General features: G+C 61.6%; 110 protein-coding genes and 1 tRNA gene (2 of these 111 running past the window's edge). 31 read left to right on the forward strand and 80 right to left on the reverse strand.

Features of this window, described 5'->3' with window-relative positions; genetic code table 11:
- Positions 1-141: the 3' portion of a CbbQ/NirQ/NorQ/GpvN family protein gene (locus ACHHRT_RS01065; protein WP_395496810.1), read on the forward strand. The gene continues 672 nt to the left of window position 1, outside the view; the window shows 141 of its 813 coding nt (coding positions 673-813); the start codon falls outside the window, past its left edge; it ends in the stop codon at positions 139-141.
- Positions 142-2,499 (forward strand): nitric oxide reductase activation protein NorD, encoded by a 2,358-nt coding sequence (locus ACHHRT_RS01070; RefSeq protein ID WP_395496811.1) that lies wholly within the window; start codon positions 142-144, stop codon positions 2,497-2,499.
- Here the strand turns inward: ACHHRT_RS01070 and ACHHRT_RS01075 are convergent.
- The 6 genes from ACHHRT_RS01075 to ACHHRT_RS01100 all read right to left on the reverse strand — a co-directional run bounded on the left by ACHHRT_RS01075 (position 2,496) and on the right by ACHHRT_RS01100 (position 10,026).
- Positions 2,496-3,476 carry an alpha-L-glutamate ligase-like protein gene (locus ACHHRT_RS01075; protein WP_395496812.1) on the reverse strand — a complete coding sequence of 327 codons (981 nt, stop codon included), beginning with the start codon at positions 3,474-3,476 and terminating at the stop codon, positions 2,496-2,498. The two genes, ACHHRT_RS01070 and ACHHRT_RS01075, sit on opposite strands and share 4 nt — an antisense overlap.
- Complete coding sequence (locus ACHHRT_RS01080; RefSeq protein WP_395496813.1) at positions 3,473-4,996, reverse strand: inactive transglutaminase family protein; 1,524 nt, start codon at positions 4,994-4,996, stop codon at positions 3,473-3,475. Before ACHHRT_RS01080 ends, ACHHRT_RS01075 begins: the two co-directional genes overlap by 4 nt.
- Entirely contained in the window at positions 4,993-5,802 is an 810-nt protein-coding gene (locus tag ACHHRT_RS01085) for an ATP-dependent zinc protease family protein (RefSeq protein ID WP_395496814.1), read from the reverse strand. Before ACHHRT_RS01085 ends, ACHHRT_RS01080 begins: the two co-directional genes overlap by 4 nt.
- Positions 5,803-5,886: 84 nt before the next feature.
- The gene (gene hemB, locus ACHHRT_RS01090) at positions 5,887-6,855 is read right to left on the reverse strand and encodes a porphobilinogen synthase (protein WP_395496815.1); all 969 of its coding nucleotides are present in this window, start codon (positions 6,853-6,855) and stop codon (positions 5,887-5,889) included.
- An 11-nt stretch (positions 6,856-6,866) separates the two neighbouring features.
- Positions 6,867-8,642, reverse strand: coding sequence for an AAA family ATPase (locus ACHHRT_RS01095; protein ID WP_395496816.1), 1,776 nt, complete (start codon positions 8,640-8,642; stop codon positions 6,867-6,869).
- The gene (locus tag ACHHRT_RS01100) at positions 8,635-10,026 is read right to left on the reverse strand and encodes a sigma-54-dependent transcriptional regulator (RefSeq protein ID WP_395496817.1); all 1,392 of its coding nucleotides are present in this window, start codon (positions 10,024-10,026) and stop codon (positions 8,635-8,637) included. The genes ACHHRT_RS01095 and ACHHRT_RS01100 overlap by 8 nt, the downstream gene beginning before the upstream one ends.
- Positions 10,027-10,193: 167 nt before the next feature.
- Here ACHHRT_RS01100 and ACHHRT_RS01105 point away from each other — a divergent pair, with 167 nt between their 5' ends.
- The gene (locus ACHHRT_RS01105) at positions 10,194-10,676 is read left to right on the forward strand and encodes a DUF2058 domain-containing protein (RefSeq protein WP_395496818.1); all 483 of its coding nucleotides are present in this window, start codon (positions 10,194-10,196) and stop codon (positions 10,674-10,676) included.
- Between the two features lie 108 nt (positions 10,677-10,784).
- Here ACHHRT_RS01105 and ACHHRT_RS01110 read toward each other — a convergent pair whose 3' ends face one another.
- From ACHHRT_RS01110 to ACHHRT_RS01245, 28 genes are all read right to left on the reverse strand, one after another.
- Positions 10,785-11,846: a hypothetical protein gene (locus tag ACHHRT_RS01110; protein ID WP_395496819.1), complete on the reverse strand. Its 1,062-nt coding sequence runs from the start codon at positions 11,844-11,846 to the stop codon at positions 10,785-10,787.
- A complete protein-coding gene (locus ACHHRT_RS01115; protein WP_395496821.1) occupies positions 11,846-13,855 on the reverse strand; it encodes an ATP-binding protein in 2,010 nt (669 codons plus the stop codon). The genes ACHHRT_RS01110 and ACHHRT_RS01115 overlap by 1 nt, the downstream gene beginning before the upstream one ends.
- Positions 13,856-13,868: 13 nt before the next feature.
- Entirely contained in the window at positions 13,869-15,581 is a 1,713-nt protein-coding gene (locus ACHHRT_RS01120; protein ID WP_395496823.1) for a hypothetical protein, read from the reverse strand.
- Between the two features lie 76 nt (positions 15,582-15,657).
- Positions 15,658-19,860 (reverse strand): hypothetical protein, encoded by a 4,203-nt coding sequence (locus tag ACHHRT_RS01125; protein ID WP_395496825.1) that lies wholly within the window; start codon positions 19,858-19,860, stop codon positions 15,658-15,660.
- A 7-nt stretch (positions 19,861-19,867) separates the two neighbouring features.
- Entirely contained in the window at positions 19,868-21,817 is a 1,950-nt protein-coding gene (locus ACHHRT_RS01130) for a hypothetical protein (protein WP_395496827.1), read from the reverse strand.
- A gap of 55 nt (positions 21,818-21,872) precedes the next feature.
- On the reverse strand, positions 21,873-22,742 hold the full coding sequence (locus tag ACHHRT_RS01135; RefSeq protein ID WP_395496829.1) for a hypothetical protein: 870 nt from the start codon (positions 22,740-22,742) through the stop codon (positions 21,873-21,875).
- Positions 22,743-22,756: 14 nt separating this feature from the next.
- Entirely contained in the window at positions 22,757-23,026 is a 270-nt protein-coding gene (locus ACHHRT_RS01140) for a hypothetical protein (protein ID WP_395496831.1), read from the reverse strand.
- Positions 23,027-23,031: 5 nt separating this feature from the next.
- A complete protein-coding gene (locus ACHHRT_RS01145; protein WP_395496833.1) occupies positions 23,032-23,373 on the reverse strand; it encodes a hypothetical protein in 342 nt (113 codons plus the stop codon).
- Positions 23,370-25,901, reverse strand: coding sequence for a phage tail protein (locus ACHHRT_RS01150; protein ID WP_395496835.1), 2,532 nt, complete (start codon positions 25,899-25,901; stop codon positions 23,370-23,372). The genes ACHHRT_RS01145 and ACHHRT_RS01150 overlap by 4 nt, the downstream gene beginning before the upstream one ends.
- Positions 25,901-28,159, reverse strand: a complete 2,259-nt coding sequence (locus tag ACHHRT_RS01155) for a putative baseplate assembly protein (protein ID WP_395496837.1) — start codon at positions 28,157-28,159, stop codon at positions 25,901-25,903. The genes ACHHRT_RS01150 and ACHHRT_RS01155 overlap by 1 nt, the downstream gene beginning before the upstream one ends.
- Before the next feature lie 4 nt (positions 28,160-28,163).
- A complete protein-coding gene (locus tag ACHHRT_RS01160; protein WP_395496839.1) occupies positions 28,164-28,559 on the reverse strand; it encodes a GPW/gp25 family protein in 396 nt (131 codons plus the stop codon).
- A 23-nt stretch (positions 28,560-28,582) separates the two neighbouring features.
- The gene (locus ACHHRT_RS01165; protein ID WP_395496841.1) at positions 28,583-30,733 is read right to left on the reverse strand and encodes a hypothetical protein; all 2,151 of its coding nucleotides are present in this window, start codon (positions 30,731-30,733) and stop codon (positions 28,583-28,585) included.
- Between the two features lie 29 nt (positions 30,734-30,762).
- Positions 30,763-31,461, reverse strand: a complete 699-nt coding sequence (locus tag ACHHRT_RS01170; RefSeq protein WP_395496843.1) for a phage baseplate assembly protein V — start codon at positions 31,459-31,461, stop codon at positions 30,763-30,765.
- Positions 31,458-32,540: a phage late control D family protein gene (locus ACHHRT_RS01175; RefSeq protein ID WP_395496844.1), complete on the reverse strand. Its 1,083-nt coding sequence runs from the start codon at positions 32,538-32,540 to the stop codon at positions 31,458-31,460. Before ACHHRT_RS01175 ends, ACHHRT_RS01170 begins: the two co-directional genes overlap by 4 nt.
- Positions 32,541-32,574: 34 nt before the next feature.
- Complete coding sequence (locus ACHHRT_RS01180) at positions 32,575-32,745, reverse strand: hypothetical protein (RefSeq protein WP_395496846.1); 171 nt, start codon at positions 32,743-32,745, stop codon at positions 32,575-32,577.
- A complete protein-coding gene (locus ACHHRT_RS01185) occupies positions 32,745-33,686 on the reverse strand; it encodes a CIS tube protein (protein WP_395496848.1) in 942 nt (313 codons plus the stop codon). The genes ACHHRT_RS01180 and ACHHRT_RS01185 overlap by 1 nt, the downstream gene beginning before the upstream one ends.
- Before the next feature lie 9 nt (positions 33,687-33,695).
- Complete coding sequence (locus tag ACHHRT_RS01190; RefSeq protein ID WP_395496850.1) at positions 33,696-34,193, reverse strand: phage tail protein; 498 nt, start codon at positions 34,191-34,193, stop codon at positions 33,696-33,698.
- A complete protein-coding gene (locus tag ACHHRT_RS01195; RefSeq protein ID WP_395496852.1) occupies positions 34,190-35,794 on the reverse strand; it encodes a phage tail sheath protein in 1,605 nt (534 codons plus the stop codon). The genes ACHHRT_RS01190 and ACHHRT_RS01195 overlap by 4 nt, the downstream gene beginning before the upstream one ends.
- A 15-nt stretch (positions 35,795-35,809) precedes the next feature.
- The gene (locus ACHHRT_RS01200; protein WP_395496854.1) at positions 35,810-36,271 is read right to left on the reverse strand and encodes a phage tail protein; all 462 of its coding nucleotides are present in this window, start codon (positions 36,269-36,271) and stop codon (positions 35,810-35,812) included.
- A 19-nt stretch (positions 36,272-36,290) separates the two neighbouring features.
- Positions 36,291-37,982 carry a phage tail sheath family protein gene (locus ACHHRT_RS01205; RefSeq protein WP_395496856.1) on the reverse strand — a complete coding sequence of 564 codons (1,692 nt, stop codon included), beginning with the start codon at positions 37,980-37,982 and terminating at the stop codon, positions 36,291-36,293.
- Positions 37,983-38,003: 21 nt separating this feature from the next.
- The gene (locus tag ACHHRT_RS01210; protein WP_395496858.1) at positions 38,004-38,774 is read right to left on the reverse strand and encodes a hypothetical protein; all 771 of its coding nucleotides are present in this window, start codon (positions 38,772-38,774) and stop codon (positions 38,004-38,006) included.
- Positions 38,767-39,378 carry a Pvc16 family protein gene (locus ACHHRT_RS01215; protein WP_395496859.1) on the reverse strand — a complete coding sequence of 204 codons (612 nt, stop codon included), beginning with the start codon at positions 39,376-39,378 and terminating at the stop codon, positions 38,767-38,769. Before ACHHRT_RS01215 ends, ACHHRT_RS01210 begins: the two co-directional genes overlap by 8 nt.
- 270 nt (positions 39,379-39,648) lie before the next feature.
- Positions 39,649-41,874, reverse strand: a complete 2,226-nt coding sequence (locus ACHHRT_RS01220; protein ID WP_395496861.1) for a sensor histidine kinase — start codon at positions 41,872-41,874, stop codon at positions 39,649-39,651.
- Positions 41,875-41,906: 32 nt separating this feature from the next.
- Complete coding sequence (locus tag ACHHRT_RS01225; protein WP_395496863.1) at positions 41,907-42,482, reverse strand: DUF4390 domain-containing protein; 576 nt, start codon at positions 42,480-42,482, stop codon at positions 41,907-41,909.
- Positions 42,482-44,089 (reverse strand): GTPase HflX, encoded by a 1,608-nt coding sequence (hflX, locus tag ACHHRT_RS01230; protein WP_395496865.1) that lies wholly within the window; start codon positions 44,087-44,089, stop codon positions 42,482-42,484. The genes ACHHRT_RS01225 and hflX overlap by 1 nt, the downstream gene beginning before the upstream one ends.
- A 281-nt stretch (positions 44,090-44,370) precedes the next feature.
- Positions 44,371-45,615: a cytochrome-c peroxidase gene (locus tag ACHHRT_RS01235; RefSeq protein ID WP_395496867.1), complete on the reverse strand. Its 1,245-nt coding sequence runs from the start codon at positions 45,613-45,615 to the stop codon at positions 44,371-44,373.
- 266 nt (positions 45,616-45,881) lie between these two features.
- Entirely contained in the window at positions 45,882-46,505 is a 624-nt protein-coding gene (locus ACHHRT_RS01240) for a DUF2589 domain-containing protein (protein WP_395496869.1), read from the reverse strand.
- 56 nt (positions 46,506-46,561) lie between these two features.
- Positions 46,562-47,206, reverse strand: coding sequence for a DUF2589 domain-containing protein (locus tag ACHHRT_RS01245; RefSeq protein WP_395496871.1), 645 nt, complete (start codon positions 47,204-47,206; stop codon positions 46,562-46,564).
- A gap of 353 nt (positions 47,207-47,559) precedes the next feature.
- Between ACHHRT_RS01245 and ACHHRT_RS01250 the strand changes: the two genes are divergently transcribed.
- Positions 47,560-48,546: a hypothetical protein gene (locus tag ACHHRT_RS01250; protein WP_395496873.1), complete on the forward strand. Its 987-nt coding sequence runs from the start codon at positions 47,560-47,562 to the stop codon at positions 48,544-48,546.
- A 14-nt stretch (positions 48,547-48,560) separates the two neighbouring features.
- On the opposite strand, the gene selB is transcribed toward ACHHRT_RS01250, so the two are convergent.
- The 4 genes from selB to ACHHRT_RS01270 are packed head-to-tail and all read right to left on the reverse strand — an operon-like array spanning position 48,561 to position 52,665.
- A complete protein-coding gene (gene selB, locus ACHHRT_RS01255) occupies positions 48,561-50,480 on the reverse strand; it encodes a selenocysteine-specific translation elongation factor (RefSeq protein ID WP_395496874.1) in 1,920 nt (639 codons plus the stop codon).
- An 18-nt stretch (positions 50,481-50,498) separates the two neighbouring features.
- Complete coding sequence (locus ACHHRT_RS01260) at positions 50,499-51,140, reverse strand: MBL fold metallo-hydrolase (RefSeq protein ID WP_395496876.1); 642 nt, start codon at positions 51,138-51,140, stop codon at positions 50,499-50,501.
- A 24-nt stretch (positions 51,141-51,164) separates the two neighbouring features.
- On the reverse strand, positions 51,165-52,121 hold the full coding sequence (locus ACHHRT_RS01265) for a P-loop NTPase (protein ID WP_395496878.1): 957 nt from the start codon (positions 52,119-52,121) through the stop codon (positions 51,165-51,167).
- A 13-nt stretch (positions 52,122-52,134) separates the two neighbouring features.
- A complete protein-coding gene (locus ACHHRT_RS01270; RefSeq protein ID WP_395496879.1) occupies positions 52,135-52,665 on the reverse strand; it encodes a DUF3334 family protein in 531 nt (176 codons plus the stop codon).
- A 417-nt stretch (positions 52,666-53,082) separates the two neighbouring features.
- Between ACHHRT_RS01270 and ACHHRT_RS01275 the strand changes: the two genes are divergently transcribed.
- From ACHHRT_RS01275 to ACHHRT_RS01285, 3 genes are read left to right on the forward strand one after another with little or no spacing between them, the layout of a single operon-like run.
- Positions 53,083-55,344: a vitamin B12-dependent ribonucleotide reductase gene (locus tag ACHHRT_RS01275; RefSeq protein ID WP_395496880.1), complete on the forward strand. Its 2,262-nt coding sequence runs from the start codon at positions 53,083-53,085 to the stop codon at positions 55,342-55,344.
- A gap of 25 nt (positions 55,345-55,369) precedes the next feature.
- A complete protein-coding gene (locus tag ACHHRT_RS01280; protein ID WP_395496882.1) occupies positions 55,370-55,915 on the forward strand; it encodes a hypothetical protein in 546 nt (181 codons plus the stop codon).
- On the forward strand, positions 55,912-57,057 hold the full coding sequence (locus ACHHRT_RS01285; RefSeq protein WP_395496883.1) for a THUMP domain-containing class I SAM-dependent RNA methyltransferase: 1,146 nt from the start codon (positions 55,912-55,914) through the stop codon (positions 57,055-57,057). Before ACHHRT_RS01280 ends, ACHHRT_RS01285 begins: the two co-directional genes overlap by 4 nt.
- 186 nt (positions 57,058-57,243) lie before the next feature.
- Here ACHHRT_RS01285 and ACHHRT_RS01290 read toward each other — a convergent pair whose 3' ends face one another.
- The 8 genes from ACHHRT_RS01290 to ACHHRT_RS01325 all read right to left on the reverse strand — a co-directional run bounded on the left by ACHHRT_RS01290 (position 57,244) and on the right by ACHHRT_RS01325 (position 65,726).
- Positions 57,244-58,674 (reverse strand): HDOD domain-containing protein, encoded by a 1,431-nt coding sequence (locus tag ACHHRT_RS01290; protein WP_395496885.1) that lies wholly within the window; start codon positions 58,672-58,674, stop codon positions 57,244-57,246.
- 420 nt (positions 58,675-59,094) lie between these two features.
- Positions 59,095-60,783 (reverse strand): hypothetical protein, encoded by a 1,689-nt coding sequence (locus ACHHRT_RS01295; RefSeq protein ID WP_395496887.1) that lies wholly within the window; start codon positions 60,781-60,783, stop codon positions 59,095-59,097.
- A 306-nt stretch (positions 60,784-61,089) separates the two neighbouring features.
- Positions 61,090-61,497, reverse strand: a complete 408-nt coding sequence (locus ACHHRT_RS01300; RefSeq protein ID WP_395496889.1) for a hypothetical protein — start codon at positions 61,495-61,497, stop codon at positions 61,090-61,092.
- 18 nt (positions 61,498-61,515) lie between these two features.
- Entirely contained in the window at positions 61,516-63,615 is a 2,100-nt protein-coding gene (locus tag ACHHRT_RS01305; RefSeq protein ID WP_395496891.1) for an HD domain-containing phosphohydrolase, read from the reverse strand.
- 9 nt (positions 63,616-63,624) lie between these two features.
- The gene (locus tag ACHHRT_RS01310; RefSeq protein ID WP_395496893.1) at positions 63,625-64,203 is read right to left on the reverse strand and encodes a type II secretion system protein GspG; all 579 of its coding nucleotides are present in this window, start codon (positions 64,201-64,203) and stop codon (positions 63,625-63,627) included.
- Between the two features lie 314 nt (positions 64,204-64,517).
- Positions 64,518-64,604, reverse strand: a tRNA-Leu gene (locus ACHHRT_RS01315).
- Between the two features lie 75 nt (positions 64,605-64,679).
- Positions 64,680-65,303: an AmmeMemoRadiSam system protein A gene (amrA, locus tag ACHHRT_RS01320; protein ID WP_395496895.1), complete on the reverse strand. Its 624-nt coding sequence runs from the start codon at positions 65,301-65,303 to the stop codon at positions 64,680-64,682.
- An 84-nt stretch (positions 65,304-65,387) separates the two neighbouring features.
- A complete protein-coding gene (locus ACHHRT_RS01325) occupies positions 65,388-65,726 on the reverse strand; it encodes an IscA/HesB family protein (protein ID WP_395496897.1) in 339 nt (112 codons plus the stop codon).
- Between the two features lie 211 nt (positions 65,727-65,937).
- On the opposite strand from ACHHRT_RS01325, the gene ACHHRT_RS01330 reads away from it, so the two are divergent.
- A complete protein-coding gene (locus tag ACHHRT_RS01330; RefSeq protein WP_395496899.1) occupies positions 65,938-67,032 on the forward strand; it encodes a 6-phosphofructokinase in 1,095 nt (364 codons plus the stop codon).
- Positions 67,033-67,059: 27 nt separating this feature from the next.
- Here the strand turns inward: ACHHRT_RS01330 and ACHHRT_RS01335 are convergent, their stop codons facing one another.
- The 3 genes from ACHHRT_RS01335 to ACHHRT_RS01345 are packed head-to-tail and all read right to left on the reverse strand — an operon-like array spanning position 67,060 to position 70,974.
- Complete coding sequence (locus ACHHRT_RS01335) at positions 67,060-67,350, reverse strand: HNH endonuclease (RefSeq protein WP_395496901.1); 291 nt, start codon at positions 67,348-67,350, stop codon at positions 67,060-67,062.
- Entirely contained in the window at positions 67,340-68,668 is a 1,329-nt protein-coding gene (locus ACHHRT_RS01340; RefSeq protein ID WP_395496903.1) for a bifunctional folylpolyglutamate synthase/dihydrofolate synthase, read from the reverse strand. The genes ACHHRT_RS01335 and ACHHRT_RS01340 overlap by 11 nt, the downstream gene beginning before the upstream one ends.
- Positions 68,665-70,974 (reverse strand): ATP-dependent helicase, encoded by a 2,310-nt coding sequence (locus ACHHRT_RS01345; protein WP_395496905.1) that lies wholly within the window; start codon positions 70,972-70,974, stop codon positions 68,665-68,667. Before ACHHRT_RS01345 ends, ACHHRT_RS01340 begins: the two co-directional genes overlap by 4 nt.
- 94 nt (positions 70,975-71,068) lie before the next feature.
- On the opposite strand from ACHHRT_RS01345, the gene ACHHRT_RS01350 reads away from it, so the two are divergent.
- Positions 71,069-71,467: a pancreas/duodenum homeobox protein 1 gene (locus tag ACHHRT_RS01350; RefSeq protein WP_395496907.1), complete on the forward strand. Its 399-nt coding sequence runs from the start codon at positions 71,069-71,071 to the stop codon at positions 71,465-71,467.
- On the opposite strand, the gene ACHHRT_RS01355 is transcribed toward ACHHRT_RS01350, so the two are convergent.
- The 29 genes from ACHHRT_RS01355 to ACHHRT_RS01495 form a co-directional block, all read right to left on the reverse strand.
- Positions 71,447-72,235 (reverse strand): histidinol-phosphatase HisJ family protein, encoded by a 789-nt coding sequence (locus tag ACHHRT_RS01355; RefSeq protein ID WP_395496909.1) that lies wholly within the window; start codon positions 72,233-72,235, stop codon positions 71,447-71,449. The genes ACHHRT_RS01350 and ACHHRT_RS01355 overlap by 21 nt on opposite strands.
- Positions 72,236-72,249: 14 nt before the next feature.
- Entirely contained in the window at positions 72,250-72,501 is a 252-nt protein-coding gene (locus ACHHRT_RS01360; RefSeq protein WP_395496911.1) for a hypothetical protein, read from the reverse strand.
- Positions 72,502-72,551: 50 nt separating this feature from the next.
- Positions 72,552-74,861 carry an FtsK/SpoIIIE family DNA translocase gene (locus ACHHRT_RS01365; RefSeq protein ID WP_395496913.1) on the reverse strand — a complete coding sequence of 770 codons (2,310 nt, stop codon included), beginning with the start codon at positions 74,859-74,861 and terminating at the stop codon, positions 72,552-72,554.
- Entirely contained in the window at positions 74,852-75,256 is a 405-nt protein-coding gene (gene nusB, locus ACHHRT_RS01370) for a transcription antitermination factor NusB (RefSeq protein ID WP_395496915.1), read from the reverse strand. The genes ACHHRT_RS01365 and nusB overlap by 10 nt, the downstream gene beginning before the upstream one ends.
- 6 nt (positions 75,257-75,262) lie before the next feature.
- Positions 75,263-75,730, reverse strand: coding sequence for a 6,7-dimethyl-8-ribityllumazine synthase (ribH, locus tag ACHHRT_RS01375; RefSeq protein WP_395496917.1), 468 nt, complete (start codon positions 75,728-75,730; stop codon positions 75,263-75,265).
- Between the two features lie 15 nt (positions 75,731-75,745).
- Positions 75,746-76,987: a bifunctional 3,4-dihydroxy-2-butanone-4-phosphate synthase/GTP cyclohydrolase II gene (locus ACHHRT_RS01380; protein ID WP_395496919.1), complete on the reverse strand. Its 1,242-nt coding sequence runs from the start codon at positions 76,985-76,987 to the stop codon at positions 75,746-75,748.
- 74 nt (positions 76,988-77,061) lie between these two features.
- Positions 77,062-77,730 carry a riboflavin synthase gene (locus ACHHRT_RS01385; protein WP_395496921.1) on the reverse strand — a complete coding sequence of 223 codons (669 nt, stop codon included), beginning with the start codon at positions 77,728-77,730 and terminating at the stop codon, positions 77,062-77,064.
- A gap of 42 nt (positions 77,731-77,772) precedes the next feature.
- Entirely contained in the window at positions 77,773-78,867 is a 1,095-nt protein-coding gene (gene ribD, locus ACHHRT_RS01390; protein WP_395496923.1) for a bifunctional diaminohydroxyphosphoribosylaminopyrimidine deaminase/5-amino-6-(5-phosphoribosylamino)uracil reductase RibD, read from the reverse strand.
- 24 nt (positions 78,868-78,891) lie between these two features.
- Complete coding sequence (gene nrdR / locus ACHHRT_RS01395) at positions 78,892-79,356, reverse strand: transcriptional regulator NrdR (RefSeq protein WP_395496925.1); 465 nt, start codon at positions 79,354-79,356, stop codon at positions 78,892-78,894.
- A 7-nt stretch (positions 79,357-79,363) separates the two neighbouring features.
- Complete coding sequence (locus ACHHRT_RS01400; RefSeq protein ID WP_395497031.1) at positions 79,364-79,831, reverse strand: deoxycytidylate deaminase; 468 nt, start codon at positions 79,829-79,831, stop codon at positions 79,364-79,366.
- A gap of 6 nt (positions 79,832-79,837) precedes the next feature.
- Positions 79,838-81,115, reverse strand: coding sequence for a serine hydroxymethyltransferase (locus tag ACHHRT_RS01405; protein WP_395496927.1), 1,278 nt, complete (start codon positions 81,113-81,115; stop codon positions 79,838-79,840).
- A gap of 28 nt (positions 81,116-81,143) precedes the next feature.
- Positions 81,144-81,569, reverse strand: a complete 426-nt coding sequence (gene rpiB / locus ACHHRT_RS01410) for a ribose 5-phosphate isomerase B (protein ID WP_395496929.1) — start codon at positions 81,567-81,569, stop codon at positions 81,144-81,146.
- 2 nt (positions 81,570-81,571) lie between these two features.
- A complete protein-coding gene (fabF, locus tag ACHHRT_RS01415; RefSeq protein WP_395496931.1) occupies positions 81,572-82,813 on the reverse strand; it encodes a beta-ketoacyl-ACP synthase II in 1,242 nt (413 codons plus the stop codon).
- A 70-nt stretch (positions 82,814-82,883) separates the two neighbouring features.
- Complete coding sequence (gene acpP / locus ACHHRT_RS01420) at positions 82,884-83,117, reverse strand: acyl carrier protein (RefSeq protein WP_395496933.1); 234 nt, start codon at positions 83,115-83,117, stop codon at positions 82,884-82,886.
- A gap of 104 nt (positions 83,118-83,221) precedes the next feature.
- Positions 83,222-83,968 (reverse strand): 3-oxoacyl-[acyl-carrier-protein] reductase, encoded by a 747-nt coding sequence (gene fabG, locus ACHHRT_RS01425; RefSeq protein WP_395496935.1) that lies wholly within the window; start codon positions 83,966-83,968, stop codon positions 83,222-83,224.
- Complete coding sequence (locus tag ACHHRT_RS01430; protein WP_395496937.1) at positions 83,965-85,182, reverse strand: FAD-binding protein; 1,218 nt, start codon at positions 85,180-85,182, stop codon at positions 83,965-83,967. Before ACHHRT_RS01430 ends, fabG begins: the two co-directional genes overlap by 4 nt.
- A 22-nt stretch (positions 85,183-85,204) precedes the next feature.
- Positions 85,205-85,984 carry an electron transfer flavoprotein subunit beta/FixA family protein gene (locus ACHHRT_RS01435; protein ID WP_395496939.1) on the reverse strand — a complete coding sequence of 260 codons (780 nt, stop codon included), beginning with the start codon at positions 85,982-85,984 and terminating at the stop codon, positions 85,205-85,207.
- Positions 85,981-87,135: an acyl-CoA dehydrogenase family protein gene (locus ACHHRT_RS01440; RefSeq protein WP_395496941.1), complete on the reverse strand. Its 1,155-nt coding sequence runs from the start codon at positions 87,133-87,135 to the stop codon at positions 85,981-85,983. The genes ACHHRT_RS01435 and ACHHRT_RS01440 overlap by 4 nt, the downstream gene beginning before the upstream one ends.
- 28 nt (positions 87,136-87,163) lie before the next feature.
- Entirely contained in the window at positions 87,164-88,141 is a 978-nt protein-coding gene (locus tag ACHHRT_RS01445; RefSeq protein WP_395496943.1) for a beta-ketoacyl-ACP synthase III, read from the reverse strand.
- Positions 88,138-89,208: a phosphate acyltransferase PlsX gene (plsX, locus tag ACHHRT_RS01450; protein ID WP_395496945.1), complete on the reverse strand. Its 1,071-nt coding sequence runs from the start codon at positions 89,206-89,208 to the stop codon at positions 88,138-88,140. The genes ACHHRT_RS01445 and plsX overlap by 4 nt, the downstream gene beginning before the upstream one ends.
- An 11-nt stretch (positions 89,209-89,219) precedes the next feature.
- Entirely contained in the window at positions 89,220-89,402 is a 183-nt protein-coding gene (rpmF, locus tag ACHHRT_RS01455) for a 50S ribosomal protein L32 (protein WP_395496947.1), read from the reverse strand.
- 87 nt (positions 89,403-89,489) lie between these two features.
- On the reverse strand, positions 89,490-90,014 hold the full coding sequence (locus tag ACHHRT_RS01460) for a YceD family protein (RefSeq protein ID WP_395496949.1): 525 nt from the start codon (positions 90,012-90,014) through the stop codon (positions 89,490-89,492).
- 67 nt (positions 90,015-90,081) lie between these two features.
- Positions 90,082-90,654: a hypothetical protein gene (locus ACHHRT_RS01465; protein WP_395496951.1), complete on the reverse strand. Its 573-nt coding sequence runs from the start codon at positions 90,652-90,654 to the stop codon at positions 90,082-90,084.
- The gene (locus tag ACHHRT_RS01470; protein ID WP_395496953.1) at positions 90,642-91,127 is read right to left on the reverse strand and encodes a cyclic nucleotide-binding domain-containing protein; all 486 of its coding nucleotides are present in this window, start codon (positions 91,125-91,127) and stop codon (positions 90,642-90,644) included. Before ACHHRT_RS01470 ends, ACHHRT_RS01465 begins: the two co-directional genes overlap by 13 nt.
- On the reverse strand, positions 91,127-91,819 hold the full coding sequence (locus ACHHRT_RS01475; protein WP_395496955.1) for an MlaC/ttg2D family ABC transporter substrate-binding protein: 693 nt from the start codon (positions 91,817-91,819) through the stop codon (positions 91,127-91,129). Before ACHHRT_RS01475 ends, ACHHRT_RS01470 begins: the two co-directional genes overlap by 1 nt.
- A gap of 9 nt (positions 91,820-91,828) precedes the next feature.
- Entirely contained in the window at positions 91,829-92,659 is an 831-nt protein-coding gene (locus ACHHRT_RS01480) for an MlaA family lipoprotein (RefSeq protein ID WP_395496957.1), read from the reverse strand.
- A complete protein-coding gene (gene mlaD, locus ACHHRT_RS01485; protein ID WP_395496959.1) occupies positions 92,656-93,105 on the reverse strand; it encodes an outer membrane lipid asymmetry maintenance protein MlaD in 450 nt (149 codons plus the stop codon). Before mlaD ends, ACHHRT_RS01480 begins: the two co-directional genes overlap by 4 nt.
- Positions 93,098-93,868 carry an ABC transporter ATP-binding protein gene (locus ACHHRT_RS01490; RefSeq protein WP_395496961.1) on the reverse strand — a complete coding sequence of 257 codons (771 nt, stop codon included), beginning with the start codon at positions 93,866-93,868 and terminating at the stop codon, positions 93,098-93,100. The genes mlaD and ACHHRT_RS01490 overlap by 8 nt, the downstream gene beginning before the upstream one ends.
- A complete protein-coding gene (locus ACHHRT_RS01495) occupies positions 93,865-94,653 on the reverse strand; it encodes an MlaE family ABC transporter permease (protein ID WP_395496963.1) in 789 nt (262 codons plus the stop codon). Before ACHHRT_RS01495 ends, ACHHRT_RS01490 begins: the two co-directional genes overlap by 4 nt.
- A gap of 164 nt (positions 94,654-94,817) precedes the next feature.
- Between ACHHRT_RS01495 and ACHHRT_RS01500 the strand changes: the two genes are divergently transcribed.
- Positions 94,818-95,996, forward strand: coding sequence for an integrase (locus ACHHRT_RS01500; protein ID WP_395496965.1), 1,179 nt, complete (start codon positions 94,818-94,820; stop codon positions 95,994-95,996).
- A 19-nt stretch (positions 95,997-96,015) separates the two neighbouring features.
- Here ACHHRT_RS01500 and ACHHRT_RS01505 read toward each other — a convergent pair whose 3' ends face one another.
- Both ACHHRT_RS01505 and ACHHRT_RS01510 read right to left on the reverse strand, forming a co-directional pair.
- Positions 96,016-96,921 carry a nuclease-related domain-containing protein gene (locus ACHHRT_RS01505; protein ID WP_395496967.1) on the reverse strand — a complete coding sequence of 302 codons (906 nt, stop codon included), beginning with the start codon at positions 96,919-96,921 and terminating at the stop codon, positions 96,016-96,018.
- A gap of 156 nt (positions 96,922-97,077) precedes the next feature.
- Entirely contained in the window at positions 97,078-97,713 is a 636-nt protein-coding gene (locus ACHHRT_RS01510; RefSeq protein WP_395496969.1) for a helix-turn-helix domain-containing protein, read from the reverse strand.
- A gap of 16 nt (positions 97,714-97,729) precedes the next feature.
- Between ACHHRT_RS01510 and ACHHRT_RS01515 the strand changes: the two genes are divergently transcribed.
- The 21 genes from ACHHRT_RS01515 to ACHHRT_RS01615 all read left to right on the forward strand — a co-directional run.
- Positions 97,730-98,089 carry a hypothetical protein gene (locus ACHHRT_RS01515; protein ID WP_395496971.1) on the forward strand — a complete coding sequence of 120 codons (360 nt, stop codon included), beginning with the start codon at positions 97,730-97,732 and terminating at the stop codon, positions 98,087-98,089.
- Positions 98,090-98,098: 9 nt separating this feature from the next.
- Positions 98,099-98,413 carry a helix-turn-helix domain-containing protein gene (locus ACHHRT_RS01520; protein WP_395496973.1) on the forward strand — a complete coding sequence of 105 codons (315 nt, stop codon included), beginning with the start codon at positions 98,099-98,101 and terminating at the stop codon, positions 98,411-98,413.
- Between the two features lie 2 nt (positions 98,414-98,415).
- Entirely contained in the window at positions 98,416-98,673 is a 258-nt protein-coding gene (locus ACHHRT_RS01525; RefSeq protein WP_395496975.1) for a helix-turn-helix domain-containing protein, read from the forward strand.
- Positions 98,666-99,076 carry a VVA0879 family protein gene (locus tag ACHHRT_RS01530; RefSeq protein WP_395496977.1) on the forward strand — a complete coding sequence of 137 codons (411 nt, stop codon included), beginning with the start codon at positions 98,666-98,668 and terminating at the stop codon, positions 99,074-99,076. Before ACHHRT_RS01525 ends, ACHHRT_RS01530 begins: the two co-directional genes overlap by 8 nt.
- A gap of 163 nt (positions 99,077-99,239) precedes the next feature.
- Positions 99,240-100,592: a plasmid replication initiator TrfA gene (gene trfA, locus ACHHRT_RS01535; protein WP_395496979.1), complete on the forward strand. Its 1,353-nt coding sequence runs from the start codon at positions 99,240-99,242 to the stop codon at positions 100,590-100,592.
- 349 nt (positions 100,593-100,941) lie between these two features.
- Positions 100,942-101,877 (forward strand): DNA adenine methylase, encoded by a 936-nt coding sequence (locus ACHHRT_RS01540; protein WP_395496981.1) that lies wholly within the window; start codon positions 100,942-100,944, stop codon positions 101,875-101,877.
- Between the two features lie 151 nt (positions 101,878-102,028).
- Entirely contained in the window at positions 102,029-102,622 is a 594-nt protein-coding gene (locus ACHHRT_RS01545; protein ID WP_395496983.1) for a sigma-70 RNA polymerase sigma factor region 4 domain-containing protein, read from the forward strand.
- Positions 102,623-103,048 carry a hypothetical protein gene (locus ACHHRT_RS01550; protein ID WP_395496985.1) on the forward strand — a complete coding sequence of 142 codons (426 nt, stop codon included), beginning with the start codon at positions 102,623-102,625 and terminating at the stop codon, positions 103,046-103,048. It begins immediately after the preceding gene.
- A 388-nt stretch (positions 103,049-103,436) separates the two neighbouring features.
- Entirely contained in the window at positions 103,437-104,027 is a 591-nt protein-coding gene (locus ACHHRT_RS01555; protein ID WP_395496987.1) for an OmpA family protein, read from the forward strand.
- Positions 104,027-104,740, forward strand: a complete 714-nt coding sequence (locus tag ACHHRT_RS01560; protein WP_395496989.1) for a DsbC family protein — start codon at positions 104,027-104,029, stop codon at positions 104,738-104,740. The genes ACHHRT_RS01555 and ACHHRT_RS01560 overlap by 1 nt, the downstream gene beginning before the upstream one ends.
- A gap of 64 nt (positions 104,741-104,804) precedes the next feature.
- Positions 104,805-105,149 (forward strand): hypothetical protein, encoded by a 345-nt coding sequence (locus tag ACHHRT_RS01565; RefSeq protein WP_395496991.1) that lies wholly within the window; start codon positions 104,805-104,807, stop codon positions 105,147-105,149.
- Positions 105,149-105,424, forward strand: coding sequence for a type IV conjugative transfer system protein TraL (traL, locus tag ACHHRT_RS01570; protein WP_395496993.1), 276 nt, complete (start codon positions 105,149-105,151; stop codon positions 105,422-105,424). Before ACHHRT_RS01565 ends, traL begins: the two co-directional genes overlap by 1 nt.
- Positions 105,421-106,008 carry a type IV conjugative transfer system protein TraE gene (locus ACHHRT_RS01575; RefSeq protein WP_395496995.1) on the forward strand — a complete coding sequence of 196 codons (588 nt, stop codon included), beginning with the start codon at positions 105,421-105,423 and terminating at the stop codon, positions 106,006-106,008. The genes traL and ACHHRT_RS01575 overlap by 4 nt, the downstream gene beginning before the upstream one ends.
- Positions 106,001-106,513, forward strand: a complete 513-nt coding sequence (locus ACHHRT_RS01580; RefSeq protein ID WP_395496997.1) for a PH domain-containing protein — start codon at positions 106,001-106,003, stop codon at positions 106,511-106,513. The genes ACHHRT_RS01575 and ACHHRT_RS01580 overlap by 8 nt, the downstream gene beginning before the upstream one ends.
- 2 nt (positions 106,514-106,515) lie before the next feature.
- Positions 106,516-107,271: a TraK domain-containing protein gene (locus ACHHRT_RS01585; RefSeq protein ID WP_395496999.1), complete on the forward strand. Its 756-nt coding sequence runs from the start codon at positions 106,516-106,518 to the stop codon at positions 107,269-107,271.
- The gene (locus ACHHRT_RS01590; RefSeq protein ID WP_395497001.1) at positions 107,268-108,446 is read left to right on the forward strand and encodes a TraB/VirB10 family protein; all 1,179 of its coding nucleotides are present in this window, start codon (positions 107,268-107,270) and stop codon (positions 108,444-108,446) included. The genes ACHHRT_RS01585 and ACHHRT_RS01590 overlap by 4 nt, the downstream gene beginning before the upstream one ends.
- Complete coding sequence (locus ACHHRT_RS01595; RefSeq protein ID WP_395497003.1) at positions 108,433-108,897, forward strand: TraV family lipoprotein; 465 nt, start codon at positions 108,433-108,435, stop codon at positions 108,895-108,897. The genes ACHHRT_RS01590 and ACHHRT_RS01595 overlap by 14 nt, the downstream gene beginning before the upstream one ends.
- A 69-nt stretch (positions 108,898-108,966) precedes the next feature.
- The gene (locus ACHHRT_RS01600) at positions 108,967-111,423 is read left to right on the forward strand and encodes a TraC family protein (protein ID WP_395497005.1); all 2,457 of its coding nucleotides are present in this window, start codon (positions 108,967-108,969) and stop codon (positions 111,421-111,423) included.
- Positions 111,356-113,371, forward strand: a complete 2,016-nt coding sequence (locus ACHHRT_RS01605) for a hypothetical protein (protein WP_395497007.1) — start codon at positions 111,356-111,358, stop codon at positions 113,369-113,371. Before ACHHRT_RS01600 ends, ACHHRT_RS01605 begins: the two co-directional genes overlap by 68 nt.
- A complete protein-coding gene (gene traN / locus ACHHRT_RS01610) occupies positions 113,368-114,462 on the forward strand; it encodes a conjugal transfer protein TraN (RefSeq protein ID WP_395497009.1) in 1,095 nt (364 codons plus the stop codon). The genes ACHHRT_RS01605 and traN overlap by 4 nt, the downstream gene beginning before the upstream one ends.
- Positions 114,463-114,516: 54 nt before the next feature.
- Positions 114,517-115,067 carry the 5' portion of a hypothetical protein gene (locus ACHHRT_RS01615; protein WP_395497011.1) on the forward strand. The gene runs 97 nt beyond the window's last position, so the window shows 551 of its 648 coding nt (coding positions 1-551); it begins with the start codon at positions 114,517-114,519; its stop codon lies beyond the right edge, outside the window.

The following is a 115,067-nucleotide window of genomic DNA, read 5'->3' on the forward strand; positions in this document are numbered from 1 at the left end:
CGGCTGCTGATCCATGCCGGCAAGCTGACCCGCAGCGGCATTGCCATCCGCACCGCCTGCCGGGTGGCGATCACCGGCCCCCTCAGCGATGAACCGGAGCTGCTGGCGGCCCTCGACGAAATCGTCAGCTCCGTCTTTTAGATGGGCCCCTCGGAATTGACCGCCCGGCTGGCCGCCCTGATCGAGGTGGACGCCCTCAACTACTGGGAGATTGAGGATTACGTCGAGCAGTTGGCCACCCAGCCCCCCGAAGTGCAGGAGGAGGTGCTGCGCCAGGTGGGGGTGATCTGGCCGGTCAGCCAGGCCCTCTGTCTCGATTTTCTCGATCAGGTCCAACGGGGCTTGAGCTGCCTGCCCCATTCCCGGCTGGGAGAGTGGGTCAACGCCACCCTGGACGTGTACGAAAAGGATGGCCTCAAGCAGGCCCAACGGTTTCTGGCCGAGGTGGAGAGCAACTTCCTCTGCCAGATCCGCGGGGAGAACGGCGTCAGTCTGGCCCAGGCCGGGGGACGCCTGCTCCCCTATCTGCGCGGCTTGGCCGGCCGGGCCTTGGATCTGGCCACCGCGCCCATCACCTACACCGACTCCCAAACCATCTTCCTGCCTCCGGAGATCACCCTGTTCAAAGAGCAGCGGGAGAACTTCCTGACCTACAAGCTGCTGGCCTCCTGGCAGTGGGGCCTGCTGGCCGCCGGCACCTTCAGCGCCCACCTTAGCCCCGAACAGACTTTAATCCAGGAACTTATGGCCCGCCATGGCCGCCGGTTCTCCAGCGAGCAGCCCTTCCCCGCCAATTTCTACCACCTGTTCCCCGACCCGGAACTGGCCGGCGATCTTTTTCTGCTGGTGGAAACCGTGCGGATCACCAGCCTGCTGCGCCGCGAGTTGCCCGGCCTGATGCGTGACAGCGCCCCGGTTTTGGCCGAGCTCCGGCGACAAAGGCCGACCTTGAGCGGTTTAGAGGGCAAAGCCCGGCTGCTGGAGGCCCTCAACCACTGGGTCCTGACCGCCGCCCTTCCCGAAAGTGAAGCGGAGACCTCCGCCAAGTTCTACACCCAAGCCGTGGAACTGCTGCTCCCGCTGGCCGATGCCGGCAAAACGGTGGCTGAGTCACTGGGGCTCACCGCCCAGCTCTACCGGTTGTTTGAGCAATTGCCCGGCGAGTACCGCCCGGAACACCCTCCCCTCCTCGGTGGCCGCCTGCAGCCGTGGGCGGTGGCGGCCGTCCGCCTGCATCGCCGGGAAGAGAGCCGGCAGCAGTTTATCAAGGCCCTGGGGGCCATGCTGGCCTTGGAAACCGGGGAACATCCCCCCCCGGAGCAACACGCCGCCCGGCGGCAAAAACCCACCGCCTTGCCCGACGACGCCGCCGCGGCCCTGCTGCCGCTCTCCGCCAAAGGGGACGAGGGAGAACAGCCCCTGAGCCCACCCCAAGCCGAAGAGCCCGAATATATCACCATCGGGGGCCGGGAAATCAAAATCCCCGAATCGCTGCGGGAGCTGGCCAGCGAGATCCGACAGGATCTGGGCCGGCTTCCCAACCGCTACATCAGCGCCGCCCTGGATCAAGCCGGCCGGAACGCGGTGGGTGGCCCCGGCCCGGACCCCGAGGAGGGTCCCGAGGCCACGGGGCCACTGCTCTACGACGAGTGGGACTACCGCCGGGGAGGTTTCCGCAAAAACTGGTGTACCCTGCTGGAAAAGCAGTTGCTGCCGGTAAGCTCGCCCTTTGTGGAGAATACCCTGGAGAAATACCAGGGCCAACTGCGGCTGCTCAAACGGCAGTTCGAAATGATGCGGTTGCAACAGCGATTTGTCCGTCGGCAAAAGGAGGGGGATGAGATCGATCTCGACGCGGCCACCGAGGCCCTGCTCGATATCCGGGCCGGTTACCCGGCTTCGGAAAACCTGTTTGTCCGCCTGAACCGGGATGAGCGCAACATCGCCGCCATCTTCCTGGTGGACATGTCCTACTCCACCGAGGGCTGGGTCGGCACCGCCCTGAAAGAGGCCCTGGTGCTGATGTGTGAATCCCTGCAGGTGCTGGGGGATCGCTATGCCATCTACGGCTTTTCCGGAATGCGGCGCACCCGGGCCGAACTGTACCAGATCAAGCACCTGGAGGAGCGCTACGACCGGGAGGTCAAGGGCCGGATCAGCGCCATCATCCCCAAGGATTACACCCGGATGGGCCCGCCGATCCGGCATGTCAGCCGGATTCTGGCGGCCAGCGAGGCCAAAATCCGGCTGTTGATCACCCTTTCCGACGGCAAGCCGGAGGATTACGACGACTACAAAGGGGAGTACGCCATCGAGGACACCCGTCACGCCCTGATCGAGGCCAAGGCCGCCGGCATCCACCCCTTCTGCATCACCATCGACCGGGAAGCCCAGGAGTATATCCCCCACATGTACGGGGCGGTGAACTACATCTTCATCAACGACGTCAAACGGCTGCCGCTGCGGATGCCGGAGATCTACCGATCCCTGACCACTTAATCCTCCGAAGATCTTGCCCGGCCGCCGCGACCCTGGCCGAATGATGCCATGGCGAACTCCACCCGCTGAGCCACGGTGGCATGCCTACTCCTTAAATTCTCCAATTGCCGCAAGCGCGACAACAAACCATGGTCGCTGGCCATCTGAATGGCAAGACCGGGACGAGCGTTAAGTTCCAGGACCAGCGGTCCCCGCCGCCGATCCAGCACGATATCCGCGCCAAGATAGCCCAGGTTGGTCATCGCATGACAGCGGGCGGCCAGGGTCAGGATCTCGGGCCAATCGGGAATCTTAAGCCTGGAGAAGTCGGCACCGGTATCGGGATGCACCTTGAGGGGCAATGAGTGCTGGACCGCCAGCAGACAGCGTCCGGTGGCGATATCCAGCCCCACCCCCACCGCCCCCTGGTGGAGATTGGCCTTGCCATCGGACTCATGGGTGGCCAGACGCAGCATGGCCATAACCGGATACCCCCGGAAGACAATGACCCTAATATCGGGAATCCCTTCATGGGAAAAACCGGCGAACCTCTGATCCAGTTCGATCAGCTCTTCGACAATGGCCACATCGGGGGTCCCGGCCAGGGAATAGAGCCCGGCCAGGATATTGGAGATATGGCGTTTGATATCCTCCAGGTCCAGACGGCGCCCCGAAGTTTTGACATAAACGCCGTTTTCCTGCCCCTGGATCACCAGAATCCCCCGGCCGCCGGAACCCTTGGCCGGCTTAACGGCAAACCCGGTTAAGGGGCGCAACATCTCCCCGATCCTTTTGACCCGAAACTGCTCCCGCAGGGCAAAATGGAGCTTGGGAACCGGAATCCCTTCCCTTTCAGCCAGGACCTTGGTCTTGAGCTTGTCATCCACCAGGGGGTAAAGCCGACGCGGATTGTAGCGACCAATGAAATCCAGGTTGCGACAGTTCATCCCCAGAATGCCCAAACTTCGCAAGCGAGCTGGCCCGACCCACCACCTCATGGCGCATCCCGCCGAGCCAGGACCCTGAACCTGTGCAGCTCCAGGAGTTTATAGCCGGTGTAGTTGCCCATCAGCATAATCAGGGCCACGATGATCAGATTGATCTCGGGAAAGTAAAAGCTTAAGTGGGCCATCACCGGCCACCGCATCAGGAGATAGGCCAGGACCGCCACCAGCAGACTGCCGCCGCCCTGGACAAAAACCTCCCAGGGCCCCTCATCCTCCCAGAGGATCGACATCCGCTCGATGGTCCAGGCAATGATGATGATGGGGAAAAAGTTGACGGTCATCCCGGTGTTGAATCCCAGCCGATAGCCAAAAAGGCTGGAAAAGACGATGATAAAAATGACAATGATGACGATGGTGGCAATCCGGGCCACCAGCAACAGGTTCAAGCCCGAAAGATAGCCCCGCAGCAGCAAACCGAAAGCCACGATGGAGACAAAACTGATCAGGCCGGGCAGCAGAGTGGTCTGCAGAAAGGCCAGGGCGATGAGAATCGGCATAAAGGTGCCCGAGGTCTGCACCCCAACCATGATCCGCATGAAAACCAGGACCAGGGCGCCGGCCGGCAACAGCAGAAGCATCTTGAGCATGGCCTGCTCCTCCACCGGCAGGCTGTGGACCCCAAACAGGGCAAAGGGCGAATCGGCGGCGGTGATGCCGGCCAGTTGCGCCGCCGGCAGATTCTGGCTGAGCATGGCGAAACGAACGTGGGAGTTGTGGCCACCGCTGAGATCCAACAAGGATCGCCGATCCTGGTTCCAGAGCAGAAAATTTTCCGGCACCCCCTGGTGGGCTGTGCGGGGATCAAAGAGCAGCCAACGATCACCCACAAAGACCTCCAGTTTCGGGGTCAACTGCTGGTTACGCCGCCCATCCTCCAGATAAAGGCCATTGACGATCCTGGTGGGCAACTGGCTGTAGTTGAGCAGTTTTTCCAGCAACGGCACCAGGGGGGTGGCGGAGAGCAACAGGGCGGCGTTCTGCTCCGGCTCGGAGGCGGCCAACAGCTTGATCAGCTCGCGGGTCATGCTCGCGGGATTGCTGGAACGTTCTCGGGCGATGGCCAGCAGTTGCCGGGCCGCCACGATCTCCGCTTCCTCCCAGTGGACAGTGGTGGCTGCCGGGGCGACCACCTGCCCACCCCGGCTGGTGGCGGTCAGGGGTACGGGAACCAGCTGGATCTTGTAGTAGAGAGTCTGGGGGCCTTCTGCCTGACGAATCGACCACTCACCCCGCCGGTTCCCATTCTCTGTCAGAATGAAAAAACCATAGCCCGGGGAGGCCGTCTGTTCGCCCAGGAGATAAAAACCGGGGGGATCGTCGGGGATATCCAGATTTACGGTCACCGGTTCCCCCCGGGCCGTGAAGTCCACCCGAACCTCCACCAGCCAGACCGGGGCCTGGACTCCCGGCAACAGGGGCAACTGGGTCTGCAGGTGGCGCTGCCAGGCGATGGCACAACCGGCCACAACCAAAGCCAGGACGATAAGATAAAAAAAGAGACGCGACCTCAAGGAGTTGCCTCTACATCCGCTGGATCGGGAAAGCCGGTCGGCAACCGGGGCGGGGCGATATTGGTCCGACCCACGTCAACCACCATGATATCCAGCAGAATGTTGCGGCCGATCAGTACCGGATGTTCCAGGTGGCGGCGATCGGAAAGGGTGAATTCGGCGGTCTGGGTGTTTTCTCCCAGGGTCACCCCCAACTCCACCACCGGGCGCCGCTCGGCCTCTTCCGTCACCGCCTGGATAATGCGGGCATTACGCACAACCTTGCGCTCCAGCGTGACCCGGCTCTCATCCTCGGGGTTGCTCAGAGTGAACCGAACCCAGCCCTCGCCGTCCCGTTCAAAACGTTCAACCTCGTGGACATCCAGGGAGGAGGTGGTGGCTCCGGTATCGATCCGGGCGGAAAAAAGGACCCCCGGCGGGGAGAGAAAGACCTTCTCCACCGCCCCGACCAACTGCTTACCCCCGGGCGTCTGGAGCGAGGGCGGCAACATGATCGCCAGATCCTCCCGGTCGGCCCGTTCCTGGCCCCGGGTGTTGCGGATGAACTCTTGCCATTCCCGCTGTCGCTCCAGCATTTCAGCCTGCTGCCCGGCAACCCCGGCAAGTTGTACCGTCACTTCGTCGAGTTTTTCCGCAACTTCATGATGGGAATTCAGCAAGGCACCCAGGATCTCATCCTGGGTGGAACCCAGCGACTCCAGGCGCTGCTCTTGAGCCGTCGTCAACCGATCAAGCCGCTCAAGACTTTCCTTTTCGACCAGCAAAGCACCACAGCCGGCCAGCAGCAAGCTACCGGCCGTAAGCATGGCAAATACCTCCTTCAACACCACCAACTCCCTATTAAAACAGCCGCAAGCGGCTTGGTTGAACATCTTGGCCCCGGCGGGGCTTCACAGCAGTTTGGCCATCTGTTTGGCAAAATAGGTCAGAATGATATCGGCCCCGGCCCGGCGGATGGAGAGCAGACTTTCGGCCATCACCCGCTCTTCGTCGAGCCAGCCCTGGGCGGCGGCGGCCTTGAACATGGCGTATTCGCCGCTGACCTGATAGGCGGCGATGGGATGATCAAACTCGTCCCGCAGCATCCGGATAATATCGAGATAGGCCATGGCCGGTTTAACCATCAGGATATCGGCCCCCTCTTCCACATCCAGGGTGGCTTCGCGCAGGGCCTCACGGGCGTTGGCCGGATCCATCTGGTAGCCCCGGCGGTCACCCTCCTGGGGCGCGCAGTCGGCGGCGTCACGGAAGGGACCGTAAAAGGCGGAGGCGTACTTGACCGCGTAGGACATGATCGCCACCTGATCAAAATTATTTTCATCCAGGGTGGCCCGAATCTCCCCCACCCGGCCATCCATCATGTCGGAAGGGGCCACCATGTCGGCCCCGGCCTGGGCGTGGGAGAGGGCGGTGCGGGCCAGCACCTCTAGAGTGGCGTCGTTGTCCACCTCTTGCTGGTGAATAATCCCGCAATGGCCGTGGCTGGTGTATTCACAGAGACAGACATCGGTGATCACCGTAACCTCGGGAACCTTGTTCTTGATCTCCTTGATCGCCCGTTGGATGATACCGTCGGGAGCATGGGCGCCGGAGCCCACCCGATCCTTCTTCTCCGGCAAGCCGAAGAGAATCAGGCTGTTGACCCCCAACTGGCGGCACTCCTTGGCCTCGGCCGCCAACTGATCCACCGAAAGGCGGAACACCCCGGGCATGGAGGAGATCTCCTCCCGCTTCTTCTTGCCGGGCATCACAAAGAGGGGATAGACCAGCGATGAGGCGGAGAGGGTGGTTTCCCGTACCAGGGCGCGCAGGTTTTCATTACGGCGCAGGCGACGGGGGCGATATTCGGGATGCATCATGGCGGGTTCTCCTAATCCAGTTTGAAAGTTTGGCTGACCACCCGATTGATAAACTGGTCGGGGGCATCGATACCGGCGGCGGTAACCACCAGTTGGGGGGCATCCTGGCGCTGGCCCAGCAGGCGCAGGCCATATTCCATGGCCCCCAGGATCTGATCGCAAACCTCGCCCACCGTGGCCTGATCCCGGGGCTGGCGGGCCAGAATGCGATCCACCGCTTCATCGCTGAAACTTAAATCCACCCCAAAATTATGGGCGATGCGATCGGCCCGCTGGTTGATCAACCCCACCAGCTCGACAAAACGCTCACAAACCTCGGCCGGGTCCAGATCGTCATCCTGGGCCTCCCGGGCCATCATCTCCAGGCGGGCGGGGGTGGGCAAGACATCGTGGCTCTCCAGATACTCACCCAACCGGCTCGCGATAAAGGCGCTCAGACTTTGCAGCTCCTTAGCGGCCAGGTCGGCGCAACGTTTGACCTGGCGCTGGCGGTGGCGACTGTCCTTAAGCAGCTTGACCAGGGTTCCAGCCGGATCAGCCACCAGTCCGCCATCCACCACCAGATGACGGATATCGGTGGAGGGCAGTTTCCGCTCAAAATGGAGCAGGACCCGCTCTACCACACTGACCAGGGCCCGGGCCCCGGTGCGCTCCCGGGCGGCCAACCGGGCCAACCGGCGCAGGGCCTCCTCTTCAAACCGCAACTCGATGCCGTAGGCCCGGAAATCCTGTTTTTTGCTGACCACCACCGAACTGTTGGGGTTGCTGAGAATCTGGTAGAGATCATCCTCGCTCAATTCATCCAGCACCGCCAGCACCGGCAAACGACCGATAAACTCGCTCTCAAAACCGTAATCCACCAGATCCTCGGCCTTGACCTTCTTGAGGAAAAGGCCGGACTTGCCGCCGTCGGCGGCGGCCACCGTGCTTTCAAAGCCGATGGAGCGTTGCTGCAGGCGACGGCGAATGATCTCCTCCAAGCCGTTGAAGGCTCCGCTCATGATAAAGAGAATGTGGCGGGTATTGACGGTCTGGCGGCGGCGCTTGCCGGTGAGCCGGTAATGCTCCACCGCCTCAATCATCGAGACCGGATCGTGGGGCACCTTCATCTCCACCTCGGTCTCCTCCATGGGCTTGAGCAGGGCCCGCTGCACCCCGCTGCGGGAGACATCCAGACCCCGGCGCAGCTCGCCGCCGGCGATCTTATCCACCTCATCAAGATAAACGATCCCGAAGCGGGCCCGTTCCAGATCGTTGTCGGCCTCCCGGACCAGGTCACGGATCAGATCCTCGACATCGCCGCCTACATAACCGGTTTCACTGAACTTGGTGGCATCCCCCTTCACAAAGGGCACCCCGATATGACGGGCGATCAGCTTGATCAGAAAGGTCTTGCCCACCCCGGTGGGACCGATCAGCAACACGTTATTCTTGATGCGACCGACATTGCGGCCATCGTCGCGGGCCGCTCCCGGCCGATTGAGACTGCGGCTGATCCGGTTGAAGTGGGTGCAGATCTTGGTGGCCAGAACCGCCTTGGCCTCCGACTGGCCCACCACGTACTGATCGAGGTAGGCGATCAACTCCTCGGGGGTCAGATCGAAACGAAACCGCTCCCGCTCCGCCGTTGCCGCCCCCGCCTCCTCCCCCTCTTCGGGATCGACCACGGGAAAATGGCCGGCGGAAACAATCCGGACTTTGCGACCATACTTGTTGCTCAAATATTCACTGATCTCCCGTTCCAGCTCTTTCTGACTGGGAAACGCGCCCTTTTCCTTGTCACTCATCACCGATTCCTTTCATTTCTTCCGACTCCAGCGACTTCAGTTTCTTGTGGAGATGACTCCTTTCCAGGCCAATCTGTTCCGCGGTCCGGGAAATATTACCACTATTATCATCCAGGCACATCCGCAGATACTCCCGTTCAAACATCTGCTTGGCATCTTTGTAGCTGAGTCCCCGAAATTCACCCAGGCCGCCCCGGCCGGCAACCTCACCCGCCGTTGCCGCCCCCAGCAACTGGCGGACAAAACCCGCCTCAATCCGTCCCTCGGGCCCCATGATCAGGGCCCGTTCGATAAAATTGCGCAACTCACGGATATTCCCCGGCCACCGGTACTCCATCATCACCGCCAAGGCCTCCGGCTCGATCTTTTTGCCGCCCAAACCCTTGCGGGCGAACTCCTGGAGGAAATCGGCCACCAAGGCCGGAATATCCTCCCGCCGCTCCCGGAGTGGGGGCACGAAAACCGGTACCACATTGAGCCGGTAAAAGAGATCGGCCCGGAAGTTGCCCCGCTCGATCTCCTCCTCCAGATTCTTGTTGGTGGCCGCCAGCACCCGGACATTGACCCGGATGGTCTTGCTCCCGCCCACCCGCTCGAACTTCTGCTCCTGGAGGATACGCAGGATTTTGGCCTGGGTCTTCAGGCTCATATCACCGATCTCGTCGAGAAAGAGCAGGCCGCCGTCGGCCAGGTCGAATTTACCCCGCTTGGCAGAGGCCGCCCCGGTGAAGGAACCCTTTTCATGGCCGAACAGCTCCGATTCGATCAGCTCCTCGGGGATGGCGGCACAGTTGAGTTCGACCATCGGCTTATTGGCCACCGGCGAAAGGCGGTGGATGGTCTGGGCCACCAGCTCTTTGCCGGTGCCGTGCTCCCCACGGATCAGCACCCAGGCGTTGGTGGGGGCCACCAGTTCCAGTTGGCGGCGCAGGTTGCGGATGAGGGCGGATTCTCCAGTCAGCACGTGCCGTTTGGCCTGCTCCCGCAGAATTATATTCTCCTCCTCCAGCCGGGAAAGGCGCAGGGTGTTGTTGATCGCCAGGATAACCTTGTCGTAGGAGAGCGGTTTTTCGATGAAATCGTAGGCGCCCAGCTTGGTGGCCTGAACCGCGGTTTCGATGGTCCCGTGCCCGGAGATCATGATCACCGGCAGGCGGGGATAAAGTTCCCGGATCCGGGCCAGAATCTCCAGCCCGTCGGGCCCCGGCATCCAGATGTCGAGCAGGACCAGATCCACCGCTTCGGCCTCCAGCAACCGTAGTCCGGCCTCGCCATCTTCAGCCGTCAGGGGGAGAAAATTCTCATCGGCCAGGATCCCGGCCAGGGCCTCGCGGATCCCCGCTTCATCATCCACCACCAGTATCCGTTGCTGTTCCTTTTTCATCACCGCTTCCTACTATCCCCGGCCAGCGCCGTCAAGTCCGTAACCACTGGACAGCATCGGCAATTTATGGTTGATCATTGCTTTGCTTCCGCCGCCTAATATGTTTCATTGCTGGAGAATGGTCAAAAAACAACCGCCGCACCATATAACATCGCAAGGAAAAGCGCATGGGAAACCCGTTGAAGGATCAGTTGCTCAAGGCCGGGCTGGCGAGCAAGAAACAGGCCAGAAAGGTGGAACATGAAAAGCGGCTCCGGCGCAAACAGTCGCCGGAGAGCCCCCCGGCTCAGCCCGGCAACAGTGTCCAGGCGGAACGGGCTGCCCAGGAGCAGCGCAACCGGGAGCTGAACCGGCAGCGGGCGGAGGAGCAGCGGCTCCGGGAGCGGCAAGCCCAGATCAAACAACTGATCGAAAACAACCGCCTGGACCGGGATGAGCGCGGCGAGCCCTACCACTTTCCCGAACAGAACCGGATCAAGCGGATCTTTGTCTCTGAAGAGATGACCGAACAGCTCAGCCGGGGCCAACTGGCCATCGTCAAGCTGGGCAATGCCTACGAGGTGGTGCCGGCCAGGGTGGCCGACCAGATCGCCCAACGCGATCCGGAGGTGATTCTGGCCTGGCACCGCAAGAAGGGCGGCGAATCATAACTGTCCTGAGATAGTATTCACCTGACAGTCCGCCTTAAAAAAAAGAAGAGGTGGTCATGCTTCCCCTGGCTGAGGTAAGGGCGGAGTTGCGAAGCTTCATCATTAACCTCAATACAGGCGAGAATCATGACCACCCGAAACAAGGTAAGTTTGCCACAAATAACGAGGCATTGTAAGCATTATAAGGAAAGGGATCGGCAAACGTTTCGGCAAACGTTCAGGAGGCCTGAAATACGGGCTTGGGTCAAATTCAAGGCGGATATCCGGTAAAGGAGTCTTCCTCTCCCCAATGTTTTCATGTCCTAACAAGCCGCTCTCAAACCAGTCTTTTTTCTTTTTGGGCATTTTCGCTATTTTCTCCTGCTCCTTTATGTCATTCTCCGTTAATCTAAAACCTTCCAGAAACTTAAGATGTTTTTCTAAATTTGGCTGGTCTTGTTCTCCCAGCTTCAGAAAGCATCCTTCCCTATAGTTCGTTGCACCCTCCAACCACCCGTCTTTCCAAGAGAAAACACTCATTGTTTTCTTAACTCTAAGTCGCTGGGGCGACCTGACTTCAAAATGCATCCAGTCTGCAGCACCGTATCTTCCGCCACCGCCACCTTTCTTCATGCCCCTCCAGCCGCCTCCCCAAACAAAATAATCATTCAATTCGGAAAAATATTTTTTTTGAATTTCCCTAGCTTTCAAAGCAAAAAGGGCATATATATTAGCAGTTTGTGGTGTTTGATATGAAGCAATTGGTTTTCCTGCTTCATCAAATATTTGAACATCTACAGCAAGACCTTCACCGTGAGCCCCCTTTTTCCCTCTGTGAGCAGAAAACAGTCTGACTCTAAGGGGAAACTCCCTGGCCGTTAACTCAATAATTCGCAATAGCTTTGCTCCTTTGGTTAATTCTCCCCCTGCTGTTATTCCCATTTTTTTTAAACTAACAGGTTGACCAAACCGGTTTTGCATCTGAAATTGGTCTCTTTGTTCCTCTTCAGCACGCTGCAATATATTTGACCATGTCGAAGCGAAGGCGGGAGTACCTCTGGCCATACCGGCAAGAAAAAGTGGTACACCATGGGCTGCGCTCATCAGCCCCGGAGGTTGTTGGTTCCACTCTGAAGCAGGGTGACCTCTTGACGTTTTTCCCATTTTCCTTGCTTTAAAAGCATTTTTCATCATCTGCCCCTTTGATCAACCCGTAACTCGACCGGGAACTGGCGGCCCAGCTTGCGGTATTCACTGAGCAGCCCTTCCACCACGTCCTCCATGGTGATCTCCCGGTCCGCCTCCCGGGCGGTCACCGCCGCGCTCAGTACCGCGTTGCGGATATCACCACCGGCCAAGTCGCAACCCACTGCCAGTTGATTGATCTGACTGGGGGTCAGCCGGTGTCCACTGCCCAGATGGCTCTGCCAGAGCAGCCGCCGCTCCTGGGGAGAAGGCAGCGGAAAATCGATGATCTTATCCAGCCGCCGGGTAAAGGCGGTATCGAATCGTTCACGGCTGTTGCTGGTCAACAGGACGATGCCCCGGTAAAACTCGATTCGCTGCAGCAGATAGTTGGTCTGGGAGTTGGCGAAACGGTCGTTGGAGTCCTTGATATCGGTCCGTTTGCCGAACAGGGAATCGGCCTCGTCGAACAGCAGTACGATCTCGCTGTGTTCGGCCCGGGCCAGCAGAGTGGCCAGGTTTTTCTCGGTTTCACCGATATATTTGCTGACCACCGAGGCCAGATCGACCCGGTAGAGCGGCAAACCGAGCCGGGTGGCCAACCAGCCGGCGGCCAGGGTCTTGCCGGTGCCCGACGGCCCCACCAACAGGCAACGCACCCCCTGCTGATGGCGAGCCTTGATGGTAACCCCCAGCGACTGGTCCAGGTCTTCGCGGCAGCGGCAACGGGCCAGCAACTGCTGCATCTCCCGCGCCACCGAGCGGGAGAGCACCAGGGCCTCATCGGGCACGGCGGCGGGCAGGGGTTGAGCCAGACTGTCCAGCGACCCGGCCTCCGCCTCCCAGGCCGCCCGGCGCAGATCGGGCAGTTCCGGGCTTGAACGCCCCATTAAACCGGCCTCGCGCTCGGCCAGCTGAGCCAGTTCGGCAATGCGGCCGCTGGAATGGATATGCTCACGGGCCAACCTTTCGGCCAGCTCCGGTTGCCCCAGGTAATCGTTCCACAACCGTTGCCGCTCTTCCCGGCCGGGGGGCAAAACCTGCCACTGGCTGATCGAGCCCCGCTCGCTGCGCACCTGCCCATCGGGCCCGGCCAGCACCAGGCGGGGGCCGTGATAGGCAAACAGTTCCGGCACCACCATCTGTTCACCAACCTGTACCCCGAATTCAAAAACCGGCAGGCGGCGGCCAAGCAGGCACACCGCCCCCAACCCCTTAAGCTCGGAAGCGGCGGCCGAGATCAACAGGGGGGTCAGGCCCAACCTGGTCGCCACCTCGGCGGCCAGGGTCCGGGCCTCCCGACGCGAGGCGGAACGGATCACCAGCACCGAATGATCACCGCGCCCCAACGCCCGGGCCTGGCATTGGGCCATCTCCAGGGCCGAGGGGGGCAAGCGCAGTTCCACGGCCGAGGACCAGGCTTCGGTTCCCGGCCAGACCAGGGGTCGGCCCCGCAGCACCAGAACCAGCCCTTGGGGCACCTTGACCATCTGTTCCGGCAGGGGAGCCTGCTCGTTGAGCAACTGCAGCACTCCCGCAGCCACCGCCGGCCCGGCCAGCAGATCGCCGACCAGCCAGCGGGACGGACCGGGGGCCAGCGGGGCCAAGGCCAACTCCAGCAAGCCCAGTGAAGGCCGAGCCCCTCCCACCGGGGCCTGGAGATGGGCCAGGGTGCGCCCCACCATGGGTTCCTCTTCCACCAGCAGAGCCAAAACCAGGGCGAGCACTTCCGCAGGGCCCAAGGCGAGCAGCCGGGCCAGTTCCACCACCGGCTCCTCGCCGGACGCCGGCCTGATCAGCGCCCGCTCCAGCGCGGCGGGCAGATCCCCCACCTCCTCCAGCCGCCGATAGTGGTTATAAAGATAGCCCTGCTCGGCCCCGACGGGTTCCGCCCGTGGGTCGGCAAAAAGCAAACCACCGACACAGGCCAGGGCCAGGTCCCGCAAGGTCGGCCCGGGCCCGCTCACCTCACCCCGTTGCCGACCTGGGGCCTTGAAAGTCTCCGGATTAAACATGAAAGACTCCTTTTCAGTCATAGTGAAACTGCACCACTTTGCCCAGCCAGCTTACCCAGCCCGGATCACTATCCAGGGCAACCCGGCGCAGCCGCAGATCGACCTGATCCAGCTGATAAAACAGATCCCAGTGGGTGGCGGTCAGCGTTACCCGGCCCGGCCTGGCCACCAGGGAACGCAGCGACAGACCGCAATGGCGGCGCAACCAGCATCCGGAGATCAGTTGGAAGGCGGCCAGCAAATCGGCCAGGGTCACCGGATCGCCCGAGCGGATCTGGAAGCTGGAGGGCAACGGCCGATCACCGGTTCGAAGTCGCGACCGCCAGAGGTCCGGAGCCACGAACCCCTCGATGACAGGGGAAGCGTCAGGAGCAAGGTCGGTCAGCAGCTCCCAGGTTGGGTCCTCCTCGGCCAATCGGCAGCGCATCGCCACGGTCAACAGTAACCGGCGGGGAAAATCCAGCTCCCGAAGCCGGGGGTTGGCGGCCAGCAATGGGGCCATCCCCAAACGTTCCCAGAGGGCGATGAGCAGGCCAAACCCGGCTTGTGGGGAGAAGAAGGGTTCCAGTTCCTCTCCATGGGTCCCCGCTTCAACCCGGGGACCAGTCACCGACCCCTTACCTCCCGGCCCCTCTTCCCCGCCTCTCCTGTGATCCCTCTCTGCCCCCCCGGCTTCGGTGAGATGGGCGGGGCCGGGCACGGCAACTCCGGCAGCCGCCGCCAAAGTGGATCCAGCCCCCGGCGCCACTCCCTCCATTTGCCCAACCGCCTCCGACAAAGAGGATTCGCTGTCCCGCCGGGCAGGTGCCCCCCCCGCCCCCATCTCCCCGGCGGCGACCTTGCCGCTCCGGCCCCTGGCGGGGAGCGCACCGGGAAGCTCGCCCCAATCCACCCGCCACTGGGCCAGGTTAATCCGCGCCAACAGATTACGCTCTTCCAGACAGGCCGGAAGCTGCTTGCTCAAGGCAAGAGCGGCCATCCAGATGCTCCTGGGATCACGCTCACCCCAGCGGCGCATTGCCCGCTCCAAGGCCCGGCGCCAGGAGGGTCCCAGGCTGGGGGCGGGGATTGAAGGCGCCGGGCCGGCGAGCTGAAGGCTGTCTTGGTCACCCCTGGCGGCGACGCTTGGTTTCGGGGACGCAAACGGCCTGAACCCTTGCGCGATGACCACCTGCCCGACCATCTCCCGGCTGAGCAGGGCAAAAAGAGAATCCAGCCGCCGTGGCTCAAGACAGTGGTGGACCAGCCAGGCCGGAGCCAAACCCCGCAAAGGGGTTCGACAGGACTCCAACAGCAGGCGGGTAATCGTGGAGGAAGTGGAGGAATCGGCCACTCCAGGCCGCAGCCAGGGGAAGAGGGTTAGCCAGTACCATTGCCGCGGTGGACGGCCGTCCAGCAGACCGGTCAGCAACACACGATAGGGTTGCAGGGGATCACTGAACCAGACCAGATCGGCACTCTCCCCCCCGCCCCCATCGACGCAGAGCGCCCCACCGGCCAGATTCCTGACCAGTTCGCTGATCCGGTCACTCAGCTGCCCCGGCGACTGCCGGAGCGAAATCGCGCCCAAACTGAGGCGGCGGATCAACACCTGGGCGTTGGGGGGTAAGCCGGGCAGCGAGGCGATCCTGAAGGCCTCCTCCAGCCGCGCCTGCGCCTGGCGCAACCGGGCCGGGTCGGAACCGCGTAAGCGTAATTTACAAATTCGCCGTTCATCGTGGGCCATGGATCCCTGTCCAGGGAGCAAAGCATCTGCCCAAAGCTAATGGGCAGGGGCCATAACATTCCCCTTGTCTTGCAGTTTAACGGGAAAAGGTCATTCCCAGCCGTTCACCGATGCTCACCCTGGTACCGGCGGCCAGCTCGACACTGGCCCCCACCGTGGTCTGCACCTCCACCGCCACCTGGCCGCCGGCGATATCCACCACCTTGCCCCGCACCAGAGTGGCGCCGGCCTCCCCCAGGGAGATCGCCATGCCCACCCGCACCCGGCTGAGATCGGCCACCACCGTGAAGCGGCTGCCGGGCCGCACCGTCACCGGAGCCGGCAGATGTCCGGCGATCAGCATATTGACCGGGGCCTGGCTGGCCACCAGCAGCGCCACCCGCAGCAGGTCGTTGACCAGCTCCTGGGCCTCCCGGCGGCCGGGATCAAAACGGCCGAACAGCCAGTCCACCAGCTGCTGCAGCTCGTAACGCTCCCGGTATCCGAGTTCGCCGAAGCGGGGCAGCGCGAAGAGGTTGCGGAGATTGACCGGGGCATCGTACTGGCTGAGGCGGGTCGCCCACTCCAGGCGGATGGCGGTGGCCACATCAGAGAAACGGTGATAGAGGCAGGTGGCCACCCGGGCGATCATCGCCAGCTCCTCGGCCGCCCGCCGACTGGCGGCCAGCCGACCGTGGCTGCCGTCGATCAGGTCGCCCAGCGACACCACCTCCCCCACCCGCTGCAGCGACTCCTGCCAGCCCAGCCGCTGCAGGGCCGCCAAATCCAAAGCCGCGGTCTGGTTCCGCACCAGTTGCAACTGCTGCTGGGACTTGACCAGTACCTGACCCAACCCCTGGAGCAGGGCATCGGGGGTCTGGAAGTTGGTTTTCATGAAGGGATGGACGGCAACCCGGGAGGCGGCCCGCTTCTTGGCGCCGGCCAGGGTGATGTGCAGATCGGCCAGCCGGCTGAGCTGGGGCAACACCAGGCCGGCGGCGGTAAACCATTTGACCGGGGCCTCCCGCACCACCTCCAGCATGGCGGCCAGCGCCTCGGGGGTCTCCACCTCCTCAAGATCGCACAAGGGCAGCGGCTGGTCGGAGAGATCGGGATTGAGATAGTGGAGCGGCACGTCTAGCCGGGGGTCGACGGCACGGGGCCGCCGGAAGAGCAGAAACGGCACCTGGGTGGCCAGCACCTGGTCGCGCCGGCTGTTCAGCGCCTCCAGCCGGGCCAGCTCCTCGGCCTTAAGCGCTTTGGCCACCACCACATCATGGCGGGCCTCGGCCAGCTGATCGCCGATCACCTTGAGTCGCCGGTCGCTCTGTATCAGCAGCCCCCGGATCTGGGCCAGCACCTCCCGGCAGCGGCCCTGGGCCCGGCGATAAGCGTGAATCCGCCCCTCGATCAACCGCAACAAACCGGCGGTGCTCTCCAGCACCTTGATCCCGGCATTGAAGTAAGCGGCCTCATCGTCCCCCTGGACCGGATCGAACTGGCCGGCCATGATACCGGGCAGAATCGAAGCGTCGGCTCGCAGCTGGGCAAAGGTGAGGGACTGGCCATCACTGTCCACCCCCGGCACAGTCAGGTCGTCGAGATTGAGGTCGGTGGCCAGCAGTTCGCCCAGCAGCTCCCCCTTCACCGCCAGCCCGGCCAGATAGGAGACATTGGCGCTGGGCTCCTCCAGCCGTTCGCCGACGGTGACGTTCTTGAAACTCTGCATCATGCCGATCACCGGGCTCTGCTCCATCACCTCCTGGGGATTGGCGGCGGCAGCAAACAGCGCCGCCGAGCTGACGGCCTGGGAGCTCACGGCATATTTGGCCTGGGCATCCCGGCCCGCCGCCAGGTAGAGATTGCTGCCGCCCAAGGTGTAAATGGGCTGCAGGATACCGGCGCTGCCGCCGGAGACCGCCGAATAACCACCGCTAAGTTCACCGGAGAGAAAGGCGGTGCCCACCCCGGCAGCCGAACCGGTGGTGCCGGCTGTCGGGGTCACCTCCCGGCTGACGGTGCCGCCGCTTCCACCGTCGCCCTCGGGACTGATTTTTGGGGTCTGCTTGAGACGCTGATAAAAATCGCTCAGCTCGTTCTTGGTGGCCACCGCCGATGCCCCCTTGGCGATCTCGGCCAGCACCGGCGAGGTGGCCAGCTTGGTCCCCGCCTCGTTGCCCAGCATCATCTGCCGCACCCGGTACATATCGGTGCGCAGGCGCAGGAAACCGAAATCGACCCGATCATCGCTCCCCTCGATCTTGCGCTGGAGAAACTCGATATACGCCTCGATGCCGATCTCATCCAGCTGGGCCACCTCCTTAGCAGCCAGTGGAGTTTTTTCATCAAGATAGCGCCGAAGCTCCGCCAGCGCCTCCACCTCGTACTGCTGCTGGCCAAAGGGGGGGGCCACCTTGTCGTAAACCATTTCGACGGTGCCGAACCGATCCTCGGTGTCGAGCAGGGCAACACTGATCTGGAACCGCTCCGCCCGCAGATGGAAGTTGTGGGCCTGGATCGCCAGCAGGTTTTCCCCCTCGCGCAACCGGCCCACCAGTTCGCCCAACGGATAAAGCCGCTCCACCAGTTCCTGCTCCCCGGCAGCCGGGGCGTTGAACAGTGGCCGGGAGACGTTGGCGGAAGAGAGCTGACGGCCGTTGAGGTAGGCATAAAAGCCGCCATTGGTGATGACCCGCAAGCTGTAGCGACGGGCCTCGGCCAGCCCGGCCAGGTTGAAGCGATGGCGGATGAAGATCGTCAGATAGCCCCCCGGCATATCGGCAAGCTCGGTGGCCAGGCCGGCCGAACCGTAACCGATGGCGGTCGCGCCCTGCTGCCACTTGCTGTCATCGAAACCGTTCTGCAGCCAGGAAGGCGGCGGGGCCAGCACCCCCTTGAGGTAGCGGCAGCGGTCTCCCTCCTGGACCAGGGCCTGCTCGAAGGGGATCGCCTGCTCCAGGGAGTCCACCGCCTGGGGATCATCCAGGGGATAGAGCAGGGGTTGGCCCTTGATCGCCCGCTGGAGAGCCGAGGCGATGTTGCGCACCACCAGGCGCCGCCCCAACCATTGGTCGCGCACGGTGACCAGCCGGGCGACACTCTGTTCGAACTCGGGGTCGAGGGTCTCCACCACCAGCAGTTGGGGATCGTAAAACGGTTGCGGCACCGGCACCAGCACCTCCACCCGGTCGGGGGTGTTGAGGTCGTAGGGCAGCAGGCCAGCGCTTTCGGTGATGGCCAGATCGAGCTGCTCATAGGGCACCGCCAGGGCCCGCACCGCGTAGCCGGCCGGGAAAAAGTGCTGTACCTGCCGCCGGGGGTCCACCATCGAGCGGACCAGGACCCCCGCCGGCGGCAGGTGGCGGAACTGCTCGGTCGCCTGGCGCTGGGCCGGGTCGAGGCCGCGATTGGCCAGCAGCCAGTCGGCCAACTGTTCGTTGAACTGCTCGAATTGGGCCTGCCAAAGGAAGCGGTCGCCGGCGGGGCTGACCGGCACCGCCCCACCCCGCAGCTCACCCCCCCGACGCACCACCGCATTGCGATCGATGAATTCAAAATTCCGGCTGCTGTCCAGGCCGATCAGGGCGATGGGCACCCCCAGCGCCAGCCAGGGCAGAAATTCACCTTCACCGAGCCGGCGCTCCCAATCAAAGAGGGCATAAGCCACCCGGTTGCGGCGCCAGTTGCCCGGTCCCAGCCGGGAGTTCCAGGCGTAAAGCACCAGCCGGCAGCCATCCAGCCACTGCCAGTTTTCAAAGGCCTCGTCGCTGACGTCATAATCGCAGGGGTCGGTGGACGGTTCCTGACCGTAATGCTCCACCGCCACCGGCTGCAGCACCAGCACCATATCCAGGGGCAACGGCCGCTCGGCGGCCCGCAGCTCCGCCAGGGTGTCCCCCAGCCGCCAGGCCCCTTCCGCCTCCTCCCCCCCCAGCACTGCGGCCGGGGCGTAAACCCGGATATCGTCCAGCCGCACCCGCTGATTGCGGTTGAGATGAACGATCTCGCCGCTGGCCGCCAGACCCATGCCGGCGGCGATTTCAAGCACCGCCCCGGCATGCTCTTTCGCCGCGGCCACCTCCAGCCCGGTCACCACTCCCGGCATCAGCGACTGGCCCAGGGTGGCCAACCGCCCGTCCCGATGCCGCTGCTCCAGCCGCAAAGCGTCATGGGTCAGGGCCCGGCCGGTGAAATACTCCAGCCGCTGGCGCCAGTCGGCCTGCGGATGGCGTGCCAGGGGAGGCTGGATGGCCAGCACTTGCTCGCCATCGATTGGGGCTGCGATCGGAAAGATCTTCATAAGCGCCTCATCTGCCAATGATGGTAACCCGGCCCACGACGGGCGAAAGCACCGGGGCGGAACGCGGCGGCATGACCACCGGCGTCGTTTTCAGTCCGGGATCGGCAGCCGCCGTTTTTTCCTCAATTATCTTGGTAACCTTGGTCACCGCCGCCGGATCGTTGGCGGTGCCGGCCTCGGTCAGTTCCGCCACCAGGGCCTTGAGTTCGCTCTCCGGCAGGTTGCGACTGAGCCGATCCACCTCCGGCAGCAGCCCGGACTTGACCAGATTGTCCATCACCCGGGTGTTGCCGCCGAAGGTGGGATCCTGCTCCTCCAGCCGGACCAGCCCCTCACCAAAGCCGGGCTCGCTGAACCGTTCCGTCACCTTCAACACGGCCAGACTGTCCACGCTCTCCGCTTTCTCCAGGTCGGCCACCACCGCCCGGACCGCGGCATCGGGACCCTTGAGCAGTACCGGCGCGGCCAGCAGCGAGATCAGCTCGGCCGAGCCGGCGGCGGTGGCCCCGGCCAGCAGGGCGTTGAACCGGGTCTTGAGCTGGAGATCGGCGATCCGTTGGGCCACCTCGGCCTCCACCTGGCGCTCCGGGGCCCGCAGCTCCACCGACCAGGAGGTGACTTCGGCCTGGTAATGCAGATTGCGGCGGCGCAGGTACCAGAGCTGTTCGACCTGGCCCAGCTCGTTGCGCCAGACGGTGTCGGCGCTGACCTCGGCCGGCTGCACCGGTTGCAAATCCCGCCGGTGCAGCAACTGGCTCAAGGCGAGGATGGGCCGGCGGCGAGCGATCATCCCCGGCAGGGCCGGCGGCAGCTCCCGGCTCAGGGTGGGCAGGCTCTGGCTCAGGGCCCGGAAGCGGTGGCGGGGTACCGGCATCAATACCAGCACCGAGGTGGACTCCTGGGCGGTGCCGTCCAATTCCAGATCCAGCGGCGGCAGCAGCAGGGCATCCTCCAGCAGGGCCGGCAGCTCATCCTCCGGAACGATGGAAAGTTCCACCGCCATCTCGGCTGGGAAAAAGTTCTGGGAGAAATCGCTGCCGTTGATGCCGCTCACCGGCAGCGGCCCGGCCGGCGGCAGTACCCGGAAATGGTCGGCGGCGTTGATCCGGGCCCCAACCCCCAGTTGCTGCTGCAGCTCGCTCAACTGCCCGCTGTACTGGCGCAGATGGGCGGCCCGCAACGGGCGCGGCGCCACCCCCAGTCCCCAGACCAACCGTTCCCGCTGGGCGATCTCCCGCCGGACCATGAACGTGTCCAGCCAGCGGATCAGGCCATGGTCGAGGGCCAGCATGGCCAGCGGCAGCACGTCATCGGGCTGGCCCTTGACGCTGCCCTCAAAGAAGATCTCCCGGGCTACCTGGTTGCGACGCTGCAAAAGCTCGCTGGCCGCCGCCTGGTCGGGATAGGGGATCAGGGTCACGGCGGTGGCCTCGATCAGCGATCCGTCATGGACGGATCGCGCCGCGTCGATCCTGGTGGGGTAGGCGGCAATGGGGTTGCCGGTGTATTCCACCGCTCGCAGGGCCACAATATAGAGCCCGCTGCGGTTGAAGGGAGAGGGCCCGGGCATCCGGGCCAGGCCGAAACCGGCGTCCAGCCGCCGCCCTTCCGCCACCGCCGCCAGATCCACGGTCAGCGTTTCCGGCAACACCACCTGGCCGCCGGAGGGGGTCAGGCCATGACCGGCCTCGATGATCACCGTCCGGGCCCGTTCGGCGTGGACCCGCACCCCCAGCCCGGTGATCACCCCGAACCCCGCCACCCGGCCGTAATCGCTCTGACGGGCCAGAAAGTAGTCCTGCTCGGCGTTCATCGCCTGGGCATCGAGGAAGCGACCATCGAACCACAGCGGCCGGCGGCGCCGGTCATCGGTGATGATGGTGCCCTGCCCCTGCCATCTGCGCAACTCGGCCAGATCGATCTTCTCGCGGGCCGGACCGGTGGTGATTTTATCCATTTTTCTCTCCCTTACGTTGTTCTTGGGGCTTAAGCCACGATAACCCTCACCGCCCTCAGCGATCGGCCGTCACCCCGATCCCCAGCCAGCGGGCCAGGGCGTTGGCGGTCACCACGAAGGGCCGCCAGTCGTTGCGCACCGGCACGGTTTCCGTCAGTCGCCGGAGTGGTCGCTGGCCGATGGGTCCCTGATCGGCGGGCAGCAGCAGCCGGGCCAGAAACACCGAGCTGGCATCCTGGCCCGGCAGGTGTTCGGCCAGCGGCGCCAATTCCGCCAGCAAGCTGTGGGCCGTGCCCTCGCGCCAGGCGTTGTAGATCGCGTCGCGCAGGCTGGCAGGGCTCTCGGCGAAGTCGGGCCACTGGGGCTGGGGCAGCCCGGGGTTGCTCTCCTGCCGCAGCAGCAACTCCACCGCGAAACCGTCCCGCAGCCGGGCGGCGGTGACCGAATCGAAGCTGTCGAAGGCCGTGCCGGCAAAGGCCGGCGTCTTGCCGCGCCCACAAACCTCAAAGCGGACGAAGAGATCGGCGGCCACCCCGGCGGGAGCGCCGCTCCAGAGACTGTCGGCATCGTGCCAGGCCTGACGCAGCAGTTGCGGCGACTGGGCCCGGTACCACTGGTCCAGATCAAGACAGCGCGGCCGGTTCACCTCCAGCAGCCGTCCCAGCCGGTCGATGGCCAGACCGGGCTGGACCACCAGCCGCTCGGGCCGGGCCGGATCATCACCCGCCGCCGGCTGTGCCGGCTGATGCTCCACCGCCAGGCCCGCCAGGGTGCCGTAACCCATGGCATAGGCCAGCGCCCGGGCCAGCCGGCCGCGATGATAGTCCTGTTCGGCCTGAAAATCCTCCGCCCCCAGCAGAACCCCGGTGGCGTAATGGACCCGGTCCGGCCCCTCCAGGAGGGGCAGTGTATCCTTGCTGGCCATAATTATTTGCTCCTTCACCGGTTCACCGGGTTGAGGGGATTATTGATGATCACCCGCCCGTCAACGGGCAGCACCGGTCTGACCGGCCTGACCGGCGTGACCGGGGTTACCGGCACCACCTGCCGGCGCACAACCTCCACCTTGAGCTGGGCGGCCCGGCTCCGGTTGCCGGAGTCGTCCGCCACCGTCAACTGAAAGGTGTAAACCCCGGGGGGCAGGGTCCCCGCCACCTTGAGCAGCGGCTCGCCGGTCTTGAATGTTCGCTCGCGGGTAAAATCGGCCATGCCCGCTACTCGACCAGCGACCAGGTGTAGCTGACGATCTTGCCGCCCCCGAGATCCACCGACTTGCGGCCGTCGAGGATGAAGCCCTGGCCGAAGGAGATCCGGTTGTTCTCCAGCGGCCGGCCGTTCTCGTCGGTGACCATCAGCACCGCGGTGGGGGCCTGGGTATCCACCACGATCACCATCACCTTGGCCGGAGTGCTGACATTGCCCGAATCATCGGCCACCTGCAGCTGGAAGGTGTGCCGGCCGATGGGCAGCTTATCATTGGGCATCTGGATGGTCAGGGTCGCCTCGGCGGTTTTGACCGGGTTGGTGCGGATCTCTTCCAGGGTTTTGGTGGTCATGACGTTTCTCCTTTATCTTTGAAGGTCCAGTGGTAAGCGGTCAGGCGGCGGCCCGGCGCCGCCTCGGAAGCGCTGCCGTCCAGGGTAAACTCCTCGCCGTAGCCGGCGGTGACATCTTCGGCCCGGGCGACCGGGGGGGCCGCCGGCACCACCGGACCGCCGCCCATTCCCTCCAGACGGGGATCGAGGGCGGCCGGGCCCATCACGTAGTCACCCCGGCCGATGAAACTGCGATCCACCCGGGTCGGCTGCGGTTGCGGCCGGGAGGAGAGATAGGTGTCGACCCCGACCAGGGCGGTGATCCCGGCCAGCAGCGGAGCACTGGTGGGCAGCAGCCGCCAGGCGACATGGGCCGGCACCTCGCGCTCGGCCATCCGCTGGATCATTCCCATATCCTGGGGCTCGACGTTCTGATGGACCAGGATGGTGATCCGGAAGGCCAGACGATCGAAAAAGGCGTCGATGGCCGCCTGCTCGCCGCCGCTCAGCGACAGGTCCGCGGCATACAGGGCCAGAAACTCCCGCCGCTGCTCATCCCCCAGCAACAGGGTGTCGCCGATAAAGGAGTTGCCGGTCTCAATCCCGCCCAAGGTCAGCGGATCCCCCTGGTCGTCGAGATCGGCCCCCAGGATGGTGGCGAAGGTGCGCCGCAAACGGTAATCCTCCAGCACCACGATCTCGCCGCCGCTGACCCCGCCGCCGGTGGCCAGTTCCAGGGCCAGATTCAGACCACGCAGAGTGCCGTGCCAGCGGTAAAGGTCAAAGGCGTTGGCCAGGAAGGCCCGGCGCTGCTCGGTGGACCAGCCGGCCTCCAGCTGAAAACCGATCCAGCCGGCCAGCCAGTCCAGGGCCTCCTCCGGAGCGGTTTGCGGCCGGGTGACCAGATCGGCGGCCGCCACCCGGTCCTCGATGGCGGTGAACATCCCCTCGCAATTGGCCAGGAACCGTTCGAGAAAATCGGCGGCGGTGGCCGCCCCCGGCTCATCGGCCTCGGGGGGAAAGACCTTTTCCCAGTAAAGTCGGGGCAGATAATGCTCGACATAGGAAAATCGACCGCCGTAAGCCCGCAACGCAAACAGTTCGGGGGTGGCGTTGCCGGGCCCGCTCAACTCGACCCGGACCTGGAGATAGCGGCCGCGCAGGGCCCGCACCCGCCGGCCGGGCCGCTGGATCAGCACCGAAAAGAGGCCGCTTTCCCCCGGCCGCCGCGCACAGCGCAACAGGCCGGGATGGTGGGGCAACTCCGAGGCAGCCGGTTCCCAGTGGCCCACCGGGGTCTCACCGCGGCCGCCCTGCCGGTGGCGGGCCCCGAAACGGTGTTCGCACCAGGCCTCGGCCGCCAGCTCCGGCGCCGCCGTCGGCTCGTTGGTCGCCGCCAGCCAGATCCGGACCCCGCAGCCGGAGGGAATGGCGGCCTCGAGGAAGAGCCGGTGCCAGACCGTGTCCACCTCGCCGCTGTCCAGCGGCGCCCACCGCCGATCATGGCAGGCCTGGCCCGTCCGGGTGAAGAGCGGGTAAGAGAGCCGATAAAGGCCGTGACTGCCGGAAGCGGCGGGATAGTGGGGTGGATCATCAAGGCCGTGGCAGAAGGGGCCCAGGTCATAATCCCGCTTGAGCGGATAGAGATCGCCGCAGGGGTAGCGGCTGCCGCCGGCCGGCTCGAAGGGGTAAACCCGCGCCTCGCTTTTCGGCTCCGGCAGCGGCTCGTCGCCTGCACCGCAGACCAGCACCCCAAGCCGACCGGATTCGACCCAGCACAGACTGTAGGGGAAACGGCTGCCCAGCAGAATCAGGGGCGCCCCCAGGGCCCCCTCCGCGGTAACGGTGCGAACCACCGCCTCCCCGTCGCTCTGCCAGCTCAGCAGGGCCAGCCGCCCCTTCTGATCGCAGGCCAGAGCCACCGGGGTTTCCGCCGCCGGCCAGCTCACCGCCGAGAGTAGTTCCAGCCGGGGAGGATCGGCGTTTTCCCGGCAGGGCCGAATGGTTTCCGGAGTGTAGGGTTTGAGCGCCCGGCTGGAAAGGGGATAACCCCGCAACCGAGCCAGTTGCCGCCCTTCACGGTCCAGCACCCAGACCCCACCGTCGGGGGCCGGGCTCAGCCGCCAGGCGGTGAAGCCGGCCAGGCTGATCACCGCGTCGGCCCAGCGCTGCCGCCGGTCGTGGAGGATCACCGTTCCAGCCACCGCCAGATAGAGCACCCCGTCGCGGCCCAGGGCCAGATCGGTCAAGTGGGCGGCACCTGCCAACTGATAGATGGTCACCGGGGTATCGCTGACCCCCACCGCCACCACCGCGGCAAGTTCCGGGTCATACCAGGCCCGGTTGCCGTGCAGATCACGGGCCTGGGGCACAGTGGCCAGCCGATCCATTGCCTGCTCGCGATCCTCGGTCAGCCGCAACTCGCGCCGCTGCCGGGCCAGCCGCAGACTGCGCCGGGAGCCGTCGTACTCCAGGGCCGGCGGCTCCTCGGCCAACAGCCAGTGGGCCTGCTCGGCCAGCAACCAGAATTTGAGCCCGTTGGCATCCATCAGCAGATCTCCGGCACCACCGGCAGGGCCACGGCGCCGCCGCTCCCCTGCTCGCCATCGGCTCCTTCACCGCCTCCCGCCCCGGCCGATCCGGCCGCCGGCCCCTGCACCGCCTCCGGCACCACCCCGTCGCTGCGCACCGCCACCGCCAGCAGTTCCGGCAGTTGCCACTCCCGCAGGGTGAGATCCACCGGCTGACAATGGCCGGTCCGGGGCAGCAGCTGCCAGTGCCGTTCCCGCCGGGTAAACAGATTGACCCCCCGCACCCGGTCCACCCCACCAACCTGAGCAATCACCACCGCCAGTTCCTGGTCGTTGACCGTCATCCCCAACGGCCAGCCCTCCCCCCGGGGACCATGGGGGGCGAGGGGCCAAAGATGGCGGTACAGGGCCCGGCGCACCTCGTGTTCCACCTGTTCGCGGCCGAACCCGGCCCGCACCGTGATCCCGACCCCGATCCCCAGCGGCAGATATTCGCAGCCGATCACATAGAGCTCGGTGGCCAACGGCCGTCGGGCCGAAAGATAGTCGTGGACCTTGCGGATCAGCGGCTGGTCGGGGCGGGGATTGGGGGCCTCCCGGCGCTCCTTGGCCGGCAGCACCATCACCGCCACCACCCCCGGCACATTGAAACGACGCTGGCGGGGCAGAAAGCGGGGCAGCACCTCGACCCGGCCCAGGGCGGTGCCCGGGGTTTCCAGGGCCAGGGTCCGGTAATCATCGCCGGTCACCGCTCGATTGCGGTGGCTTAAGCGGGCGGGAATCCGCCGCTGGGCCTCATCCAGGGTCTCGGAATCGGCCCCGCCGTCGGTGGCCACTCCCTGCACCACCTGCAGCTTGCGGCTGACCGGTCGACCGTCCGGGCCCCGGGCCTCGATCTCCTGGAGGGTGCCGGCAGGCAGATTGCCGGCCAAGCCGCCGCCGGCCCGCATCCGCGCCACCCGGATCCGCCGACCAGCTTCGGGGATCCGGCCCTGGATGCCGTTGCCGAAGCGGACGGTACCCGCCTCCGGATCCAGCAGATAAACGGCGTCATCCCGCCCGGCCAGGGCCAGATCGGCGATGGGTTGCCAGGTCACATAACCCCGGCCGCTCTCCTCCACCTCCAGCACAAAGCTGGCCACTTCCACCGAAGCCGTCGGCAGTTGCAGCAGTTGATCACCGCTGCCGTCGCTGTGGCCGATCACGATCCCCCGGCTGGTCCGGCGCTGATCGATCTCCACCGCGTTGATTCCCACCCAGCTCAGGGCCAGCGACTCCAGTTCCGCCGCCGGCCGCAGCCGCAGCCAGGCCACCAGCCGCGCCAGCCGCTCGGGATCATCGAGCCGCGGCGGCCGGTCACCGACCCCGGCGTTGGCGTCCTTGCGGGCGTCCCCTTCCAGAATCCCGAAATCGTTGACATCCCCCGGCAGAACCAGCCGCTCGACCCCACAACGGGTAAACTCGCCGGTGGAATCCTCCAGGCGGCGCAGGGGAGAATAGAGCGGTTGATCGTCAACCAGCTCGGCGGTGCTGATCCACCAGCTGTGCTCCAGATGGCCGGCCGGTCGCATTTCGTCAAAGGCGGCCGGCAGTTCCTGGGCCGGGGCGATGCCGACGTTGAGCAACCGGCCGCCGGCGCCATCGCCGGTCAGGGCCGCCCGCACGGCGGCCACATCCTCCGGTTGTTCGGCCAGTAAAGCAATCCAAAGACTGCGATCGGCGGTCTCTTTGACCAGATCCAGCCCGGCCCGGGAAGCCCGGCCATCATGGAAAATGCCGGTGGTGACATAAGCTTCGAAATCACCCTTGATCTTGTGGAACTGGCGCAGGCCGTCGATGAGATCGGCCAGCTCGGTCTGCTCGGCGGTGCTGAGGGCGCGCTTGTAGTAGCATTCCCCCCGCACCGGCAGCACCGTCACCTCGGCCAGGGTCTCGAAGGGCACCGGGCCGGGCAGTCTGGCCTCCGGGGCCAGCACCACCGGACTCACCGGCCGCTCTTCGTCCAGGGAGAGCGCGATCAGGCCATGGGCCGCCCGGGCCGGACGCAGGGGCATCCCCAGCAACTGGAGAAAGGCCAGCCGCTGCCGCTCCGGAATCAGGTTGGCCCGATAGAGAACGGTGTCGGCCAGCCAGGCGAACAGCTCCAGCAGGGTGCGGCCGGGATCACCCGCCGGCTGGGGCACCCACTCCGGGGTGTGGGCCGGCACCCGGGCCAGCAGTTCCTCGACCAGGTCTTCATACCTGCGGTCATCCAAACGGGGGGGCTGTATCGGCATGTCCCTACCCTTCCAGTTCCATGGTGATGCCCATCTGCTGCGGCCGGTTGGTCCGGCGCAGGCGATAGACGATTTCGATCCGGACCGCCTCGGGCCGCTGTTCCACCCCCCAGACATCGATCCGGTCGATGATCAGCCTCGGCTCCCAACGGCTGAGGGATTCGTCGATCAGATCCCTGATCCGGCGGCGGGTGGTGAGGGTGTTGGGCTCATGCAGCAGCCGCTCGAGCCCGCCGCCATAGCCGGGCCGCATCAGCCGCTCGCCGGGCCGGGTCTGGAGGATGATCCTGATCGACTGGCGCACGCTCTCCTCCAGGGTGGGGTAGCGCAGCCGCCCCTCCTGGTCGGGAACGCCCAGCAGCGGCCAGTTGACCGAAGTCGGCCGGGGGTTGGTGCTCATCTTATCTCTCCCATTCTTATCTCCTAACCCGAATTGTCTGAGTCACTGGAACCCTTGCCCTTCAGGCCGGGGATCGGCAGGCAGGTGAACAGGTAGGGAATCCAACGGAAAAACAGGTCGAAGAGGGCGACAATAATCATCATCAAAATCATGGCGCACAGGGTGACGATCGGGATCGACAACGAACAGATCATCCCGAAACCGCCCCCGCCGCGGTCCTTGCAGGGGCCGCTCTTGCCGGGGTTGGGCAGGCTTTTATGGAACGGCCAGGGCAGCACCGACAGCACCAGATCGGCCAGGGTCATCTTGCGAATCCGCTTGACCTGGCCGCAGAGCATATCCGAGAGCACGAACCCGGTGTTTTTCTGGAACTTACGCAAGCCCGCCGGCGAAATATCCAGCGGCATCGGAATCCGTACCGGCCGGGCCGGGGCGTCGGGATCGAAAAAGGGCGCCATCTGGAAAGGCCGGCTGGGGGCGCTGACCAGGGGCGGGAACAGGGGGCCACAGGCGGGCCGCTGGTAGACGCAGCGGATCACAAACCAGGCCTGACGCTGATCGCCGGCCGGCACGGTGTCCAGCAGCTGCTCGGGATCCGCCGCCGGCAGCAGCCGTTCCACCAGTTCGGCCAGCACCTCCACCGCCGCCAACTGCCGCTCCAGCCCACTGAGGCCGGTCAGCCGGTCGGCTGGCACCGCCGGCACCGGCGCCGCCAGCTCGGGGTCGGCCAGGGGAAAGAGGAAATCCGGCCAGTCGGGATCCAGCGGCAGCAGATTGTCCTCCTCCTCGTCGTCATAGCGGGTGAAGGTGGTTTCCACCCGCTCCAGACCCGACTCGGCCGCCAGGGCCGCCACCAAGGCCGCGGCCAAGTTCCATACCAGATGGCGGCTGCCGTAGCGGGTATCCTTGCCCAGGCGGCGGGTCCCGCCCGGCAACCCGCCACTCGCCGGCCGGAAGGGAAAACCGAAGGGAACCGTCACCACCGCCGTTGCCAGTGGCCGGGGCAGCGTGGTGTGCCGCAGAATGTTAACCAGCAGGGCCTCGCCGTCATCAAGCTCGGCGATATCGGCCGCCCCGGTGAGCACCCGCCAGACCGCGGGCAACTGGTCCCGCAGCAGCCGGGCGAAATCCAGCAGCAGATACCAGGAGGTGGTCTGGATCTCATCGCGGGCGGTGCGCAGCAGCCGCAGGTGGTCCTTGTCCTGGGCGTCGCGGTTGGAAGCAAAGTTGTTAAATTTCCGCTCGGCGGCCTCCTTTTTAAAGGCGGCCTGCTCCAGCAGGATCTGCCAGGGGGCCACCACCTCGGCCTGGAGCAGCAGGGCCGCCAGACCGGGCCCCCCACTGCCCTCCGGGGCCGGATCGGCCTCAATATCGCCCCCCACCTCGGCTCCAACCCACTGCTCCCGCCGGCTGACCGGGATGACGCCACTGAACAGCCGCCGGCGCTGCTGGCAACTGCCGCGAAAGCTGACCGGAAAAAGGGGCAACTGCTCCTCGCCGACCGCCAGGGTATCCACGGCGGCGGATTGATGGGGGCCAAGCCGCCGCCAGCTGTTGCCCTTGGGACCGGCGAAAAAGGCATACTCGTCCCAGTGCTCCAACGGCACCGCCTCACCAGCGGCCGGGGGCAGCAACCGGCGGAGCAGGAAACCGGCCTTCTCCGGCCGCCCCGGTTCGGCCACACAGTCGGGCAGACCCGGCTCCTCGCTGACCAGGGAGGCACTGACCAGATAATGGCGCTTGTGGGTGGCCTGATAGAGTTTCAACGGCGATGGCGGCTCGGCAGCGGCGGCGGCGGAAGCCGTACCGGCGGCCGACTTACCCGGGCAGCACGGTTTCAGGTTCAGGGTGGCGGCGGCGGTCGGCTTACGGGCGGCGGTGGCCTGGCGGGTCTTCTCAAAGAGGAAATCGACCCGGGAGGCAGGCCCGGCCGGGGCCGGCGTCGGTTTGGGGGTGGCCATCGGCCGGCGCCAGGTCTCAGGTCGGGCCAGCCACTCCCCCAACCGCTGCGGTTCACCGTGCAACACCGCCAGGTACTCCGGCATGAACTCGTCATGATCGAAGCGAAGGATGGCCGGCTGCCCGGCCCCGGCCGCTTCACTCAGCCGCAACCCGGCCGGCCCGGGCCGACTCCAGATCGGCAGCGGCCCCAGCCAGCGGCTCCTGGATCGCATCCCCCGACCGGGGGTATGGGTTGGCTGCGCTACCATATGTTACCGGCCCCCGGAGTGTAAGATGCGCTGATCACGCTGTTGGTGATCACCGTGTCAGCCTGCACCACCCCGTTGAAACGGCTCATGCCGGCATTGACCGTCACCATGGCGGCGCTGATCTCCACCTGGGTGGCCTGCACCGTGACATTCAGGGCGGTATTGACCGTCACCCCCTGCTGATCGTAGGTGACGGTGGTGCCGCCGATGCGAAACTCGATTTTACCGCCGCCGCTGTCGGTCAGCTCGCCGCTGACTCCACCCGGGGTGGTGAAACGGATGGTGGCGTCGGCCGGCTGCTCCTCGACGATGGCGATCCGGGTGCCGGCCTTGCCGGTGATGGTCCAGCGATCGACCCGTTGGCCGCTGCCGCCCAGTTGCTCCGGCACCGCGTCCCGGCCGTTCCAGAGAGAGCCAATGACAATGGGCTGGCGGGGATCACCGTTGACGAAACTGACCAGCACCTCATCCCCCACCTCGGGGATCATAAAAGCTCCCCGGGCGTTGCCGGCAAAGGGCACCGCCACCCGGGCCCAGAGGGGCGCCTCCTGGTCGTCAACCCCGTCAAAGGCCAGCAGCCGGAGCTGAACCCGGCCGATCCCCTCCGGGTCGTTGACCGCCACCACCCGGGCCAGATAGCTGCCGCCATGGAGCAGGGGCACCAGTTTTTCCAGCAGGGCGCGATCGCTCATACCGCCTCCCCCAGGGTCGCCGATTCCGCCTTGAAATCGGTGAAATAGCCCTCCCGCAGGTCGAAGCGATGCAGGGTTCTGACCACCTGGTAGGTGTTCTGGAAACGGCGGCTCACCCCGGTCAACCGCAGATGACTGCCCACCCGCAGGCCGGGATGACCTTCGGCGGTGCCCTCGGCGCAGACGAAGCGGCGGGCCCGGCGGTCAAAAACGGTATCGGCCAGGGCCTGGGCCTCCTGGTCGGTGAGTACCGCGACCTGGCCCACATGCTCCCGCCGCCGGCCCAGGGTTTGCGCCAGCAGGTCGCCGCCCCGCCGGCCCCGGCCGGGACCAAAGTTGAGCCCCCGGCTGCTGCCGCTCACCGACCGGCCCCGCAACGGATCCCAACCGCTGCTGGTCACCTCGGTCACCTGGTGGGCCAAGTCGGCGATGAAACGGACCCGGCGCAACTCGTGAAACAACGCCAATTCGATTACCTCCCGTTGTATTTCGCTCACCGGCGCCACCTCCAGCCGCTCCTCCACCACCTGGAGGTCGGCGTCGAAGCGGCGCAGCAGCCGGCGCAAAAAGGCCAGGTCGCTCTCATTGAACTGGACCCAGCTTTCCCGGTGCTCCGTAAGGCCACTGACCCGGGGCTGAAGATTGCACCGCCCGGCAATTTGGCCCACCAGGTCGACCAGCGACATCTCCCGGTAGATCGCGGTTCGGCGGCTCATCCGGGCCAACTGCAGCCGGTCCTCGGCCAGCACCACCAGCTCCGGCGGCCCATCGCCGGGAAAATCGGCCTCAAGCGCGGTGATCAGGCCGCGAAAGATCTCCCGGGGCGCGGCGGCATCGCCGGCGGCCACGCTGATCGCCGCCCCCAGGCTGATCTCCGCCTCATCCTCGAAGGCGTAGTCGGCCCCCCCATCGGGATCGCTGGCGATGTTGCTGAAGCGCAGCTCCAAAGAGGTCAGCCCCCCCTCCTCCTCCCGCATCTCCATGGCCTGGAGCAGTTCGCCAAGCCGCTCGGAAGAGCGGCCATCAATCCGCACCACCGGCCGAGGATTGTAGACCGCCGGCGCGGCTGGACCACTCATGGCGACCGCCTCGGTTTACCGAATAAAAACAACATCAGTCCGCCTCCAACCGCTGCCGCCGCTGTTGCCAGGCCAACCAATGTTGCCGCCATTGCCGGGCGGCGGCAGTGGCCGAAGGCTCCTCCGTTGCCGCCGCGTCCCGCTCCTCCACCGGCGCCAAGGGCTCTTCCACCCGACCCTCTACTTCGTCAAAGACCACGCCCATTACTGCTCTCCATCAAATTCGAGGCGGGCTTTGAGCGCTCCCGCCCGCCCCACCTCGGCCTTGAAACTGGCCGACCCCTGCAACCGGGCCTGCCCCCCCAAGGCAAAAACCGCCGGACTTTCGGTTCCCAAAGAGGCGGTACCCGTAGGTCGCATAAAATGATCCAGGCTGATTGCACCACCACCTCCAGCAGACGGCGTCCGCAGGCCGGCAAAAACATCGGATGGATCACGACTAGCGGCCAACATTGAAGGGGCGAAGTCCGGAGGTTGGTCTGCATCCAGTTCCAACAACACTGGGCCGGGAAAGCGCAGGTTATCGATACCGTTTTGAGCCGCAATTTCTCGGGCAGCGGCCGGGTTGCCTGCAACGGAGGCGATATCATCGACACCGCGGGGGGAATCTTCGTCGATCTGCACCTGGATACTGTCCCTCAAACTGCCAGACAACGAGCCGCCAATGCCCCTCGCCCGTCCTTTAGTGGAACCACCTTCGAACACTTTGTCCTGGCTGGCCATGGTCAGATTGACCGCCGCCCGCAGCGGCACCCCGTTGGATGAGAAAAAATCCAGGGTCTCCTTGTAGCTCTCCACCATGCCGCCGAAGGTGTAGAGGCCCCAGGAGAAATCCACCACCGGGGGAGTCTTTTTGCTGCGATCGGAACCGGTGGCCCGGGGCTCCATCAACTTGGCCACCTTGACCGTGTGGAGACGCACATCCTCGCCGGTATCGGTGGTGTCGAAGATCAGATCCATGGTCAATTTGCCGGTGCTGTCGCTGACATACTGTTTGCGGGAGTTGCCGGAACCGGTGTTCCTGAGATTATTGGTGATGGTGTACTGCAACGACTGGGGGTTGAAATGAACCATGAACTTCTCGCCGCCGTCGCGCCGTTTAAAGCTGGCCTTGACCAGGGTGTCGATATTGGGGCTAACGGACATTGCGGGCTCCTATAGCTGTTCAACCGCCGCGGGCGCACGGCTCAGTCCTTCATGGACCAGATGCAGCTCCTCGATCACCACCTCATTGTTGCTGGCATTGAGATCGGGTGCCTTGAACTTGACCGGAATCGCCTTGAGCAGGGTCCAGGAAAAGACCCCGGCCCCACCCTGATCAAAGAGGGTGATGGTGACATTGAGCCGCTGGGCGTAAGCCCCCTCTCCCCCCACCAGACTGAACCACTGCCAAAGATCGGCATTGCTGGTCAGGCCCCGCTTGAGGATCACGGTGCCGAAACTGATGGTCCCCATCCGTTGAGCCGCCCCCCAGTTGCGGCCACCCTCGCGGATGGTTTTGGGCTCCATGGTTACCTCCAGGCCGCTGCATTCGGAAAAGGCCCCCCTGCAAAGCACCACAGCGCCGCCGCCGGTCTCATCGGTCAGCATCGGATCATTGAACTCCACCTTGAAACGGAAGCCGGGTAAGGGATACTCGAAATGCTGGCTCATGCCGCCTCCACGCCCAGACTGGAGAGCGAAATCCGCCCTCCATCACCCATGGCCAGTTGAATACGCATGGTTTCAATGGCCGCCACCGGCCGGATGGTCACCTGGGCCACCACCCGACCGCTATCGATATCCTGCTGACTCATGGTGGAGCGATCGCAACGGACCAGAAAGGCTTCCCGGTCTCCCCCCCCGGCGGCCAAGGCCCCGGCATCCTGCATGGCGCGCAGCACATCGGAGAGCCGACTGCCGACCTGCCGCCAAAGATGTTCACCGGAGGAATCAAACACATACTCCTCCCCGACGGCCCTGGCAGCCCGCATCACCAGCCCAATGGTCCGGTTGATGGCGGCCTGGCGGTAAGTCGGCTCATTGCTGGTGGTGACATCGGAGAGCAGCCGCAACCCCTCCGGCGTGGGGCCAAACAGCGAGACCCGATCGTTCAGGGCGGCCTGGGGCGAAGCGCGCCACGGAGCCTGGGGGTTGAGCCCATGGAGCTGGGCCTGGTCCAGCCGGGGAAAAACCCCCACCAGCTCCTGGAGAGGGAGCGGAATGGCACTGCGAAAGGTGCCCCTGGTCAGGGCGTTGCGGGCCAACAACCCGGCCAGCACCCCCTCCGGCGGCTCCAGCGCCGCCGGCAGATCACCGGCATAGGCGGTTTTAAGCCAAGGGTAACCCAACTGGAGAAAGGCGCTGGCGATGCTGCAAGCCTCCCGGGCCAACTCGTCAAGCCCTTCGGCCCCGGCGGGGCAATCCCCCGCCGCCAGGGCCCCGCTCAGCCAGCCCTGCCGATGCAGGAAAGGCAGCAACCCGACGGCGGCCGCACTTTCCCGGTGCGGGACCGGCAGGGCCGCCAGCAGTTGCATCTCCCGGCGATGGTCGGCAAGCCAGCGGGTCGCCCGATGGACCACCGCCCGCCAGCGGTGATAATCCTGATCGTCGCAGACCGGCAACGGCAGACGCATCACCCGCCGCTCCCGGGCCGGCAAGGGCCCCGGCTCGGAGCAATTGGTAAATTCCGGCAAAGGGGGGGGCAACTCCGACGGCGGCGGATTTTCCTCCCTTAGGGAGCAAGCCAGTTCGGCCAAGTCGGGCAGGATGACAAAACTGACCCCCGGCAACCCGAAAAGATGGTGCAGGCCGTACCAGCTGCCCCGTTGCCCCGCCTGCCCCATTGCCAAGGGCACCAGCTGGCGGAGGGCGGCATCCCGCTCAGGCCGGGAGGCCCCGTAGGCCAAGGGTTCGCCGCAACTCACCACATAGCACTTGCGGCCCCCCTGGGCAAAAAATGAGCGCACCGCCGCCCCCAGGTAGGTGGCTCCCAAAGTGGCCTCATCATAGGGCCGCTGATCCCAGGCGAACAACTGGTCAAAGCGCTCCCAACTGGCCACCGGCACCGGCACCTGATAGAGCGACGGCGCTCCCCCCCGGGCCCCGGCCGCGGTGGCGGTGGGCCACCAGCCTTCCTGCTGCAGCCATTGGCGGAGATCAGCCGGCGGCTCAGCGTCGCGCACCTTGACCAGCCCGATGAAACAGGCCAGGTCGGCACGGTTGGCCGCCGCCGGGGCCGAGGAGGTCAGAACTTCAAAGCGCAGGCCTTTCATCAATCAGCCCCGGAATCAAGCCGCCTCAAAGGCCAGCCCTTCCGCCGACAGCACCAGTTCCTCCATCGCCACGTCACCGCCGCCTTTGGCGGCCAGGGTCGGACCGGTGTACTTCATCGGCACCACGTTGCGCAGGGTCCAGGACTCCACATCCTCACCCGCCTCATCGCGCAGGGTAATCACCACGCTACGCTGGGCCGCCGGGCCATCGGTCTGGGTCGCCTTGATCCAATCCCAAAGGTCCTGGGAGTTGACAATACCGCGCTTAAGGGTGACGTCGGAGACCTTGTGGATTCCGGCCACCTTGCGGACATGGTTCTCCTTGTCGTTGCCGTTGCGATACTCGGCCATGGTGATCTCGATCCCGAGACCGCTGACGTCGGAAAAGCCGCCCAGTGGACTTTCCGGGCCGTGGGGACCGTTGCTGATGTTGACAATAAAATTGAAGGCTCCGTAGGGGGTTATCCGTTCAGCCATGGCAATATTCTCCTTTTAATCAGTCGCGGGCGTCGGCGGTCTTCTGACCGATCCGGAAGATGACAAACTCGGCGGGTTTGAGTACCGCCACCCCAATCAGGCAGATCAACCGACCGTTGTCCAAGTCGTTCTGGGTCATGGTTGAACGGTCGCAACGAACGAAGTAAGCCTCCTCCGGGGTTTTACCCAGCAGATTGCCGGAACTCCATTCGTTATGCAGAAAGCTGGTGGCCGCCTCCCGGATATTGGCCCACAGCAGCGGGCCGTTGTTCTCAAACACCGCCCACTGGGTGCTGCGGTCGATGGAGTGCTCCAGGTAGAGGAAATAGCGGCGGGGGCCGATATACTTCCATTCCGGGTCGGAACTGGCGGTGCGGGCCCCCCAGACCCGGTAGCCTCGGCCGGGGAAGAAGCGCAGGCAGTTGACCCCCCGGGGATTGAGCAACTCCTGCTCGGCGTGACTGATGTTGCGCTCAAAACGCAGGGCGCCGCGGACAATCTCGTTGCCGGGGGATTTACTGACGCTGCGATTGACATCGTTGCGGGCGTAAATCCCACAAACGAAGCCGGAGGGCGGCAGGGCGATCTCCCTGGGGATGCTGGCGTCATCGGGTCGGGCCAGGGGATTGGCGGCCAGCACCCAGGGGTAATAGAGGGCGGCGTAACTGGAATCGATGACGCTCTTGTCGGTCAGCGCCTCCATGGGCAGGATGCCGCGGCGGGTATCCAGCACCGCGAACCGATAAGCTTTACGCGCTTCGGCGTGGGTCCGCAGGGCGTCCTGGATCCCGACCCGGTCGGCAAAGGAGGAACAGCCGGGGGCGGCGACAATGGAGATGTCGTCGATGCGGGCCAGGCCGTCCAGGGGGGCGGTGTAGGCGGCGACGGTGGGCTCGCCGCCATCGCTGCCGTCGGTCAGTTCCTGCCCATCCCCATCGATGCCCTCCAGGATCTCATAAAGCCGGAAGGGATTGACCCCGATCCCGAGCTCCAGGGCGAAGGCCAGCTCGAGCTGATCCACCAAACGGTCTGGAGTCGGATCGAGAACGGCGCCGATATAGCGGGGATGACCGGGGGCCAGGCCGAGGTTCTCATAAAAACTCTCGTTGCCGTCACCATCACGGATCAGCACATTGGCGGTGACGAAACTTTCATCGCCACCAAGAGTAGCGCCGAAGGTGTTGTCAGTGGCATCCTGAAAACCTGCTTCGCCCCGCACGTAGAGATCGTCGCCATCCACCAGCATGGTGCCCCGGGGGGCGCGGGCCAGGGCCAGGGCGGTGACCGTCGCCCGGGCCAGGGTGACGGTCACCCGACCGTTGCCCACCTGCCCCGGTGAGCGGGCGACAAAGCGGCAGTTGTTGGCGTTGTCGGCATCCTCGCCCAGATAACCGGTGCGGGCGATCCCGTCGCCGCCGCTGGCCGTGTAAACCCGGGCCATGAAGAGACGGGCGCCACCGTTGTCGAAGTAGTTGCGCACCCCATGGGCGATGTAGTTGATCGCCTCATCGGCGCCAAGGCGCAGGTTGCCGAAACCGCCATAGATGCGCTCAAAATCGCCGAAGCTGGTGATCAACACCGGAGCGCCGCTGGTGGGGCCCTTGCGGGTTGGGCCGACAAAGGCGGTGGTGCTGGTGCTGACACCCTCGATGGATTTGGCGCGAAAACTTGTCTCTTCGACATAGACGCCGGGGGCTAGGTATTCAGGCATGGCTCGTCTCCCTTTGACAGATCACGTTAAGTTGATGGCTACCTTTTCCATTTTTCCTGTGCTGAGTGTCAGCGGCATACTCAGGCGGCGATTGGCGGCGTGGTTGCTCTCCAGCAGATCGGGATCAACCGGCCAGGGATCGGTGTCGCCCAGGGAAAGCTCGAGCCGCACCGGCAAACTATTGACCACCACGGGGGCCTCATCATCGCCCCCGCCATCCTCTTCAGCGGCGAACTTGGTCAAGGGGACCCCCGGCACGATCACCAGGGCCTCGCCACGCTGGTCGGAAATGCCGCTGGCCAGCGTCGCCGAATCGGCTTCAGCGACGATCCTCAGCAGGGCTCCGCGCACCGGCGTCGCGGTGAGGGGATCATCGCCACGGCTCAGGGAGACCCGTACCGAGCTCCAATTGGGGGAGAGCCGGGCGGTGGCCGCTGGATAGATCGGCACCGTAAGCGGCCGAAAGAGGGAGTCTTCAGCCCGGGCGCCGACGGGATCGGGATCACGGGGCAGGTGCACGGAGACGGTGCGGGGCAGGTAACGGGCCAGGGGGTCACTGATCTCCACCAGGTAACCCCTGCTGCCCAGCGGCGGGCTGGCCGGGGGATGGGCAAAGGCGGCGGTGTGTTCTTCAAGGCCCTCAGCCCCGACAATCACGTGGTAACCCCGGGCGTTACGTCGCAGGATTAACTGGGCGGAACGGACCCGCAGCTCCCGCCCCACGGCCCCCCCCGTCACCCGGTCCACCAGGCACAAAGCCCCCAGGACCCTCTGTTCCAAGCGTTCATTCACGATGCTCGTTCTTCTCCTGGTATTGATAGCGGGTGGCCACCACCGGCAGCCCCTGGGGATCGGTGAGGGGATCGATGCGCACCACCCTGGCGATGTAGGAGAGGGAGAGACGATAATCGGGAGCCAAGGCGTCCCATATTCGCATCAAATCCTCATTGGAAAGTTCCGCCGGGATGATCTGGATCACGTCATCATGGCCCCAACCCCCTTCCCGGCTCAGGGAAGAGAGATCCATGATGGGATGTTCGTGGAGCTGCTGCATGGCCCACGCACAAATGGTCTGTTCGGCGGCGGCGCTCTCGGACCAAATGGTAAGTAGAAAATGGAGGTCCACCGACAACGGCGGCCGAACACCATTCCGCGATACGGGCTGGCCGCGGAGATGCTCATTGAGCAGAACCCGGTAGAGGTAGAGGGAAAGGGTGGTGCCGAAGTCGGCCCCGGCCTTCAATTCCCCCGAAGCCAGCACGCGAAAGTTGCAGGGATAGGCGTCCTGCATGGTGGTTGCGGCCGCTGAGCCGGGCAGCGGATGGGCCTCATAGGCCTGGTGCAGGAAGCGAATGAGGGAGTTGCACACGGAATGGATGCTGTTGATATTCGCCATGCCACCGACCAAAGGATAAAATCTGGATAAAAGGGCAACTGGATGCCGCCCCGGGGCCATTTCCTAACCGGTTGCATGGAACAACCGCCAAGAGGGGCGTCACTTGCATGTTGTAGTTAAGGCTACAGAGAGTTGTCAAGGTAAAAGGGGGAAATTTTTGGGGTACCGGCCGGCGAGAGAGAGTCATAAACGCCTGCATGCCTGGAGGAGCGTGGCTAAGATGTCTGCTTAAAAAGAAATTATCAAGCTATGATGTTTTTGGAAAGAATATCAGGATAATTCAAACGGTAATTCAACCACAAAACAGGCACCATGGGGTTCGTGGTCACGGACCCGAATGGCGCCGCCATGATCGGCCACCACAGTACCGGCAATGGCCAGACCCAAACCGGTACCCGATTTTTTGGTGGAGAAGTAGGGCTCGAACAAACGCAACTTATCCTCCTCTCGTATGCCAGGTCCATTGTCCTTGACTTCGATCAGAAACAGCTTACGCTCAAGGTCTCGGATCAGGTTCACACTTACCTTGCCACCCCTTTGCGGCACCACCGCCACCGCGTTGTCCACCAAATTAATCAACACCCGTTTCAACTGTTTGGGGTCGAAGAGAAAGGGGGGAGGTGTCTCCCCTTCCCGGGTAAAAGTGATCCCCTTGTGGCCCTCGCGATAGAGTACCAGCACTTCATCGACCATGGCGGCAAGATCGGCCATGGTTTTATGGATCGCGGGCATCCTGGCAAAACTGGAAAACTCGCCCACCAGCTTTTGCAGCTCCTCCACCTGATTGATGATGGTCTGGGTGCAAAGATCAAAAACCTCCCCCTCGTCGGCCAGTCTGGCAAGATAGCGTTTACGCAACCGCTGGGCGGAGAGCTGGATCGGGGTCAGGGGATTCTTGACCTCATGGGCGATGCGCCGGGCCACCTCTCGCCAGGCCGCCATCCGTTGAGCTTTTTCCAGGTCGCTGAGATTGTCGAACACCAGGACCACCCCCAAGGGACGCCCCTCCTCGTCGAAAAGACGAGTAAGGTTGACCCGCAGGGAATAGGTTTCATCACCCACCGTCAGTCGGAGTGGCAACTGGATGGAGTGTTTGCTCGATTGACTCAGTTCATGGAGAAAACCCTCCAGAATCTGGAGGTGCTGCCGGCGGAGAATGGCCCGGTAATGACGGCCGACGATCTGGGCCCGATCCACCTTGAGCAGCTCCTCGGCAAAGCGGTTGATGGTGATCACCCGTCCGGAATCATCCAACGAGATTACTCCGGCGGTCACGTTTTGCAGAATGGTCTCGGTGTAGCGCCGCCGCCGATCAAGCTCCTGCGTGGTCTCTTCAATCTGACGGCGACCGGTGAGCAGATCGCGGGTCATCTGGTTGAAGGAATCAACCAGCGAACCGATCTCATCGCCGGAATTTTTTTCGATAACGAAATCGAGATCACCGTCGGCCACCCGGCGGGTGGCCTCAGCCAGGCGACGAATGGGGCCGGTAAGTCCTCCGGCGATGTAAAAACCGAACCAGATGGCGCAGAACACGATCAGCAGGGTGACGATCAGCAGGGTCACCAGCAGGCTGGTCTTGAGGGGGGTCTTGAACATCAGCAGCTGACGGTAGCCCTCCAGCCCCGAGGAGATCCGCTCCAGACGCTGCAGACGCTCCTGGGGCAACAGGCGGGAAAGGGCCAACACCGCCATGCCGTCCTGACCCGGCCAGGCGATTGGGGTCAGACTGCGAATCAACTCCCCTTCCGGCAGGATTTGGCTTACCACCTGCCCGCTTTCCCCGACCAGGGCCCGGCGCAGATTTTCTCCCGGCAGTTCCGGAATCCTCAACCCGGCCAGCTCCGCTCGATAAACGGCGGCCAGCAAAACCCGCTCCGGGCTGACAAGCTCGATCCCTCCCAGACCATGACTCTCCAGCATATCCCGCAGAAAAATGTTACGCGCGCCCTCCTCGGTCAGGCGCGACTGTTCCGCCTGCAACCAGGCGGCAATCACCCCCCCCTCCCTAACCGTTTCGAGCTGGGCCTCCTGATACACCTCGCGGGCCACTGCCAGGGAGTCCTCCAGGGAGTGTTCGACATTGATGTTGAACCAGTAATCCATACTGGTGGAGATAAACTGCAGGGAGATCAGGAAAAGCAGCCCGGTGGGAATCATGGATAGCGAGACGAAGGCGACCACCAGTTTGGTCCGCAACCGGGCCCCCAGCACCCGCCGCCGCCGTTCAAAGACCAGCTCCGCCAGGTTGCGGAGCACCAGAAAGATAACCACCAGCAAAAGCAGGACATTGAGATTCAGCAGGATAAAGATTAAGAGATTGCCGCTGACCGGGAGCTCAACCTCACCCAAGCCGAAAATTTTGGTTTCCAGCCAGGTAAAAAGGCCAAACAGGGCCAGACACACCCCCACCACCCAGCGCAAACGGCGGCGGCGGCGCTGCCGATCCCGACGCGCCGCTTCGTCACCGGCTTTAGTGTGGCTGATGGTCTCCATATCTCTCGGCTTGCCCCCTCAAGGGTGGTTGGTCAGTAGTGAAACTCGATATCGTGCCAGGCGGTTTCAAAACTCCATAGCCGCCGCAGGGGCAGCAGCCGGTGAAAAGAGAGGGGCAAACCCTTTTCGGCCAGTTGCGCCCTGACCCGCAGGGTGTAGGCCTGCCCGGGGATCAACTCGGCCAGGGACAGCAGAGCCAGATCGTTGACCCGAGTCATCAGTTGTCGGGCCTCGGCCATGGTGGCCACCGTCTGAGCCCCCCCCCCCTTCCCCTCGCGAACCACGCGAAATTCGTTTTTCAGGGTGTCATAATGGAGGTGGTGGCTGAACTCGAGCCCCAATACCTGCAGATCCAGCCAGCCGGAGCGCTGCCGGTAGAGCTCGACAAAGAAGGTCAGGGTCAGGGGCAGACCGCTCTTCACCGCCTGCTCCATCTCGGGAGTAACCGCGTTTTTGACCCGGAAATAGAGCAACAGCTCATGGGCGGAGTTGGTAACCACCAGTTCCTCGATGCCGGCCTCGTCCGCGGCCCGGGCCCAAGGCGGCCACGCGCAGGCTAGAACCAGCAGCAGGGCCAGCGCCAGCCAATTCCTCAGCCCTCCCCCCATCATTGCCAAACCTTCAGGATCGCCTTGCGGGCACGTTCCAGGAGGGGGGGAAAGGTGGAGGGATCCATGGCGCTGACCAGAACCGCGTCGTAATCGGCGGCCTGATCCCGCAGCCACTCCCGATCAGCCACCAGGTCAATCTTGTTGAAAACGGTCAGGCGGGGCAGCCCGGAGAGATCCAGCTCCCGGAGCAGTTTTTCCACCACCCGGATATGTTCAGCCATCCGCGGATTACCGGCATCCACCACATGGATCAGGAGATCGGCCTCGCCCAGCTCCTCCAGGGTGGCCTTGAAAGCCTGCAGCAGTTCGGCGGGCAGATTGTTGATAAACCCCACGGTATCGGTGATGATCACCTCCATCTCCTCGGGGAAACGGAGACGGCGACTGGTGGGATCCAAGGTGGCGAAAAGTTTGTCCTCGGCCAAAATGTTGCTGCCGGTGAGAGCGTTAAGAAGTGTTGATTTGCCGGCATTGGTATAGCCCACCAGCGACAGCACCGGCACTTCCTTCTTACGGCGGCGCTCCCGGCGGCGATGCCGCTCATGGGCCACCTCCTTGAGTTTGGCGGTCAGCTTGGCCAGCCGATCCCGAATCCGGCGGCGATCCACCTCCAGCCGGGTCTCCCCCGGTCCCCGGCCCCCGATGCCGCCGGTGAGCCGGGAGAGGGCATCGTCACGGGTGCCCAAGCGGGGCATCATGTACTTGAGCTGGGCCATCTCCACCTGGAGCCTGCCTTCCCGGCTCAAGGCCCGGCGAGCGAAGATATCCAGAATCAGCTGAGTCCGGTCGATAACCCGCATTTCGGTATGATCGGTAATGGAGCGCACCTGGGAGGGGTTCAACTCCTGGTCGAAGATCAGGAGATTGGCGTTGAGCTGCAGGGCCTGCAACATGATCTCCCCCAGCTTGCCCCGCCCCAGAATCAGGCGGGGATTGATTTTATCCCGGCGCTGGATCACGGTGTCCAGCACCACCACTCCCGCCGAGGCGGCCAGCTCCGCCAGTTCATCCATCGACTCCCGGGCCTGGCGGAGGGAGGCGCTGGAAACGCTGACCAGAATGGCCCGATCCCGACCCAGATCGACTTCCCGGGTGGGCCGCAAGCGAGTGAATTCCCCCTCCAGAGAGGCGATCAGTTCCCGCAGATTGTCGGAAAGACGGGAGACCTGGGTCGGCGGCAACAAAAGCCAGGCCTGGCCGGCGGCATCCTGGTCGCTCCCCGGCGGGCGCGGATTGAGGTGGGCGCTGTGCAGCTTGCCCGGCCGGCCCTCACGATCAACCTCCAGGGCGCTCATCAGATCCAGACGCAGGAAGAGCAGGTCCATGAAGTCATCCTGGGTCAGCCCCTCGGCGGCCAAATGGGTATGCAGGCAGCGCAGCCCCCGCAGACGCCCCCCGGCGGCCCGGCTCTGCCCCAGGGCCGGGATCATGATCGAACGGTGATCCCCCACCAGAACCAGTTCCACCTGGCCGGCCCGGTCGATCATCAACCCAACCTGGCGACCGATCTCCCTGGAGATCGAGGCCAGGGAGCGGGCCAGCTCCGGGGTGGCGATCTGATCCGGTTCCAACCGGCGCCGGCCCAAACGCTCCAGCTCTTTCAACTGTGCCGGCTTCAAACCGGCGATATTACCGCTTAATGTTGCGATGACTCAAGGTCTCCCATTGTTTGGTAATGGCATGGCCCCGGACGAACCTGCCGGAACCACGACGACCACTACCCGGCCCCCCCTCGAGGTCAGCCAAGTTGGCATTCTAGCCGATCGGCCCGGTCTTTGGCAATCGGCAACCCTCTTTACAGCCGGCCACCAAAAAAACAGGCCCCGCACCATACGATGCGGGGCCTGGCCCACCACCAAATGGGGCGGGGCAACAAAATGGCGATTTACTTCTGCCCCGGCCTGGGCGGCCGATAACCATCGGAGAGGGTTTGCATGAAGGCGACCAGAGCCGCTTCTTCCGCGGCGGAGAGGCCGAGATTACCCAGTTCATCTTCGTTCATATTTTCCCAAACTTCCGGCTCAAGGGTGCCCGCGGCTATCATCGCGTCCCGTTGATTGTAGAACTCGACAACCTCGGCCAGGCTCTTGAAAACGCCATTGTGCATGAAAGCCTTGGTAAACCCAGGCCCCGGCCGTTTGTCGACATTGCGCAGGGTGGGGACCTTGTGCTTGCCGTAGCTTTCCGCCACCGCCACCTCCTTGTCCAGCCCCCTTGCGGCGAACCAGCTCTCCGGCAGGGTCGCCAGGAAGCCGGCCAGGCCGGGATCGACCCAATCCGCCCCTTCGGGGTTGATGGGTTGGCCGTCAACATAGACTATATCCATCTGGTAGAAGGGGTTGGCGGGATTGCGCGGCACCCCAAGGTTGTCATAGGTAAAATCGGTGAACAGGGGGGCGGGGTGACAGGCCGAACACATGGCCCGGTCACCGTTGAACAGTTCCCAGCCCTGGGCCTCCAGGGGGGTGAACTCCGCCATCCCCGCCATAACAAAATCAAACTTGGAATCGAAGGGACTGACCTCTTCCGAGCGCTCAAAGGCGGCAATGGCCAAAGCAAAATCTTTATAAGCTGTCAAGTTCCCATCATCATCATAGATGTTGCACATGATTGGTTTGCCGAAAGCCTCCTGATAAAGATAGGCATAATTCGCCTGGGCCACGATCAGACAGGCCGCTTCCTGACTGGGCAGATTATGCTCCACCGGATTAAGGAACGGCCCCATGGCCTGATCGGCCAAAGGATCACCGGTTACCCAGCCGGTGGCCCGGCCATCCCAGAACATTCCGCCGGCAAACATCCACTCTCCCGCCTCCTGATCATAAACATAATCAAAGATGGGACTGTCGCCGGCATAGGCGGCGGTGGGCGGTCGCCGGTTGCCGAAGCGCTGCTTCACCGCCCCGGGAACCACCGCTCCCTCCTTGTTGATGCCGGGAAACGGACTGGCAAAACCGCTGCTGCCCTTGTGGCATTCGGCACAGGACTGATTGGATGGGCTCGACATGGAGCGATCGAAGTAGAGCGCTTTGCCCAGGGCCTCCTGGGGTGTCTGGCCGGCCATCGCCGACAACGCCCCCAACATGGTTACCGGCAAAAACAGCAGAGACTTGCAGATAATCTTTTTCATCGGATTCTTCCTCCATTAAAGGTGGTTAGGAGTGCGAGTCGTCATCTTCGAGCCTGACTCAAAATAGCTTGATAACGATATTCCGCACAGCAATTAGACAAAAGCCAATGACCTTTTATAGGAGTTGAATCCACAGCCTGTCAATTCAAAAAAATGTCAGGAAAAGTTGTATTGCTGCGCGTGACACCACCTCTCGGGCGGCGACCAGGGCAATGGCCAGTTGCCGAGTCCCAGCAGAAGAAGGGCGTTAATGACCGAACCGATTTTTATTTTTTAACTTCCGCCGTGGCCTTGGTATTCATCTTAACAACATTCAGGGTGCGCCTGGATTTGGGGCTGCCGGACTCCGGGCCGGCGGCGGCCATCAGGGGCCCCACCGGCCCACCCTCGGCCTCCTCTTCGCGTTTAAACGGCTGGACCATGTTGGCATACTGCTCAATCAGCCTCGCCATCCCTTCCGGGGCTTCGCAGCGGGTAAAAATCATCTCCACATCGATGGTGTCCGCGCGCCGCTGTTCCCCGGCCCCTCCCCTGGGCGACAGGAACACCTTGAAGGCTGTGCGGCCGGCATTAAAGCCGTCAACTTCATGGGTGGCCCGCTTCAATTCACTCTCGGTAATCTTGATGGAAAATTCAAAACGCATCTTCTCCAGAGCGATCCCCTGGGGCTGCACCAGGGCGATCAACGGCACCAGGATATCGTGCTTCTCATCCATCTGCACCTTGACCATCTTGGCGGCAATGCTGCCGTCCTCCTGGGTATCAAAAAACTGTTGCAGCAGCATCACGTACTGCTGGGAGATCATGGTCCCGGTGGTATTAACGGCGTGGTGCATGCCACGGGTGATATCCGTCAACATCTGGGCGTTCATCTTTTCTCGGCCGAACATATGTCTGGTTTCCTCAGCTTAATCCAATCAGAAACGAGGGCGGCACGCCTGCCGCCTTAGGCCGCCGGGGACGGCTGGGACGGCGGGATGACCACGGCGGCGGTATCGGTGGGCAGTTGATCGGGATTGGCCACCGCCTTGTTGGCCGGCAACACCACCGGTTTGGTGGCGGCATCGGTCAGGAAGTCGATTACCCGCATCAAGGCTTCCGGCGGGCCCTGCCTTTTGATGGAGGTATGGATGGAGTACTTGGCCCGGGTATCGGTCTTGCGGGTCTGTTCCGACTTATGCGAAACCTTGCCATGCACCTTGACGCTGAAGGGCCCCCAACCAAGCGAAGCTTCAAAGCCCCCGGAACCTTCGGTTTCCGAATGGCTCTCTTCCGACTGGGAAACTTCCAGCTCGAAATCGATGGTGCCATCCTCGATACAGATATTGGGATGGGTAATGGCTGCCAGCAAGGGGATCCGCATGGTCTTCCTGAGGGTCCCCTTGTAGTTGCCCTCGCTGTCGACGATGGTCTCGTCATACTCGAACTCAACATTAACCGCCTTGCCATCCTTGATGCAGACGGACATCAGAAATTCGGCATAGGCTTTGCTCGCCTGAATCTGAGCCGTAATCATGGCCCGCAATGGCCCCCCGATCATCCGATCCAGGGGGAGGGCATTAATAACCGAACCGATCAATCCCGTGTCCATACTTCACCTCCTTCACTTGATTAATGAAGCAAATAGATGCAGATGCCAACTTTTAAAGCACAGTTGTCCCCCTGGGCAGAAAAAGCCCGCCAAGAGGGTCCTGGCAAATCCCTCCCCATGGTGATCAGTTTTAATCCTAGGCGTCGGTCAGGCTTAATGTCAATTAGAAATTCACTCCCTGGAATCGGGAGGAATAATTTCGCAGTGGGAAATTACGGTTGACAAGCTGGGGGGGAATTGCCAGACTGCGGACTCTGCTCCCAAGGACTCCCCAACAAGGGCGAACTCCATGGATCCAGGCAGGTAACGAAAAAGGGCGACCGTTGGCGCCCCTCCGCGAAAAAGGGAAGATCATGATCAGAAGTTTTACTGCCTTGCTGACCGCCCTGGCGGGACTGGTTTTCTCGCTGCTCTCGGCCCTGGGGCTTACCGATGGCTTCTGCGTTACCGAGGGCTGCCGCCTTTTCCGGGGCACAACTTTCCTCGGAATCGATCTCTACTGGTTCGGGGCCTTTTTTTTCGGAGTGGCGATGGTCCTGATCGCCAGGCAATTAAAAAGCCAGCGGGAACAGTTCCGCCATCGCTCCTCATCGCTGTTGCTGCTCTGGCTGAGCGCCGGCTTGCTGGTCAGCGCCTTTTTACTCGGGATGCAGGCCCTTACCATCCCCTGCATAAACTGCCTGATCATCGCCGGCCTGCTGGGAACAACGGCCTGGCTGTTGCGACCCGACTCCAAAACCCTGACCGTCATCCTGCTGATCTGGGCCCTGACCCTGGTGGCGGCCCTGAGCGGCCTCGGGCGGCAGCAGTTTGAGCCGGTGCCGGCCTTCGGCTCCAACGATGCGGCGGTCAAACTGTTTTTTTCCCCTTCCTGCCCCTCCTGCCTTGAGAGACTGCGGGAACTGGCCCAGCGGGAGGAGCTGCACCCACGACTGGCCCTGTACCCCCTGGCCCTCAACCGGTCCGATCTGCCGGTAATCCTCCGCTTTCACCAGGAACTGGCGGCTTCCGGCTCCCTGGCCGCCGCCGTCGAAACCCTGAGCTGGAGCGAGCCGGAACGGCCCACCCTCGGGGAATTGTGGCAGATCCGTCAAATCTCCTTCCGCAACCGGGCCTTCCTGGCGGGAATTGGCGCCCGGACCGTCCCCTATCTGCTGACCTCCTCCCCGGGGGTGCTGATGGCGCCGCGCCCCCCAACGACGGCAGGCGAACCCGCTCCGGGCCAGATCACCGACGGAGCCGTCGAGGAAGGCTGTGAAGTGGACCAACAGGAGGAGATCTGCGAAGAGGAAGTACCGCCACCAACCATCAATTTGGAGTTGCTCCGCCTCCAGCCCTAAGCCAAAGCGGAACCCTAGCGCAACCGGCGCACATCGCCGATCCGCAGGGTCAGTTTGACCCGATCGAAGTATTCCAGCAGGGGAATTGAGAACTTGCGGGTGAGACCGGTGAGATTCTTGAAACGGGGGGCGTCGATCTCCCCTTCGCTGGCGAGGAAAGCGACCAGCTTGGCCCGCAGATCATCCAAAACCCCGCTATCGTAGTAGAGATCCTCGCTCACCTTGACCAGTTCGCCGTCACGGACCAGCACCGCCAGCAGCTCTCGAACCAGCTCCTGGGGATATTTGCCGTGGGCCTCGAGGGTCTCCCGGAGGGTTGGAGCCTGCAAGCCGGCGGCCCGGTAAAATGCCAGCAGCTCCCGGCGCAGGGTTTCAGCGTCGCCGGCCAGGGACACCTGGTGGGAAGCCAGACGGATCAGTGAACCCTCCTGTTTCAGCACCCCTTTCTTATCGGCCTCCTGCAGGACGATCTGAAAGAGACGGGCGGAAAGAGCGCGGGCCAGACGGCCCCGCAGCTCCTCGGCCGAAAGCCCGCTCTTCAAGGGGTTGTCGCCATGGAAAGCGGCCAGCAGCTTTTCCGCCTTCACCACCAGGCCATCCAGGGTTTCAACGGCGATCATCCGTTGCTTGTCGGGCTCAACGATCAGAATGCGCCGGGCGGAAATGCTCTTTTCAAGAAGCTTCTGCAGCCGTTTGCCGAACAGCCCCAGCCGCACCGCCAGCTCCTGGCGGGTCAGACCGGCAATCCCGCTCTCCCGCAGGTGGAAGAGGGCCAGATCCTCGGGGGTGCCCTCGCGGTAGAGGCTGAAAATTTCCCGGTTGACCTGCCGTTGGCTTTCGCTGAAGCGGCGGCGCTTGGGCGGGGCACAGTTCCAGATCACCCCGCCGCCGATGGTATGGACCGGGGAATAGCTCCGTACCACGTAGTGGTCGCCGGGCCAGACACTGACCGGCTCCTCCAGCAGCAGCTGGGCGGCGGCGGTTTCACCCGGGGGCAACTCCTCGGCATCCAGCAGGGCGATCCGGCCCATTACCTCGGCGGTGCCCACATGCACCCGGACCCGGCGGCGGTTTTTCAACGGCTTGTCGTTGCCGGAAAGGTAGAGAAAATCGGCGTCAAACATGTAGGAAGGGGCCAGGCTGTCGGGACTGGCCAGCACATCGCCTCGGTGGATCTGCTCCTTATCCACTCCCTGAACATTGATCGCGGTACGATACCCGGCCTCAACCTCGTTCCGCTCCTGGCCGTGGACCTGAATCCCCCGGATCTTGCCACTGACCAGCCGAGGGTAGAAGCAAACCTCATCCCCCAGGGAGATCCGCCCGGAGATGGAACTACCGGTAACCACCGCCCCAAAACCTTTCATGGTGAAGACCCGGTCCACCGGCAGGCGGAAGGGACCGGCGGCCTCGCTGAAATCACTGGCCGCCACCAGTTGATCCAAAAGTCGCCGAACCTCGTCGATCCCCTGGCCGGTGGTGGAGGAGACCGGCACAATGGGGGCATCCTCAAGAAAGCTCCCGCGAAGAAAATCCCGCACCTCGTCGGTCACCAGCTCCAGCCACTCCTGGTCAACCATATCCTGCTTGGTGATCACCACCAGGCCGCGCTTGACTCCCAGCAGGCGACAGATCTCGAAGTGTTCGCGGGTCTGGGGCATGATCCCCTCATCGGCCGCCACCACGAAGGCCACCAGGTCGATCCCGGCGGCCCCGGCCACCATGTTGCGGACGAAGCGTTCATGGCCGGGCACATCGACAATCCCCAGGCGATGACCGCAGGGCAGATCAAGATGGGCAAAGCCCAACTCGATGGTGATCCCCCGGGCCTTCTCCTCCTTGAGTCGATCGGTTTCAATGCCGGTCAAGGCACGGACCAGACTGGTCTTGCCATGGTCAACATGACCGGCGGTGCCAAGGACTATTTCACGCATAGCTCACCAGATCGAAGATCAATACCATTTTTCAGTCAGATAGGGGTTATCCCGCGCCTCTTCCCCGATGGTGGAGCGGGCCCCGCCATAACCGTGACCAGGCCAGACCACGGTCTCGGGCGGCAGGGCCAGCAACCGCTGCTGCAACGAATTAACCAGGGTGGCAGTATCACCACCGGGGAAATCGGTGCGCCCCACCCCACCGACAAAGAGGGTGTCACCGGTGAAGAGATGGGGGGCGGCATAGAGACAGATGCCGCCGGGGGTATGACCCGGGGTATGGATAACCTGCAACCTGATACTGCCCAGTTCGATCACCTCGTTATCCTTGACCAGGCGGTCGGGAGGGGGAGAAGCCGGCAGACCCAGCATGGAAAAATATTGCTCCACCTCCGGGCGGCCAAAAAAATCGGCATCATCGCCGTGCATGATGATCTCGGCTCCGGTGGCCCTCTTCAGGACCGCGTTGCCGCAGACATGGTCGGGATGACCATGGGTGCAGACCAGCAGCTTGAGCTGCCAACCGGCCGCCTGACAATGGGCCAGGATCTTCTCCTCGTCACCACCGGGGTCGATGGCCAGGGCCTGTTTGCTCTCCTCACAGCCCAGCAGATAGCAACAAACCCCCATCTGCCCAACCACCAGCTGTTCAATCCGCATTGTTCGCTCCTTATTGGTTGCCGTTCAGCAATCGCAGAGGTTGGGGTCGCATTTACCCCCGCAACCGCAGGTGGAGGCGGCAGCTGGGGCCACGGCCAGCGAGAGGGGAATTCCCTTGGCAACCGGCAGGGCCCCGTTGACCCGGGCCACCACCTGGCTCATCGCCGTCACCGCCGGACTCTCGCCACCGGTCAAAAAGGGGCTGCCGTCATCACCGGCCAGCATCACCAGGGGATCCAGGGGGATCCGGCCTAAAAAAGGCAAGTCAAACTCCTGGGCCAACCGCTCACCGCCGCCGCTCTTGAAAAGTTCGGCGGTCTTGCCGCAGTGGGGACAGACAAAGCCGCTCATATTCTCCACCAGGCCTAAAATTTTCATCCCGACATGGCCGCAGAAGTTGATCGATTTACGCACATCGGCCAGGGCCACCTTCTGGGGGGTGGTGACCACCAGGGCCTTGGCGTCCTTGATGGTCTGGGCCACGGTCATCGGTTCATCGCCGGTACCCGGCGGGGCGTCGATCACCAGATAATCCAGCTCTCCCCAATCCACATCGGCGATAAAGCGGCGAATGGCCTGATTTTTCAGGGGACCCCGCCAGATGATGGGATCATCCCGATTTTCCATCATATTCTCCAGGGACATCACCCGCAGGTTATCCCCGGCCGGCAGCGGAATAATCCGCCCTTCCGAGGTGGTGTCCGGCTTATCGGAGAGGTTGAGCATCCGGCAGATATCGGGTCCGTGCAGATCGACATCCATCAACCCCACCCGGAAACCCTTGCGGGCGAGGCCCACCGCCAGGTTGACCGAAACGGTGCTTTTCCCCACCCCACCCTTGCCGCTCATCACCAGAATTTTATGGCGAATCCGGCCCAGGGCCTGATCGATACTCACATTTTCCCGCGCGGCCACGGCCGGACGAGATCCACAGGTGCTTTGCTTATCCGCGCCGCACTTGGCGCTGCAGGATGAACTCATCTTTGCCTTCCCTTTATTTCATCGGAATAAATTCGGTGCGCTCCAAGGAGAGCTCCATGTAAAAGCGGTGGGTTTCCAGACTGAACGCGATCCGCCGGTTGGCCTGATAGTCCGATTCCGGGGTCAGGACAATGGCGCTGTTGAGGGCGATCGCCTTGGGCTGCCCCATGAAGGAGGTCAGCTCGTAGTTGCTCTCCACCATTCGCAGGGCCCGGCCCATGATCTGATTGGTCATCTCCCCGATGGTATCCACCACCTCCACCGAGGTGTAATCGGAGGCCAGATCGTCCTCGGGCATCCCCATGGTCAGCATGTAGCTACGATAAAGCTCCATGGCCGCCGCGCCGGAAAAATTCATGATCACCAGGCCGCTGTAGTCGCCGCTGAACTGGACAAAACAGCCGATATCCGGCTTCAGGCTGACCTTGGGAATATCCTGGAGGGTGCCGGCATACTTGAGATTTTTACCGGTACTCTTATCCACGGTTTTCTTGGTGGCCTGGCAGAAGAGCCGAGCCACCAGGTCGATGGTTTTAGTCGCCATATTATCTCGCGGTCTCCTTGTGGGCTGAAAAAACAAAAAGAGGGAACATAAACCAATAGCAAAAATTATTGATGGTGACAAGGTGATTGTCGGCAATCCTGCCGACGATTGACAGGCGGCAATCCTGCCGATGATTGGCGGGCGGCCCCACCGACGGCAAGCGCCCCATTCATCGCCAAGCGAAAAATTCTGCAATGACAGGAGCATCGGCCCCGGGTGGTTTTTTAAGCCATTTTTTTCTTTACAAGGACCACATCTTGTGCTTTTTTGGCGCCAACCATACCATATTTTGTGGTCAAGCCAGCAGGCTGGCCCCGGTGGGGTGCCGGGGTCTAAACACACCGTTTTACCCCTTTTTCCCCAGCAGGCAGCACCGCTCAATCACCGCTTAAAAGCCAAGAGGAGGAACCGCAAGCCATGCCCGCAAAAGCAGCCGCCGAAAAATTGCCCGCCCAGGCCACGAAACCCAAGTTTTCCGCCAACGCCCTCACCGTCCTTAAGCGCCGCTACCTGAAAAAGGATGCCCAGGGCAAGGTTCTGGAAACTCCCCAGCAGATGCTCTGGCGGGTGGCAAAGACGGTGGCTGCCGCCGACACCCTCTACGATTCCGGCGCCGATGTCGACTCCCTGGCCCTGACCTTCTACAACCTGATGGCCGGCCTGGATTTCATGCCCAACTCCCCCACCCTGATGAATGCCGGCCGCAAGCTGGGCCAGCTCTCGGCCTGTTTCGTGCTGCCCATCGAAGATTCCATGCCCAGCATCTTTGAGGCGGTCAAGCAGACCGCCCTGATCCACCAGAGCGGCGGGGGCACCGGCTTCTCCTTCTCCCGGATTCGCCCCAAAAACGACGTGGTCCACTCCACCAAGGGAATCTCCAGCGGCCCGCTCTCCTTCATGTCGGTTTTTGACTGCGCCACCGAAACCATCAAGCAGGGCGGCACCCGGCGCGGGGCCAACATGGCGATTCTGCGGGTGGACCACCCCGACATCATGGACTTCATCAAGGTCAAATCGGACCTCAACGTGCTGCACAACTTCAACCTCTCGGTGGCGATCACCGATGAGTTCATGCGGGCCCTGGCCGAAAATGGCGACTACGCCCTGATCAACCCCAGGAACGGCGAGATCGTCAAATACCAGAACGCCGCCAAGCTCTTCCGCCAGATCGTCAAGCAGGCCTGGCTTTCGGGGGAGCCGGGAATCGTCTTCATCGACCGCATCAACGCCGACAACCCCACCCCGGAGGCCGGGGAGATCGAATCGACCAACCCCTGCGGTGAGCAGCCCTTGCTGCCCTACGAGTCATGCAACCTGGGCTCCATCAACCTGGCCAACATGATCAAGGAGGGCGAAGTTGACTGGCAGCGACTGGGGCTGGTGGTGGAGCAGGCGGTCCATTTCCTCGACAACGTGGTGGATATCAACAAGTACCCCCTGCCGGAAATCGAAAGGGTGACCAAGCTCAACCGCAAGATCGGCCTGGGGGTGATGGGCTTTGCCGACCTGCTGATCCAGCTGGAGATCCCCTACTCCTCGGCGGAAGCGGTGAGCAAGGCTGAAGAGGTGATGCGCTTTATCGACCAGCAGGCCCTGAAAGCCAGCATCATCCTGGGCAAGGCCCGGGGAGCCTTCCCCAACTTCCCCGCCAGCATTTACGGCCGGCAGGAACCCAACACCCCGGTGCGCAACGCCACCCGTACCACCATCGCCCCCACCGGCACCATCAGCATTCTGGCCGGCTGCTCCAGCGGCGTTGAGCCCCTGTTTGCCGTGGCCTTCCTCCGCCGGGTGATGGACAACGACGAGCTGTTCGAGGTTAATCCGCTCTTTGAGCAGCTGGCCAAAAACGAGGATTTCTACTCCCACGAACTGGTCCGCCGGATCGCCCACCACGGCACCTTGGCCAATATCGAGGAGATTCCCGAAAAATACCGGCGGATTTTCGAAACCGCCCACGATATCACCCCCCGCAACCATCTTGAGATCCAGGCCTCCTTCCAGCGCCACACCAACAACGCGGTCAGCAAAACCATCAACTTCTCCCATGAAGCCAACGAGGATGATGTCCGCGAGGCTTACATGCTGGCCTACGAGCTGGGCTGCAAGGGGGTGACCATCTACCGGGACGGCTGCCGGGACAACCAGGTGCTCAATATCGGCAAAACCGATAAAAAGGCGGCCCCGGCCCAGGTACTGCCCCAAAAACCGGTCAAGCGCGACCGGCCGGCCATGCTCTCCGGCTGCACCTATCAGATGACCAGCGGCTGCGGTCCCATGTATGTCACCATCAACGAGGATGAAGAGCATCGCTTCTTCGAGCTGTTCAATACGGTGGGCAAGGCCGGCGGTTGCGCGGCCAGCCAGTGTGAGGCCATCGGCCGCCTGGTTTCCCTGGCCTGGCGCAGCGGCATGCCGCCGGAACCCATCGTCAAGCAGTTGATCGGAATCAGTTGCCACAAACCCTCAGGTTTCGGGGAAAACAAGGTGACCTCCTGCGCCGACGCCATCGCCCAGGCGATCCGCCGCCATCTGGAAAGAACCAATGGCCACCGGGACAACAGCCTGGTGGCCCAGGCCAACGCCATGTTCGGCGCCTGCCCCGAATGCGGGGGAGTGATCGAACATGAGGGGGGCTGTTGCGTCTGTCATGCCTGCGGCTACTCCGAATGCGGCTGATCCTTAAATCATTGGGAGACTACTGATGGGTTCGGTTGGAATTTTTGCGGAAGTCAGCGGGTTTTACCGGATTATTCCCCTGCAGCCCCTGCGGCGAACGCCGGGGGTACTGTTCGACAACGTCCCCATGGGCTTCCTGCCCCGGATCGACGCCATCGACCGGGTGCTGCACCAGAGTAGCGCCATCTCCCCCGGCCCCGTGGGGGAGGTGGCGCGCCCCTGGTATATGCACCCCCACCAGGATGACAATCTGATCGTCCTTTCTGGCCGACGGGAGGTGGATATCTATCGGCGGGAGCATGGCCGGGCCAGCTTCACCGTGACCCCCGACCAGATTTTGCAAAACGGCGAGGTACTCTTCGACGGGCCGGCCATGCTGGTCTGGCCCCGCCACGTCTTCCACCGGATCGTCAGCGGCCCGAAGGGCTCGGCCTCGCTCAACTTCGCCGTCCACTATCCGGGCCTGGATCCGCGGACCAATTTCAGCATCTACCGCCTGGAGGAGGAGAGCGGCCGGTTCGAGGTGATCCGGGAAGGGTTCCGCGATCAGGCCCCCCTGCAAAGCCCGTGAACTCTTTTCTTTACCAGCAAAAGGGCGGCTACTTCGCCCAGGTGGCGGAGAATCTGGAGGAGGCCGCCGCCGGTGAGCTGGCCGGCCTGGGGGCCCAACGTTTGAACCCCACCCACCGGGGGGTCTACTTCAACGCCCAAGCCAAAGCCCTCTACCGGATCGTCTATCAGACCCGCCTCTGCACCAGGGTGCTGGCCCCCCTGCTCCACTTCGATTGCCACAGCACCAAATATCTCTACAAGACCGCCCTGACCCTGCCCTGGGACCAGCTGCTGGGGCTTGACCAGTCATTTATGATCAACGCCCGGGTCAGCGACAGCAAGATCAGCCACTCCCGCTACGCCGCCCTCCGTTTAAAGGACGCCATCGTCGACTGGTTCCAGCAGCATTTTGCCGCCCGCCCCAATGTGGACAGGGAGCGGCCCGACCTGGTTTTCGACCTCCATATCCGCCACAACCAGGCGGTGATCAGCCTGGACCTGGCCGGCGAGTCCCTCCACCGCCGCCATTACCGCCAAGAGAGCGTCGAGGCGCCCATCCAGGAAACCCTGGCGGCGGCGATGATCGATTTTTCCGGCTGGAACGGCGACCGGCAACTGGTGGACCCCATGTGTGGTTCCGGGACTCTGCTGGCTGAGGCCTTGATGCGCCGAACCCGGATTCCGGCAGGCTATCTGCGCCATGAGTTTGGCTTTCAATATCTACCTGATTTCATCCCGGAACTCTGGCTCCAGGTCAAGGCCGAAGCCCAGGCGGCCATCCGCTCGCTGCCCATCGGCTTGCTGCTGGGTAGCGACCACGATCCCTCCGCCATCCGGGCCGCCCGCCGCAACCTCAACCTCCTGCCCCACGGCACCCAGGTGGGGCTAAAGGTCAGTACTTTTCAGCAACTGGCCCCCATCAACAACGCGGTGATCGTCAGCAACCCGCCCTACGGGGTGCGTTTGGGAGATCGGGCGGCGGCCGCCGCCCTGGTCCAAGAACTGGGAACCTTTCTGAAACATCGCTGCACCGGCTCCACCGCCTGCCTCTATTTCGGTGACCGCCAACTGATCAAAGAGATCGGCCTTAAGCCCAGCCGGAAAATAAACTTGCGCAACGGCGGCCTGGACGGCATCCTGGCGCGCTACGAACTCTACTGAGATGCAAAAGCTTCTTAAGGAGGAGGCCATTCAGGGCTCCCGGCTCAACCTGGCCTTAACCGGCACGGGAATCTCGGTGGAATCGGGGATCCCGGGCTTCCGCGGCGTGGACCCAATATGACCCGGCCGAGTATGCCACCATCGAAGCCTTCGAGCGTGACCCGGCCCTGGTTGCGGCAATCAACTTCAGGTGGTCAGGACAGCCATGAGGGAGCGGGGCAGTGAGGGTAAACGCGAACGCAGGTTGGCCAGGACCCGCTGATAAAGCAGTTCCGGATCGCGGAGGTCGCCCAGCTTGAGGGCGGCAATGTAGCCATCGGTGAAAAGACCATCTTTACCTTCCGCCGAGCCGTGCAAGCGTTGATAGAAACAGTCGGCCAGGTGCAGCAGGGCCACATTCTCCAAAACGTCGTGGGGCACATGCAGGGGCAGAGCGAAATCGGGATAGTGCCGATATTCGATACTTCTACAGAGGTTCTCGGGAAGCTTCCAGGTCCGCAGCAGTTCGGCCCCCAGCCCGGCGGGCTCGATGGTCATCAACAGACGCTGTAACTTGGGATTCTGGGTTTTCAGCAACTCGAGCACGACGCTGCCAATCTCATTGAGCAGGCCGATGGTGGAGAGCTCCGCCGGGTTGCCCCGCCAGGTGACCTGGGAGATCGTGAAGGCCAGATGGGAGGTCTCAAGAGAACGGTTATAGATCTCCAGAAACTGGGGGGTTTCGGGCAGACTCTTGCGCATGCTTTCGGACATGATCAACTGATAAACGGCGTCGAAACCCAATTGGGTCACGGCGCGATTGACATTGTCGATCTTGCTTTCCAGCCCGTAGAGGGGGGAATTGATCGCTTTGAGCAGGATGCCGGCCAGGGCGGGATCGGACTTGACCAGCTCCACCACCTCGTTCAGGGTGGTCCGCTCATCGAAAAGCTTGCCGAGCAGGGTGGTGGTTGACACCGGCAGCCGCGGAACCTTCTGGATCACCCCCTGAACCGTATCGCTTTTCGCAAACCCCGTGTCCCCGGTGGTCCGGAAACGATAGAGCGCCTCCACCAAAGCCTGATTGCGCCGCTTGATCGCCCCGGTCCGAGCCGAAAGCTCGCTGAGGCGGGAGCGATGGGCCTTCTGCTGATGCCTGACCAGCCTGAGCTTCAACCGGTCATCCAGGCTGCCGTAGGTCGCTCGATCCAGCACCAGGATCGAGGCGGCACTCATGGCGACGGCCGAGTTAAGGTAGGGCTCAGCGGTATGGAAATCCAGATCTCCCACCCAGTCGCCGGCGTCGGCCAGCAACACGGTCCCAACCCCGGTGTCACCCTGGAGCGCCACCTTGCCTTTGAGCAGCAGATAGAGGAGATCCGCCTTCTCTCCGGCCCGAAACAGGGTCGTGCCGGGCTCCAATACCCGGATTTTGCCCGCGCCATAGATGGCGGCAAAATCCGCGTCGCGCAAGCCCTCCAAGGTCAGCGCCCGGGAGATGGCGGCCCCGGCACAGGGGCCGGTGGTCTTGGCCGCCACCGCCTTAACGCCACCCTTGCCATCGGCGGCGGTGGAAGCCTGGGGATCGTCGGCGCCCTCCTGAGCGGTGGCACTTTTACGTTTCAAAAATCCGATCATCGATTACTCCCCGTGCTCAATGGGGCGCCTACCCCGGGCGCCATCTTCCCGCCATGGCTCCTGCTCGCCAACCTGGCCGACATCTGTTTGGATTAACGATTGGCCGGCATTTTGTCAATCAAAACTTACAGTTTACAATAACCCAACTGCCGCTCCCGGCCAGCCAGCATTAGGGAAAGGCTCGGACCTATTTGCCAGCGCCCGACAGCAGCAGGCCCAGGAAAGAGACTATCCCTGGCAACTTGTTAAACGCTGGCAAATCCATGATGGCCTCCCCTTTCATAGCGACCCGATTCGACGGCAAAAGGCTGTCCGACTGACGGAAACCACCGGCTGGAGCCGCAATTTTCTCTTCATCATGGCTCGTTGCCGATCGATGGGTCAACCATTAAATTGGCCTGATCACCGCAGCCAACCCCATCAGGGGCGCAGGCTTGCCCGCAGCTCCAACCTGGCCTCATGGATTGCCGAGACCATCTCTCCCTTGAATTTTTCACGGTTAACCACCTCTTCCAGCATCAACAGTCCTTTGTCCATGGCCATGCCCGCGGCAGCACCCCCAACAACCCCGCCCACCGCCGCCCCCAGGACGGTGCCCACCCCCGGAACGGCCGAGCCGATTGTGCCCCCGATGCCCGCCCCGCCTGCCGCACCCCCGACAACCCCGACAAGTTTGCCACCCAACAGCTTGCCCGCAGATTTCACCGCAAGCTTGAAGACCCCCTTTCCAGACACCTTACCGATCACCTTGGCAACCACCCCCGCGGAAACGATCCCGGCGGCACCGCCGGCTCCCAGCCTGGCTTCCAGGGGAATGGCATCACTTTGCTCCGGGGGATTTAATACCTCACCGAGGGAAAACTGCTGAACCACTCTGAAGCTGGTGCCGGGCGACGGCTCAATCCGATTGCTCTCCATGATCCTGACGGCGGTTTCCCCATACTCACGCCTTAAAGACTCCTGCAGCTCGATGGCCCGGTGCAGGGTGGTCTCAAAATTATCAAATGGCCCTCCCTGCTGGAGTTTTTCGACCAGCTTCTTCGTCATGTACCCTTCGATATCGCCCCGCAGCAGGTTGGCAATCCGCAAGTATTCGGCGGTAAGGGAGTAATACCAGTCCAGGAAGGAATCGACGTTGCTCTCCAACAGGTCGAAGGCCCGGTCGAGTTCATATTCAAGCTCGGGGAGCGCCTCGTCCCGCCTGGCCAAAGTTTTCAGCCGGGCATCCTTCAACTCTTCGGTGATCCCGGGCCGGTAAAAGTGGTCATCGATCTGAACCACGATAAGATCAGCCTTAGCCCTGGCCTCGATAAAGGTTGGACTGTTATGGCGCAACAAGCTTTCGGTGGAGGTGAAGATCGGCAGATAGATGAAAAGAGCGAAAAAAGTAAGTCCGGCGCTGATGGCAGCCACCCGTCCACGGCTGAGCCGGGCCGGCCTTTCCGCTTCCGAAAGCGGGATGAAAACCCGCCGGTATTCCACCGCCGGAATCAAAAAACAACCGAGCATGGCGCAGGCGTTGAAAAAAACCGTAAAGCCGCCCAGCCCAAAGAGCATAAGGGCCCAAAGCGAATTTACTCGCCCCAGATGACCAAGGGCAAAATCCTTGGCACCGTCATAGTAGGCGATGAACCTGGATAGCTCGAAGGCCAGGGCACTGCCCACAATCTCCGCGTCAGGGTTTCCTCGAGCCGCGATGGCCGCCTCCAGGGAGTCATGGCGCGGGAGGTCAGCGAAATAATGGATCACAACGAGATGGAGCAGAACCAGCAAAACGGGAGTAACCCGGCGCGACCACCGAAAGGCCACCGCCGTGACCAGGTAGGGCTTGTATTCATTGGCGATCAGGTTGCGCAAAACCATGAAGACGCCCCAGAAGAGGGGGACAACCAGAAAAAATACCAGCCATTCAAGCCTGGAATAGGTGTGAAACTGGAGCAGCCAAAAAAAAGAGGTGATCATCGCCCAAAGGGACCAGCCGATAATGGCGAAAACTCGGCCGGAGAAAAGACGGTAGAGTCGACCGCGACTGGCAAAGGCGGTCAAACGGTGAATTTTGGCGACCGTAGTCAGATAGAGTCCGCTCAGGACAATGGGTACACTGAACAACCAGCCACCCAAAAGCACGGCCCATGGGTCTTGAACCGCGAACCCCCGGCCCACAAGGTAGGTGCAGAGAACCCAAACAATTGCCATGGCGGCGTAGGCGCTTGCAGTGGCAACATGCCCCCCATGGGCAAAAAAGGCGCGCCGGCCGATAGCTCGCCGCTCTTGAACGCTCAAGGACGCATGATCGGCACTGGGAGCAGCGGCTTCGGGATCGGGGTTACGGGCCATCCCGCTATTCTACAGGATGAGATAAAACTGAACCAAACTAAAAAGGGGGACCAGGTGGTGATGGCGAGTCCGTGGGTTCTATCTTTGTACAGCTTTGAACCAGATGACTTCGCGCTGGTTCCGGTAGGAGAGCAGGTTTTGGCGGCGGTCGTACCTGAGGCGGAAATCCAGGGCCATCCCTTCATCGTCGCGGCAATGAAGGGTGAAGAAGCTCTCCTGGCCGGTGGCCGCCAACTCCTCCGTAATGCCGGTCAGAGTATAATAGTAGACGTTGCCGTCGGCGGCGCCGATGACCAAGGACTCCCTGCTGATGTCCAGAAAGCAGGCCTGATAACGGGGGTCGGAGGAATACCACTCCCCGAGAATCTCCGGCGGCAGCTCGGCAGATTCACGCCCCGCCAGGAAGAAGAGCGCACCGGTCAGCAGCAGGAGAACGGCAACCAGCAGGGCCGGTTTGCGCACCTTGTTATCAGCTAATAATTTCATGGTGCCACCATTGGTATTCTACTGAATCACAAACGAAAAAGCCTTCACCACCTCGGCGTCAAATTTTTTGCCGCTTTCCTGTTGAATATGCTCCAGGACCTGATCCAGCACCCAACCCTGCCGGTAGGGCCGCTCTGAAATGAGAGCGTCATAGACATCGGCCACGGCCAGAATGCGGGCCCCCAGACAGATTTCATCACCCTGCAGGGCGCCGGGGTAGCCCGAGCCGTCACAGCGCTCGTGGTGCTGGAGGACGATGCTGATGGCATCGGCAAAGGCGGTGATGGGCTCCAGGATGCGGGCGCCGATGACGGGGTGTTCCTTGATGTGGTCAAACTCCTGGCTGGAGAGGGTGCCTGGTTTGTCGAGAATGGCAAGGGGGACGCCTATTTTGCCGATATCATGGACCAGGGCCGCCTGATGGATGGTCATGACGGCCCTGTCGTCGCAACCCATGACCTTGGCGATTTTGATGGCCAGCTCGGTGACCCGCTCCGAATGGCCGGCGGTCCAAGGTGATTTGGCGTCAACGGTGCGGGCCAGGGCCTGCAGGGTGCCCCAATTCATCTCCTCCAGGGTTTCGATGAGTCGGGCGTTTTCAAGGGCAATGGTGACTTGGTCGGCCAGCTGCCTGGCCTGGCGGCAATCATCATCGCTTAAGAGATCCTTGGTCTGGAAGGCCAGGTTGATCACGCCATGGAGTTCACCATTGGTAACCAGGGGGAGTTGGACGATGAGCCGAGCCTGATCGGCGGCCAGGCCGGCGAGATAGGCGGGCCAAGCCTCTTGGGAGGAGCGGATGAGCCGGTCTTTGCCCCGCAGCTCATCCCTGGCGTCCGGCGGGATCTCAAGGGCCTCTTCGACGGCGGCTGTTCTGTGCCGGGCGACATGGGTGTAGGAGGCGGCCAGGTTTGACTTCTTGTTTTTAAAGAGAATGATCTGACTGGCATCGCATTCGAGAAATTGGCAGAGCCGGGCCAGGGCCGTGTCGATAATCTCCTTGCTATGCAGGGAGGAGAGAATGGTCTGGTTGATATCGGCGATGGTTTCCAGGGTGTGGAACTGCTTATGCAACCGGCGGCTCATGCTGTTGAAAGAATGGGCCAGGCTTTCGAATTCGTCGCCGCTTCTGACGTCAACCTCATGACTGAAATCGCGCCGGGCAATATGGTGGGTCGCCTCCTGCAGCTTTTCCACCGGCACCATGTAGCGGCGGATGAAAACCATGCTGAGCAGCAGCACCACCCAGAGCGACAAAAGCACCACCAAAGGAAAGATGGTCTTGAAATCATCCAGGGGGGCCAGCACGTCCGCCCGGTTTTGCCGGAGGATGACCGTCAGGTTGGGAGCATTGAACCTGCCCTTGAGATAGAGGGGCCAGAAACTGACCAGAAAGCTGCCGTCACCACTGGTCAGATACTCAAACTGGCGCCCTCCTTCGCCGCCGGCGCGGAAGGCGATCTCCTGCAGTAGCTGGGCGTCGATGGCAAAGGAGGTGACCAGGGGGACGCGCGCTTGGTCGACAATGCAGAGCTCCGTCATGGGAGGCAGGATGTTTTCGTGGCCGATGCCCCAGAGGTAGGTGGTGTTGATCCTGGCGGCCAGAAAAGAGGTGTGGGTGGTATTTCTCTCCAGGGGCACGGCCAGGAAGGCATCGGCACCGCCTTCTTCGTTGCTGAACAGCAACTGGTTTTTTTCGCCGTTGTCCTGGAAAGCCACCACCAGATCCCGGCCCTCGGCATCATTCCCCATCAGCAGATGGCTGACCGCGCCGTCCCTGACAAGATAGATGACGGCAAAACGTTGACTGAGCCGGTCGCGGAAGAACGCCTCGCCCAGGGCCAGAGAGGGCTCCGCCACAGTGGGCACCAGGCCGGCGGCCAGGAACTGCAGGTCACTTTCCATGGAGAGCAGCCGCTCGTAAATGCTGAGGCCATGGGTCTTGGAGGATTGCTGGAGGCGATCAAGGCTCTGGCTTTTGATCTGCTGGGTGACATGGGTAAAGGTGAGGATGGTCAAGACCAGCAGGGGCAACAAGGCGCAGCCCACAAAAAGGAAGAAGATGCGGCGGGCGATCTTGCTTTTCAGGAAGGTGGCATTGGGGGGCGAAAGTTTCATGTTCTTCCCTTAATAATGTGCAACGAGCCCGATATATGCGCCGTCATTGGCCCGGACGATATCATCACGGCTGGCCCTGGCGGTAAAAGGAGCCTGGCTCTTGCCGTCCTTGCCCATGCTGTAGAGATCATAGTCCTGGTTCACCGGCACCATGGCATGGTCTTTACGGAGTTTACCCAGGGGTGTGCCCGCCACCGGCCTGTACTGGTAAGGGTTGCCCCAGGGGTCGCGCATGGGACCGAGGCCAAGTTCGGCCAGGGAGTTGGGAAAGCGCTGGTTTTCCAGGTGAAAGATGGTGATCTCCCTGGACAGGATGCGGATTTCCACCTTGGCTCTGTTGATCCTCGTCCGGTCAATATAGTTGGAAAATAATGGCGTGGCAATGGCGGCCAGGGTGGCCAGGATTGCAATAACGATGATGAGTTCAACCAGGGTAAAACCCTTGCCGCCAATGACAACTTTTGGTCGGAACAGTCGGTTGAGGGGCATGGGCAGATGGCGTCTTGGGGTGAAGAGATAAGGGAGGGCTGAGCGGGGCGACCACCTTCCTCCCCCAATGGTGGTTTCGCCAGCGAATGCCTTAACCATCCCACTCCACCGTGAGTTGGCCGATCTTGCCATGGAGCTCCTTGAGCCGCCTTTGCTCAGTGCCACTGGCACCTTCGGCTTTGCTCGTGGGTGGCGGTCACGGCGGCTGGCCACCTTGGCACACCGCCCGAAAATTGGGGATCCCCTCTGATCTCCTTCTAGCCCTCCAGGTAAAGCCCCCCCTCACTGGCGGAATATAGGCAACAAACTGGACCTTCAGAATATCAGACTGGCCCAGCCTTAACAATCAAAAATGAAAAGTCCTGAATAATCAGGGCGTTCTGGGCTTCAGCGCATCACGCTGGACCATGATCTGGTGCCCGGAGCGAGAATCGAACTCGCACAGCCTTACGGCCGAGGGATTTTAAGTCCCTTGCGTCTACCAGTTCCGCCATCCGGGCCACTTTACAGGAGGACAATTGGGGCGATGTACCACAGGCAAGGGCAAAAAGCAACAAACCACGCCCCGCTCCTCATTAACTTTCGCTGAATGATTGCACCTGATAGGTCTTGACCTGCAGCCGCTCATGCCGCCAGGCCTCGGCCGGCAAACCCGCCTTGAGACACAGATGTCCAAGAAAGGCAACCGGATCGGGCAACTGCTCCCAGACCTGGGGCAGAAAGGTGGCGGAAAAACCGCCCCCTTCCAGGAGAACTCCGTCCCGGCCAGGCCGCAATAGAGAGGGAAGCTCGGAGCCATCTGCGTAATCGAGGGGACGCAGAGGGGTGAGGATGCTCACCTCGATCCGCAGTTCCGTCAGTTCGGCGGCATCAAGGGGAGGGAAACGGGGGTCATGGAAGGCGGCATTCAAGGCGTTTTGCCGCACTCCCTCCAGCAGGGGTTGCTGGGGGCTCAAACTGCCGATACACCCCCGGAGCCGCCCCCTGAGCTTCAGGGTCACGAACACCCCCCGCCGCTGCCCCAGCAGCGCAGGATCACAGCCCGGCGGCAGCGGCGGCTCACCGGTGGCCAGGCCCAATCGCTCGGCGATCACCGCCCGGGCCAAAGCCAGCAAAAAAAGCCCCTCCTCCCCGCCAATCAACCCTCTACCACCATCGCCCATCACCTCTCCTCCCGTTTTATCAAGCTTCTGAACCATAAAAAAAGCCCCTCACGCCAAGCGCGGGGGGCTTTAAAAACCAGGTTCAGGCCGTATCTTCCCGACCTGTGGCTCCGGGACTAACTAGCAGCCACAGGATCCGCCAGCGGTGCTGCATGAACTGCCGCAGCCGCCGCCACCCAAGGGGTTGGCCGCGGAGATCGAGAAGCCGGAACGGGCCCCGGCATCGACGAAGTCAACCCGCACCAGCCCGCACTGCTTGCTCAGGCTGTTGTCGATGAGAAATTTAATTCCGTCCTGATCGTGGGTGGTATCGCTATCTTTTGGCTCATCCAGAGCCAATCCCAGGGAGGGACCGGCTCAGCCACCCTGCATCAGGGCCACTCGCACCGGCGAGACAATATTATTGTCGGCCAGGTACGCCTTCAATTTTTCCGCCGCCAACGGCGTTACTTCCAGCATGTCAGATTCTCCTTGCTACGAGGTTTATAAAAAAGATCCGAAGCCAAAGGCCTCAGTGTAATCGCTTAAGGGGAAGGTTAAGCAATTACGGCGAAAAAGTCAAGGGTAGCGATGGTTTTTGCTTTGACCGGCTGTGACAACCTGACTACAATAAGCTGAATTATCAGTGGGCCGATAAGCGGCTGACTTGAGCTGAAAGAGGTTGGCGGCCATGAGAAAGATTGTAATTTCCACCGGCGGCGGTGACGCCCCCGGTCTCAACGCGGTAATTTACGCGGTTACCAAGTCAGCCTACCGGAAGGGCTGGGAAATTTACGGCAGTAAAAGCGGCTACCGCGGCCTGCTCGACCCCGACGAGCTGATCCGCCTTACTCCGGAGAAGGTGGAGGATATCATGCCTTTGGGCGGGACCATCCTGGGCTCCACCAACAAGGGCAACCCCTTTGCCATGCCGGTGGAAAATCTGGCCGGCGAAATCCAGACCCTGGATCTTTCCGACCGGATCATGCGCAACTTCCGCCGCCTTGGTTTCTTCTGCCATATCGCGGTGGGGGGCGACGGCAGCCTGGAGATCGCCCATCGCTTCGCGGTGGAAAAGGGGATGCCGGTGATCGGGGTGCCCAAAACCATCGATAACGACCTGGAAGCCACCCAGCGCACCTTCGGTTTCGACACCGCCGTCTCCACCGCCACCGAAGCCTTGGACAAGCTGCACTCCACCGCCAAATCCCATGACCGGGTGATGGTGGTGGAGGTAATGGGCCGGGATTCCGGCTGGATAGCCCTCAACGCCGGGATCTCCGGCGGCGCCGACGTGATCCTGATTCCGGAGATCCCCTTTGAGGTCGAAACGGTTTGCCAGAAAATCAACGACAACGACCTGCGGGACAAGCACTATGCCATCGTGGTGGTGGCGGAGGGGGCCAAGGCCGCCAGCATGCAAAAGGCGATCTGCAAAAGAAAGGCGGAACTTGGTCGTGACGAGGCGCTGCTGGGTGGGATCGGAGAGTGGGTCGCCGAACAGATCCGCAGCAATACTGGCAAGGATACTCGCTCCCTGACCCTGGGCCACCTCCAGCGGGGCGGCTCTCCCACCACCTTCGATCGCCTGCTGGCCCTGCGTTTCGGCGGGGCGGCGGTGAGAATGGCCGAGAAGGAGATCTTCAATCATATGGTGGCCCTGAAAACCCCGGACATGGTCCCGGTTCCCCTGGCCGACGCGATAAAACACCGTAAAAAGGTACAATTGGACAGCGACAAGCTCTTGACCGCCCGGGAGATCGGGATCTGCTTTGGGGATGCCTGAGCCGCCCGGCCCCGCCCCCGCGATCCGCTAGCGATAGCCCTCCCACTCACCAAGCAAGCGGCTCTCCTTGGCCGTGTTACACTCCTTGCAGCAGACCACCAGATTCCCTTTGGTGCTGCGTCCCCCCCGGGACAGAGGCACCACATGATCCATGGTCAGTTCACCGGGAGGGCATTGCCTACCGCAGTAGTGGCAACGCCCCTCAGCCAGCTTAAGCCGCCACCAGTGGGTCTTGCGCAGCTCCCGGGCCTTGTTTTTCTCCCGATGGATTACGGCCTCATCCACTCCGTCCAGGGAGCCGTAAAAATCATCTTTCATCGCTTGCCACCAGTTCTCCCGCCAGTAACAGGCGGGCGGCGCCAACCAGATAGAGGGAGCCGGCCACCACCACCAGATCCGCGGGCTCGGCCCGCTGCCTGGCCAGGGCCAGGGCTTCCGCCACGGTGGTGGCGGTCAGGGCCGAAGTCCTGGCCGCTTCGGGCAGCAACACCCGCAACGCTTCGGGGGTGGCCGAACGCTCACTTTCCGGCCTGGTCAGGATAATGATGTCGGCCAGGGGGGCGATCAGATCCAAAGTAGCCGCCATATCCTTGTCCGCCATGCTGGCCCAGACCAGAATCAGACGATGATAGCGGAAATCCTGACCCAAGGCCGCCACCAGACTGGCCACCCCCGCCGGATTATGGGCCCCATCCAGCAACACCCGCCAGCTGCCGCCCTCGGGCCGCGGGGGGTGTAACAACTCCAGGCGGCCGGGCCAGGCAACCCCGACCAAACCGGCCCGGATCGCCTCCTCCCCCACCGACAGGGAATCGACCAAAAGCTCAATGGTCGCCAGGGCCAAACTGAGGTTATCCCGCTGATGGGACCCACGCAAGGCGGAGGGCAAACCGCTATAACCGCCCCGGATCCCCGCGTAGTCCCAACTCTCTTCAGCGGAGGGAGCGGAAGACGATGACCAGGAAAAATCACGGCCCAGCAGGTACAGAGGCGCGCCCAGCCGCCGGCAATGCTCCTCCACCACCCGCCGGGAATCATCGGCGGCCACTCCGCTCACCAAGGGAACTCCCGGCTTGATTATCCCCGCCTTCTCCGCCGCCACCTCGGCCAGGGTGTTACCCAGGTAAGCCTGATGATCCATGGAGACATTGGTGATCACCCCGACCAGGGGGGTGATCACATTGGTGGCATCCAGCCTCCCTCCCATCCCCACCTCCATGATCGCCAGATCCACCTGCTCGGCGGCAAACCAAAGCAGGGCCAGGGCGGTGGTAAACTCAAAATAGGTGATCTGCTCCCCGTTGAGCACCCCATGGATGGCGGCGGCATGGCGGGCAAACTGCTCCTCGCTGATATAACCGGCCCCAATCCGGAAACGCTCCCGAACGCAGCTGAGGTGGGGCGAGGTATAGAGCCCGACCCGATATCCGGCCCGCTCCAGCACGGCCAGCAGGGCCGAAGCGGTGGAACCCTTGCCGTTGGTGCCGGCCACATGGACAAAGCGCATCCCGTGGTGGGGATTACCCAGCCGCCCCAGGAAGCGCTCCATGCTGTCCAGTCCCAGCTTGATCTTGAAAAATTGCAGGCTATCCAGATAGTGCCAGGCCTGCCGGTAGTCCATAGGGTTAGCGTTCATAGCTGTTCCAGTTTGGCATAATCCAAATGCAGGGTCTTGCGCCCATGCCGATCAAAGTTAACCTCCACCGTCCGCAACCCACTCCTTTTCTCCAGCACCCCCAGGCCGAAAAAGGGATGTTTCACCCGGGCCCCCACGGCAAACTCCGCCTCTGCTCCCGCGCGATTTAAACCGCCGGTCGCCCCACCGTGCGGGGCGGCGGCCACCCGGTCGGAGGCACTTGAGGGGAGAAAGCGGGAGGCACCATCTCCCGAGGACTGATGAGGTTGCGGAGCCGAACCGGCGGTGGCGGCCAGCAAACCGGGAGGCAATGGGGCCAGGAAGGAGGAGGGATCACAGTAGGCGCTGCGGCGATCCACCCCCATGGCCTCCCGGGGATAAACCAGAAAAAGGCGATTTTTAGCCCGGGTGGCAGCCACATAGAGCAACCTTCTTTCCTCTTCGTACTGTTCCGGACCGGCGGCCTGACCGGAGGGAAACTTGCCCTCCACCAGATGGATCACGAACACCGTATCCCACTCCAGCCCCTTGGCCGAATGGACGGTGGAGAGAACCAGGCGACCGCCGGTCTCCCCGGCCTCGCCCTCGGCTCCGGGGGGGTCCAGGGCGGCATCGGCCAGAAAATCACGAATATCTTCATAACCGGCCAGCAGCGGCCGCAATTGCTCCAGATCACGTTGCCGCCTGGGGTAGTCATCGGGATAGAGCCGCTGAAAAACTGGCTGATAATAGACCAAAACCAGTTCCAGTAAGATGGCGGGGGAAGGCCCGGCCGCCCCCAGATCCTCCAGCAGGGTCAGGAGTCGTTTCATTCCGCCCTGCCAGGATTTGCCGGCGGGGTAAGCCGCCAGGGCCTCCCGGGCCGCCAACAGCGGATCGGACCCGGGCGCGACCCCGCCAGGATCAGGGCCCAAAGGTAACCGATCGATAATATTGCGGGCGGTTTTGGGGCCGACCTTGTCGATCAGGAGCAAAATTCGATTCCAGGAGAGCCGGTCGGCGGGGTTGCAGAGGACCCGGAAATAGGAGAGCACATCCTTGATATGGGCCGATTCGGTCAGCTTCTGCCCCCCCCTTTTCTCAAAAGGGATACCATGGGCGGTCAACTCCAGCTCCAATTTGTAGGAATGGAAGCCCGAGCGGAACAGCACCGCCATCTGCTCATCGCCCACCCCTTCCCGGCGCAGGGTCAAAATTTTCTCCACCACGAAGCGAGCCTGCCCCCCCTCGTTGCGGGCGGCGTGCAGGACCGGTTTGACTCCCCCGGTCAGCTTACTGAAAAGCTTTTTGGGGTAGCGCACCGGGGCCGGAGCAATGATCGCGTTGCCCACCTCCAGAATCTCCGAGGTGCTGCGGTAATTCTCCTCCAGCCGAATCAGGCGGGTACCGGGGAAATGCTCAGGGAACTCCATGATGTTACGAAAATCGGCCCCCCGGAAGCTGTAGATCGACTGGGCATCATCCCCCACCGCCATCACGTGGTTGCGGGGGGCGGCCATCAAGCGGACAATCTCGGCCTGAATTGGATTGGTATCCTGGTACTCGTCCACCAGAATCGCCTGGAAACGCCCGGCCAGCTCCTCCCGCACCTCCCGGTTTTCCCGCAGCAACCGGCGCCAGTAAAGCAACAGGTCGTCATAGTCCATCAGGCCGTGGGCCTGCTTGAACTTATGATAGTGCTCGTTGATCGCCAAGATATCATCGAGAAATTCCACCAGGTGGCCATGTTCCGCCTCCACCAGATCGCTGACCGTGGCGCCGACATTGACCGCCTTGCTCAAAATCGCCAGAATCAAACGGCGGGAGGGAAAGCGCTTACCAGCGCCCCCCAGCCCCAAAGACGATTTGAGCAGGTTGACAATCCCCTCGGCATCCCCCTGATCCAGGATGGTAAAGTTGGCTTCATAGCCCACGTACCGGGCATAGCGGCGAAGCAGCAGGTTGGCGGTGGCGTGAAAGGTGCCGCCGGTTATCCTGCGGCAGGAATCGTTGAGCAGATAACCGGCCCGCTGGACCATCTCCTGGGCGGCCTTGCGGGTAAAGGTCAGCAGCAGCAGCTCCTCCGGCGGAATTCCCTGCTCCACCAGCCAGGCCAGGCGATGGACCAGGGTCCGGGTTTTGCCGCTGCCCGCCCCGGCGATCACCAGGAGTGGGCCGGGCGGCGCGCATACCGCCTCCCGCTGGGCGGAGTTCAACTGGGCCAGGGCCGCCGCCAGCCCCAAGGTTGGGGTGGCCGCGGCGGAATCAGCGGTTTTACAATTCTGTTGGGGAAAAAGCGAGGGCTGCATGGTGGGCCAATGTAACATGGGACGCCGAGCCGGCGGAGAAAAAAGTTGAACTTAACGCCGGGAATGATAATCTCAACAAAACCGTAATCAATCATCCCAGGAGAGATCGACCATGAATGAAGCCACCATCAAGGAGTTGCTCAACGAGGAAAAACTGGCCGCCCTCTTTCCGGCGGACCGGGCCGATCAGTTCTTCGACGCCCTCTTCGGTGACGCCGCCGAGGGTTCCTACGATATCAAGCTCTCCTTCGAACGGTATGATGCGAACGCCCGCACCCTGCAACTGGCCCTGGAGCTGCACGAGCGGCCCGGTAAGTGTCTGGCCTGTAACCTGACCTACGGTCTGCCGGAGGTGTTTTCCCGCCACCCGATCATCAACATCAAGGGCGTGGTGGCGGCCATTGACCAACTGCTGGGGGAGGAGGCCCACTGCAAGGAGTGGCGACTGGGGGGCACCCGGGAGTCCTCCAAGGCCCTGCATATCATCCCCTTAATCATCACCATCGAGTAACGGCTGGGGGAGGCGCTCAAAAAAGCGGCCCACCTCCTCGGGGCGGTGGGCATCGGAGCCGGCGGTCAGGGGCAGTTGAAAACGGGCGGCCCGGGCCAGCAGATCGGGAGTGGGGTAGGCCAATCGGCGGCGATGGCTGTATCCGGAGGTGTTGATCTCGAGGGCCATGCCCCGGACGGCCATGGCCTGAAAAATCTGCTCACAGACGGGACCGGCACTCAACTCCGCCAGGGGGGCCGCCACCTCCGGGTGGTGGCGCAGGGCGGCGTCGAGATGGCAGAGCTGGGTGCCGGGCAGTTGGGTCACCGCCTCGGCCAGCAGGGCGAAATATTGCTCCAGGGTGCGGGCCACCCCATACTCACTGAAGACCGCCAGGGTCCGGGGGTCATTGCTGAGCAGGTTGTAATGGCGGGAGCCGATGGCCAGAAAATGGCAGGAGAGCCCCACCCGATCCCAGCGGTGGGTCGCCAGGAATTCCCGAATCGCCGGCAGCTCCCGGGGGTTGTACCCCACCTCCACCCCCAGGCCGATCTCGATCATGTCGGCATAACGGCGGCGCAACCGCTCCCCCTCCCGCCGATAGTAAACAAAATCATCGGGCCCCAGCCAGCACTGGTAATCGTTGATGATGCCGGCCTCGAAATGCTCCAGGAAAAAGATCCGGTGCAGCCCCCGGTCCAGGGCCGCCTGGACGTACTGCTCCATCTCCCCCACCGCATGGCGGCAAAGGGCGGTATGAACATGCCCATCGGTGCTGGAATCTAACATAAAACGCAAACTGCTCAGGCGTTGCCGCGGGGGAAGAAGTGGATAAAACCATCAATCTCGGAAGTGTCACAGATCTTGCCGAAACCGAACTCGATGAACGGCTCAAGACCTTCCACCGGTACGGCGAAGGAGTCTCCTCCGGGCATGTGGTAGACAACGGCCCGGACCTTGGTCAAGTCGATGTTCTTGCTGGGTACTTTCATATCGTCAACCTCATGGGGTAGATGGCCGGTAAAGCGTCCGTCACTTTCCCATACCTTAAACACTATATCGGCTTTGGCAAGCCTTACCCCAAGGTTAATCTGACAACAAAACGCTAATAGCTTTTGCGAACCAGAACCTCCCGACCCTTGGCGCCATCGGCCGGGCCGACAATCCCCTCCTTCTCCATGGTTTCGATCATCCGGGCGGCCCGGTTGTAGCCCACCCGCAGCCGCCGTTGAACCATGGAGATCGAAGCCTGGCCGGTTTCGGTGACCAGGGCCACCGCCCGATCGTAGTGTTCATCCAGGGTGCCATCCTCCTCGGCCTCTTCCCCCGCCGCCGTTTCCTCGGCAAACTCCAGCACCGAGGCGTCATATTCCGCCGCTCCCTGTTCCTTGAGAAAGGCGACGATCCGGCCGATCTCCGCCTCGGAGATATAGGCCCCGTGGATCCGCTGCAGCTTGGAGGTGCCCGGGGGCATGAAGAGCATGTCACCGGCCCCCAGCAGGTGTTCGGCCCCACTGCCGTCGAGGATGGTCCGGGAATCGATCTTGGAGGAGACCTTGAAGGACATCCGGGTGGGAAAGTTGGCCTTGATTAAACCGGTCAGAACATCCACCGAAGGGCGCTGGGTGGCCAGGATCAAGTGCATTCCGGCCGCCCGGGCCATCTGGGCCAGGCGGGCCACCGCGTCCTCGACTTCGCGGGAGGAGACCATCATCAGATCGGCCAGCTCGTCGATGATGATCACGATCAGGGGCAGCTTCTCCTCGGCCTCCTGGTTGTAGCCGGCCAGGCTCTTGACCCGGGCCTCCTCCATTAGCTGGTAACGCCGCTCCATCTCCCGCACCGCCCACTGCAGGGCCCGGCTGGCCAGCTTGGGATCAACCACCACCGGATGAAGCAGGTGGGGAATATTTTCATAGCAGGAGAGCTCAATCCGCTTGGGATCAACCAGCAGCAGCCGCACCTCGGCCGGCGTGGCATTGTAGAGAATGCTGCAGATGATGGTATTGACCGCCACGCTCTTGCCGGAACCGGTGGCCCCGGCGATCAGCAGATGGGGCATCCGAGCCAGATCGGCCACCACCGGATTGCCAACCACGTCCATCCCCAGGCCGATGGTCAACCGGGAGTTGGTCTGCTGAAAACTTTCATGGGCGATGATGTCACGCACCGGCACCATCTGGCGGCGGGGGTTGGGAATCTCAATCCCGATCGCCCCCTTGCCGGGCAGGGAGCCGGCGATCCGAACACTCTCCACTTTGAGGCCCAAAGCCAGATCCTCGGCCAGGGAGACGATCCGATTAATCTTGACCCCGGGCGCCGGCGCAAACTCGTAGGTGGTGATCACCGGGCCCGGGGAGATCCCCACCACCTTGCCGACCACATTGAAGTCGGCCAGCTTATCCTCCAGCTGCTTGCTGACCCCCAGGTAGTACTCCCGGTCGGGCCCCTGTTCCCGGCTGGGCGCCCGATCCAACAGGGAAAGCGAGGGCAGGCGGTATTCGCCGCCGGCCTCCAGGGGCTGCAGCTGAAAAGAGTCCTCATCCTGGGCCACCTTCTCCCGCTTGCCCCGACCCCGCCCCGTGCCGGACGGCGCTTCCTCGTCATCCCCCTCGTCCTGCTCCAGAAGAGCCAAATCAAGATCGAAGAAGTTGACCTGGGGGGGATCGGCAATGGGTGTTTGGATATTGATCGGAGCAACCCCGACCTCCTCAGCCCCCTGCTTCAGGCGGGAACGTTGCCAGGATCGCACCTCATCGATTCTCTGGCCCAGCCAGCCGCGGAGGCCGCCTCCCAAAACCCACAGCCGTTGACCACCCGCCGCCAGCCGTTTACTGAACAGATAGGGAGAGAACTCCAGGGTAAGCATCAGGGAGATAATAAAAAGGGCCAGAAAAAAGAGAAATGAACCGGGGCCACCCAGAATCCGGTGGCCGAAACCGGCCAACAGGCCGCCAAGATAGCCGGCCTGGGGATAGTGATTGCCGAACAGGCTCAATACCTCGCCGCCATTGAGCCCGGCCAGGCTGCTGCCGGCCAGCAGCAGACCGCTGGTGCCCACCAGCACCAGGGGTAGCCGGCGAAAGGTAAAACCGGGGGAAAAGCCCTGCAGTGAGAGCGTCAGCAGCAGCAGGGGGAGCAAAAAAGCGCTGATCCCCAGAAAACTCAGCACCATTTCGGCCACCACCCGGCCCACCGCCCCGCCCCAGTTGGGAGCAAGGTCAACCCCGCCTTCGGCGGCCAAGCCACCGACTTCCCCCCGCGAGGTCCAGAGGTCACCGGCAGCGGAGCCGGCTGCGGGAGGCAAAGAGTAGCTGACCAGACAAACCAGCAGGAAAAGGCTCACAAAAAGCCCGGCCACCGAAGCAATCTCCCGCCCCAGGCCAGGAGATGATCCACTAGCGCCTAATCGCATTTTCCCCTTACTGCGTCGAGGATGCCATTGATAAAGGCCGGGGAGTCGTCAGCGCCATACCGTTTAGCCAGCTCAATCGCCTCATCGATCGCCACCCCGGCCGGCACTCCTTCGGCAAAGCGAAATTCATAAACGGCTATCCGCATGATATTACGATCAATAACCGACATTCTCGCCAGGCGCCAGTTGGCGGCGCAGCCCTCAATGGCGGCATCGATCGCTTCCCGGTTGGCGACAACTCCGGCCACCAACTCCCGCCCATAGGGCAAGGCCTTACGGTTGATCTCGAAATTGTCACACATGATTGCCAGGGTGTCAAGGGCGGGAAGATCGACCAGCTCCCCCTGGTAGAGGGCCTGCAGCGCCAGCTCCCGTGCTTTACGGCGAATGCCCATAAAGTTCTAGGCCAGTTTGCCGAGCAGATCGACCATCTCAATCGCCACCGTCGCGCACTCGGACCCCTTGTTGCCGGCCTTGGAACCGGCCCGTTCAATGGCCTGTTCAATGGTATCGGTGGTCAGCACCCCGAAGATCACCGGCAGACCGGTATCCATCCCCACCTGGGCGATCCCTTTGGCCGCTTCATTGGCCACAAAATCGAAATGGGGGGTGGCGCCGCGGATAATCACCCCCAGGCAGATCACCGCGTCATAACGCCCGGAGCGGGCCATCTTGCCGGCCACCAGGGGGATCTCGTAGGCGCCGGGCACCCGGGCCACTTCGATATCCTTCTCCTCGGCCCCGGAGCGGAGCAAGGTGTCAAGGGCCCCCTCCAGCAACCGCTCGGCGATAAAGGAGTTGAAGCGGGAAACGATGATTCCGAACTTTTTGCCGGAAGCCTGCAGATTACCTTCGATATACTTGACCATCTCCTGCTCTCCTTTCTAGGGTTCATTGCGGGCCAATTGGCCGGCCGCCTTGCTGTAGGCCAGACGCTCCAGCATATGCCCCATCTTGTCCTTTTTGGTTTTGAGATACTGCACATTTTCCGGTTCGGCCTCCATCTCAATGGGCAGCCGATCGGTGACTTGGAGCCCATAACCCTCCAGGCCGATGATCTTTTTGGGATTATTGGTCAGCAGCCGCATCTTGCGCACCCCCAGATCCCGCAGGATCTGGGCGCCGATCCCATAATCGCGCAGATCGGGTTTGAAGCCCAGCTCCAAATTGGCCTCCACCGTATCCATCCCCTGGTCCTGCAGGGCGTAAGCCTTGAGTTTGTTGACCAGACCGATGCCACGCCCCTCCTGCATCATGTAAAGCAGCACCCCCATTCCTTCGCGGTCGATCATCCGCAGGGCGTTGAAGAGCTGGCCGCCGCAGTCGCAGCGTTTGGAGCCGAACACATCGCCGGTGAGGCAAGCGGAGTGAACCCGGACCAGGATATCCTGTTCCGGGTCGATCTTACCCTTGATCAGGGCCACATGCTCCAGATTATCCACATCGTTGCTGTAAACAATGGCATGGAACTCGCCATGCATGGTGGGCAACCGCACCTCGGCGGCCCGGTGTACCAGCTTGTCCATCCGAACCCGATAGGCCACCAAGTCGGCAATAGTGGCGATTTTAAGATCATGTTTTTTGGCAAATTCCTGCAGATCCGGCATCCGGGCCATGGTGCCGTCATCCTTCATGATCTCGCAGATCACCCCGGCGGGGTTAAGCCCGGCCAAGCGGGAGAGATCCACCGAGCCTTCGGTCTGACCGGTGCGCACCAATACTCCACCCTTCTTGGCCCGCAGCGGGAAAATATGGCCGGGGCTGACCAGATCCTCCGGCTTGGCCTCGGGGTTGGCGGCCACCAGGATGGTCCGGGCCCGGTCGGCGGCGGAGATTCCCGTGGTCACCCCGGTGCGGGCCTCAATGCTCACCGTAAAGGCGGTCTCGAAAGGAGAGCGATTGTGCTGAACCATCATCGGCAACTGTAGGCGCTCAAGTTGCTCGGGAGTCAGGGTCAGGCAGATCAATCCCCGCCCGTGGGTGGCCATGAAGTTGATCGCCTCGGGGGTGGCCTTTTCAGCCGCCATATAGAGATCGCCTTCGTTTTCCCGGTCCTCGTCATCCACCAGGATAATCATCTTCCCGGCCCTGATATCCTCAATTACCTCTTCGATGGAACTGATCATGATCATCTCTCCCACGATACTTTACTGGATGCGGTGCTCCCGCCAGCGGAAACCCTGCGCAAAAAATTGGTATACTACCTTAAAAAACCATGTTCCGCCAGAAAAGCCGGATTGATGCCGGCAGCCGGCGCCGGCTGCCCGGAATTGCTCGAATCGCCGGGAGCCAGGAGCTTCTCCACGTACTTACCAATCAGATCCACCTCCAGATTTACCTGCCCCCCCACCACCAGACCACCCAGGGTCGTGATCGCCAGGGTGTGGGGGATGATCGACACACTGAAACTGCGCTGATCAACCCGGTTTACCGTTAAACTTATCCCGTCGATGGTGATTGAACCCTTCTCGATAATATATTTGCCCAGCCCTGCGGGCACGGCGAAGGTAAAGAGGGTGAACTCCCCCAAAGGTTCCCGGGCCAGCACCGCCGCCACCGCGTCCACATGGCCGCTGACCAGGTGACCACCCAGGCGGTCACTGAGCCGCAGGGCCCGCTCCAGGTTGACCTCCGAGCCGGCAGTCAAACGTCCCAGATTGGTCCGGGTCAGACTTTCGGGGGAAACGTCGGCCAAAAAACGGTTACCGCGAATCTCGCGGGCGGTCAGACAGACCCCGTTGACGGCGATACTCTCCCCCTCCACCGGATCGGTCAGGGCGAAATCGGTCTGCAGACCGAAGGTCACCCCACCGCCGGCGGGCCGCTTTGCGATGATTTTACCCTTACCCAGAATAATTCCGGTAAACATGCTCCTGCCTCACGTTAAGATCACCCCGGCGGGAAGCCGGTTTCACAAAAGACCCCGGATCAGGATATCGCTACCCAGGCGGCGGCTTACCACCTCCCGCAGACGGGGGGCCTGATCGATTCGTTCATGGCCCAATGGCCCCACCGCCGGCAACCCATCGCCGCCAACCAGCAGGGGCGCGACAAAAAACGCGGCCTCATCGGCCAGGCCCTGGCCCAGAAAGGAGCCATGGACCCGGCCACCACCCTCCACCAGGAGGCTCCCGATCCCGGCCTGCCCCAGTTCCAGCAACACCTGGCGCAAATCAAGACCCTGCTCGCCCCGCTCCACCGGCAAAACCCGGGCTCCGGCCCTCCGCAGGGCTTCGATCCGCTCCTGCTCGGCCTCCCGGGCACAAAAGATCCAGGTCGCAGCCGGAGAGTCCCGATTAATGATCCGGGCCGTGGGGGGAGTCCGCAGGCGACCGTCCAGAACCACCCGCAAAGGATCCCGGCCCCGCCCCCCCGGCAGTCGGGTGGTCAGGGCGGGGTCATCGGCCAGCACTGTACCGCTGCCCACCAGAATGGCATCACTCTGGGCCCGCAAGCGATGGGCCAACCGGCGGGCCTGCTCCCCGGTAATCCATTTGCTGTGACCGGCGGCGGTGGCGATCCGGCCATCGAGACTCACCGCCGCCTTGAGCAGCACCCAGGGCAGACCGCTGGTAACCCGTTTAAGGAAGGGACGATTTAAGCGCCGGCTCTCTTCGGCCAGCACTCCGCCCCGGACCTCGATCCCCGCCTGGGCCAACCGCTCGGCCCCACCCCCGGCCACCGGATTGGGATCGGCCAGGGCAAAAACCACCCTGGCGATCCCGGCGGCGATGATCGCCTCGCTGCAGGGCGGGGTCCGGCCGTGATGGTTGCAGGGTTCCAGGGTGACGTAGAGGGTAGCCCGGGCAGCCGCCGTTCCGGCGGCGTTCAGGGCATGGATCTCGGCATGGGGAGTACCGGCCCGTCGATGCCAGCCTTTACCCACCACCCGCCCCCGCTTTACCACCACCGCCCCGACACAGGGGTTGGGGGCCGTCTTGCCCAGGCCTTTGCGGGCCTCGAGCAGGGCCATTTTCATATATGCGGCATCTTGATCGAAACCCATGGCGGGAGGCGGACTCGGCAAGGCTTATTTCTGTTTGGGGGATGAGAGCATACTTTTCAGTTCCTGCATGAACTCGTTGAGGTCCTTGAACTGCCGGTAGACGGAAGCGAACCGGACGTAGGCCACCTCATCGATCTGCCGCAAGCCATCCATTACCCGCTCGCCCACCATCCGCACCGGAATCTCCCGTTCCCCCAGGTCCTGAAACTCCCGCTCCAGACCATCAACAAACTCCTCGATCTGCTCACTGCTCACCGGCCGTTTTTCGCAGGCTTTTTTCACCCCTTCCACCACCTTCTGGCGATCCCAGGACTCACGCCGGCCATCCTTCTTGACCAGCATCGGCATGGTTACTTCCAGACGCTCATAGGTGGTGAAGCGACGCTGACAGGCATCACACATCCGGCGGCGGCGGGTGATGGTGTACTCCTTGTTGAGACGGGAATCAACCACCCGATTTTCCAGATGGCCGCAATAGGGACATTTCATGGCAGTGTTACTCCGGGTTGGCCGGGAGCTTAATCAGGGGGATCCCCGCCTCCGCCAGCATCTCGGCCGCCATGGAATCGGCATAGCCTGCCCGGTAATAAATTCTTTCGATGGCGGCGTTGATCAGCATCTTGCTGCAGATGGAGCAAGGCATGTTGGTGCAGTAAAGGGTGCACCCCCGCAGACTCACCCCATGCAGGGCCGCCTGGATAATGGCGTTCTGTTCGGCATGCAAACCCCGGCAGAGTTCGTGGCGTTCGCCCGAGGGTATTCCCAGTTGCTCCCGCAGGCAGCCAACCTCCAGGCAGTGGCGCACACGGCTGGGGGCTCCGTTGTAGCCGGTGGCGACCACCCGCCGCTCCAGAACCAGCACCGCTCCCACTTTACGCCGCATGCAGGTGGCCCGCTGGGCCACCAGCTCGGTAATGGCCATGAAATACTCGTCCCAGCTCGGCCGCGATTCCCGGGCAAGCATCACGCCCTACTTTTCCTCGGAATAGAGGGCGGGGTAGATGGGGAAACGGGCGCAGAGCCGGCTCACCTCCTCCCGAATCGTCGCCAGCTCGGTGGCCTGATCGGAGGAACCGGCCATGACCCCGCCGGTGGCCAGGGCCCGATCGATCCAGGCCGCAATCTCCTCCATCTCCGGCTCCTTCAAACCCCGGGTGGTGACGGCCGGGGTTCCGATCCGGATTCCGCTGGTGACAAAACGCTTTTCGGTGTCAAAGGGGATGGCGTTCTTGTTGACCGTGATCCCGGCCATCTCCAGAATCTCCTCGGCCTCCTTGCCGGTGATCTTTTTCGGGGTGAGATCCACCAGCAGCAGATGGTTGTCGGTCCCACCCGAGACCAACCGGTAGCCCCTTTTAACCAGGGCGTTACCGAGGGTTTGGGCATTTTTGACCACCTGGGCCATATCCTGACGGAACTTTTCCCCCATGGCCTCCTTGAAGGCCACCGCCTTGGCGGCAATAACATGGACCAGGGGCCCCCCCTGGATCCCGGGAAAGATCTTGCTGTCCAGCATCTTGCCGAAATCTTGCCGGGCCAGGATCAGGCCACCACGGGGACCCCGCAGGGTCTTATGGGTGGTGGTGGTGACAAAATCGGCATGGGGCACCGGCGAGGGGTGAACCCCGGCGGCCACCAGGCCGGCGATATGGGCCATATCCACCATGAACAACGCCCCCACCTGGTCGGCTATCCGACGGAAGGCGGCAAAATCGATGATCCGGGGGTAGGCGCTGGCCCCGGCCACGATCATCTTGGGCCGATGGGTCATGGCCAGCCGCTCCACCTCCGCCATGTCGATCCGCTCGCTGCCCCTCTCGACTCCGTAGGAAACAAAACGGTAAAGCTGGCCGGAGAAATTGACCGCGCTGCCGTGGGTCAGGTGGCCGCCATGGGCCAGATCCATCCCCAGCACGGTATCTCCAGGCTTAAGGCAGGCGAAATAGACCGCCATATTGGCCTGGCTGCCGGAGTGGGGCTGAACATTGGCGTATTCGGCCTTGAACAACTCCAAGGCCCGGGCGGAGGCCAACTCCTCGATCCGGTCAGCATATTCGCAGCCGCCGTAGTAGCGCCTGCCGGGATACCCCTCGGCATACTTGTTGGTGAAGATCGAGCCCTGGGCTTCCAGGACCGCCTCGCTGACAATATTCTCCGAGGCGATCATCTCCAACTGATTGTACTGACGGCTTAACTCGCCCCGGATGGCACGATCTATCTCCGGATCACTGCTGGCTAGGTAGGACACGGCCGTTTCCCTGCTGATGAAAGGTTAGTTAACAGAACATCTTAATGCGACGGAGATGGCGGCCACCGGCGAACTCGCTGGTCAGCCAAACCCGAGTTATCTCCTCGGCCAGACCGGGGCCGGTGCTACGGGCCCCCAGACACAGAACATTGGCATCATTGTGTTCACGGCTCATGCGGGCACCAAAGGTTTCCCCGCAAAGGGCGGCCCGAATGGTCGCGTTACGATTGGCCGCCATGGACATCCCGATCCCGGTGCCGCAGATCAGAATGCCGCGCTCGCAGGAGCCGTCAACCACCCGGTCGCAGACCGCGGCGGCGATCTCGGGGTAATCAACGGAATCGGCGCTCATCACCCCGCAGTCATCCACCTGATGACCCAGGCTGCGCAAAACCCCCAGCACCGTCTCTTTCAGGGCAAAACCGCCATGGTCGCAACCCAGTGCCACTTTCATCTTCACTCCTCGTAGCGTTTCATGATGATAACCGCGTTGGTGCCGCCAAAACCGAAGGAGTTGGACATCGCCGCCCGGATCGCCATGGCTCGGCCTTTACCCGGCAGATAATCAAGATCACACTCGGGATCGGGATTTTCCAGATTGGCGGTGGGCGGGGCAAACTGATACTTGACGCTCAAGGCGGTGATCACCGCCTCGACTCCACCGGCTCCGCCCAGCAGATGACCGGTCATCGACTTGGTGGAGCTGATCGCCAGCCTGGCGGCGTGTTCGCCGAACACCGCCTTTAAAGCCCGGGTCTCCACCACGTCATTGAGGGGGGTGGAGGTGCCGTGGGCGTTGACGTAATCGATATCCGCCGGTTGCATCCCGGCATCGGCCAGGGCGGCCTGCATGCAGCGGATCGCCCCGGCCCCATCTTCGGGCGGGGCCGCGATATGGTGAGCGTCGCCGGAGAGACCATAACCCGCCATCTCGGCATAAATTTTCGCCCCCCGCCGCTTGGCGTGCTCCAACTCCTCCAACAGGAGAATGCCGCCGCCTTCACCAATAACGAAGCCGTCCCGATCCCGGTCAAAGGGGCGGGAGGCCACCGCCGGATCGTCATTACGGGTGGAGAGGGCCTTCATCGCATGGAAACCGCCAAACCCCATGGGGCAGATCACCGACTCGCTGCCGCCGGTCAGGGCCAGATCACAATCTCCGTAACTGATCGAACGGAAAGCCTCGCCCACCGCGTGGGTGCCGGCGGCACAGGCGGTGGTCACCGACAGATTGGGCCCCCTGGTGCCGTAAAAGATCGAAATCTGACCGGCCCCCATATTGGGGATCACCATGGGAATAAAGAAGGGGGTGATTCGCCGCTCCCCCCGTTCATGGAGAATCTGGATATATTTCTCAATGGTGGGGAGACCGCCCATGCCGCAACCGACGATGCTGCCCACCCGGCCGGCATTCTCCGGGGTAATCTCAAAACCGGAGTCCCCCAGGGCTTCCCGGGCGGCGACCAGGGCGTACTGGACAAACAGCTCCAGATGGCGGGCCTCCTTGGTTTCGAAGTAATCATCCGGCTCATAGCCCTTGACCTCGGCGGCAATTCTCACCCCCTGGGTCGAGGCATCATAGCGGGTGATCGGCGCAACCCCACTCTTACCGGCACAAAGGGCCTCCCAGCTGGTGGCGGCGTCATTCCCCACCGGAGAGATCAGACCGACTCCGGTTACCACGACTCGTCTTTTCACCGTTCACTATCTCCCTGTTAAGGCTTGGCCTGAAGGTAAGTCACCCCACCGAAGGTCAGATAGCACCACCTTATTCGGAAATCTTCTTGATATGGTCAATGGCGTCCTGGACGGTCATAATCTTTTCCGCCACCTCATCGGCGATCTCGATATCGAAAGCCTCCTCCATGGCCATGATCAGCTCCACCAGATCCAGGGAGTCGGCGCCCAGGTCATCAATGAAGGAAGCACCGGGCACAACCTTGGTCTTATCCACGCTCAACTGCTCCGCGATGATATCAATAAGTTTCTGCTCAACTGCCATGATCTTTCTCCTTACAATTATTTTTTAAATAAACAACCAGTTCCCCAACCGAGAACATCCCATTCCATTAATTCTGTCGGTAAACAATCAGCTCTGCCGGCGGGTCAGCCCATATACATGCCGCCGTTGACATGGATGAACTGGCCGGTGAGATAGCGGCCATCCTCGGAAACCAGATAAGCCACGGCCCCGGCCACATCCTCGGGTTCACCCAGCAGCCCCAGGGGAATTTCAGCCCTGATCTTTTCGTTGATCTCCTCGGGCAGATCCCGGGTCATATCGGTGACGATATAGCCTGGGGCCACCCCGTTGACCGTAATATTGCGGGAAGCCAGTTCCCGGGCGGCGGAGCGGGTCAGACCCACCAGGCCAGCCTTGGCGGCGGCATAGTTGAGCTGGCCGGCGTTGCCGGCAAAGCCGATCACCGAAGAGATATTGACGATCCGGCCCCAACGCTGCTTCATCATCGTCCGGCTCACCGCCTTCAGGCAGGTGAAAGCCCCCTTGAGGTTGGTGTCCAGCACCTCATCCCACTGGGACTCCTTCATCTTGACCATCAAACCGTCACGGGTTATCCCGGCATTGTTGACCAGAATATCGATCCGGCCGTGATCGGCCAGGATCTTCTTGAAGGCCTCTTCCGTGGCTGCGGTATCCGCCACGTTGAAGGCGCAGATCTCGGCCTGGCCGCCGGCCGCCCGAATCTGGGCAGCGACCTCTTCCGCCGCGTCGGGCCGGCTGACATAATTGACCACCACCAGCGCTCCCATTGCCCCCAAACGCAGCGAAACCGCCCGGCCGATTCCCCGGCTGCCGCCGGTAACCACCGCTACCTTGCCCTGCAAACTCATCCTCTGTTCCTCTGCTCAATTTGCTCGATCAGCTTGGGGATCACCTGGAAAAGATCACCGACAATCCCGTAAGTGGCCACGTTGAAGATGGGGGCTTCGGGGTCGCGATTGATGGCGACGATGGTTTCCGCCGACTGCATCCCCACCAGATGCTGAATCGCCCCGGAAATTCCGCAGGCGATGTAAATTTTGGGGGCCACGGTTTTACCGGTCTGGCCCACCTGGTGAGGGTAGGGAATCCAACCGGAATCCACGGCGGCCCGGGAAGCGGCCACCGCCCCGCCCAGGCTGGCGGCCAGCTTGTGGAGCAGGGCGAAACCTTCGGCGTTTTCCAGGCCCCGGCCGCCGGCCACCACGATATCGGCCTCGGCCAGATTCACCTTGTCCAGGGCCGCCACCACACTATCGAGGACCTTGACCCGCGATTGCAGGCGGGCCGCCTCCGGCCGCACCTCAATAATCTCCCCCTGGCGTTGAGCGTCACGGGTCAGCGGCTTCATCACCATGGGCCGAACCGTGGCCATCTGGGGCCGGGTCCGGGGACAGACGATGGTGGCCATGATATTGCCGCCAAAGGCCGGCCGGGTCTGGAGCAGAGCCCCATCCTCCTCGCGAATATCCAGTTCGGTGCAGTCGGCGGTCAAGCCGGCGGCCATCATGGTCGCCACCCGGGGAATAAAGGAGCGGCCAACGGCGGTGGCACCGGCCAGGACAATCTCCGGCTTGTGTTCCCGGATCAGGTCGGTGAGGATATTGCCGTAAACATCATCGGTGAAACGGGCCAAGGCCGGCTCGTCAACCAGATAAACCCGGTCGGCACCATGGGCGATCAGCTCGGCGGCCACCCCCCCCAACCCCTGACCATCCGCGGCCTCGGCCCCGGAACCCAGCAGCACGGCGGAGAGAGCCACCCCCCGTTTATCGGCCAGCCCCCGGCCCGCCCCCAGCAATTCCAGGGCCACCGGGGCAATCCGGCCATGGCGGAACTCGGCATAAACCCAAACCCCCGTCCAGGAGTCGAGATCGGCGGTCTGCACCCCCTCTTCCCGCTCCAGCCGCAACGCTCCGACCTCGCAAACCTCGACACAGGCCCCGCAGAGGGTGCAGTTATCACCCACCACCGCGTGATCCCCCTCCACGCGAATCGCGCCGAAGGTGCAGGCCTCTTCACACAAACCGCAGGCAATACAGGCCTCGGTATCAATTTTCAACATATCAGGCTCCGCCCTTTACAAATTACACTATTTTAGCCAGTTCAACCGCCAGCTTCTCCACCTGCTCCTCCACCGGACCACTGAAGATGGTCCGTTCGCCCCGGGGTTGGGGCGAGAAGACCCGCACCACCTGGGTTGGCGAACCTTTAAGGCCGATCTGGTCGGGGTCGGCATCGATATCGGCGGCGGAAAAGGTGGTAATCTGCAGTTTCTTGGCCTTCATCTTGCCTTTCAGTGAGGGCAGCCGAGGCTCGTTGATCTCCTTGACCACGGTGAAAAGGGTCGGCAACTTGACCTCCAGGGTATCATAGCCGTCATCCATCAGCCGTTCCAGGCGAATCACCCCGTTGTCGCTGGCCAGCACCTTGCGGACGCAGGTGACGTAGGGCATATTCAGCCGTTCGGCCAGGCCGGGACCCACTTGGGCGGTATCACCATCAATGGCCTGCTTGCCACAAAGGACCAGATCGGCGCCGCCCACCTTTTTGATGGCCTGGGCCAGGGTGTGGGTGGTGGCCCAGGTATCGGCCCCGGCGAAAGCCCGATCGGAAACCAGCACCGCCTCATCGGCGCCGCAGGCCACCGCTTCCCGCAGCACCTCCGCCGCCTGGGGAGGCCCCATGCTTATTACGGTAACGCTGCCACCCTCCTCACCGGCCAGCCGCACCCCCTCTTCCAGGGCATGGCGGTCGTAGGGGTTCATGATCGACTGGACCCCGTCACGGGACAGGGTGTTGGTGACCGGATCAAGCCGCACATCCTTGGCGTCGGGCACCTGTTTGACGCATACCACAATTTTCATTTTTTGGTGTATTCCTTGTTGAGTTCCTGACCGATAACGTTGCGCTGAATCTGGTTGGTACCCTCGTAAATCTGCAGGATCTTGGCATCCCGCATCATCTTTTCCACCGGGTACTCCCGCATGAAGCCGTATCCGCCCAGGACCTGCACCGCATCCACCGCCACCTTCATCGCCATGTCGGTGGCGAAAACCTTGCACATGGAAGCGGCCTTGGAAGCCTGATCGGGATGGGCATCGATGTGGCGGGCGGCGGCATAGACCAGGGCCCGGGCCGCCTCCACCTGGATGGCCATGTCGGCCAGCATATGGGCCACCGCCTGGAAGGAGATGATTGGCTTGCCGAACTGAACCCGCTGTTTGGCGTAACGGCTCGCCTCATCAAGGGCCGCCTGCCCCAGGCCCACGCCCAGGATGGCGATGCCGGGCCGGGAAAGATCCAGGGTTTTCATCACGGTGATAAAGCCCATCCCCACCCGACCGATCACCCGATCGGCGGGAATCCGGCAATCCTTGAGGATAACCTCGCGGGTGGAGGAGCAGCGGATCCCCATCTTCTTCTCCTTGGGACCGACGGAGAAACCGGGATCGGTGTCCTCCACCACGAACATGGTGGCCCCCCGGGCTCCCCGCTTGCGATCGGTGATGGCGATCACCGTGTAGATCCCGGCCTCGCCGGCATTGGTGATCCACTGCTTGGTGCCGTTCAACACCCAATGATCGCCGTCCATGACGGCGGTGGTCTGAATGCCGGAGGCGTCACTGCCGGCTCCCGATTCGGTGAGGGCGAAGGCGGCAAATCTTTTTCCCGCCGCGATATCGGGTAGATACTTCTGTTTCATCTCCTCACTGCCGGAGATAATAATGGGATAAGCGCCCAGGCCGCTGGCGGCAAAGGCGGTGGCCACCCCGGTGCAACCCCGGGCCACCTGCTCAAGGGCCAGGGCCATTTCAAAGCTGCCGCCGCCAAAACCGCCGTACTCCTCGGGAATGTAGAGCCCATAGAGATCGGACTGGGCCAGGGTATCAAGAATCTCCCGGGGATACTCCTCGGTTTCATCGTAATGGGCCCGCCGGGGAATGATCAGCTCATCGCTGATCCGCCGTGCCACATCAACAATCATCTCCTGCTCTTCGCTGAGAAAATAATCCACTCTCCCCCCTATTGCCTGACAATATTGTTTACCATTTCAACAAGGACGCCCCCCAGGTGAAACCTCCACCAAAGGCGCAGAACATGACCAGATCATCCGGGGCCAGCAGGCCGGCCCGGTTGGCTTCATCCAAAGCGATCGGGATGGTGGCCGCCGATGTATTACCATATTTGTCCACATTAACATAGACTTTTTCCGGCGGCAGACCCAGGTGCTCAGCCAGGCTTTTGATAATCCGAATATTGGCCTGATGGGGGATCACCAGCCGCAAACTCTCGGCCTTTACCCCGGTGGCGTTGAGCACCCTGGTGACCGCGTCCTCCATGGCCCGCACCGCGTGACGGAAAACCTCCCGGCCCTGCATCCTGATGCTGGGGGAGGAGTCGTGATTGGGGCGCAGATCCCGATTGTGGCCCGGCGCCGCCTCCAGATGCAAAAGTTCCCACAGGGAGCCGTCGGCCATGAGCTTGCCGGCCAGATAGCCTCGCTCACCAGCACCACCGGTGACCAGGCAGGCCCCCGCCCCGTCGCCGAACAGCACACAGGTGTTCCGATCCTGCCAGTCAACCCGGCTGGAGAGGGTCTCGGCCCCAATCACCAGAATTTTCAACGAGGGATCGCTGCGAATATATTTATCTGCCAGATCAAGGGCATAGAGAAAGCCGGAGCAGGCGGCATTAAGATCGAAGGCAAAAGCCCGGACGGCCTTAAGTTCCTTCTGGACCAGGCAGGCACAGGATGGCATGGTCATATCGGGAGTGATGGTCCCAACCACGATCATATCCAGCTCGCCGGGATCAACCCCGGCCATGGCCAGGGCCTTGCGGCCGGCGGCGGCGGCCAGGCGTGAGGTTCCCTCGCCGGCCCCGGAGATGCGGCGGGTATTGATCCCGGTGCGGGAGGTGATCCACTCGTCGGAAGTTTCCACCATCCGCTCAAGATCCCGGTTGGTCAACACCCGGTCCGGCAGGGCCGAGCCGGTGCCGGCAATGATCGCCCGGCTCATGCGTCCGCCCCACCTTCGCTGAGCTCCTCGCTGGCTTCGGCATTTTTGGCCAGAAATCCGTCGGCGGCCAACAGATCGGTGATGTGATCGTTGACCCGGTTACGGACCATCTCCGCCGCCACCCGAATGGCGTTTTTAATCGCCACATCGTTGGAGCGACCGTGACAGACCACCCCGGTACCCTGCATCCCCAGCAGGGGCGCCCCGCCATATTCGGCATAATCGACCCGGCGGCGAAAAGCGGTAAAGGCCTCCCGGGCCAAAAGATAACCGATCTTGGCGGAAAGCCTCTTTTTAATCTCATCCCCCAGCATGGCGATCACCGCCTCGGCCAACCCCTCGCTGAGCTTGAGGCAGACGTTGCCGACAAAACCGTCGCAGACGATGACGTCGACATCACCCTTAAAGGTTTCGCGACCTTCGACATTACCGATGTAGTTGAGGGAACTTTGCTTAAAAAGCTGGTGGGATTTCTTGACCAGGATATTACCCTTGCCGCCCTCCTCGCCGATGCTGAGCAGACCGATGCGGGGGCGTTCGATATTGAACAGCACCCGGGAAAAGGCGGCGGCCATCACCCCGAACTCAAAGAGGTGGCGAGGGCGGCAGTCCACGTTGGCCCCGACATCCATCATCACCACCGGCCCCTTGAGGGTGGGGAAGGCGCTGGCGATGCCGGGTCGGGAGATGCTGTCCAGCCGGCCTAAATACTTCAAAGCCGCGGCCATGGTGGCCCCGGAGTTGCCGGCGGAGACCACCGCTTCCACCTTGCCCTCTTTATGGAGGGCAAAGGCGCGCATGATCGAGGAGTCCTTCTTGCGGCGGATGGCGTCAAAGGGCGACTCATCCATGCCGATCACCTGGCTGGTGTGTACCACCTCAAGCAGGGCGGCCTCGGCGGGCGAACAGCCGGAAGCGGCAATGGCGGCCCGAATCCGGGCCTCATCGCCCAGGAGGGTGACGCTCACCTTTTCCTGACGCACCGCCAGGACCGCCCCGTCCACCATCTCCCCGGGGCCCCGATCGCCCCCCATGGCGTCCAAAGCAATGCGCAACTGGCCGGCCATCTCTTACCCGATTATTCTTCGTCCAGCTTGATAACCGAGCGGCCCTTGTAGGAACCGCAACCGGGGCACAAACGATGGGGCATCTTCGGTTCACCGCATTGGGCGCAGGTGGAAACCGTGGGTACCCCCAGGGCATCGTGGGCCCGGCGGGTCCGGGTCCGGGAATGGGAATGTCTTCTTTTGGGCAGAGCCATCTTCTTAAACCTCCAAATTAAACAGCATCCAGGCGGCTTCCGGTCTGAAAGCCTTGCAACCGCCGCCAAAGCGGCGACCAAACAACATTATTTCAACTTTAAATGCCGCAAGGCGGCAAAGGGTGAATCCTTCCCCCCACCCTGACAAGCGCAGGATGGGTCCCGGTTCAGGTCCGCGCCGCAGGAGGGGCACAGCCCCCGGCACTCCTCCCGGCACAGGCGTTTGAGCGGCAGGGCCAGGTAGAGCTGCTGGGCCAGCAGCTCGGCCACGTCCACCAAGGGCTGTGAAAGCTCGATGGTCTCCATCTCGTCAAGATGGCAAAGATGCTCCGCCCCCGCCACCACCGGCTGGTCCAAGGGATCGACCAGTTCCAGCTTGACCTGAAAAGTGCTTTGCAAGTCAAACGGATAGCTCTCCAGACAACGGTCACAAGGGAGCAGGACCGTGGCCGCCAGCTCACCGGCCACGGTTACCCGATCACCCTCCCGCTGGAGACTAACCTTGGCCAGCAGCGGACCACGATGCTGCAGATCGTGACCGGGAAACCACGATTGATCACCAACCTCAAAAAACAACCCCTGGCGGGGAATCTCATCAAATCTGATCTGCATGGCGAAAGTCGATGGCACCACGGCGTGATTACCGAAACGGGCAACTATAGAATATTCAGCTGATCTGTCAAGGAGTTTCCTTGGGCAACAACCGACGGGCGACGGCCAACAACCCATCAATCAGGCGATGCTCGGCCACAAACCAGGAGAGCAAAGCCATGACCAGCACAAAATTAACGCTGTAAAGACGGAACTCCAGGACCAGAGCCGACGCCGCCTCCGGCCCGTCGATCACCACCCCCAAGGGGAAGGCGACCAGGCCGGAAAAGAGCAGCAGATAACCGATCATATGGACAAAAAAGAGCAGAAAGGTGGTGGTGTAGCCGGGGGTAACCCGCTCCAGATGGCGGGCCAGGATGCTCCGCCAGCGGCTGAAAAAATGGGCCGCCAGGCCAAAACCAAGCCCCAGGGGCAGGGCGGCCAGCAAGGCCAGAGCGGCCGGGGAAGGCGGCAGGCGCCGGGAAACCACGAAATAGAGGAGCAACAGGAAGTTCAGCAGGGCATAGCCCAGGGCCACCCGCACCAGGGCGCGGCCAGCCGGTTTCTCTCCCCCTTGGCGGGGCGGGACGGAGGAGGGCAGGGCAAGCGCGGCATCTACCAGGGAGCGCAGGCGGGCGCCAAAACCTTTCAAAGAATCCATGAGAGCCGGTTGGCGGCGCTGTGCAAGCGGTGACGCATTACCGTGATGATCCGGGTCAGCAGCTTTAGGGCCAGGGCTTGATCCTCCTGGCAAAGGCGCAGAAAATTGGCGCGGGACAAGACCAGCAAGCGGGTCTCGGTGACTGCGGCCACAACCAGATCCCGCTCCCCACCGCTGACCAGCCCCCCCTCCCCCACCATCCCCCCCGGCTCCAGTTCGGCCAGCAGGGTATAGCGGCCGGGAAACAGCGAAGACTTCTTCACCGCCACCTTACCGGCCAGGACAAAAGCCATCCAGTCGGCGGGATCGCCTTCAGCCATCACGGTTTCATCGGCGGCAAACCTTTTTTCGACGCACAGGGCCGCCAGGGTCCGGGCCTCCTCCCGGTCCAGAAAAGCCAGGGCCGCCATGGCATCGAGCGGAGCAATCTTAACCGCCGCCGGCTCCGGGTTGCCACCAGGGTGCGTCATCATCAGGGCTCCAGGCCTTCGCCGGTGGTGATCTGTCTCTTCATCCGACTGATCAGCTCATCATAGGAGTAAGGGTCAAACTGGGTGCGAAAGTTGCGAACCAGACTGACCCCCTCGATATCGACATCGTATACCATCCAGCGATCATCCCGCTCCAGCAGCTTGTAATTGACCGCCACCCGCTGCTGGGCACTGGTCATAAAATCGGTCTGCACCATGGCGAAGCGGTTTCCCCGGCGATCTTCTCGGATCTCCTGGTCCTTTATCTCCACCTTCTCCCCGGAGTAACTGTCCACCTGGTCGATGTAGTTTTTTTCCAGAAACTGCTTGAAGATTTCGACAAAGTCGCGCCGCTGCTCGGGGCTCAACTCGCGCCAGCGCGGGCCCAGGGTTCGCATGGAGATCTCGTTGAAATCAAAAAACTTCTCCACCTCCTTAACCACCAGCCGGTGCCGCTGCTCCCGGGCCTCGGGGGCCGCCAGGGCGGGGTCGGTCAGAATGGCGACGATCTCATCCACCGCCTGCTCCACCGTGGCCCGGGGCTCAAAACCCATGGTGGCCCGAGCTTCCTGGGCGACGCTCAAGGCCGCCAGCAGCAGCCAGAGGGGTAAAACAGCGGCCCGCAACAGTTGAGCGGACAGCGACCGGATACCGGTTAAGCAATTCCCCATCTTGAACATGATCGTAATCTCCACCAGAAGGATCTAACGGTTGAAAGGCCAGATTGCCGGCGGTCCGATGTTCTCAATCCGCTGCCGCCGACGCTCACGGACCTGGTTGCTACGGTACTGCCAGTAACCGTCCCGCACCGCCAGGTAAGGATCAAGCGATGATTCGACCAACCGCTCATATTCCCCCAGTCGAAACGAGACGGCGTTGACCGTGCTCAGGGAGTAAGCCCCGACCCCAAGCTCACTATCGGAGACAATCAGGTAAGGCAGGGGATTAAGATAGGAGTCCCCCACCATCCCGGCCGTGTCACGCAGACTGGAAGGCCCAAACATTGGCCAGTAGAGGTAAAAGCCGCCCCCCAAGCCGTAAACCCCCAGGGTTTGACCCAGATCGGCTTCACTGGGCTTGATGCCGAAGTTGCGGGAGGCGGAATCCACCAACCCCCCGATCCCGACGGTGGTGTTGATCGTAAAGCGCACCAGCTCGGTACCACTGGCTTTAAACCGGCCCTGCAAAAAATGGTTGACCACCCGGACCGGGGCCCGCAGGTTACGGAAAAAAGAACCGATACAGATCCTGATCTCCTGGGGAACCGTATTGGCATAGCCGGTGGCCACCGGCTTCAAAACCCAGAAGTAGAGCCGATCATTGATCACGAAAGAGACCCGGTTCAGCGGCTCCAGGGGGTCAGCCAGGGTTTTAGTGCCCCCGGAGCCGTCAACCCAGGGGTCGTCGGCCCAAGGATCATCGGCCCAGTCCTCTTCAACCAGCGGCTCCGGGCCGGCGGCAACCACGGCAGCCGGCGAACCCAGCGAGGCGCCGATCAGCCAGCAACCCAGCAGGAGATACAACCGCCGTTTCACACGCCACCGAAAATATATTTACTGACCAACTCCTCAAGGTCCAGGGCCGATTCGGTTTCCATCAGCCAATCACCATCGGCCAGCACCATATCGGAGCCGCCAGGCGTGATACTGATATATTTTTCCCCGATGATCCCCTGGGTCTTGATCGAGGCGATGGCGTCATCGGTGAGCTCCACCTCTCGGTCGATATACATGGTCACCAGGGCCCGCTGCCGCTGGCCCAGCTCAATCCGGGCCACCCGACCCACCGCCACCCCGGCGATCTCCACCACCGCCCCCCGCCGCAAGCCGGAAATACTGCCGAACTCGGCATGGACCTGGTACTGCCGCTTGGTGGAAAAGGGAGAAAATTCGCCCAGGTTGACCGAAAGGTAGACAAAGGAGAAAAAACCCGCCAGGATAAAGAGCCCCACCACCAGATCAAGATTCTTTTTATCAGCCATTTTCCAGATCCCTGCTCGTGTATATGTTGCCCATGGTTATCTGCACAAAGTGCCGGATTTCCGGATCATCGCTGCGCTGAATAGCCTCGGGACCGGCAAAACTCTTGGCCTTGCCCGAACCCATGATGATCACTTGGTCGGCCAGGTTGTAAATTTTGGGAATATCATGACTGACTATCACCGAAGTGTAGCCGAACTTGCGCTGGGTTTCGAGAAAAAGCCGGTAGATCTCCAGCGATTTCTCCGGGTCCAGGCCGGTGGTCGGCTCATCGAAGAGCATGATTTTCGGCTCCAGCATCAAGGCCCGGGCCAGCCCCACCCTTTTCTTCATTCCGCCGGAAAGCTGGGCGGGAAACTTCTCCTCGTGGCCGTTAAGCCCCAACTGCTCCAGAGTACCCAAGACCTTGCCCCGGATCTCCCCCCCATTCAAGCCGGTCCGCTCCTCCAGTGGCAGGGCCACGTTGTCAAACACGGTCAGGGAGTCCAGCAGGGCAGCGCCCTGGAAAAGCACCCCGAAATTCATCCGCAGTTCGTTAAGTTGCCGCCCGGACAGGCTGCCGACATCCCGCCCCAGAACCCACACCCGCCCGGAATCGGGTTTAAGCAAACCCAGGATCAGCTTGAGAGTGACGCTCTTGCCCTGACCGCTGGCCCCGGCAATCACCGTGGTCCGCCCGTTGACGATGGAGAAATCAACCCCGTCCAGCACCTTTTGGCTGCCAAATGACTTACTGACCTTTTCAAAGCGGATGATCTCACTCACAACAGCACCGCCGTCAACAGATAGTCCCAGACCAGGACGGAGATGGAGGAGAAGACCACCGCCTGGGTGGTGACCCGGCTCACCCCCTCGGCCCCGAAACCGGCCCCCCGGATCACGTGGACAAAGTAGCCGCGGGCGGTGCAGATCCAGACCACCAGCAGGGCGAAGACGAAGGATTTGATCACCCCCATCCGGATATCCTGATTGACCACGCTCAGTTCCATACCGGAGAAATAGGAGCCGGCGTTGACCCCCAGTAACACCACCCCCGCCACGTAACCGCCGAAAATCCCCACCACGTTGAAGATCAGGGTCAGCAGCGGAATCGAGATCATGGTGGCCAGCAGTTTGGGGGCGATCAGATAGCGGAAGGGATCCACCGCCATGCATTCCAGGGCATCAAGCTGCTCGGAGTTGCGCATGATGCCGATCTCGGCGCACATGGCCGAACCGGCCCGGCCGATCACCATCAGGGCGGTAAGCACCGGCCCCAACTCACGGATCAGGGAGAGGGCCACCGCCGAACCCAAGGCCCCTTCGGCCCCGAATTTCCGCAGGGTGTAATAGCCCTGCAAACCCAGAACCATCCCGGTGAAGGCGGCGGTGAAGAAGATGACGAAAAAGGAGTTGGCCCCGATCAACCGGGTCTGACGCACCACCTCCCGCCAGCGGAAGGGGCGCTGAAAAATGGCGCCCAGGGCCCGGGCCAGGAAAACGCCCATCCGCCCCAGATCCTGCACAAGATATATGGTACGTTCGCCCAAGCGTTGGATTTGTGCCAGCATGGTTATGATTTCCTGGATCGGAGCTTAGCGCGCGGGGCCTCAAGAGAAAGTGGAGCATAGTCCCCGGCGGCGGCGATTGTCAAGCAAATCCTCCCCCGGCCAGGAGGGCCAAAAAAAAGGAGATCGCAGCCACCAGCGGCCACAACCTCCTGATCAGTTCCACAATGGCGGGGTTGACGGGGCTCGAACCCGCGACCTCTGGCGTGACAGGCCAGCAGGAATCCAATACAACTTACTGTTTTATTGCTGTTTTAAAAAAAACAATTTATTATATGGACCAATCCTGGACCACTCCCAATAAGATTGGGCTAACCAATGAGGGCAAAATGGCAACATTCGATAAGCGTGGACCTTACCAAATCAGAGCCAGAATCCGCAAGAGAGGACATGGCGTTATCACCAAAACCTTCAACAACATGAGTGACGCCCGCGCTTGGGCGCTGGAAGTCGAGGCAGCCCTGAACCGCGACGACTATATTCCAGCCACCGCCGCTAGGGCCACAACAGTCCGCGAGGCTCTTAATCGCTACCGAGACGAAATTTTTCCTCGACTTGCCGCCGGTGGCGAATTTGAGAAAGCCCGGGTCCAGCGGCTGATAGAGGCCCTTGGCGACCTTTCATTGTCTGCCCTGGACACCGCTCACGTTGCCCAATACCGCGACAAGCAACTCAAGGCCGGACTGGCCGCCCAGACCGTCAAGCACGACCTTGGCCTGCTCAACCGGGTGCTCAAGTGCTGCGTGATGGATTGGGGGATACCGTTGCCGCGCGGTATCGTCACTGCCCAAGTGCGCAAGCCGGCCCTGCCCAACGGTCGTGACCGGCGGCTGGTCGAAGACGAAGAGGAGCGGCTGCTGGCCGCTGCCGAGGCCTCCCGTAGTCAGGAGATCGGCCCAATCATCGTTATTGCTCTGGAAACTGGCGCCAGGCGGGGCGAAATACAAAACATGACCTGGAAGCATATCAATCTGGCCGCCGGCACCTGGCATATCCCGATTACCAAAACCGGCGTTCCCCGCACCGTACCATTGACCAACCGGGCAATGGAAATATTACAGGCCCGCCCCCACCGAATCGACGGCCGAGTATGGTCCACACAGCGGCGCGACGGAATTACCCAGGCATTCACCCGCGTCTGTCGCCGGGCCGGCATAGAAAACCTGCGTTTTCACGATCTGCGCCACGAGGCCACCAGCCGATTCTTTGAGCGGGGGTTGAACATGATGGAGGTGGCCGCGATCACCGGCCATAAATCGCTGTCGATGCTCAAGCGGTACACCCACCTGCGGGCTGAGGATTTGGCGGTCAAGCTGCGAGCGATGAGGCAATCACAATCTGCTTAAAAGGCAATCCGCCCTTCCTTCATTTTTTCTTCTTGTTGTACGAAATTGGTTCCACAGTGCGACATCGCTGTTCGACCTGAAAGCCAACCTGCTCAATTAACTCGTCTGACAGCACCCTTTCACCCCTTGGTTTGGCCAAAAATGCAGGGTTCTTGGAGTTGAACACCACCATGTCTCTTTCCTGGCGCTCTATATACCAACCAGGTAAAGCCAGGGCAGGCAACACTGCTATCGGTTTGCCAACCGCACTACGCAGCCAATTTGCCAACCAATTTGCCTGGCGTTTTGCCTGAGCAATCGGTTCGGTTTCGGTCCAGTCGGGAAACCGAAGGCTCTTGCCATCATAAACCACTCGAACATCCTCAGCCCCACGCCCCTTATCCGGCTTGGCCCTGCCTTTGGTTTCCACGGCGTAGACCCCGGCCGGACTAACAACAACATGATCTATGTTGAATCCCTCACCAGGAACATCGTGATAAACACGGCAGCCATGCAGCATAAGCTGGTTCAGCTCCTGGCCCACAGCCATCTCGCACTCAAAACCTAGCCGGAGATTGTGCCGTTTCCGCCAAATGCGCACTATTTGTACGCAGAAATAGATCATGAACCCTAAGAGTGTCAGCACGTTCAGAAGTAACGTACCGAAGGTGGGACCTTTTTGTAACAAAAAGTACTGAATTAGCAGCTGAGTCCCCCATACAAAAGGGAAAAAAACGAGCATGGAAATGTGGCTCACAAGATCAAAGCTGAGATCTTCTACCTGTTCACGCAAAGATTCCCCAGGATTGCGCAACAAATCACGGGTCAGAGGGTTTCTACGGCCACGTTGATGCCATTTTTTTGTAATGACAAACAAGACCAGCAACAGACCGAAAAATACAGCGATGACTACAACAGGCAAGAACTGGACAAGGTAATCGGCCAAATTGAATCACCACGCTGATGTTTAAAGCAACAAGGGAACCATTACCCCACCCAAAAAGGGTAAATGACTTTCCTGTCAAAACTTCTCCGCCACTGCGACCGTGGCAATCTAATAACAGTTAGGCCAAAAGGGCCAGGGCTCCCCTCCCCCCTCCCTTTAGCCACCGACCACATCCTTATTTTTGCCGCCAAGTTGCATTCGCAACAACTCGTTTTCGGCCTTTAATTTACTGATGTCGGCCTGTAGCCGCCGTATGTCCTGCTGGATATGGTGCTGCGCATCCAAAACCTGTTTCGCGAGTTCCTTGTATCCCAGAGCCTCGTTCAGTGCCGACAAACTGACATTGATGGCCTGCACCATCATCTGGTCGCCTGAACTATAGATTCGATCCAGCATGGCGTAGCCTTCTCTGGATTCGGCCACAGCCAGTTCTCTGCGTTCTCCTGCGACCGAGTCAACCAGCTTGTCTGCATAGGACACCGTCCTACGAGAACTGGGGCGGGGTTCTCTGTCCGACATCGACCGAGTACTCTCAAAAACCATGCTCCCCTTTCCGGTCATCAGCCAGTCCTGGCTACACCCAAATTCATACTGAATCAGCTTAGCCAGTTCTGGTTTAATCTCAGTTATCCCTCGCTCCATATTGGAAATGGGCTTGTAGGTAGGTATCCCAAGTTTCTCAGCAAACTCTTTCTGAGAAACCCCTATATGTTCCCTAAATTCCAATAATCGTTTGCCTTGACTTCGGCGAATCTGACTCGTGTTTTTTTCGCTTGACACGTTATCCCTCATTGGGTATCCAATATCCATGACCGGATATAAACCGCTCCAGATTAGGGCCAAACTTGTGGCCCTGGGCATCACAGGCGCAGACATAGGAAGAACGCTGAATGTCTCTCGCCAGGCCGTATGTGAAGTAATTTACGGCAAAAAAAAAACTACCGAATCAGAAAAGCCATCTCATCTGCGATCAAAATACCGGTGGACGATTTGTGGCCTCCAGATTTGGATAAAAAAACACCCCGCCCCCCGTCCAAAAAGAGAAAAAGGACGAAAAAATGATAGGAAGAAGGGTGGCACCGAGATCGTATCAGAGGGCGGGGGTCTTTTCAACCTGTTTCACTTCGACACAGTGGGACAAAAATTTACCCCCACAACAAAAAGATGAGGTGTCCCAATGACCATCAAGCCGGCAATTACAGCCGACGAGCTGGTTACTTTGGACGAACTGTCCAAGGTTACGAAGATACCAAAAAAAACCTGGAGCAACTGGATTGCCGCTGGCAAAAGCCCGCTGCGGCCGCTCAAAATCGTCGGCCATGTCCGCTTCCGGGGTGCGGATGTACTCGGATTAATCAGGGGCGAAGTGTCCATTCCCCCCAAAAGGGGGCGTGGACGCCCAACCAAAGCTGAACAGATTGCACGTCAACGCAGTGAACAGGCCGCCGCAGAAAGAATCGAAAAAACAGTGATAGGTACTTTGCACCCATAGTTATGAAAACTTTTCCAAGAGCCAAAATATACACCCCGGACCAGATTCGCCAGATCCGGCAAGGCTTGCGTGACAGCCGCTCCGAATTTGCCCGACGCTTCCTGGTCAGTACTGAAACGGTAAAGGGGTGGGAAATCGGCCGCCGCAACCAGCAGGGTCCGGCCCTGGTGATCATGCAGCAACTGGAGGCCATCGCCGACGAGAAAAAAAGGCAACGCATAGGCACTCTGAAAAATATCAGGAGGCGCGACCATGCCTGAGATCAAGACCTTAACCGTCGCCGAATTCCACGAAGCCCTCAAAGCCCAAGGGGTTTCCAGAAATGAGGACCTGGCTTTCATCTGCCCGATCTGCGGCACCATCCAGGACGCAACGGATCTGATCGCCGCCGGCGCCGGCAAAACCTTCGACGAGGTTGAGAGATACCTGGGCTTTTCCTGCGTGGGCCGCTGGACCGGCTCGGGTCCTCACAAAAAGGGCACCGAACCCGGCTACGGGTGCGACTGGACCCTCGGCGGCCTGTTCGCGCTGCACAAGCTGGAGGTGGTCACCGAAGACGGCAAATGCCACCCGCGCTTCATGCCGGCCACCAAAGAGCAGGTCCAGGAACACGTGGCTTCACGGTGGTGGCGGCACAGTGGGCGTACAAAACCCAGCAGGTAGGGACATAAAAAGTCCCGTGGTGGTCAACTCACACTGAATTCAAAAATTTAAACGGCACTACGAAGAGATACACAACGAACATAAAGAATATATGGAACACCAAACCTGTAACGGCAACGTGGATTGAATGCCAACCCGAGAACGGTCGCGAAGGAGACCAACCGTGCAGCTGCAACAGAGCAAGCCAACCAAACTAGATCCTGAGCCGGGAACGCTCACCATCAAGGATTGCCCGGATCATGCTCATGTTGCCCCGAATATCTGCTTCCGCTCCCCCTTGTTCGGGGTTTGCGATCAGCGCAAACCGCTTTCGGTGATGGATTTGCCGGTGGCAACCGTGGGCGACAAGGAAATCAGTTACTCGGGATTCCGGCTATCCCAAAGCGACTTGGATATTTTCGCCCACCTTATCCGCTTGGCCCGAGAGCGCCAGGACGAAACCGGCTGGGGTCAATGCAGTATGTATGAAATTTTGAAGGCCACGGGCCGTTGCAGAGGCAAAAACCCCCGGCAGGCCGTCATGATGTCAATGAAACGGCTGACAGCCTCGGCCCTCAGCATCACCTTCACCGAGCCGAAAACAAAACGGCGATACTCATATTTTGGCCCGATGGTCCACGATTTTCTGTACGACCACGAAGCGGAAACCTATCGCTTCCGCATCAATACCCACGTTGCCGAACTGTTTGGTTTTGGCTGGACAAAAATCGAGTGGGAACAGCGCCTGGCTCTGAAAGGCGATCTCGCCAAGTGGCTGCACGGCTACTATGCCAGCAGCCACAAGAAAGTATATCCAGTAACAGTCGAAAAAATCCGCTCACTGTGCGGTTCTGGAATAAGCCAGTTAAAAGTGTTCCGCGCCCGCCTCAAATCCGCCATGGAGGCTATCAAAGCCGTCGGCTGTATTACAGGCTGGCACATTGATGACCATGATCGTGTCCATGTCTCTTTTGACGCCGTTCCCCTGCTAGATCAGGAACCAAACCCCGACAACGAACTTCCCGCCGATCTACGCGAATACATCGACAAGGTTGTGCGTCCCAAGGCCGAACAGGCCGAAGACCCGGAAGCCTATATCGCCGGCACCATTCGACGCATATCCGCCCAGGGCGGCCTTAACAGCTTGGACCTGGAAGCCCTCCAGCGGGCCAGTAGCACTCTGGAGGCCAGCCCGAGCAAACCCGGTCCCGCCGCCGCCCCGCCCAAAGTAGCTAACGAAACACTACCCCCCGCGTCGCCGGGCAACGATACGCCCCTCCCGCCCGGCGACGTACCCCAGGCATGGATCACGGCCCGCGAGGCGATAAAAGAGCAGTTGTCCGACTCGGTTTTCAATCTGTGGATTGAACCCTTGGTCGCCAGAGAAGCCGGAAACCGTATTGTTCTGTACGGCCCGGACAGGTTTTTCTGTTCCTGGGTGGCCGACAAATATCTGCCAACAATCCAAACGGCCCTGACAAGAGCCAACAGCGAATCGGTCAAGATCAGCTTCAGCGTCATGGGGGACATTGAGTAACCGCATGGGGGACATCGAGTAACCGCATGGGGGACATTGAGTAACCGCATGGGGGACATCGAGTAACCGCATGGGGGACATTGAGTAACCGCATGGGGGACATCGAGTAACCGCATGGGGGACATTGAGTAACCGCATGGGGGACATCGAGTAACCGCATGGGGGACATTGAGTAACCGAAAACATCAAATAAAATCGTTTTATCAGCAATTTGCGCGCCCTAAAAAGAAAAGAAAAAGAAAAGAAAAAAACCACCACCCCCCTACCCCCCATTCGCCCATTTTGCCACCCAGGAGGAGGTGGTGGTGGTGGAGGTGGTGGTTTTGAAAATTGAAAAGGAGATTTTTTGATGCCCCTGAAAGCCCCCTTCCCCTACTTCGGCGGCAAGGCCCGGATAGCCGACATGGTTTGGCAATACCTGGGTGATATCCCCAACTACATCGAGCCCTTCGCCGGCTCCCTGGCCGTACTGCTGGCCAGGCCATCCACCCCGAAGGTGGAAACGGTCAACGACGCCGATTGCATGATCTGCAACTTCTGGAGGTCCGTCAAAGCCGACGCTACTGCGGTAGCCCAACATGCCGACTGGCCAGTGAACGAAGCCGACCTGCATGCCAGGCACCACTGGCTGACCGCCCAACTACCTGACCTCCAGGATCGACTGTTCCAAGACCCGGAGTATTTCGACGCCAAGATCGCCGGTTGGTGGGTCTGGGGTGTCTGCGCCTGGATCGGCGGCGGCTGGTGCTCATTCAAGAGCCAGTACCAACCACTCCCCCACCTCGCCAACGGCGGCCGGGGTGTCCACGCCCTGACCCGCCCGGATCTGCCGACCATGTTCAAGGCCCTGGAAAACCGGCTGCGCCGGGTCCGGGTCTGCTGCGGCGACTGGACCCGAGTGCTGGGAGACTCGGTAACGGTGGCCAACGGCATCACCGGCATCTTCCTGGACCCGCCCTATGCCGGTGATCGCGACACCACTTACGGGGTGGATAACCGAGAAATCGCCGCGCAGGTGCGGGATTGGGCCATCGCCAATGGCGACAATCCCAAGCTGAGAATCGCCCTGTGCGGCTATGACCAGGGCGAACTGATGCCGGCCGGCTGGCAGGAGGTTTCTTGGGAGGGTGCCGGCTATGGCCGCAGGGGAAACAAGAGGGGCAAGGCAAACCTCACCAGGGAGCGGGTCTGGTTCAGCCCGCATTGCCGCCGCAACCTGACGCTGTTTGAAGTCAATACCGCCGTCTATTCGAACCAGACCAAGGGTTGCCTCCAGGCCGCCTGAGAGCTGTTTTTGCCAAGCCACGGGGAAGGGGGCAAAAACACACCTGATCGCTCGCCAGGGGCAAAGCAAACCGGCCTGCAGGCACTACATCGACAGGCTGCCCAGCCGCCATAACCGCAAAGCACATCGAAACACGAGGGAGGTGTTTTGGGTGAACAGTGCTGTACCGACCAAAGAAACCGATCCGCAACTACACCCTGACCGGTGGTGGGCTGTGCAAGAGTGGGTCGATTCCCATGTCGTGCTTATCAAGCACATCGCCGAACCATACAGGCGTTACATGGCGTCGGACTTCGACGACTTGCGCCAGGAAGCGTATCTGGCCGCCCATGAGGCGCTGGTGGCACTGGACGCTGCCGGGGTGGTGACGGCCGACACCAGCCATCCGGAGTTCCCTGCCTATTTCCGGGTCAAGATGCGAAACCACTGCATCGCATTGTCCTCAGTCGGACAAACGCCAAACAAATTCGACCCGGAGCGTGTGCCTGTACCGGGGGTCGAACACCTCCTGGAAAAAATCGAGGAAGAAAAAATTAGCCACGATCTGGCTCTGCGCCAGGCCCGTCTGCTGCCAGACCGGCAGAAGCAAGTGGCCATGTGGGTACTCACCCAGCCTTATCCTGTGTCGAACCAGGAAATATCGGCCCGATTCAACCTGTGCGACCGCTACGTGCGCCAGGTCGTGAACTGGAGCAGCGACACCATTGCCGCCAGATCAAAAATCTTTCACCCAATGGAGATATAAATGCCGAGCATCTACGAATTTTCCCGCACCAGCAAAATGCCTGCAAAAATATTGCGCCACCTGCGAGACAAGGGGCTGATCAGCGATCCCTTGGTCAAGAAGGACTTCACCCGGCTGAATTTCCTTGAGGCCATATGGTGCGATGCGAACGTGGTGCGATCAATGCTCGCTCAGTTTGCCAAGCCCTGCCGGCGCCGACTGATTGAAACAGCGGATTTTGACTCCAAGGTCGAGCGCTACGCCTATTCGCGGTATCGGAACCAACCTCCGAGGAAAAAGCTGTCCACCAAGGAAATCAACGAAGTTTTGCAGGAAAACTTCGGCACCACGTTACCCCTTGATGTGCTGCAAAGGATCAGAAAACGCGCCCAACAATCCCGCTGGCGGGAAAAAAAACGGGCCGGGGACCAAGCGCAAAACCCTTAACAAGCATCTACTTAACTGCATGTTAAAGAAATAAGAAAGTACCTTATGTTTGCCGAAAATCTCACCTGCCGTCACTCCGACCAGATCACAAAGACCAGCTCCAGGTTTTCTACACAGCACAAAGGGCATCCCCCCACGACGCAACCGCACCGAGATTTTTGCCCAGCCCCCAACTTTTTTCTCCGGCCCCGGATAAAAGGGGATAAGAGGCGCAGTTTTTTTCGGGCCACCCCCAACTTTTTTCTCCGGGCCCGGATAAAAGGGGTTGAAGGCAATAGTTGCTCCCTCCTTCTGCTGTCTTCGTCACGGCGCATTACCATTCCCCCTTGATCGGGACCGGCGCTGGCGCCGTCGCCGGCCCCGATCAACTCGCACCAAGGGTGGATTGATGCGGTTGAAGAGCTTGAGCATAACCGGTCTGGCAATAGGGCTGATTCCGGCGACAGCAGCCGCGGCTCTGGACATCCGCCAGACCGAACACACGTACCACATGGCCGTGACCCGGGACGTCACCCGTCCGGCCTTTGTGATCGGGGATTTTTCGACCCGCCGCTCGCCAGCAGCACCGGCCATTGCCCAGCGGTCGGTGCTGCCGTCGCTGACGATCCGGGTGACGGGGCAGCCGATGCCGGCGGCCGGCTTCGGCTCCGCCAACTGCGTCATGCCGGTGGTTCATTTCCCCCTGGGCTCTGCCGATCCGCACGACTTCGGCCGGGAAACCATCACGGCCCTGCAAGCCTGCGGGATCTCCGACGCCACCCAGCTCTTGGTAACCGGCTACACCTGCGACCTGGGCCCGGTCGAGTTCAACCTTGACCTGGCCCGCCGGCGGGCGGAACGGGTGGCGGCCCTGCTGGCCGGCCAAGGCTATGACCAGGTGGAGATCGAGGCGGCGGGAGCCACCCGGTTCATCACCCATGATCCGGCCCGGCGGCACCTCAACCGCCGAGTGGAAATTCAAAATCAGGAGTTCAAGTAATGCGAAAAAAACTGGCACTTCTGGCCCTGCTGCTGACCGTCAGCGCCACCCCGGCCCCGGGTTCGACGCCGACCGAGAGTGCGGCGGCATCCCTGCGCCAAACCTTTGCCAACTTCGAGTTTCAGGAAGTCCGGGAAACCCCGGTGGCGGGGCTTTTCGAGGTCATTTCGGAGCAAAACATCCTGTACTACGCCCCGGCCTCCGGCCACCTGATCTTCGGGGAAATCTGGGATCAGAGCGGCACCAACCTCACCGACGAAAGCCGGGAGGAGCAAGCGGCCAGGTTGATCGCCGCCCTGCCCCTGGACAAAGCGATCAAGGTCGGCGATGGCCCGGTAAAGGTCGTCGAGTTCTCCAACCCCGATTGCGGCCACTGCCGTCGGGCTTCCAGCTTCTTTGCCGATCGCAAAGACGTTGCCCGCTACGTCTTCCTGGTCGATTTCGGCAACGAAAAGACCACGGCCAAGAACCGCTACATCCTGGCCGCTGCCGACCAGGCCGCGGCCTATCAGGAGGTGATGTCGGGAGCGAACAGCCCTGCCGTCTCCTCTCCGGCCGGAAAAGCGGACCAGCTCCTGGCCGAACACCGGCAGCTCGCCGCCCGAATGGGGGTCAGAGGCACCCCGCAGTTCTGGATCGAGGGCACTCATGTCAGGGGAGCGGACCTTCCCGCCATCGAGGCCCTGCTGGCGGAGATTGAACCTCGCCGATAACCGTTGCTCAACCGCTCCGTCATGTGACGGGGTATTTAAAACTTCACCACAAGGAGAAGAGACAATGAAGCAGAACACCCCCACCACCCCCATCCACGAGGAAACCCGCCACAACCGCAAGGTCGTCCTGGCAGCCATGGCTTGCTGCGCCGTAGTGCTGGCCGCCGGCCAGGCCGCAGCTTTCACCGCGCCGGTGGCTGGCTCCTTCGCCTATGACCTCTACGATGTCGGCGTCAACGGCGTACTCAAGGGCCCCATCGGGTTCGTTGCCGGTGTCGGGGCCATGGCCGGCGCGGCGTTTCTGGCCTTCCGCCAGATGATCCTGCCGGCCGCCGGGACCGTATTGGGTGGCGTATTCATGCTGAAAGCCGACGCCGTGGTGGAAACCTTGGGCATGATGGTCATCTGATGCAGAACCTCTCCAGGCCATTTCCGCAGTACCTGTCCAAGCCGATCCAGGTGCTGTGGTTCGAGCCCGACGACATGGTGGTCATTATGTCCACGTTTGTCCTGGGTCTGGTCTATGGCGGGGTGGCCTGGCTGGCCGTACTGGCCGGGCCACCTCTTTTCATCCACCTGAAAAAGAGCAAGCCACGCGGCTACCTGATCCACCTGCTGTACGTCGTCGGCCTGCTGAGAATGAAGGGATACCCGGCATACTTCGAGAAGGAGTTCCACGAGTGAACCTAAAAGTATTCCTGCAGAAGAGCCAGAACCTGTACCTGGAGAACCGTCTGCTGAAGTTCGCCATAGCTGTTCTGGCCATCGCCGTGGTCTTCAACTCGATGATGGTCCAGCGTGCCCTCAAGTACCAGCGGACGGTACTGATCCCACCCACCCTGACCGGCACCATCGAGTTTGTCGAAGGCCGACCCAGCGACAACTATCTGCGGGACATGGCCCGGCGTATTACCAGCCTGGCCGCCACCTACTCACCGCCCACGGTTCGCCGGCAGTTTGACGAACTGCTGGCCTTCTACGCCCCGGAAGCTTACCCGTCGGCATCCAGCACCTGGTATGCCCTGGCCAGCCGGGTGGAGGCCGCCCAGGTAAGCACGGCCTTCTATCCCCAGAAAATCGTGGTCGGCAAAGACCGGATCGAGATCACCGGCTCCCACCGGCAATGGGCGGGCGACCGGATCACCGAAACCGGGCTGCGGACCTATGTCGCACAGTACCGCATCGAGGACGGGAGGTTTTACCTGTTGAGCTTCCTGGAGCAGTGGCAGGAGCGGGAGATCCAACGAGACGAGAAAACCAATGGCTAAAAACCGACTCCAATACCGCATTACCTGGCGGGCCATGCTGCACTGGATCAGCATGGCCCTGCTTGCCCTGCTGGCCACGCTGGCCGCTCCCTGGCTGGTTGCCTATGCCGGCAGCCAGGCCACCATGTCGTTCGTTCCTCCCCTGGAGGAACTGCTTACTGCCGTCATTTTCTGGAGCGGGCTGCTCCTGGCCGGCTACAACCTGGCGGCTGTCATCTATCACCGGCTGGCATACCGTTACATCGTTGACCGCGACAATGTCGCGGTGCGTTCCGGGATCATCGCCCGCAAGGTACTGAGCATCCGCCACAGACACATCCGGTCCATCGAGGTGCGCCAGTCGATCATGGAGCGGCTGCTGGGAGTCGGCAATGTCGAGATGGCCTCCGCCGCCACCGGCGACACCGAGGTCAAGTTCCGCTGGGTTGCTTCGCCGACGCGGATCAAGGAAGAGATCGAGAAGTGGATTCAGTCCAACCAGCAACCGGAAGTTGAGGGGGAATAGTATTGAAAAAGCAAATTACCATCCTGGCGCTGACCCTGCTGCTGACCAAAAGCCCGGGTGCTGTTGCCGCCGCCTTTCAAGCCGCGGCAACCATCCCTCCCGAGGTCACCACCGCGGTAGAGCTGTCCAACTCGGACATCAACCGGATCGTCTGCCCGGGCACCATGAGTGATCTGATTTTCTCGCGGGAAAAGGGCTTGGATGGCCACTTTTCCGGCAACAGCGCCTATCTGAAATTCCAGGTCAAAAAGCTGGACGAGGAGCTGATCCACGCGACCACCCCCAGCGAACTTTTTGTGGTCTGCAACAACACGGTCTATTCGCTGATAGCCACCCCCCGCAAAATTCCCTCGGTGACCCTGCGCCTGGCGCCGGCCCCGGGGGACGCGATCAAGCAGAACATCGCCCTGCACCAGTCAATGCCCCTGGAGCGGCGCACCCTGCAATTTATCAGGGAGGCCGCCACTGGTCATTACCCGTCCAGCTACCGGATCATGCAGGCCGACATTCAGATCCGGCTTTCGTCGGATCTCGACACCAGGCTTACCAGAGTGGTGGATATTGAGGGGGTCGGCCTGCGGCTCAAGGAGTTCAACGTCAAGTCGATTGCCGACACAGCCCTCGACCTGACCGAAACCGATTTTCTTACCCCGGAAACGGGTGATAACATCCTGGCGATTGCGATAGAGGATCACCGTCTGGCTCCGGCCGCGACCACCAGGGTGTTCATCGTCGAGCAAAAGGAGGCCGGCCGGTGAAACTCAAGGAGAAATTCGACAACTTGACTCCCGGCCAGAAGAAAGTGGTGGTCTGGTCGCTGCTCGGGGCGGTTTTTCTGCTGGTGACCGTCGTGGGATACAACTCGCGCTCTTCGGTCGCCCCATCGTCACAGGAGGGGCAAAAGACCCGCGAGATCACCCTGGAGCCAGACTTGCTGCAGAAAACCATGTTGCGGGAGCAGCGCATCGAGCTGGAAGAGATGCGGGACGAGTTGAAGCGTCTGCGGGACGAGCGGGAACGGGAGAGGAGGTCCCCGCTTCCACCTCCTGAGCAAACCTTGCCGGCGCAACCCCCCATCCCGTCGGCGGAAGACCTGGAGCAATTACCTCCGATGGCCGGCTCCTTCGGTAGCCGGTTCCCGCTGCCGCCGGGCCAACAATCCTCACCTCCCACCCCGCCACCTCCACCAAAACCCCCGGTGGAGCCGATGCTGATAGGGGCAATCGGGGTTATAACCAATACCACTGCGCCCCCGGCCGTGATTGAGGATAAAAAAAAAGAGAGGCGGACAGTCTATCTTCCCCCCTCGTTTATGGAGGCTCGCCTGCTGACGGGATTCGACGCTTCTACCTCGGGTTCGGGATCGAATAACCCTGAGCCCATCCTGCTCCGCATCCAGACCCCGGCGGTGCTGCCCAATGACATCAAAGCCAATTTACGTGGCTGTTTTGTGGTGGCCGAAGCCGTTGGCCGGCTGCACAAAGAGCGAGCCGATGTCCGTCTGGTGTCACTGAGCTGCCTGAGCAACAGCGGGGACGCCATCATCGATACCCCGATCAAGGGGTTCGTCACCGACTCGGATTCCAAGGTCGGCCTGGCCGGCCGGGTGGTATCCAAGATGGGAGCCACCTTGGCCCGGACAGTTATGGCCGGCATGATCGGCGGAGTTGGTGATGCCTTTAGCGCCGCCGCTAAAACCCAATCGGTTTCGGCCCTGGGAATCACCTCGGCCGTCGTTGACAGCGACGACCTGACCCGAGCCGCCATCGGTGGCGGAGTCAGCGAAGGGGCCAAAACCCTGGCCGACTTCTATCTTGACCTGGCCAAGCAGACCACTCCGGTCATCGAGGTAAACGCCACCAAGAACATCACCGTGGTCATTTCAGAGGGCAAAGAACTTGAAATTCGGGAGATCGCCAATGGAACGCTTTAAGGGAGCATGCACAGCTCTAATCCTGGCTCTGGCCGTGTCCGCCGGCGGCTGCGCCAAAATCCTCAACCCCTACGAAGAAAATTTTGTCTGCCGGGCCCCCGGGGATGATGGTCGCTGCCTGGATACCCCAACGGCCTACCAGGAAGCCATTACCGCCAACTCGTTTGATGATCCGGTGACACCGCCGCCGGCCAACGACTCCGCGAGCGAAAATCAAGCCTCAGCCCCGGCCAAAACACCGCGACAGGAAGCGCAAGCGATCCGTTACCGGCTGTTGAGCGACCTGCTGAATGAGCCGCAAACCCCGCTGCTGGAGCCGCCCAAGGTCCTGCGAGTCCTGCTGCTGCCCTATCGCGGCAGCGATGACGAGCTGTTCATGGCCCGCCACGTATTTATCAAGGTGGAGGAAGCCTCCTGGGTGCTGACCGACTTGATCGAGAAAGCGAGGTAACTGCTGATGTTCAGTCAGTTTATAAAAAACGCTGTCTTCGGTAGTAGGGCCGGCATCAGGCACGCGGACTTGGAGCAGCTTACCTACCGCCATCCCTTCTCCAACTTCCTCAACTTCGAGGTGTATGACCCTGACACCGAGTCCTACCGCAACCAGGACAACACCACTGGCCTGCTCTGGGAGTGCAAGCCGGTGGCATTTCTGGGCGATAAGGGACTGAACACCCTTGAGGGCCTGTTCCGGGCAGGTCTGCCCGAGGGTTCGGTGCTGCAATTCATCTTTCATGCCGACCCACATATCGAGCCCATCCTGGATGGCTACCAGGCCAGCCGGGTTCGTGACAACCCCCTCATCGAAAACAACACTCAAGCTGTGCGTGATTTCATCCTGGCCGGCAAAGAAGGGGTTAAGAGCTGCGGGGATATCCCTCTGCGTAACTTTCGACTGCTGGTGAGCGTGAAGATCCCAACCAAGCTTCGTGACGGACTGATCCTTGAGATCAAGCGACAGATCAATGAAACCCTGTTTGCCGCCCAGCTCCAACCACGACACATGCCACCCGGGGCGCTGCTGGAGTGGTGCCGGCGGCTGATCAACCTCTACCCCCTGGACTACCCGGACCAGAACTTCGCTCAATACGATGAAATGCTTCCCTTGCGCAAACAGGTGATTAACGCCGACACCCCGATCAAAGACCATGGCGACCACCTGTTGATCGGCAAAAACCACTTCCTTTGTGCCACTCCCCGGGTCTTTCCCAAAAAAGTGGACCCGCTCCAGACCAACACCCTGGTCGGGGGCATCAAGGGCCTGGTGTCCGACGCCGACCAGATCAAGACCCCGTTCATGTATGTGGTCAACGTCATTTTCGAGCCGCTTGCCACCAAACTCCACGCCAAATGTAACCTGATCCTCAGCCAGCAGGGTGTCGGCTCGCTGTCCCCGTCGCTGAAACGCAAACAGGAGGAACACCTGGCGGCGGCCGACGACTTGGAGCGGGGGGTGCAATTCGTAAAGGTGATGCCGATCTGTTGGGCCTGGAGCAGCAATTTGGAGCGGGCCAGGGACTCCTTGGCCCGAGTCCGCCGACTGTGGGAAAACAACAATTATGTCATGCAACAGGAGAGCCATATCCTCAAGGTGCTGTTTCTAGCTTCCTTGCCGTTCGGGCTTTACAACAACGATAAGAATCTCCAAAGCATCGACCGCGACTTTATTGTCCCGGCGCCCACCGTCACCGCTCTGCTGCCGGTTCAGGGCGACTATCCGGGAGCCGGCTCGCCGGTCCTGCTGTTTTTGGGCCGCAAAGGACAGTTGGCGGGACTCAATTTTTATGATTCGGGAGCGTCGAACCAGAACATTTTCTGCTGCGCCAGCAGCGGCGGCGGCAAATCTTTCGCCGTGAACTTCATCGCCTTCAACTATTTTGCCACCGGCGCCCTGATCCGGATCATCGACATCGGCGGCTCCTACAAGAAGATGTCCACCATGCTGGGAGCCCGCTATCTGGACTTCAACCCGGAGATCGACATCTGCCTCAACCCCTTCACCCATATCCAGGACGCCGAGGAGGAACTTAAAAGCGTGGTAGCAGTATTCGCCCAGATGGCCTACTCCAACTCGGACACCGATAAGCCCGACGACACCGAAATGAACCTGCTGCGTAACGCCGTGCGCTGGGCCTGGAATCGCCGGAACAACCAAGCCGACTCCAATACCGTCTATGAGTTTTTGACCCGGTTTCCGGCGGTGGACGATGCCGGCCTGACCGATATCGGTGACAATCAGCAACTGGTTGAAACGGCCCGCAAATTGGCCTTCAACATCCGCGAATTCACCAGTCACGGCGCCCATGCCCGCTTTTTCGTCGGCCCCAGCAACTTCGACATCAGATCCGACGAGTTCGTGGTGCTGGAGCTGGAAAACCTCAAAACCCACCCCGATCTGTACCGGGTAGTCACCCTGCTGGTGATCAACGCCGTTACCCAGGACCTGTACCTGTCCGACCGCTCCCGGCCCCGCTTTGTCATCTTCGATGAGGCATGGCAGTTCCTGGGCCGGGCGGCGATGATGGCGGCGGTGATCGCCGAAGGTTACCGCCGGGCCCGGAAATACCGGGGGGCATTCATGGTGATCACACAGTCCATCACCGACCTGGAGACGTTCGGGGATGTTGGCGATGTCATTAAATCAAACTCGGCTTTCAAGATTTTTCTGGAATCGCCCAACTTCGAGGTCGCCCAATCAAAGGGACTGATTGACTACGATGACTTCACCATGAGCTTGCTCAAGAGCGTCAAGTCGGCCAAGCCGAAATATTCCGAGCTGTTCCTGGACACTCCTTTTGGGGCCGGCGTGTTGCGCCTGGCCGTCAATGATTACACCTACTATATCTACACCTCAGAGGCCGCCGAGATCGCCGAGATCGAGGGCCTGATCAAGAAACACGGAATGACCTATGACGAAGCAATCAGGGAAATGGTGCGCCGCCATCGCACTCCTAAGCTGTCTGACCGGGCGTGTTGAACAGGCACAGGCGGAGAATGACCCCTATGCCAGAGGCGTGCAGGCAGGTCAAATGGTGCTGGATTATCTCGACTACGGGGCGGGGATCAATGAACGGTTTTCACTCCCATTAACCGGCGGCGGCGAAATGCAAACAGTGGACGGCGAGTCCACTTTCAGTGTCCCAACCATCAACCCATCTTCCACCTCTTTCGTGACGGTGCTGGTGCAGCCAGAAGCCACTGGCGACCTGAATGTTCAGCTCTTTCAAGACTTGGATTTCTCGGGAACCACAGATTATTCCTTCAGCGTGACGGCACCTGTGTCCGGGGTGTGTGCCAATGGGGTCATCTCGTGCGACCCCGGCACCTGGAACAATTGCTCCCACCACCAGTGGACAGCGGACGAATTCGGACGAGTGACCATTGCGGAAACCAGCCTGAACAGCCTAGGGGGGTGCTACTGCATCAACCAGTCCTGCGGCTCTAATCTGGTCTGGAGTAACCTGGGCATGGTCCTGAAACATCTGGGCGGCGGCATTGTTAGTGCGATTCAGCAGCGCAAAGACAGTTACATCGTAACCCAGGCCAGTATCGACGGCCCGAGCATTGCCTACTACGGGCAGGATACCTCCAGCCCGGCAGGAGGAACCGGTACCAGCCCCCAAGCGGAATTTTACCAGAACCCTGAACAGTTGACCGTGGCGGCGGAGATGGAGGCAGCGACACAGGCATCAGATCCGGACAGTCTCTATTCCGCCATCCTGACCAGCTACGAATCAAGAGGGGGCGGACATGAAACCGTTTCATGCTCGATCACCAGGCTGATCAGCGCAGAGGGGCCATTTTGCGAACGCGGCACATACAACTCGGTACGATCTATCTGCGAGGATTATTTAGCTAATTGGCCACTTGGAACGGATTCTTACGTCAGCGGATTCACACATCTGTCGGGAGATAATTTTATGAGGTCAATGCCGTGGATGGGCGAGCCCGTGGCTGTTCCCCCTCGTTTCAGCACCACATTTACACTCCATGAGGGCGATGAAGTTTTGCTGCTGCTGATTAAAAACAGTAGCCCAGGCACCTCTCAGCTCACGAATGCCGGCATCGGCTTACGGGTCAATTCAATATACGCCGGCCACTGGAGAGTATCAGAAGCGCATTACCCTTGGGGCTACGGAGAAGACAACGCGCGAACGCTATCCTTTACCGCCCCTTCCGCTGGTGATTATTTCTTTGAAATATGGGCTTGGGCTGGCGATCCGGGCAGCTGGTGGCTCAACAGCAGCTTAATCGTTAAAATCGAAAACGAATCTGAAAACCCGTGTTTGACCACCGAGTCTATCAACGACAGTTGCTTGTCCTTGGCAAACGACTCAGGCTGCAACCTGCGCCATGAAAACGTGGATGGAGTTACCACCTACACCTCATTTAACCCCACCTTCCTGAACCCCTTGCCCAGCAGCCGTGATTTCGGGTCGGGGATCTGCAGCCAGACCATAACTCGCAACTGGTGGAAAAAGGATCGCCAATACTTGTGTCAAGGTGACAGCGCTTTCGATTTCACCGACATAATGAAGGCCGCGAACACCGTTGTCCGCTCCACCCTGGCCAATGAGCCAGGCAACACCATCCATTATGAAACCTGGCAGGGCGAGTCTGGAACCATCGTCATGCCGGAATTACCCGCCACCGATAGCTGTCTGCACGTCTGCAAAACCAGGGCCCCAGAGGAGGACACCCAAGTCTCCCCTTCGGGGACCAGGGCAACCTATCAGATCTCCATTCAAAGCTGGTCTTTTTTTTACCGTACCTGCGTTGATCAAGTCACCTGCCCCGTTGAACCCGGTGAGGAGATCGTCACCCCATGCGGATGCCTTAATGAGTTCGCCGAAGCGGCGTCCATTATGAGCGCACTGGATAGTGCGGGTAAGGATATGATCTGTTCCGATGGGGTCAAGAAATGAAATTCCATCAGCGTATTGGTCTTGCCGGAACCCTTGCTTTGTGCTTGTCGCTCCTGACGCCACCACCCTCTTGGGCGGATCTAGGCGATCTCTGGAACGACGAAGTGTGCAGCAAGGATTTGGATGGTGACGACTACCTGGGGGGAGAGGGCGAGGTAATCGACTGCATAAACGGAGTCTGCCCCCATGATGCCGTCACGTGCACGCCATCTTTTGCCGAACCCACCTGCCCCAGCGGAGGTATTCTGGATGCCACGCTTGATGTCTGTTACCGACCGGTTTCACTGTTTCTCGGTTGCACGTGGGGATATCACTATGTTGCCGGGAGACATCGCTGCGAAAGGCCCCCTGTGTGCTTGGAGGGCACATACGACCCTGACGAGGGGGCCTGTTACTTGGGGGATTACGACTGCCCTCACGGCCACGAATTCATCTGCGCTGATGACGGCAACGGGGTTAACAAATGCTCGCCGATTACCTGTGTTGACGTGGGCCTGACCGGCGGGCCTGAACAGACCGATGGCGACCCCTCATACCTGCGGGATGATGGTGAGATAGACCCAGAAACCGGGGCGTGCCTGGGGTTTATTAGAATCTTCACCGGGCGGCCCGGCGAATGCCAACCTCCTGGAGCCGCCACCCTCTACAGAAATTGTTGCACCACCACCGCCGCCGACGGAGTTGAGGTTTTCCCCGACGTGGAACTTATGTATTGCAGAGAAGAAAGCCTCAAAACCGCCCAGGCCATAAGCGCCGGGGTCACCCATTACGTCGGCGAATACTGCAAGACCAGAATACCCTTGATCGGCTGCATCCAGAAGACAAACGTTTACTGCGTCTTCAACTCCAAGCTGGCCCGCATCATCAACCAGCAGGGCCGGCCGCAACTCCATAAATTCGGCATCAACGGTGGTTGGGGAACGCCCGAGACTCCAAACTGCGAGGGGTTTTCCCCGGAAGAATTTCAAATGCTCGATTTTTCCCAGATCGACCTAAGCGAGTTCACGGGCGATATCACCCACGCTGCATCGGAAACCGTGCAACAGCAGGCCATTGAGGCCATGCAAGACTTTTTCCAGCACACCCAGTAGCTAAACTATTTTCTCCGGCGCCGGATAAAAGGGGGTAGGAGGATTTTGACTTCAATGCCGAGAGCAAAAACTGTCATCGCCGCGATCTTGATGGTGGGCACCATGGCCGCGGCTACCACCATGGCCATGGCCGCAAAGCATCTGGGAACGGCGGGCCAGACCTTTGATTTGGCCGAAAAGGATGCCTTGGCCGAGATAATGGAGGCGGCAGCCCGGGTGGATTGGGAGTCGGTATTCGACAAGGAGAAGATGCGGCAGACAATAAGCCAGTATCGACCAACCGATCTGCGGACCTTGCCCAAGACACAACGCGACCGGGTATTCCTGGTGGATATGACCTACAGCCTGGAGATGGATATCCCGGACGGCAAGGGCGGCATTCTCTACCCCAAGGGATTCACCTTCAACCCCCTGGACTATGTGTCCATGACCAGCATTTTCGTGGTCATTAACGGTTCCGATCCCCTTCAGGTGGAGTGGTTCTCCGCCTCCGACCATGCGGACGACTTCCGGGTCCGGCTGATACTCACCGACGGCGATTATATCGGGCTGATCAGAGCCTTGGAACGCCCCGTGTTTTATCTGTCCCCACCAATGGCAGATCG

This window comes from Desulfurivibrio modestus, assembly GCF_044068625.1.
Classification (GTDB): Bacteria; Desulfobacterota; Desulfobulbia; order Desulfobulbales; family Desulfurivibrionaceae; genus Desulfurivibrio.

Coding starts and splice junctions, on each gene's coding strand:
- ribD (WP_395496923.1), bottom strand. CDS start 78,867: ATGGGTTTCGATCAAGATGCCGCATATATGAAAATGGCCCTGCTCGAG.
- ACHHRT_RS01460 (WP_395496949.1), bottom strand. CDS start 90,014: ATGCAGATCAGATTTGATGAGATTCCCCGCCAGGGGTTGTTTTTTGAG.
- fabG (WP_395496935.1), bottom strand. CDS start 83,968: ATGAGTTTGCAGGGCAAGGTAGCGGTGGTTACCGGCGGCAGCCGGGGA.
- ACHHRT_RS01550 (WP_395496985.1), top strand. CDS start 102,623: ATGCCGAGCATCTACGAATTTTCCCGCACCAGCAAAATGCCTGCAAAA.
- ACHHRT_RS01085 (WP_395496814.1), bottom strand. CDS start 5,802: ATGCTTACGGCCGGTAGCTTGCTGCTGGCCGGCTGTGGTGCTTTGCTG.
- mlaD (WP_395496959.1), bottom strand. CDS start 93,105: ATGGCTGATAAAAAGAATCTTGATCTGGTGGTGGGGCTCTTTATCCTG.
- ACHHRT_RS01495 (WP_395496963.1), bottom strand. CDS start 94,653: ATGCTGGCACAAATCCAACGCTTGGGCGAACGTACCATATATCTTGTG.
- rpiB (WP_395496929.1), bottom strand. CDS start 81,569: ATGAAAGTGGCACTGGGTTGCGACCATGGCGGTTTTGCCCTGAAAGAG.
- ACHHRT_RS01075 (WP_395496812.1), bottom strand. CDS start 3,476: ATGAGGTGGTGGGTCGGGCCAGCTCGCTTGCGAAGTTTGGGCATTCTG.
- ACHHRT_RS01125 (WP_395496825.1), bottom strand. CDS start 19,860: ATGAAGATCTTTCCGATCGCAGCCCCAATCGATGGCGAGCAAGTGCTG.
- ACHHRT_RS01330 (WP_395496899.1), top strand. CDS start 65,938: ATGAGAAAGATTGTAATTTCCACCGGCGGCGGTGACGCCCCCGGTCTC.
- ACHHRT_RS01355 (WP_395496909.1), bottom strand. CDS start 72,235: ATGTTAGATTCCAGCACCGATGGGCATGTTCATACCGCCCTTTGCCGC.
- ACHHRT_RS01335 (WP_395496901.1), bottom strand. CDS start 67,350: ATGAAAGATGATTTTTACGGCTCCCTGGACGGAGTGGATGAGGCCGTA.
- ACHHRT_RS01160 (WP_395496839.1), bottom strand. CDS start 28,559: ATGAGCACCAACCCCCGGCCGACTTCGGTCAACTGGCCGCTGCTGGGC.
- ACHHRT_RS01235 (WP_395496867.1), bottom strand. CDS start 45,615: ATGAAAAAGATTATCTGCAAGTCTCTGCTGTTTTTGCCGGTAACCATG.
- ACHHRT_RS01515 (WP_395496971.1), top strand. CDS start 97,730: ATGACCGGATATAAACCGCTCCAGATTAGGGCCAAACTTGTGGCCCTG.
- ACHHRT_RS01115 (WP_395496821.1), bottom strand. CDS start 13,855: ATGTTTAATCCGGAGACTTTCAAGGCCCCAGGTCGGCAACGGGGTGAG.
- ACHHRT_RS01345 (WP_395496905.1), bottom strand. CDS start 70,974: ATGTTACATTGGCCCACCATGCAGCCCTCGCTTTTTCCCCAACAGAAT.
- ACHHRT_RS01510 (WP_395496969.1), bottom strand. CDS start 97,713: ATGAGGGATAACGTGTCAAGCGAAAAAAACACGAGTCAGATTCGCCGA.
- selB (WP_395496874.1), bottom strand. CDS start 50,480: ATGCGTGAAATAGTCCTTGGCACCGCCGGTCATGTTGACCATGGCAAG.
- ACHHRT_RS01265 (WP_395496878.1), bottom strand. CDS start 52,121: ATGAGTTCATCCTGCAGCGCCAAGTGCGGCGCGGATAAGCAAAGCACC.
- ACHHRT_RS01290 (WP_395496885.1), bottom strand. CDS start 58,674: ATGATCGGATTTTTGAAACGTAAAAGTGCCACCGCTCAGGAGGGCGCC.
- ACHHRT_RS01140 (WP_395496831.1), bottom strand. CDS start 23,026: ATGGCCGATTTTACCCGCGAGCGAACATTCAAGACCGGCGAGCCGCTG.
- ACHHRT_RS01560 (WP_395496989.1), top strand. CDS start 104,027: ATGCGAAAAAAACTGGCACTTCTGGCCCTGCTGCTGACCGTCAGCGCC.
- ACHHRT_RS01205 (WP_395496856.1), bottom strand. CDS start 37,982: ATGCCTGAATACCTAGCCCCCGGCGTCTATGTCGAAGAGACAAGTTTT.
- ACHHRT_RS01145 (WP_395496833.1), bottom strand. CDS start 23,373: ATGACCACCAAAACCCTGGAAGAGATCCGCACCAACCCGGTCAAAACC.
- ACHHRT_RS01190 (WP_395496850.1), bottom strand. CDS start 34,193: ATGAGCCAGCATTTCGAGTATCCCTTACCCGGCTTCCGTTTCAAGGTG.
- ACHHRT_RS01185 (WP_395496848.1), bottom strand. CDS start 33,686: ATGTCCGTTAGCCCCAATATCGACACCCTGGTCAAGGCCAGCTTTAAA.
- amrA (WP_395496895.1), bottom strand. CDS start 65,303: ATGGTTCAGAAGCTTGATAAAACGGGAGGAGAGGTGATGGGCGATGGT.
- hemB (WP_395496815.1), bottom strand. CDS start 6,855: ATGATGCATCCCGAATATCGCCCCCGTCGCCTGCGCCGTAATGAAAAC.
- ACHHRT_RS01155 (WP_395496837.1), bottom strand. CDS start 28,159: ATGCCGATACAGCCCCCCCGTTTGGATGACCGCAGGTATGAAGACCTG.
- ACHHRT_RS01195 (WP_395496852.1), bottom strand. CDS start 35,794: ATGAAAGGCCTGCGCTTTGAAGTTCTGACCTCCTCGGCCCCGGCGGCG.
- ACHHRT_RS01180 (WP_395496846.1), bottom strand. CDS start 32,745: ATGGGCGTGGTCTTTGACGAAGTAGAGGGTCGGGTGGAAGAGCCCTTG.
- ACHHRT_RS01350 (WP_395496907.1), top strand. CDS start 71,069: ATGAATGAAGCCACCATCAAGGAGTTGCTCAACGAGGAAAAACTGGCC.
- ACHHRT_RS01400 (WP_395497031.1), bottom strand. CDS start 79,831: ATGCTTGCCCGGGAATCGCGGCCGAGCTGGGACGAGTATTTCATGGCC.
- ACHHRT_RS01260 (WP_395496876.1), bottom strand. CDS start 51,140: ATGCGGATTGAACAGCTGGTGGTTGGGCAGATGGGGGTTTGTTGCTAT.
- ACHHRT_RS01165 (WP_395496841.1), bottom strand. CDS start 30,733: ATGCGATCCAGGAGCCGCTGGCTGGGGCCGCTGCCGATCTGGAGTCGG.
- ACHHRT_RS01175 (WP_395496844.1), bottom strand. CDS start 32,540: ATGAGTGGTCCAGCCGCGCCGGCGGTCTACAATCCTCGGCCGGTGGTG.
- ACHHRT_RS01305 (WP_395496891.1), bottom strand. CDS start 63,615: ATGAAACTTTCGCCCCCCAATGCCACCTTCCTGAAAAGCAAGATCGCC.
- ACHHRT_RS01275 (WP_395496880.1), top strand. CDS start 53,083: ATGCCCGCAAAAGCAGCCGCCGAAAAATTGCCCGCCCAGGCCACGAAA.
- ACHHRT_RS01365 (WP_395496913.1), bottom strand. CDS start 74,861: ATGCGATTAGGCGCTAGTGGATCATCTCCTGGCCTGGGGCGGGAGATT.
- plsX (WP_395496945.1), bottom strand. CDS start 89,208: ATGGCCGGCCAGTTGCGCATTGCTTTGGACGCCATGGGGGGCGATCGG.
- ACHHRT_RS01340 (WP_395496903.1), bottom strand. CDS start 68,668: ATGAACGCTAACCCTATGGACTACCGGCAGGCCTGGCACTATCTGGAT.
- ACHHRT_RS01240 (WP_395496869.1), bottom strand. CDS start 46,505: ATGTTCGGCCGAGAAAAGATGAACGCCCAGATGTTGACGGATATCACC.
- ACHHRT_RS01070 (WP_395496811.1), top strand. CDS start 142: ATGGGCCCCTCGGAATTGACCGCCCGGCTGGCCGCCCTGATCGAGGTG.
- ACHHRT_RS01500 (WP_395496965.1), top strand. CDS start 94,818: ATGGCGGGGTTGACGGGGCTCGAACCCGCGACCTCTGGCGTGACAGGC.
- acpP (WP_395496933.1), bottom strand. CDS start 83,117: ATGGCAGTTGAGCAGAAACTTATTGATATCATCGCGGAGCAGTTGAGC.
- ACHHRT_RS01580 (WP_395496997.1), top strand. CDS start 106,001: ATGGCTAAAAACCGACTCCAATACCGCATTACCTGGCGGGCCATGCTG.
- ACHHRT_RS01465 (WP_395496951.1), bottom strand. CDS start 90,654: ATGGATTCTTTGAAAGGTTTTGGCGCCCGCCTGCGCTCCCTGGTAGAT.
- ACHHRT_RS01170 (WP_395496843.1), bottom strand. CDS start 31,461: ATGAGCGATCGCGCCCTGCTGGAAAAACTGGTGCCCCTGCTCCATGGC.
- ACHHRT_RS01300 (WP_395496889.1), bottom strand. CDS start 61,497: ATGAAATTATTAGCTGATAACAAGGTGCGCAAACCGGCCCTGCTGGTT.
- ACHHRT_RS01150 (WP_395496835.1), bottom strand. CDS start 25,901: ATGGATGCCAACGGGCTCAAATTCTGGTTGCTGGCCGAGCAGGCCCAC.
- nusB (WP_395496915.1), bottom strand. CDS start 75,256: ATGGGCATTCGCCGTAAAGCACGGGAGCTGGCGCTGCAGGCCCTCTAC.
- ACHHRT_RS01525 (WP_395496975.1), top strand. CDS start 98,416: ATGAAAACTTTTCCAAGAGCCAAAATATACACCCCGGACCAGATTCGC.
- ACHHRT_RS01540 (WP_395496981.1), top strand. CDS start 100,942: ATGCCCCTGAAAGCCCCCTTCCCCTACTTCGGCGGCAAGGCCCGGATA.
- ACHHRT_RS01310 (WP_395496893.1), bottom strand. CDS start 64,203: ATGGTTAAGGCATTCGCTGGCGAAACCACCATTGGGGGAGGAAGGTGG.
- ACHHRT_RS01215 (WP_395496859.1), bottom strand. CDS start 39,378: ATGGCGAATATCAACAGCATCCATTCCGTGTGCAACTCCCTCATTCGC.
- ACHHRT_RS01250 (WP_395496873.1), top strand. CDS start 47,560: ATGATCAGAAGTTTTACTGCCTTGCTGACCGCCCTGGCGGGACTGGTT.
- ACHHRT_RS01120 (WP_395496823.1), bottom strand. CDS start 15,581: ATGGCCCACGATGAACGGCGAATTTGTAAATTACGCTTACGCGGTTCC.
- ACHHRT_RS01430 (WP_395496937.1), bottom strand. CDS start 85,182: ATGTTGAAAATTGATACCGAGGCCTGTATTGCCTGCGGTTTGTGTGAA.
- ACHHRT_RS01225 (WP_395496863.1), bottom strand. CDS start 42,482: ATGGGGGGAGGGCTGAGGAATTGGCTGGCGCTGGCCCTGCTGCTGGTT.
- ACHHRT_RS01520 (WP_395496973.1), top strand. CDS start 98,099: ATGACCATCAAGCCGGCAATTACAGCCGACGAGCTGGTTACTTTGGAC.
- ACHHRT_RS01110 (WP_395496819.1), bottom strand. CDS start 11,846: ATGAAAAATGCTTTTAAAGCAAGGAAAATGGGAAAAACGTCAAGAGGT.
- ACHHRT_RS01605 (WP_395497007.1), top strand. CDS start 111,356: ATGACGAAGCAATCAGGGAAATGGTGCGCCGCCATCGCACTCCTAAGC.
- ACHHRT_RS01385 (WP_395496921.1), bottom strand. CDS start 77,730: ATGTTTACCGGAATTATTCTGGGTAAGGGTAAAATCATCGCAAAGCGG.
- traL (WP_395496993.1), top strand. CDS start 105,149: ATGCAGAACCTCTCCAGGCCATTTCCGCAGTACCTGTCCAAGCCGATC.
- traN (WP_395497009.1), top strand. CDS start 113,368: ATGAAATTCCATCAGCGTATTGGTCTTGCCGGAACCCTTGCTTTGTGC.
- ACHHRT_RS01270 (WP_395496879.1), bottom strand. CDS start 52,665: ATGGCGACTAAAACCATCGACCTGGTGGCTCGGCTCTTCTGCCAGGCC.
- ACHHRT_RS01245 (WP_395496871.1), bottom strand. CDS start 47,206: ATGGACACGGGATTGATCGGTTCGGTTATTAATGCCCTCCCCCTGGAT.
- ACHHRT_RS01220 (WP_395496861.1), bottom strand. CDS start 41,874: ATGGAGACCATCAGCCACACTAAAGCCGGTGACGAAGCGGCGCGTCGG.
- ACHHRT_RS01100 (WP_395496817.1), bottom strand. CDS start 10,026: ATGAAAAAGGAACAGCAACGGATACTGGTGGTGGATGATGAAGCGGGG.
- ACHHRT_RS01200 (WP_395496854.1), bottom strand. CDS start 36,271: ATGGCTGAACGGATAACCCCCTACGGAGCCTTCAATTTTATTGTCAAC.
- ACHHRT_RS01435 (WP_395496939.1), bottom strand. CDS start 85,984: ATGAAAATTGTGGTATGCGTCAAACAGGTGCCCGACGCCAAGGATGTG.
- ACHHRT_RS01105 (WP_395496818.1), top strand. CDS start 10,194: ATGGGAAACCCGTTGAAGGATCAGTTGCTCAAGGCCGGGCTGGCGAGC.
- ACHHRT_RS01135 (WP_395496829.1), bottom strand. CDS start 22,742: ATGGCCAGCAAGGATACACTGCCCCTCCTGGAGGGGCCGGACCGGGTC.
- ACHHRT_RS01530 (WP_395496977.1), top strand. CDS start 98,666: ATGCCTGAGATCAAGACCTTAACCGTCGCCGAATTCCACGAAGCCCTC.
- rpmF (WP_395496947.1), bottom strand. CDS start 89,402: ATGGCTCTGCCCAAAAGAAGACATTCCCATTCCCGGACCCGGACCCGC.
- ACHHRT_RS01565 (WP_395496991.1), top strand. CDS start 104,805: ATGAAGCAGAACACCCCCACCACCCCCATCCACGAGGAAACCCGCCAC.
- ACHHRT_RS01445 (WP_395496943.1), bottom strand. CDS start 88,141: ATGAGCCGGGCGATCATTGCCGGCACCGGCTCGGCCCTGCCGGACCGG.
- ACHHRT_RS01380 (WP_395496919.1), bottom strand. CDS start 76,987: ATGATCAGTTCCATCGAAGAGGTAATTGAGGATATCAGGGCCGGGAAG.
- ACHHRT_RS01095 (WP_395496816.1), bottom strand. CDS start 8,642: ATGAGTGACAAGGAAAAGGGCGCGTTTCCCAGTCAGAAAGAGCTGGAA.
- nrdR (WP_395496925.1), bottom strand. CDS start 79,356: ATGAAATGTCCCTATTGCGGCCATCTGGAAAATCGGGTGGTTGATTCC.
- ACHHRT_RS01280 (WP_395496882.1), top strand. CDS start 55,370: ATGGGTTCGGTTGGAATTTTTGCGGAAGTCAGCGGGTTTTACCGGATT.
- ACHHRT_RS01595 (WP_395497003.1), top strand. CDS start 108,433: ATGGAACGCTTTAAGGGAGCATGCACAGCTCTAATCCTGGCTCTGGCC.
- ribH (WP_395496917.1), bottom strand. CDS start 75,730: ATGGTCAAGTATATCGAAGGTAATCTGCAGGCTTCCGGCAAAAAGTTC.
- ACHHRT_RS01130 (WP_395496827.1), bottom strand. CDS start 21,817: ATGGATAAAATCACCACCGGTCCGGCCCGCGAGAAGATCGATCTGGCC.
- ACHHRT_RS01555 (WP_395496987.1), top strand. CDS start 103,437: ATGCGGTTGAAGAGCTTGAGCATAACCGGTCTGGCAATAGGGCTGATT.
- ACHHRT_RS01470 (WP_395496953.1), bottom strand. CDS start 91,127: ATGATGACGCACCCTGGTGGCAACCCGGAGCCGGCGGCGGTTAAGATT.